101 protein-coding genes and 3 pseudogenes (1 of these 104 running past the window's edge) are annotated in these 115343 nt (G+C 63.7%); 36 read left to right on the top strand and 68 right to left on the bottom strand.

The window, feature by feature from the left end; all coding sequences use genetic code 11:
* The 6 genes from IE266_RS04575 to IE266_RS04550 all read right to left on the bottom strand — a co-directional run.
* A protein-coding gene (locus IE266_RS04575) for a bifunctional sugar phosphate isomerase/epimerase/4-hydroxyphenylpyruvate dioxygenase family protein (RefSeq protein WP_189678872.1) crosses the window boundary here: on the bottom strand, window positions 1–451 show its start. 1427 nt of this gene lie to the left of the window's left edge; only the first 451 of its 1878 coding nucleotides appear in the window; it begins with the start codon at window positions 449–451; its stop codon lies beyond the left edge, outside the window.
* Complete coding sequence (locus IE266_RS04570; protein WP_189678871.1) at window positions 448–1299, bottom strand: shikimate dehydrogenase family protein; 852 nt, start codon at window positions 1297–1299, stop codon at window positions 448–450. Before IE266_RS04570 ends, IE266_RS04575 begins: the two co-directional genes overlap by 4 nt.
* Window positions 1296–2816, bottom strand: a complete 1521-nt coding sequence (locus IE266_RS04565; RefSeq protein ID WP_189678870.1) for a tripartite tricarboxylate transporter permease — start codon at window positions 2814–2816, stop codon at window positions 1296–1298. Before IE266_RS04565 ends, IE266_RS04570 begins: the two co-directional genes overlap by 4 nt.
* The gene (locus IE266_RS04560) at window positions 2816–3379 is read right to left on the bottom strand and encodes a tripartite tricarboxylate transporter TctB family protein (protein WP_189678869.1); all 564 of its coding nucleotides are present in this window, start codon (window positions 3377–3379) and stop codon (window positions 2816–2818) included. The genes IE266_RS04565 and IE266_RS04560 overlap by 1 nt, the downstream gene beginning before the upstream one ends.
* Before the next feature lie 106 nt (window positions 3380–3485).
* The gene (locus IE266_RS04555; protein WP_189678868.1) at window positions 3486–4490 is read right to left on the bottom strand and encodes a Bug family tripartite tricarboxylate transporter substrate binding protein; all 1005 of its coding nucleotides are present in this window, start codon (window positions 4488–4490) and stop codon (window positions 3486–3488) included.
* A 132-nt stretch (window positions 4491–4622) separates the two neighbouring features.
* On the bottom strand, window positions 4623–5531 hold the full coding sequence (locus IE266_RS04550) for a LysR family transcriptional regulator (RefSeq protein ID WP_189678867.1): 909 nt from the start codon (window positions 5529–5531) through the stop codon (window positions 4623–4625).
* 115 nt (window positions 5532–5646) lie between these two features.
* Here IE266_RS04550 and IE266_RS04545 point away from each other — a divergent pair, with 115 nt between their 5' ends.
* From IE266_RS04545 to IE266_RS04525, 5 genes are all read left to right on the top strand, one after another.
* Window positions 5647–7350 carry an FAD-dependent oxidoreductase gene (locus IE266_RS04545; RefSeq protein WP_229863895.1) on the top strand — a complete coding sequence of 568 codons (1704 nt, stop codon included), beginning with the start codon at window positions 5647–5649 and terminating at the stop codon, window positions 7348–7350.
* Window positions 7347–8147, top strand: coding sequence for a sugar phosphate isomerase/epimerase family protein (locus IE266_RS04540; protein ID WP_189678865.1), 801 nt, complete (start codon window positions 7347–7349; stop codon window positions 8145–8147). Before IE266_RS04545 ends, IE266_RS04540 begins: the two co-directional genes overlap by 4 nt.
* A 146-nt stretch (window positions 8148–8293) precedes the next feature.
* Window positions 8294–8842, top strand: coding sequence for a hypothetical protein (locus tag IE266_RS04535; protein WP_189678864.1), 549 nt, complete (start codon window positions 8294–8296; stop codon window positions 8840–8842).
* Window positions 8839–10191, top strand: coding sequence for a GAF domain-containing protein (locus IE266_RS04530; protein ID WP_189678863.1), 1353 nt, complete (start codon window positions 8839–8841; stop codon window positions 10189–10191). The genes IE266_RS04535 and IE266_RS04530 overlap by 4 nt, the downstream gene beginning before the upstream one ends.
* 198 nt (window positions 10192–10389) lie before the next feature.
* A complete protein-coding gene (locus IE266_RS04525) occupies window positions 10390–11760 on the top strand; it encodes an FAD-binding oxidoreductase (RefSeq protein ID WP_189678862.1) in 1371 nt (456 codons plus the stop codon).
* Window positions 11761–11844: 84 nt separating this feature from the next.
* On the opposite strand, the gene IE266_RS04520 is transcribed toward IE266_RS04525, so the two are convergent.
* The 4 genes from IE266_RS04520 to IE266_RS04505 form a co-directional block, all read right to left on the bottom strand.
* The gene (locus tag IE266_RS04520; protein ID WP_189678861.1) at window positions 11845–12540 is read right to left on the bottom strand and encodes a Crp/Fnr family transcriptional regulator; all 696 of its coding nucleotides are present in this window, start codon (window positions 12538–12540) and stop codon (window positions 11845–11847) included.
* A gap of 337 nt (window positions 12541–12877) precedes the next feature.
* Window positions 12878–14140: a TRAP transporter large permease gene (locus IE266_RS04515; protein WP_189678860.1), complete on the bottom strand. Its 1263-nt coding sequence runs from the start codon at window positions 14138–14140 to the stop codon at window positions 12878–12880.
* On the bottom strand, window positions 14137–14625 hold the full coding sequence (locus IE266_RS04510; protein WP_189678859.1) for a TRAP transporter small permease: 489 nt from the start codon (window positions 14623–14625) through the stop codon (window positions 14137–14139). Before IE266_RS04510 ends, IE266_RS04515 begins: the two co-directional genes overlap by 4 nt.
* Window positions 14626–14629: 4 nt before the next feature.
* Complete coding sequence (locus tag IE266_RS04505) at window positions 14630–15628, bottom strand: TRAP transporter substrate-binding protein (RefSeq protein WP_189678858.1); 999 nt, start codon at window positions 15626–15628, stop codon at window positions 14630–14632.
* Between the two features lie 122 nt (window positions 15629–15750).
* On the opposite strand from IE266_RS04505, the gene IE266_RS04500 reads away from it, so the two are divergent.
* Together IE266_RS04500 and IE266_RS04495 are read left to right on the top strand one after the other, a co-directional pair.
* The gene (locus tag IE266_RS04500; RefSeq protein ID WP_189678857.1) at window positions 15751–16383 is read left to right on the top strand and encodes a TetR/AcrR family transcriptional regulator; all 633 of its coding nucleotides are present in this window, start codon (window positions 15751–15753) and stop codon (window positions 16381–16383) included.
* Window positions 16376–17779 (top strand): amidase, encoded by a 1404-nt coding sequence (locus IE266_RS04495; protein ID WP_189678856.1) that lies wholly within the window; start codon window positions 16376–16378, stop codon window positions 17777–17779. The genes IE266_RS04500 and IE266_RS04495 overlap by 8 nt, the downstream gene beginning before the upstream one ends.
* 66 nt (window positions 17780–17845) lie before the next feature.
* Here IE266_RS04495 and IE266_RS04490 read toward each other — a convergent pair whose 3' ends face one another.
* Window positions 17846–18883, bottom strand: coding sequence for a LacI family DNA-binding transcriptional regulator (locus tag IE266_RS04490; protein WP_189678855.1), 1038 nt, complete (start codon window positions 18881–18883; stop codon window positions 17846–17848).
* A 170-nt stretch (window positions 18884–19053) separates the two neighbouring features.
* Between IE266_RS04490 and sauS the strand changes: the two genes are divergently transcribed.
* The 5 genes from sauS (at window position 19054) to IE266_RS04465 (ending at window position 25148) form a co-directional block, all read left to right on the top strand.
* A complete protein-coding gene (gene sauS / locus IE266_RS04485) occupies window positions 19054–20457 on the top strand; it encodes an acylating sulfoacetaldehyde dehydrogenase (RefSeq protein ID WP_189678854.1) in 1404 nt (467 codons plus the stop codon).
* On the top strand, window positions 20454–21998 hold the full coding sequence (locus tag IE266_RS04480) for an AMP-binding protein (protein WP_189678853.1): 1545 nt from the start codon (window positions 20454–20456) through the stop codon (window positions 21996–21998). The genes sauS and IE266_RS04480 overlap by 4 nt, the downstream gene beginning before the upstream one ends.
* Window positions 21999–22079: 81 nt before the next feature.
* Complete coding sequence (locus IE266_RS04475; RefSeq protein ID WP_189678852.1) at window positions 22080–23033, top strand: Bug family tripartite tricarboxylate transporter substrate binding protein; 954 nt, start codon at window positions 22080–22082, stop codon at window positions 23031–23033.
* A complete protein-coding gene (locus IE266_RS04470; protein WP_373310497.1) occupies window positions 23030–23629 on the top strand; it encodes a tripartite tricarboxylate transporter TctB family protein in 600 nt (199 codons plus the stop codon). Before IE266_RS04475 ends, IE266_RS04470 begins: the two co-directional genes overlap by 4 nt.
* Before the next feature lie 13 nt (window positions 23630–23642).
* Window positions 23643–25148, top strand: a complete 1506-nt coding sequence (locus tag IE266_RS04465) for a tripartite tricarboxylate transporter permease (protein WP_189678850.1) — start codon at window positions 23643–23645, stop codon at window positions 25146–25148.
* A gap of 21 nt (window positions 25149–25169) precedes the next feature.
* Here IE266_RS04465 and IE266_RS27155 read toward each other — a convergent pair whose 3' ends face one another.
* From IE266_RS27155 to IE266_RS04430, 8 genes are all read right to left on the bottom strand, one after another.
* Window positions 25170–25301, bottom strand: a complete 132-nt coding sequence (locus tag IE266_RS27155) for a hypothetical protein (protein WP_268249742.1) — start codon at window positions 25299–25301, stop codon at window positions 25170–25172.
* Window position 25302: 1 nt separating this feature from the next.
* Window positions 25303–26610, bottom strand: a complete 1308-nt coding sequence (locus IE266_RS04460) for a TRAP transporter large permease (RefSeq protein ID WP_189678849.1) — start codon at window positions 26608–26610, stop codon at window positions 25303–25305.
* Entirely contained in the window at window positions 26607–27128 is a 522-nt protein-coding gene (locus IE266_RS04455) for a TRAP transporter small permease subunit (RefSeq protein WP_229863894.1), read from the bottom strand. The genes IE266_RS04460 and IE266_RS04455 overlap by 4 nt, the downstream gene beginning before the upstream one ends.
* 68 nt (window positions 27129–27196) lie before the next feature.
* The gene (dctP, locus tag IE266_RS04450; protein WP_189678848.1) at window positions 27197–28246 is read right to left on the bottom strand and encodes a TRAP transporter substrate-binding protein DctP; all 1050 of its coding nucleotides are present in this window, start codon (window positions 28244–28246) and stop codon (window positions 27197–27199) included.
* 79 nt (window positions 28247–28325) lie between these two features.
* Window positions 28326–29561: an acetyl-CoA acetyltransferase gene (locus IE266_RS04445; protein WP_189678847.1), complete on the bottom strand. Its 1236-nt coding sequence runs from the start codon at window positions 29559–29561 to the stop codon at window positions 28326–28328.
* The gene (locus IE266_RS04440; protein ID WP_189678846.1) at window positions 29558–31207 is read right to left on the bottom strand and encodes a class I adenylate-forming enzyme family protein; all 1650 of its coding nucleotides are present in this window, start codon (window positions 31205–31207) and stop codon (window positions 29558–29560) included. Before IE266_RS04440 ends, IE266_RS04445 begins: the two co-directional genes overlap by 4 nt.
* Entirely contained in the window at window positions 31204–32004 is an 801-nt protein-coding gene (locus tag IE266_RS04435) for an SDR family NAD(P)-dependent oxidoreductase (RefSeq protein ID WP_189678845.1), read from the bottom strand. Before IE266_RS04435 ends, IE266_RS04440 begins: the two co-directional genes overlap by 4 nt.
* A gap of 14 nt (window positions 32005–32018) precedes the next feature.
* Window positions 32019–32774: an SDR family oxidoreductase gene (locus IE266_RS04430; protein WP_229863893.1), complete on the bottom strand. Its 756-nt coding sequence runs from the start codon at window positions 32772–32774 to the stop codon at window positions 32019–32021.
* Between the two features lie 328 nt (window positions 32775–33102).
* Here IE266_RS04430 and IE266_RS04425 point away from each other — a divergent pair, with 328 nt between their 5' ends.
* The gene (locus IE266_RS04425) at window positions 33103–33759 is read left to right on the top strand and encodes a TetR/AcrR family transcriptional regulator (protein ID WP_189678843.1); all 657 of its coding nucleotides are present in this window, start codon (window positions 33103–33105) and stop codon (window positions 33757–33759) included.
* Window positions 33760–33999: 240 nt separating this feature from the next.
* On the opposite strand, the gene dmdD is transcribed toward IE266_RS04425, so the two are convergent.
* A complete protein-coding gene (gene dmdD, locus IE266_RS04420) occupies window positions 34000–34806 on the bottom strand; it encodes a methylthioacryloyl-CoA hydratase (RefSeq protein ID WP_189678842.1) in 807 nt (268 codons plus the stop codon).
* A gap of 37 nt (window positions 34807–34843) precedes the next feature.
* Window positions 34844–36772, bottom strand: a complete 1929-nt coding sequence (locus tag IE266_RS04415) for an acyl-CoA dehydrogenase family protein (RefSeq protein WP_308434563.1) — start codon at window positions 36770–36772, stop codon at window positions 34844–34846.
* Between the two features lie 56 nt (window positions 36773–36828).
* Here IE266_RS04415 and IE266_RS04410 point away from each other — a divergent pair, with 56 nt between their 5' ends.
* Window positions 36829–37755, top strand: coding sequence for a helix-turn-helix domain-containing protein (locus IE266_RS04410; RefSeq protein ID WP_189678841.1), 927 nt, complete (start codon window positions 36829–36831; stop codon window positions 37753–37755).
* A gap of 302 nt (window positions 37756–38057) precedes the next feature.
* Here IE266_RS04410 and IE266_RS04405 read toward each other — a convergent pair whose 3' ends face one another.
* Entirely contained in the window at window positions 38058–38738 is a 681-nt protein-coding gene (locus tag IE266_RS04405) for a GntR family transcriptional regulator (protein WP_189678840.1), read from the bottom strand.
* 103 nt (window positions 38739–38841) lie between these two features.
* Between IE266_RS04405 and IE266_RS04400 the strand changes: the two genes are divergently transcribed.
* The 5 genes from IE266_RS04400 to IE266_RS04380 all read left to right on the top strand — a co-directional run bounded on the left by IE266_RS04400 (window position 38842) and on the right by IE266_RS04380 (window position 43806).
* Window positions 38842–39603 (top strand): citryl-CoA lyase, encoded by a 762-nt coding sequence (locus tag IE266_RS04400; protein ID WP_189678839.1) that lies wholly within the window; start codon window positions 38842–38844, stop codon window positions 39601–39603.
* Window positions 39603–40916: a phenylacetate--CoA ligase family protein gene (locus IE266_RS04395; protein WP_189678838.1), complete on the top strand. Its 1314-nt coding sequence runs from the start codon at window positions 39603–39605 to the stop codon at window positions 40914–40916. Before IE266_RS04400 ends, IE266_RS04395 begins: the two co-directional genes overlap by 1 nt.
* 41 nt (window positions 40917–40957) lie before the next feature.
* A complete protein-coding gene (locus IE266_RS04390; protein WP_189678837.1) occupies window positions 40958–41953 on the top strand; it encodes a TRAP transporter substrate-binding protein in 996 nt (331 codons plus the stop codon).
* Window positions 41954–42031: 78 nt separating this feature from the next.
* Complete coding sequence (locus IE266_RS04385; protein ID WP_189678836.1) at window positions 42032–42499, top strand: TRAP transporter small permease; 468 nt, start codon at window positions 42032–42034, stop codon at window positions 42497–42499.
* A 5-nt stretch (window positions 42500–42504) separates the two neighbouring features.
* Window positions 42505–43806, top strand: a complete 1302-nt coding sequence (locus IE266_RS04380; protein ID WP_189678835.1) for a TRAP transporter large permease — start codon at window positions 42505–42507, stop codon at window positions 43804–43806.
* Between the two features lie 361 nt (window positions 43807–44167).
* Here the strand turns inward: IE266_RS04380 and IE266_RS04375 are convergent, their stop codons facing one another.
* From IE266_RS04375 to IE266_RS04340, 8 genes are read right to left on the bottom strand one after another with little or no spacing between them, the layout of a single operon-like run.
* Window positions 44168–44638: a deoxycytidylate deaminase gene (locus IE266_RS04375; protein WP_189678834.1), complete on the bottom strand. Its 471-nt coding sequence runs from the start codon at window positions 44636–44638 to the stop codon at window positions 44168–44170.
* Between the two features lie 11 nt (window positions 44639–44649).
* A complete protein-coding gene (locus tag IE266_RS04370) occupies window positions 44650–44985 on the bottom strand; it encodes a ferredoxin family protein (protein ID WP_189678833.1) in 336 nt (111 codons plus the stop codon).
* Window position 44986: 1 nt separating this feature from the next.
* A complete protein-coding gene (locus IE266_RS04365; protein ID WP_189678832.1) occupies window positions 44987–45760 on the bottom strand; it encodes an enoyl-CoA hydratase-related protein in 774 nt (257 codons plus the stop codon).
* The gene (locus IE266_RS04360; RefSeq protein WP_189678831.1) at window positions 45757–46923 is read right to left on the bottom strand and encodes a CaiB/BaiF CoA transferase family protein; all 1167 of its coding nucleotides are present in this window, start codon (window positions 46921–46923) and stop codon (window positions 45757–45759) included. Before IE266_RS04360 ends, IE266_RS04365 begins: the two co-directional genes overlap by 4 nt.
* Window positions 46924–46935: 12 nt before the next feature.
* Window positions 46936–48303 carry an FAD-dependent oxidoreductase gene (locus IE266_RS04355; RefSeq protein ID WP_189678830.1) on the bottom strand — a complete coding sequence of 456 codons (1368 nt, stop codon included), beginning with the start codon at window positions 48301–48303 and terminating at the stop codon, window positions 46936–46938.
* 29 nt (window positions 48304–48332) lie between these two features.
* Window positions 48333–49136, bottom strand: coding sequence for an ABC transporter permease (locus tag IE266_RS04350; RefSeq protein WP_229863892.1), 804 nt, complete (start codon window positions 49134–49136; stop codon window positions 48333–48335).
* On the bottom strand, window positions 49136–49918 hold the full coding sequence (locus tag IE266_RS04345; protein ID WP_229863891.1) for an ABC transporter ATP-binding protein: 783 nt from the start codon (window positions 49916–49918) through the stop codon (window positions 49136–49138). The genes IE266_RS04350 and IE266_RS04345 overlap by 1 nt, the downstream gene beginning before the upstream one ends.
* Before the next feature lie 16 nt (window positions 49919–49934).
* Window positions 49935–50966, bottom strand: coding sequence for an ABC transporter substrate-binding protein (locus tag IE266_RS04340; protein ID WP_189678827.1), 1032 nt, complete (start codon window positions 50964–50966; stop codon window positions 49935–49937).
* A 133-nt stretch (window positions 50967–51099) separates the two neighbouring features.
* Between IE266_RS04340 and IE266_RS04335 the strand changes: the two genes are divergently transcribed.
* Window positions 51100–52005, top strand: a complete 906-nt coding sequence (locus IE266_RS04335) for a LysR family transcriptional regulator (RefSeq protein WP_189678826.1) — start codon at window positions 51100–51102, stop codon at window positions 52003–52005.
* A 276-nt stretch (window positions 52006–52281) separates the two neighbouring features.
* On the opposite strand, the gene IE266_RS04330 is transcribed toward IE266_RS04335, so the two are convergent.
* Together IE266_RS04330 and cls are read right to left on the bottom strand one after the other, a co-directional pair.
* A complete protein-coding gene (locus tag IE266_RS04330; protein WP_189678825.1) occupies window positions 52282–52959 on the bottom strand; it encodes an endonuclease/exonuclease/phosphatase family protein in 678 nt (225 codons plus the stop codon).
* On the bottom strand, window positions 52959–54368 hold the full coding sequence (gene cls / locus IE266_RS04325; protein WP_189678824.1) for a cardiolipin synthase: 1410 nt from the start codon (window positions 54366–54368) through the stop codon (window positions 52959–52961). Before cls ends, IE266_RS04330 begins: the two co-directional genes overlap by 1 nt.
* A gap of 212 nt (window positions 54369–54580) precedes the next feature.
* Between cls and IE266_RS04320 the strand changes: the two genes are divergently transcribed.
* Together IE266_RS04320 and IE266_RS04315 are read left to right on the top strand one after the other, a co-directional pair.
* The gene (locus IE266_RS04320) at window positions 54581–55069 is read left to right on the top strand and encodes a hypothetical protein (RefSeq protein ID WP_189678823.1); all 489 of its coding nucleotides are present in this window, start codon (window positions 54581–54583) and stop codon (window positions 55067–55069) included.
* 18 nt (window positions 55070–55087) lie between these two features.
* Window positions 55088–59554, top strand: a complete 4467-nt coding sequence (locus tag IE266_RS04315) for a hypothetical protein (protein ID WP_189678822.1) — start codon at window positions 55088–55090, stop codon at window positions 59552–59554.
* Here the strand turns inward: IE266_RS04315 and IE266_RS26825 are convergent.
* The 8 genes and pseudogenes from IE266_RS26825 to IE266_RS04275 form a co-directional block, all read right to left on the bottom strand.
* Window positions 59538–59720: pseudogene (locus IE266_RS26825) on the bottom strand (integrase core domain-containing protein); the annotation flags it as partial. The gene IE266_RS04315 and the pseudogene IE266_RS26825 overlap by 17 nt on opposite strands.
* Window positions 59721–59803: 83 nt before the next feature.
* Window positions 59804–61204: a M20 family metallopeptidase gene (locus tag IE266_RS04305; RefSeq protein ID WP_189678821.1), complete on the bottom strand. Its 1401-nt coding sequence runs from the start codon at window positions 61202–61204 to the stop codon at window positions 59804–59806.
* Between the two features lie 16 nt (window positions 61205–61220).
* Complete coding sequence (locus tag IE266_RS04300; RefSeq protein ID WP_189678820.1) at window positions 61221–62792, bottom strand: gamma-glutamyltransferase family protein; 1572 nt, start codon at window positions 62790–62792, stop codon at window positions 61221–61223.
* Between the two features lie 4 nt (window positions 62793–62796).
* Entirely contained in the window at window positions 62797–63792 is a 996-nt protein-coding gene (locus tag IE266_RS04295; RefSeq protein ID WP_189678819.1) for an ABC transporter ATP-binding protein, read from the bottom strand.
* A complete protein-coding gene (locus IE266_RS04290) occupies window positions 63792–64790 on the bottom strand; it encodes an ABC transporter ATP-binding protein (protein WP_189678818.1) in 999 nt (332 codons plus the stop codon). Before IE266_RS04290 ends, IE266_RS04295 begins: the two co-directional genes overlap by 1 nt.
* Window positions 64791–64793: 3 nt before the next feature.
* Window positions 64794–65693 (bottom strand): ABC transporter permease, encoded by a 900-nt coding sequence (locus IE266_RS04285; protein WP_189678817.1) that lies wholly within the window; start codon window positions 65691–65693, stop codon window positions 64794–64796.
* Between the two features lies 1 nt (window position 65694).
* On the bottom strand, window positions 65695–66612 hold the full coding sequence (locus IE266_RS04280) for an ABC transporter permease (protein ID WP_189678816.1): 918 nt from the start codon (window positions 66610–66612) through the stop codon (window positions 65695–65697).
* 95 nt (window positions 66613–66707) lie between these two features.
* Window positions 66708–68135: an ABC transporter substrate-binding protein gene (locus IE266_RS04275; protein ID WP_229863924.1), complete on the bottom strand. Its 1428-nt coding sequence runs from the start codon at window positions 68133–68135 to the stop codon at window positions 66708–66710.
* Between the two features lie 243 nt (window positions 68136–68378).
* On the opposite strand from IE266_RS04275, the gene IE266_RS04270 reads away from it, so the two are divergent.
* Window positions 68379–69155, top strand: coding sequence for an IclR family transcriptional regulator (locus IE266_RS04270; protein ID WP_189678814.1), 777 nt, complete (start codon window positions 68379–68381; stop codon window positions 69153–69155).
* Between the two features lie 24 nt (window positions 69156–69179).
* On the opposite strand, the pseudogene IE266_RS04265 reads toward IE266_RS04270, so the two are convergent.
* From IE266_RS04265 to IE266_RS04215, 11 genes and pseudogenes are all read right to left on the bottom strand, one after another.
* Window positions 69180–69319, bottom strand: a pseudogene (locus tag IE266_RS04265) (IS5/IS1182 family transposase); the annotation flags it as partial.
* Between the two features lie 151 nt (window positions 69320–69470).
* A complete protein-coding gene (locus IE266_RS04260) occupies window positions 69471–70853 on the bottom strand; it encodes an amidase (RefSeq protein ID WP_189678813.1) in 1383 nt (460 codons plus the stop codon).
* A 15-nt stretch (window positions 70854–70868) separates the two neighbouring features.
* Window positions 70869–71606: an SDR family NAD(P)-dependent oxidoreductase gene (locus IE266_RS04255; protein WP_189678812.1), complete on the bottom strand. Its 738-nt coding sequence runs from the start codon at window positions 71604–71606 to the stop codon at window positions 70869–70871.
* 8 nt (window positions 71607–71614) lie between these two features.
* Window positions 71615–72346 (bottom strand): SDR family NAD(P)-dependent oxidoreductase, encoded by a 732-nt coding sequence (locus tag IE266_RS04250; protein ID WP_189678811.1) that lies wholly within the window; start codon window positions 72344–72346, stop codon window positions 71615–71617.
* On the bottom strand, window positions 72343–73161 hold the full coding sequence (locus IE266_RS04245; RefSeq protein WP_189678810.1) for a polysaccharide deacetylase family protein: 819 nt from the start codon (window positions 73159–73161) through the stop codon (window positions 72343–72345). The genes IE266_RS04250 and IE266_RS04245 overlap by 4 nt, the downstream gene beginning before the upstream one ends.
* 24 nt (window positions 73162–73185) lie before the next feature.
* Complete coding sequence (locus IE266_RS04240; RefSeq protein ID WP_189678809.1) at window positions 73186–73974, bottom strand: ABC transporter permease; 789 nt, start codon at window positions 73972–73974, stop codon at window positions 73186–73188.
* The gene (locus IE266_RS04235; RefSeq protein WP_189678808.1) at window positions 73971–74828 is read right to left on the bottom strand and encodes an ABC transporter permease; all 858 of its coding nucleotides are present in this window, start codon (window positions 74826–74828) and stop codon (window positions 73971–73973) included. The genes IE266_RS04240 and IE266_RS04235 overlap by 4 nt, the downstream gene beginning before the upstream one ends.
* A complete protein-coding gene (locus IE266_RS04230; protein ID WP_189678807.1) occupies window positions 74825–75886 on the bottom strand; it encodes an ABC transporter ATP-binding protein in 1062 nt (353 codons plus the stop codon). Before IE266_RS04230 ends, IE266_RS04235 begins: the two co-directional genes overlap by 4 nt.
* A gap of 101 nt (window positions 75887–75987) precedes the next feature.
* Complete coding sequence (locus IE266_RS04225) at window positions 75988–77007, bottom strand: ABC transporter substrate-binding protein (protein ID WP_229863890.1); 1020 nt, start codon at window positions 77005–77007, stop codon at window positions 75988–75990.
* 141 nt (window positions 77008–77148) lie between these two features.
* Window positions 77149–77667 (bottom strand): MarR family winged helix-turn-helix transcriptional regulator, encoded by a 519-nt coding sequence (locus IE266_RS04220; protein WP_189678805.1) that lies wholly within the window; start codon window positions 77665–77667, stop codon window positions 77149–77151.
* Window positions 77668–77849: 182 nt separating this feature from the next.
* On the bottom strand, window positions 77850–78839 hold the full coding sequence (locus tag IE266_RS04215) for a LacI family DNA-binding transcriptional regulator (protein ID WP_189678804.1): 990 nt from the start codon (window positions 78837–78839) through the stop codon (window positions 77850–77852).
* 202 nt (window positions 78840–79041) lie between these two features.
* Between IE266_RS04215 and IE266_RS04210 the strand changes: the two genes are divergently transcribed.
* From IE266_RS04210 to IE266_RS04185, 6 genes are read left to right on the top strand one after another with little or no spacing between them, the layout of a single operon-like run.
* Window positions 79042–80058 carry a TRAP transporter substrate-binding protein gene (locus IE266_RS04210; RefSeq protein WP_189678803.1) on the top strand — a complete coding sequence of 339 codons (1017 nt, stop codon included), beginning with the start codon at window positions 79042–79044 and terminating at the stop codon, window positions 80056–80058.
* Entirely contained in the window at window positions 80058–80591 is a 534-nt protein-coding gene (locus IE266_RS04205; protein WP_189678802.1) for a TRAP transporter small permease, read from the top strand. Before IE266_RS04210 ends, IE266_RS04205 begins: the two co-directional genes overlap by 1 nt.
* A complete protein-coding gene (locus IE266_RS04200; protein ID WP_189678801.1) occupies window positions 80588–81865 on the top strand; it encodes a TRAP transporter large permease in 1278 nt (425 codons plus the stop codon). The genes IE266_RS04205 and IE266_RS04200 overlap by 4 nt, the downstream gene beginning before the upstream one ends.
* 10 nt (window positions 81866–81875) lie before the next feature.
* Entirely contained in the window at window positions 81876–82415 is a 540-nt protein-coding gene (locus IE266_RS04195) for a VOC family protein (protein WP_189678800.1), read from the top strand.
* Window positions 82415–83680 carry a ribulose-bisphosphate carboxylase large subunit family protein gene (locus tag IE266_RS04190; protein ID WP_189678799.1) on the top strand — a complete coding sequence of 422 codons (1266 nt, stop codon included), beginning with the start codon at window positions 82415–82417 and terminating at the stop codon, window positions 83678–83680. The genes IE266_RS04195 and IE266_RS04190 overlap by 1 nt, the downstream gene beginning before the upstream one ends.
* Window positions 83680–84888: a four-carbon acid sugar kinase family protein gene (locus IE266_RS04185; RefSeq protein ID WP_229863889.1), complete on the top strand. Its 1209-nt coding sequence runs from the start codon at window positions 83680–83682 to the stop codon at window positions 84886–84888. Before IE266_RS04190 ends, IE266_RS04185 begins: the two co-directional genes overlap by 1 nt.
* Window positions 84889–84991: 103 nt before the next feature.
* On the opposite strand, the gene betC is transcribed toward IE266_RS04185, so the two are convergent.
* The 5 genes from betC to IE266_RS04160 form a co-directional block, all read right to left on the bottom strand.
* The gene (gene betC / locus IE266_RS04180) at window positions 84992–86500 is read right to left on the bottom strand and encodes a choline-sulfatase (protein WP_189678798.1); all 1509 of its coding nucleotides are present in this window, start codon (window positions 86498–86500) and stop codon (window positions 84992–84994) included.
* A 121-nt stretch (window positions 86501–86621) separates the two neighbouring features.
* Window positions 86622–88205, bottom strand: coding sequence for an ABC transporter substrate-binding protein (locus tag IE266_RS04175; protein ID WP_189678797.1), 1584 nt, complete (start codon window positions 88203–88205; stop codon window positions 86622–86624).
* A 37-nt stretch (window positions 88206–88242) separates the two neighbouring features.
* Window positions 88243–89913 (bottom strand): ABC transporter ATP-binding protein, encoded by a 1671-nt coding sequence (locus IE266_RS04170; RefSeq protein ID WP_189678796.1) that lies wholly within the window; start codon window positions 89911–89913, stop codon window positions 88243–88245.
* 4 nt (window positions 89914–89917) lie between these two features.
* Window positions 89918–90979 (bottom strand): ABC transporter permease, encoded by a 1062-nt coding sequence (locus IE266_RS04165; protein ID WP_189678795.1) that lies wholly within the window; start codon window positions 90977–90979, stop codon window positions 89918–89920.
* Between the two features lie 10 nt (window positions 90980–90989).
* Complete coding sequence (locus IE266_RS04160; protein ID WP_189678794.1) at window positions 90990–91946, bottom strand: ABC transporter permease; 957 nt, start codon at window positions 91944–91946, stop codon at window positions 90990–90992.
* A gap of 439 nt (window positions 91947–92385) precedes the next feature.
* Here IE266_RS04160 and IE266_RS04155 point away from each other — a divergent pair, with 439 nt between their 5' ends.
* Complete coding sequence (locus tag IE266_RS04155) at window positions 92386–93312, top strand: LysR family transcriptional regulator (RefSeq protein WP_189678793.1); 927 nt, start codon at window positions 92386–92388, stop codon at window positions 93310–93312.
* A 315-nt stretch (window positions 93313–93627) separates the two neighbouring features.
* On the opposite strand, the gene IE266_RS04150 is transcribed toward IE266_RS04155, so the two are convergent.
* From IE266_RS04150 to IE266_RS04140, 3 genes and pseudogenes are all read right to left on the bottom strand, one after another.
* A complete protein-coding gene (locus tag IE266_RS04150) occupies window positions 93628–94833 on the bottom strand; it encodes an MFS transporter (protein WP_189678792.1) in 1206 nt (401 codons plus the stop codon).
* 415 nt (window positions 94834–95248) lie between these two features.
* The gene (locus IE266_RS04145; protein WP_189678791.1) at window positions 95249–96502 is read right to left on the bottom strand and encodes a cation:proton antiporter; all 1254 of its coding nucleotides are present in this window, start codon (window positions 96500–96502) and stop codon (window positions 95249–95251) included.
* Between the two features lie 107 nt (window positions 96503–96609).
* Window positions 96610–97378: pseudogene (locus tag IE266_RS04140) on the bottom strand (IS5 family transposase).
* Between the two features lie 273 nt (window positions 97379–97651).
* Here IE266_RS04140 and IE266_RS04135 point away from each other — a divergent pair.
* Complete coding sequence (locus IE266_RS04135) at window positions 97652–98251, top strand: helix-turn-helix domain-containing protein (protein WP_189678790.1); 600 nt, start codon at window positions 97652–97654, stop codon at window positions 98249–98251.
* 18 nt (window positions 98252–98269) lie between these two features.
* Here IE266_RS04135 and IE266_RS04130 read toward each other — a convergent pair whose 3' ends face one another.
* From IE266_RS04130 to IE266_RS04090, 9 genes are all read right to left on the bottom strand, one after another.
* Window positions 98270–99592, bottom strand: a complete 1323-nt coding sequence (locus IE266_RS04130) for an aspartate aminotransferase family protein (protein WP_189678789.1) — start codon at window positions 99590–99592, stop codon at window positions 98270–98272.
* Between the two features lie 38 nt (window positions 99593–99630).
* Window positions 99631–100701 (bottom strand): hypothetical protein, encoded by a 1071-nt coding sequence (locus IE266_RS04125; RefSeq protein WP_189678788.1) that lies wholly within the window; start codon window positions 100699–100701, stop codon window positions 99631–99633.
* Complete coding sequence (locus IE266_RS04120) at window positions 100694–101716, bottom strand: histone deacetylase family protein (protein WP_189678787.1); 1023 nt, start codon at window positions 101714–101716, stop codon at window positions 100694–100696. The genes IE266_RS04125 and IE266_RS04120 overlap by 8 nt, the downstream gene beginning before the upstream one ends.
* Before the next feature lie 244 nt (window positions 101717–101960).
* The gene (locus IE266_RS04115; protein WP_189678786.1) at window positions 101961–102707 is read right to left on the bottom strand and encodes an SDR family NAD(P)-dependent oxidoreductase; all 747 of its coding nucleotides are present in this window, start codon (window positions 102705–102707) and stop codon (window positions 101961–101963) included.
* Window position 102708: 1 nt separating this feature from the next.
* Window positions 102709–104331 carry an ABC transporter ATP-binding protein gene (locus tag IE266_RS04110; RefSeq protein WP_189678785.1) on the bottom strand — a complete coding sequence of 541 codons (1623 nt, stop codon included), beginning with the start codon at window positions 104329–104331 and terminating at the stop codon, window positions 102709–102711.
* Window positions 104328–105167: an ABC transporter permease gene (locus IE266_RS04105; RefSeq protein WP_189678784.1), complete on the bottom strand. Its 840-nt coding sequence runs from the start codon at window positions 105165–105167 to the stop codon at window positions 104328–104330. Before IE266_RS04105 ends, IE266_RS04110 begins: the two co-directional genes overlap by 4 nt.
* Entirely contained in the window at window positions 105164–106135 is a 972-nt protein-coding gene (locus tag IE266_RS04100) for an ABC transporter permease (RefSeq protein ID WP_189678783.1), read from the bottom strand. Before IE266_RS04100 ends, IE266_RS04105 begins: the two co-directional genes overlap by 4 nt.
* Before the next feature lie 82 nt (window positions 106136–106217).
* The gene (locus IE266_RS04095) at window positions 106218–107792 is read right to left on the bottom strand and encodes an ABC transporter substrate-binding protein (protein WP_189678782.1); all 1575 of its coding nucleotides are present in this window, start codon (window positions 107790–107792) and stop codon (window positions 106218–106220) included.
* A gap of 110 nt (window positions 107793–107902) precedes the next feature.
* Entirely contained in the window at window positions 107903–108559 is a 657-nt protein-coding gene (locus IE266_RS04090; RefSeq protein WP_189678781.1) for a GntR family transcriptional regulator, read from the bottom strand.
* Between the two features lie 166 nt (window positions 108560–108725).
* Here IE266_RS04090 and IE266_RS04085 point away from each other — a divergent pair, with 166 nt between their 5' ends.
* The 5 genes from IE266_RS04085 (at window position 108726) to IE266_RS04065 (ending at window position 115021) form a co-directional block, all read left to right on the top strand.
* A complete protein-coding gene (locus IE266_RS04085; protein ID WP_189678780.1) occupies window positions 108726–109754 on the top strand; it encodes a histone deacetylase family protein in 1029 nt (342 codons plus the stop codon).
* A complete protein-coding gene (locus IE266_RS04080) occupies window positions 109751–111313 on the top strand; it encodes an acetolactate synthase large subunit (protein WP_189678779.1) in 1563 nt (520 codons plus the stop codon). Before IE266_RS04085 ends, IE266_RS04080 begins: the two co-directional genes overlap by 4 nt.
* 23 nt (window positions 111314–111336) lie before the next feature.
* A complete protein-coding gene (locus IE266_RS04075; protein ID WP_189678778.1) occupies window positions 111337–112626 on the top strand; it encodes an ArgE/DapE family deacylase in 1290 nt (429 codons plus the stop codon).
* 89 nt (window positions 112627–112715) lie between these two features.
* Window positions 112716–113690 carry a phosphotransferase gene (locus tag IE266_RS04070; RefSeq protein WP_189678777.1) on the top strand — a complete coding sequence of 325 codons (975 nt, stop codon included), beginning with the start codon at window positions 112716–112718 and terminating at the stop codon, window positions 113688–113690.
* A complete protein-coding gene (locus IE266_RS04065; RefSeq protein ID WP_189678776.1) occupies window positions 113687–115021 on the top strand; it encodes an aspartate aminotransferase family protein in 1335 nt (444 codons plus the stop codon). The genes IE266_RS04070 and IE266_RS04065 overlap by 4 nt, the downstream gene beginning before the upstream one ends.
* Window positions 115022–115343: the final 322 nt, after the last annotated feature.

Genomic DNA, 115343 nt, shown 5'->3' with positions numbered 1-115343 from the left:
TCTCCCAGGCGTCGCGGTGATCGTTGACGTAGCGGCCCCAGGCCAGCGCCTCGTAGCCGATGCGCAGCCCCCGTTTCGCCGCCCGTTCACCGAGTTCGCGCAGGTCGTCCGCCGCACGGTCGATCCCGCCCATCGCCTTGGGATGAACTGACGAACAGATCAGGATCAGATCGGCTCCGAGTTCCTGCATCAGGTCGAACTTGCGCTCGGCCCGGTCGAAGGCCTTGACGCGCAATTCGCCCGGCAGGCCCTCGAAGTCGCGGAAGGGCTGGAACAGGCTGATCTCCAGCCCCTTGTCGCGAATGCGCTGGCCCACGTCGCGGGCGCTGCCCTCGTCGGTGATGAAGTCCTGCTCGAAGATCTCGATTCCGTCGAAGCCGGCGGCCGAGATGGCGTCGAGCTTTTCCGACAGGGTGCCCGAGATCGAGACGGTGGCGATGGCGGTCTTCATGCGGCCTCTCCGATGCTGAGCAAGCTGGTGCGCAGGCCGGCCTCGTCAAGGCCGAGGCCCGAGAACAGCGACCAGGCATGCACGCCCTGGAAGAAGAACAGCTCCCAGCCCGAGATCACCGAGAGGCCCGCCGCCTCGGCGTCGGTCAGGAATTGGGTGTCGGTCGGGGTATAGACGGCGTCAAATGCCCATTCCGCGCCCGGCATCGCCGAGGCCGGCAGGGGCGTACCCTCGTAGCCGACCATGCCGACGGGCGTGCAATTGATGAGACCGGTCGCGCCCTTGGCGGCGCTTTCGGCGTCGATCCAGATGCTGATGTCCATGTCCGGCACCACGGAACGCAGCGCATCGGCCAGGGCCTCGGCCTTGGCCGGGTCACGGTCGACCAGCCGCAGGCTGCGGGTGCCGAGCCCGGCGAGGCCGAAGGCCACCGCCCGGCCTACCCCGCCGGTGCCGATCATCAGAACGGTGCCGGTCGGGCGGTCGCCCCGGACATTGCGATAGGCGGCCATGAAGCCCGAGTGGTCAGTGTTGAAGCCCTTGGGCGTCCCCTCGCCGAAGATCACGGTGTTCACCGCGCCGACGGCCCGCACCAGCGGGTCGTCGACCTGCACCTTGCCCGCCGCGATCTCCTTGTAGGGATAGGTCACGTTGATGCCGCGAAAGCCCTGCGCGGTGCAATCGGCGAAGACCTCGTCGAAGCTGCGGCCCAGATCGCGGGGCACCAGCCGGTCATAGGTCACCTCGATCCCGTTCTGCTGCCCGGCGAGCCGGTGCAGCAGAGGCGAGCGCGAACGCGCGATATTATCGCCGATAAGGCCGAGTTTCAGGGTCTTCGCAGCGGTCATTGCCGGGCCTCCTCGACCTGCGTGCCAAACAGTTTCTCCTTGCCGCGCCGCCACAGGGGCGTCTGCGAGACGAAGATCAGGATCACGGCGATGAACAGCACCAGCGAGAGCGGACTGGTGACGATGCCATAGAAGAAGCGGCCCAGGTCCTCGCGTTCGGAAATGATCGCCCGGCGCCAGTTGTCGTCGAGCAGGCGGGACAGGATCACGCCCAGGATCACCGGCCCCAGCGGATAGCCATAGTGGCGCATGAAGTAGCCGAAGAAGCCGAAACCGAGCATCCAGTAGACATCGCTGATCGAGTTGTTGACCGCATAGGCGCCGACGATCGAGAGCAGCATGATGAGCGGGATCAGCACCGAGCGCGGCATCTCGACGATCTTGGTGAAGAGCTTGATGCCGGTCAGTCCGAAGAACAGCATGAAGAAGTTCGCCATGACCAGCGCGCCGACGATGAACCAGAACATATCCGGCTTGTCGATCATCAGCATCGGACCGGGGTTCAGTCCGTGGATGAACAGCGCACCGATCATGATGGCGGTCACCGCGTCGCCCGGAATGCCCAGCGTCATCATCGGGATGAAGGCCCCGCCGACGGCGGCGTTGTTGGCGGTTTCCGGGGCGACGAGGCCCTCCATCGCGCCCTTGCCGAAAGGCACCTCGGGTTTCTTGGTGACGCGCTTGGCGTGGTCATAGGCCATCAGCGCCGCGATGTCGCCGCCGGTGCCCGGCAGCGCGCCGATGATGACGCCGATGGTCGAGGTCTGCAGCGACAGCGGCAGGTGCTTCCTCACCGTGGCAAGCGAGGGGACGATGCGGGTGATCTTCTGGCGCACGGCGTCCTTCTCGACGTGGTGCAGCTGCATCAGCGCCTCGGAGACGCCGAACATGCCGATCATCACGGCGATGAACGAGATCCCGCCCTGCATGATCTGCAGGTCAAAGGTGAAACGCTCGGTGAAGGTCAGCGGGTCGCGGCCGACGGCGCCGATGGCGATGCCCAGCGCGCCGGCGAAGATGCCCTTGACCAGGCTGCCCGAAGAGAGCGAGCCGACCAGCAGGATGCCCAGCACCGCCAGCAGCATGTAGTCGCGCGGCTGGAACTTCAGCGCGAACTCCGACACGAAGGGCGCCGCCACGGCCAGCACCGCGATGCCGATGAAGCCGCCGATGAAGGACATCACCGTGGTGACGCCGATCGCCGTGCCCGCCTCGCCCCGCTGCGCCATCGGGTAGCCGTCAAGCGCGGTGGCGATCGCCGAGGGCGCACCGGGGATGTTGAGCAGGATCGCCGTGCGCGAGCCGCCATAGACCCCGCCCATGTAGATGCCGATCATCAGCGAGATCGCCGGGTAGACATCCCAGGAGAAGGTGAAGGAGATCAGGATCGAGACCGCCATCGTCACCGAGAGGCCGGGGATCGCCCCGATGTAGACCCCTGCGAAGGTGCCAAGACCGACTAGAAGCAGCAGCTCGGGCTGGGTGAAGACGGTCAGGAAGGCAAGAATGGCGTCCATCATTTCGCTCCGCTGAAGAGGTTGCGCAGGACCTGGACCATCTCGGCCTCGGGCACGATGCCGGCGGGCATCAGCACGGTGAAGACGATCCGGAACACGATCCAGATGATGAGAAGGCTGACGAAGGAGACCGCGATGGTCCATGTCCAGTTGCGCCCGCCAAGCAGCTTGATCGCGGTCACGAGGAAGAGTGCCGAGGTGGGCAGGAAGCCCAGCGGTTGGAGCAGGAAGCCGTAGGCGATGAGCAGCAGCGCCACCAGGACGACCACGCCGGGCAGAATGTCCTTGAGGACGGTCTCGCCCGAGACCCTGGGCAGGCGCATGTCGCGCAGGAAGACAATTGCCGCGCTGATGACCATGACGGAGGTGGTCGCCATCGGGACCGTGCCGGGTGCCGAGAGGGCATCGAAACCCGAGATGCCGTAGGCGTTCCACAAGAGGCCGAGGCTTCCCAGCAGCATCGCCGCGCCGAAGACCAGTTCTCCGGGCCGCCGCTGGCCCTCGTATCCGCCGGGCGTCGCATCGGACGTGCCGTCGTGGTGTTCCGTTTCGATCTTCGACATAGGGTATCCTCCCCCCGATCCGTTCCCCGGAATGAAAAGCGCCGCACTCCAGTGCTGTGAAGTGCGGCGCCCTCTGCGTGTTGGCGGTTGAGACCGCCCTGCTCGATTACTTGCTCGGACGCGCGATGCCGAACTCTTCGGGCGATGCCTTGGTCAGACCGGCGTCCTGCAGCAGCCAGGTGGTGCCCTGCTGCCACTTGGCGAGGAAGGCCTCGGCCTCGGCGCCCGAGATGCTGAGCATCGAGAAGCCGCGGTTGTCCATCAGTTCGACAAAGTCGGGGGCCTTGGCGCCCTCGGCATAGGCGGCCGACAGCTTGGCGACCACGTCGTCGGGCGTGCCCTTGGCGACGAAGACGCCGAAGAACGGGCCCCAGGGCAGGTAGGTGTTGTAGCCCGCGTTGAAGTCGGTGACCGGCTTGACCTCGGGCAGCTTGTCGTTGGCCTTCACGTCGAAGACGGCCAGCGGCTTCATCTTGCCGGCGCGGATGCCTTCGATGGCGGCGCCGAGCACGGCGGGCATGACGTCGATGGCGCCGCCCTGCAGCGCGGTGAGGGCCGGGCCGTCACCGTCGTAGGGCACCGAGATCACGTCCATCTTGCCTTCGACCGTGTTGATCATCGCGGTGACCACCGAGGGCAGGCCGCCCGGCCCGGTGGCGCCGACGCGCAACTCGCCCGGATGTTCCTTGATGTAGGCGATCATGCCTGCGTAGTCGTCGAAGGGCGCGGCTGGGTTGGCCACCAGGATCGGCGTGCCACGGGCCAGGATGTTGACCGGAATGAAGTCCGAGTAATCCTTGTCGCCCAGGCCCATCACCTTGTAGAGCAGCGGGTTTTCCGCACCCATCAGCAAGGTATAGCCGTCGGCGGCCTGGGTAGCGACATGGTTCAGCGCGATGGCGCCGACGCCGCCGGTCATGTTCTGCATGACGACGGTGCCCTTCAGCACCTCTTCGGCGTGCGGCGTGACCGAGCGCATCACCGTGTCGGTCGAGCCGCCGGCCCCCCACTGGATGATGCCCTGGATTTCCTTGCTGGGGTAGTCCTGTGCCCCGGCAGCAGAAACACCGAGGACGAGCGCCGAAGCGGCGCCGATAATGAAACGCTTCATGGTTTCCTCCCATTGAGAGCTTTCGGACGTGAACCTCCCCACGACCGTCAGGCGCTTTCTTGCCCCGACTCACGACGTAACGTCAAATATCAATTCGGATGATATGATAACATCATGTTAATCGCAATCCACTCAGGACCAGTCGTGCCCCGCATCATTCAGCTCCTTGCGGAACTGCTGGATGGCGAATTCGGCAAAGCTCGACAGAACGCGGTCTTTCTTGGTCACGGCGTAGATGTCGATGAAGGTTTCCTCGGCGATGGGCTTTCTCACGATTCCGGGCATGTAGACCTCGGAGACCGAGAACTCGTCGATCAGCGCCACACCCAGCCCGTGCCGCACGAGGCTTACCACGGTCTGCGCGAAGCGGCCCCGCATGGTGTGGCGGAAGGCGATCCCCCCCTCGCGGAAGGGGCGGGTCACGATGCGGCCGTAGGGGTCGGCCGGGTCGATGCCGACCAGCGGCTCGCGCACGAGGTCATGCACCGAGACCACGTCCCGTTCGCAGAGCGGATGCCCCTCGGGCAGGATCGCGATGACCCGACCATGGGCGAGCTTCTCGCTCTGGATGCCGGGGTTGTGAACCGGCGAACTCATGATCACGAACTCGCCGCGCTCCAGCAGAAGATAGTCGGTGGTCTCCTCGATCTTGAGGATGTTGAGGTCGATGTAGAGATCGGGGTAACGCGCGCGCACTGTCCGCAGTGACCTTGCGGCGATGAACTGCGCGACCGAAGGGGCCGAGGCGAAGGCCAGTTGCACCTCTTCGCCCTTCTTCAGCGAGTCGAGCGCCGATTGCAGGTTCTCGACACCCTTGTAGACCTCGCGGATCTGGTCAAAGACCTTGCCGGCCTCGACGGAAGGGATGAACAGCCCCGCCCGCCGCTCGAACAGGCGCAGGCCGAGGGTCTCCTCGGTATGCTTGATGAGCCGCGAGATGCCGGGCGCCGAGACACCCAGGAACTCGGCCGCGCCGTTGATCGTGCCGCGCAGCATCACGGCGCGGATGACCTCGACCTGGCGAAGGGTGATTTCCCGCATGGCCTTCTCCTTTGCCCTGATACGCAATTAACCTTATGTTACCCAGAGTCGCAAACAAGCATTTGACGTTACAAATCCCGCCATGAGATCCCACCCGCATGAGGGGGAGCGCATCGTGGCCGGACAGAGCGACACCATCATCGAAACCTGCGACCTGCTGATTGCCGGGTCCGGCGCAGCCGGGCTGGCGGCGGCGGTGACGGCGGCGCATCGCGGGCTGCGGGTCATCGTGGCCGAGAAGGATGCAGTGCTGGGCGGGACCACCGCCTGGTCGGGCGGCTGGATCTGGGCGCCCTGCAACCCGGTGGCGCGCCGGCATGGCTTTGACGAGGACCGCTCGGGCCCGCGCACCTATCTCGCCGCCGTGTTGGGCAACACTTTCAACCCCGAACTGGTCGACGCCTTTCTTGCCGCCGCTCCCGAGATGGTCGGGTTCCTCGAGTCCGAGACGGCGCTCGAGTTCGAATGCGGAGCCAGGATCCCCGACACCTATGGCCACCTGCCGGGTGCCGGGATCGGCGGCCGCTCGGTGATTGCCGCGCCCTATGACGGGCGCAGGCTGGGCCCCGCCATCGACCTGCTGCGTCCGCCGATGGCCGAAACCTCATTCCTGGGCATGACGATCCAGTCCGGCGCCGACCTGCGCGCCTTCATGACCGTGACCCGATCGCTGCCCTCGGCCCTGCATGTCGCGCGGCGGATGGTGCGGCACCTCTGGTCGCTGGCCCGCCACGGGCGCGGGATGGACCTGCGCAACGGCAACGCGCTGGTCGCGCGGCTGCTGCGCTCGGCGCTCGACCTCGGCGTCGATCTGCGCCCCTCCCACGCGGTTGCCGAACTGCTGCGCGGCCCCGAGGGCGTGACTGGGGCGGTGCTGGACGGCCCCGCCGGGCGCGTCACGATCTCAGCGCGGCGCGGCGTGGTGCTGGCCTGTGGTGGCTATCCGCAAGACCTCGCCCGGCGCGCCGCGACCTTCCCGAGGCCTGAGGCGCATGAGACCCTCGCCGTGTCCGGCGCGACCGGCGACGGGCTGCGGCTGGGCGAGGCCGTTGGCGGCCAGCAGGCCACGACCCTTGCCGCGCCGGGCGCCTGGTGCCCGGTTTCCGAGGTGTGCTGGCCGGATGGTCGGCGCGGCGTCTTCCCGCATATCATCGACCGCGGCAAACCCGGCGTGATCGGCGTTCTGGCCGATGGCAAGCGGTTCTGCAACGAGGGGCTGGGCTATTACGACTATGTCGCGGCGATGTTCGATGCGGTGCCGGATGGCGAGGAGGTGGCCTCCTGGCTGGTCTGCGACCACCGCTTCCTGCGCCGCTATGGCCTGGGCATCGTCCGCCCCGCGCCCTTGCCGATAAGGCCCTGGCTGCGCTCGGGCTACCTGAGATCCGCCCCGACCCTTGAGGCGCTGGCGCGCGCCTGCGGCATCGCCCCAGAGGCCCTGACCGCCACCGTTCGCAGCTTCAACGAAGCGGCGCGGCGGGGGGAAGACCCGGAATTCGGGCGCGGCACGACACCCTACATGCGGCTGCAGGGCGATCCTGACGTTGGCCCGAACCCGAACCTTGCCCCCATCGAGCGTGGACCCTTCTACGCCGTCCGCGTCGTGCCTGGCAGCTTTGGCACCTTCGCTGGACTGAAGACCGACGGGAAGGCCCGCGTGCTGGACGTCGAGGGGCAGCCGATCCCCGGCCTCTATGCCGCCGGGACCGACATGGCGAGCGTCATGGGCGGGCATTACCCGGCGGGCGGCATCAACCTCGGGCCGGCGCTGACCTTCGGGTTCATCGCCGGACGCCATGCGGCAGAAGGCAGACCATGAGCCATCCGCTTTCCCTCGCCCATCTGACCGCCATCGACCTGGCCCCGCCCGCGCTGATCCACGCCGCCGCCGAGGCCGGTTTCGACGCGGTCGGGCTGCGGCTGATCCGGGTCACCGAGACCAGCCCCGGCTATCCGCTGATGCAGGACGCCGCGATGATGCGCGCGACCAAGGCGGTGCTGCGCGAGACCGGCCTGGCCGTGCATGACATCGAGTTCGTCAAGATCGAGCCGGGGACCGATATCGCAGCGCTTGACCGCTTTCTCGATGCCGGTGCCGAGCTGGGCGCAAGGGAGGTCATCACCGCCCCCTACGACCCCGACTTGGCGCGGCTGGCCGACCGGCTGTGCCAGTTCTCCGAACGCGCGGCCATGCGTGGCCTAGGTGTCTCGCTGGAATTCTTCCCCTGGACCTGCGTGCCCGATCTGGCCTCTGCGATTGCCGTCGTCCGGCAGGCCGGGCCGCGCGTGGGCATCCTACCGGACAGCCTGCATTTCAACCGTTCAGCCAGCCGGATCGCAGACCTTGCCGCGCTGCCGCCCGAACGCCTGCGCTTTGCCCATCTCTGCGACGCCCCGGTGCACCCTCCCTATTCGACCGAAGACCTGCTGCATGCCGGCCGGGCCGAGCGTCTGCCACCCGGCGAGGGGCAAATCGACCTGACCGCCTACATCGCGGCCCTGCCCCCGGATCTGCCGCTGGCGCTCGAAGTGCCGATGTCGGCCTTGGCGGCCGCCAAAGGCTCGCGCGCGGTCATTGCGCGGGTGATCGGCGCGGCACGCCGCCTGCTCGGCTGACAAAGCGCCCTGCCCGGCGTTTGACCGGGAAAGGTACGTGCCGTCAAGCCGGCGATCCGAGCGCGAAGATATCTTGATTGGCGGCGGTGAAACGGCGAAAATTGCTTGTCGCGTGTGGTTCTGCGCGTCGTTTCGGCCATTCATTCATGCAGAGCTTGCCCGGTATCGCCACACCACTGGAAGATGTCGCTGCCTGGCAGCGGCAGCGGGGCGAGTTGCCCGCGCGCGACCGACTGACGCCGGACCTTCTCGCGCTGGCGCAGAATGGTGCGACCATCCTGATCGGGGCGCAACTGGGCGGGCGGCCGACGGTCGGCTTCGGCGTCTGCTGCCGCGCTCTGCCCGACGGGCAGCTGCGCATCCTGCTGAGCCGGTCGGGCAATGCCAATGTCCTGGCTGCGATTGCCGAGGGCAGCCGCGTGGCCGCGACCTTTACCGGTGCGCCCAGTCACCGTGCCTTCCAGGTCAAGGCCGAACGCGCCGTGATCGGCGCAGCGACACAGGACGACCGCCCCGAGGCCGAACGGCAGGCGCAGCTCTTCTGCGACGGGCTGACGGAGATCGGCTTTACCCGAGACCTGGCCGCCGGCTGGCTGGCGCTGGACCTCGGCGATCTTGCCGCGATCGAGCTGCTGCCCGAGCGGGTCTTCACCCAGACGCCGGGCCCCGGCGCCGGGGCGGAGCTGCCGCGATGACCGCGCTCACGCTGGACGGGCTGCGCGGGTCGATGGAGGGTGTCTATGCCTCGATGCTGGCCACCTGCGACGCCGAGGGCACGCCCAATGTCTCGATGATAAGCCAGGTGCATTACGTAGACCCGGAGCATGTGGCGCTGTCCTACCAGTTCTTCAACAAGACCCGCGCCAACGTCATGCAGACCCGCATGGCCGCGGTGCAGATCACCGATCCGGCGACCTTTTCGCATCACCGGCTGGACCTGGACTATGTCGAGACCCAGACCAGCGGGCCGATCTTCGAGACGATGAAGGCCAAGCTGGCCGGGATCGCCTCGCATCACGGGATGGACGGCGTGTTCCGGCTGCTGGGCGCCGATATCTTCCGGGTGCTGCGGATCGATGCGGTGCCGGGGCCGACCCTGCCGCCGGCAGAACCGCGACGGCTGCTGGCCTCCACCCGGCAGGCCTGCGCCGAACTGGCGGCGGCGCAAGACCTCGAAACGCTGCTCGACGGTTCGCTGCGCTGGCTGGAGGAGCATTACGGCATCCGCACCTCGATGATCCTGATGCTCGACGGCGAAGAGGAGCGCCTCTTCACAGTCGCGAGCCGGGGCTATGCCCGGTCGGGCATCGGCTCGGAGGTTGCCTTTGGCGAAGGGGTCATCGGCGTCGCCGCGCGCGAGCGCACGGCGATCCGCATCGGGCACATGACCCGCGAATACCGCTATGGCACTGCGATCACCGAGACCGCGCGTAGGGCCGGGCTGGTGTCGGGAGACGCCCAGACGATCCGCTTTCCCGGCCTGAGCACGCCGCGCAGCCAGATGGCCCTGCCGATCTCGGGGGCCGAAGGGCTGCTGGGGGTGCTCTTCGTCGAGGACGAGGAACCGATGCGCTTTGATCACGAGGACGAGGATGCACTGGCGATCTTTGCCGATCACCTCGCCGCCCGGATCGCTCTCTTCCGGCGCGAGGAGGCCGAAGAGGCCGAGAGCGCCGAACCCGAGTCGGCGCCGGAACCGGGCGGGCAGACGCTGCGGTTCCATCCGCACGACCAGAGCGTGTTCCTAGACAATGACTACATCATCAAGGGGGTCGCCGGGGCGATCCTCTGGCGGCTGGTCCGCGAGAACCGGGCGACCGGGCGGACCGAGTTCACCACGCGCGAATTGCGGCTCGATCCCGGACTGCGACTGCCGGCCCATGCCGAGAACCTCGACGCCCGGCTGATCCTGCTGCGCAAGCGGCTGGAAGAGCGGCGCACCTGCCTGAGCATCGAGAAGGCGGGGCGTGGGCGGTTCCGATTGAACCTGGCGTGTGGGCTGACCCTGATCGAGGTCGATCCGGACCAGGGCGCGACCGCTTAGCATCTTTTTAGCAAATCTTAGCATCTGCCGAGGGATCTCTTAACATTTCTCCGGCGCGCGCCGCGTCTATGAGAACGCCACGCAGCGGTGCCTGCGCCCCGGAGCAATCGGGACCGGCGCCAATCGCAAGACATCAACCAAATTCAACAGCCGCGGCGCCCCGTGCGGGCCGCGGACCCAACATTACGGACAAAGATCATGAACGAAGATTTCCTGAGAAAACTCCTGACCGGCAAAATGATTACCACCCTTGACCCCGGCTTTCGCCAGACCGCCGACGGGCTGATCTGGAACGGCCGCAAGCCGCCGGTGCGCGCCCGCTACATCGTCCATGCGGCGAATGCGGCGGATGTGCAGCTCTGCGTGCGGTTTGCCGCGGCCAACGGGCTCACCATTTCGCCCCGCGGCGGAGGGCACCACTTCACCGGCATCTCGACCCAGGCCGACCTGGTTGTCGACCTCGCGGCACTGGATCATCTGCGCATCGACGTCGCGGCGAAGGTCTGCGACAGCGGGCCGGCCGTGACCAACGAACGGCTGAACGCCGCTCTCGACCGGCACGGGCTGGCCTTCCCGGTCGGCCATTGCGGCAGCGTGCCGATGAGCGGATATCTCCTGGGCGGTGGCGTTGGCTGGAACTCGGGCCAGTGGGGCATTGCCTGCTTCCTGATCGAAAGCGCCGACGTGGTGCTGCCCGACGGCAGCCTCGTCACCGTGAGCAAGTCCGAGCATCCGGAGCTGTTCTGGGCGATGCGCGGAGCGGGGCCGGGCTTCTTCGGCATCGTGACGAGCTATCGGCTGAACCTCATGCCCGCTGCGCGTTCGATCCTGTCGACCGTTCGGGTCTACCCGGCCGCAAATGCGCGGGAGGTGGCGACCTGGCTGGACGCGGCGTCCAAGCGGGCCCCGGCCAATGCCGAGATGACCCTTAAGGTCGAGACCCAAATGGGGCCGATCGGGCCGGTGCTGGCGGTCACGGCGATCCTCACGGCCTTCGGCACCAGCGAGGCCGAGGCCAAGGCCATCCTGACCGAGATCGGACAAGATGCGCCGGAGGGCTATTTCGCCATGATGCCGGAAATGCCGACGCCCATTGGCGCACTTTACGAGATGACGGCTGCGGGCACGCCCAAGGGCAAGCGCTATGGGCTGGATTCGCTCTGGAGCGATGCCGATCTCGCATCCGTGGTCAGCCATATCGTCGAAGGGATGGAGCGCACGCCGTCCGCCAGCACCTTCGCGGTGATCTCGCCGAGTTCCCGTCACGCCGTGGTTCCGGCGGATGCCGCCTTCTCGCGCATCGGCAGGATCTTTGGCGCGGTCTACACGATCTGGGAAGACACGGCCGCGGATGAGGTGAACATGGCTTGGCTGCGCGACCTGATGGATCGTGCGGCACCGCTGAAAAGCGGCATATACGTCGGCTACGGAGATATCGACCTCGCCAAACGCCGCGAGGAGGTGCATTCGCCCGCTGTCGCGGCCCGTCTCGCCGCGCTGCGCAGCCGGTATGACGTCAAGGGCATCTTCCTGCGGCATCGCGGGCCGGATTGGGAAAAGGTTGCCTGAAGACCGTAGGGACAAAGCGGTCGCCCTGCGCTGGCAGGGCGACTTGCGTCTTTGCGTGAAACGGCCGCCTCTGGATCGGCCGGATCAACGCGTCTCCACGCGGGCCGATCCCAGTTCCCTCAGGTTGGTCTCGCGGGCCATGATTGCTTCCTCGCGAGCCCTCTCGCGTGCCCGATCCGCGATCGAGCGGGTGAGGTTGTCGTGCATCCGGTTGGCAATGAGCTTGGTGAGGTAATACCCAAACGCCGAGTCGGCGTGGTAAAGCTCGACGATCTTGTCCTTGCCGATCGTGAACATGACGCAGGGCTTGCTGCACTTGGCCGAGGTCGTCCGCACCTGCTGGTCCGAGAACAGCCCGACCTCGCCGAACAGATCCCCTTCCTCCAGGTATTTCCCGATCTCGGGGAGCAAGACCTGCCCGTTCGACAGGTAATAGAGGTTCCTGGCATGGTCCCCCGCCCTGAAGATGTAGCTGCCTTCCGGCAGTTCCTTTCGAGTCATGAACGGCAACAGGGCGCTGATATGCGCGGTGTTTTCGGCGGCGGCGCGGATCCGGCGGAACGATGCCACATGCTGATGGGCGCGGATCACGTTCAGCGGCAACAGGACCGCGTGCAGAATGAGGATAGGCGTCAGGCCGACCCCGAAGCTGTAGACGATGAAGGCGACATTCGAGGAAATCGCGACCAGGCGCAGCGGCAAGATGGTCTTCATCGAGAAGGTGGCGAAGACGAGCGCCGAAGCCAGATACCCGGTGATCTCGTACCAGCTTCCGACCATCGCCTGCCCCAATCCACAAAAGAATGGCTTTCAGACAGCCCCGGCATTCGCTCCTTCTGCGGAGGGGCTGAGCTTAATATCATCGTTCACGAATGTGAGCGCGTTGTCAAAGGAAGCTGAAGAGCAGCGCGACCGGCCAAAGGCAGGCCGCCTTGCCGGATCAAGGCACTTTCGGCCGATGACCGGGACATGACGGCCGCGGAGACGCATCCGGTAAACGCACCGGATCCCAGACGATAAAGGAGTGAACCGCTCGGGACCGGGTGCTTCCCTCTGCCCGGCCCCGAGCGATCCTTTGTCCGCGCCATTTCTTATCCCCGAACAGACGCCGCGCCGGTCAGAGCAGCGCCAATGAGAGCCAGGGAACGAAGGTGATTACGGCCAGAACACCCAGCATCAAGAGGATGAAAGGCAGCACCGACATCACCACTGAACCGAACCTCGCCCTGAACGCCATGGTTGCCACCATCAGGTTCAACCCGAGCGGCGGCGTCAGCAGGCCGATCTCGAGGTTCAGAACCATGATGATACCGAGGTGGACGGGATCGACCCCGAACCCCACGGCGACGGGCAGCAGAAGCGGCCCGAGGATCAGCAGCGCCGAGAATGTGTCCATGAAGGCGCCGACGATCAGAAGCAGCAGGTTGAGGCAAATCAGGAAGATGAACACGTTGCCCATGTTCGCCTGAAGCCATTCGCCCAGGGCCTGCGGGATTCCCTCGGCGGTGAGGAAGATGTTCACGCTGGTCGCGATAGCGATGATCGGGAAGAGCGAGCCGACCATCGTCACTGTTTCCCGCACGATTGGGAAGAAGTCGCGCGGGCCGATCTCGCGGTAGATGAACAACTCGACCACCAGGGCATAGACCAATGCAACGGCCGCGGACTCGGTGGGCGAGAAATACCCCGAGTAGATGCCGCTCAGAAGGAGCACCGGCATCAGCAGCGACGGCATGCCGCGCCGCAGCGCGTCGCGCTTGGAGATCCGGTTCTCGGGCTTGCGGGTGGGAAGCCCCCGGTTCACCCAAAGGCTGTAGACCGTCATGACGGCGGTCAGCAGCAGCCCCGGCACCAACCCGGCCATGAAGAGATCCACGATCGAGGTCTCGGTCGCGATCCCGTAGATGATGAGCGGAATGGAGGGGGGAATGATGATCCCAAGCGTTCCGCCAGAGGTGAGTGCCCCGAGGGTGAAGGACGTCGAATAGCCTTCGCGCGCCATTGCCGGGTAGAGGATGGTGCCGACGGACAGCAGCGTAACCGCGGAGGAACCGGAAATCGCCGCGAATATGGCGCAGCTCAGGATTGCCGCGGCAGACAGGCCGCCACGCAGGCCCTGCGTGAAGGAGACCGCGATGTCTATCAGGCGCGATGCGATGGATCCGCGGGTCATCACCGTGCCGAGAAGCACGAACATGGGGATCGCCAGCAGACCCTCCTTGTCGATTGCGGACCAGGCGTCTTCCAGAAGGTAGAGCGTGTCGCCGTCGCCCCACACCTGGTGAATGTAGGCCACGCTGAGCGCAAGGATGACCAGCACGTTCTGCCGCAGCACCAGCAGCACGACGACGATAAGCAACAGAAGGACAGCGGATGTCATGTTGCGACCCCTTCAACCGGCAGGAGGTCTGGCCGAAATGCAAAACAGAGGTAGCGCAGGCCGGAAGATGCAAGTGCGTAAGGCAGGGCAATCTGGGGGATCCAGATCTGCAAGCTGAGAGGGGGCGCAGTGAACCCCATCGCCCGGTTGTCCAATACGAGCAGCGTGGCATACCACGCGCCGGCAAGCAGCGTCGCCGCGCTGACCAGGTGACCGAGCCGTTGCCCCGCGCCTTGCAGGGCTTCGGGCAGGACCCAGTCCAGGACCGTCGGCCGTAGATGCCTGTTGAGGCCGACCGCAATCGCCATGCCGAGGAGAGCCGCGGCATTGCTCGACAGAAGGGCGGCACGTTGTGCGCCCCAGATGGGTGTGGACAGCACCTCTCGTGCGATCACGTCGCCGAACAGAAAGGCAACTGCCAGCGTGCAGAACACGCTGGCGAGCACTGTCTCCACAGCCATCAGACAGCCGAGGAAACCCTTCATTTGGTCAGTTCCTGCAGGCCGTGCGGGCAGCTACTGCGGCCTCGTAGACCTTCTGCGCGTCACCGCCAATCGACGCGACCAGCTTCTGCTCGTCCTCTTCGGTCCAGACCGCAGCCCATTTGGCGCGCTGTTCGTCGGTCAGCTCATGCAGGATGCCACCTTCGGATTCGAACCGCCCGATCAGGGCCTTGTCATAGTCGCGCAATTCCGCGTTGACCGCGTTGACATCCGGGAGGGCGGATTCCAGCTCGGCCTGCTGCTCTGGCGAGAGCGCGTTCCAGCTCTTCGCGCTCATCAGCAGGATGAGCGGCTGGTAAACGTGATTGGTCAGCATCAGGTGCGGCGCCAGCTTGCCCATGCCGGTGGCGACATAGGTGGTAAGCGTCGTCTCGCCGCCGTCCACGATGCTGGTCTGCAAGCCCGAGGCGGTCTCGGTGAAGGGCAAGGGAATACCGGCGGCTTCAACGGCCTTCCAATACATCAAATGGTTCTGGGCCGGCGAGATCCGCATCTTGTAGCCCTTGGCCTCGGCCGGGTCGACAATCGCGTCCTTGGCGAAGAAGATCTGCCAGCCAAGGTCATGCCAAAGCAGCGGCTTGAGGCCCTTGGCCTCGAAATAGGGCTCCAGGGCCTCACCCAGCCCACCGCTGATCGCGCACATCGCTTCGTCCGCGTTGTTCCAGAAATACGGAGAGATGACAATCGACACCTCGGGCACGACCGTCGCGGCGGCGGTGATGGAGAACCCGCCGAGGTCGATCCTGCCCCGGGCGACCTGCTTGATGGTCTCGGTCTCGTCGCCCAGCTGGCTGGAGTGGAATATCTCCAGCTTCAGATCCGCTGCCTCATCAGCGGCGAGCCTCTCGGCCGCCGCAATCATCGCGGCTGTGCCGGGCCAGCCCGCAGTGGCCGTGGTGTTGTAACGCAGCGCCTCTGCCTGGGCGAGAGCGGGAGCGACGAACAGGAGAGCCGCCGCCGTCGTAGTCAGTATTCCAGTCTTCACGATATTTTACCCTGTCGTTAGGGCCGCAGCCTCCAGCGGATGCAGCCGCGGGAACAGATAGTTGAACTTAAATTCTAGTTCTAGTATAAAAAGCTTAGCAGGCGCGGGAGTGCAAGAAAGCGATGAAAAATCAGGCTGCGAAGACCCAGGCACGCACGGTGGATGCGAAGCGCAAGGTACTGAACTGCGCAACGAAACTCGTTGCGGAAGGCGGGTTCGAGGCTGCCCAGATGGCGGTCATCTCGGTCGCTTCGGGCGTCTCGATCGGCAGTATCTACCACCACTTCGGCTCGAAGGAGGGGATCTTCGTCGAGCTTATCCGTAGCGCGGACGAAGCCACCCGAGATCGATTCGCGGCCCTGGACCTCGCAGGCAAGAGCTTTGACGAGCGGCTCTACCAGCTGATCTGGGCGACGTGCCTGCACGTCACCTGCAACTCCGGTCTCTACCACGCCATGACGGCTCGGCAGAACACGGCGCCCGAGATCTGGGAGCCGTTCCTGCAACTCCGCGCCGACAACGAGGTACTCATGCAGGAGTGTCTCGGGCCCGACCTTGAAGCGCAGGGATATCGGGATGTCGCCATGCGGATCCGCATGATGCACCAGGCGGTGATCGGCATTCTCATGCACGCGACCACCTACAAGTCCGGGCCCGTCATGCAGGGGGATCGCGACCTTGTCGACCAGGTCTACGACCTCGCCCGGAACGTGGTTCTGGGTCAATTCAATACCAGGAAGAAAGCAAATGACTGAAATCTGGAAGTGGTCTGCTGTCGAGACCGCCGCGCGCGTTCGTGCGAGAGAGGTCTCCGTCCGCGAGGTGACACAGGCCGCGCTCGACCGGATGGCTGCGGTCAATCCGACGATAAACGCCATCGTCGAGCCGGTGATCGAAGCGATGGACGTCGCTGAACAAATGGACGCGGATGGAGTTCCCGAGAACGCCGGGCCCCTCTATGGCGTGCCGGTGACGACCAAGATCAATATCGACCAGCGCGGCTATGCCTCGTCGAACGGCATCCCGGATTTCGCCGGGACCAAGATGCTCGATGACTCTCCGGTCGCCTCAAACTTTCGCAAGGCCGGCGCGGTCATCGTCGGGCGCAGCAACACGCCGGAATTCTCGATGCGCTATTACGCCTCCAACCCGGCGCACGGCGTGACCAAGAACCCGTGGGATGCCAGGCTGACGCCTGGCGGATCGAGCGGGGGCGCAGCGGCAGCCGTCGCCGCCGGGATCGGGGCGATTGCGCATGGCAATGACCTGGCCGGCTCGCTGCGCTATCCCGCGCATTGCTGCGGCGTGGCCACGATCCGCCCGTCCTTTGGCCGGGTTCCGGTCTTCAATTCGGGCGAAGCCACCGAGCGCCCTGCCCTTGCCCAAACGATATCCGTATCAGGCCCGATCGCGCGCAGCATCGGCGATGTCCGCGCCGGGCTGAAGGTGATGTCGGCCCGCGACAGCCGCGATCCCTTCTGGACAAGCGCCCAGGACAGCGGACGGCTGCGTGATGGCGCGCTCACGATCGGCGTTTGCGCAGATCCGTTTGGCACCGGGTTGCCTCCGGAGGCCGCTGAAGCCATGACGAAGGCCGTCCAGGCGCTGCGAGACGCGGGGTTCGGAATCCGGGAGATCACCCCGCCAGGGCTCGAGGAGGTTGCCACCCTGTGGAGCACCCTGGCCATCGGCGAGACCGAGCTGATGATCGGAGACAAGTTCCGCAACTACATGTCGCCCGCGGCGCGGGCGCTGTACGAGGAATGGATCACCCATATCGACGTCCCGTGTGACCCGGAAACCTTGCTGACGGCGATGCGCGACCGCGTCACCTACCAGCGGAAATGGGCGATGATGTTCGACACGATCGACCTGCTCCTCACGCCGATTTCACTGCTGCCAATTTTCCGCGAGGGGTCCGATCTCGAGGACCCGAAACTCGGGTATAACCAGATCCGAGCCAACCGGATGATGCAGGTCATCAGCCTTCTGGGCGTTCCCGCCGTCGCGATGCCCACGCACCTGGCCGAGGGCGTACCGGCTGGAATCCAGTTGGTCGGACCGATGCACGACGATTGGTTCCTCCTCGATGTCGCCGAGAAGCTCGAGACGGAACTCGGGACTCTCTGGCAGCAGCTTCCACCGCTCTGAGCAGGGCGAACCAGCCATCCCGCGAGCCAGGCCTGGTTTGTCACGCAATCGGGCCGGCGCCAGCCCCTAGTCCTGGCGCGGCTGCGCCGTCGTCGCGCGCATCATGAGTTCGACGTCGAGCCGCTCGCGCAGGATGAAGTCGGGGTCGGCGTCGGTGATTGCCTTGACGAGGCGCCGTCCTGCGGCGGTTCCGATACGGCGCGCCGGAATGCGGACGGTAGTCAAGGCGGGTTCCATGTCGGCCGAACCGGCAAAATCGCCGATGCCGACAACCGACAGTTCCTGCGGCACCGATACGCCCAGCCTGAGCGCGGCATAGACCGCGCCCTGGGCAATGATGTCATTGCCGCAGAGAAGGGCCGTCGGCCGTTCGGACCTGGGGAGTGACAGGATCTCGGTGCAGATCTTCTTGGACTGAGAGACGCTGTAGGGGGTCTCGCCACACCATTCGTCGCGAATGGTTACGCCCGCCTCGAACAGCGTCTGCCGCGCCGCATTGAGACGGTCGCGCGCGCGGTCGTTGCCCTCGGTTGGCGGGAAAACCAGCCCGACGCGACGATGCCCCAGCACCACGATATGTTGCGCCGCGAGTTGACCGGCCTCAAAATTGTCGGCCCCGATGCAGGAGATCGGCGAGTCTGCGGAATAGTTCCAGATCGTCAGCGAGGGCACCCGCTGCTTGCCGAGGATACCGATGCTGTCCTGGCTGTGATTGAGCCCGACCAACGCGACACCGTCCACCCTGTGTTCGAGCAGCTTCCGGATGACCAGGTACTCCGACCCGAGGTCGTAACCATGTGTTGCCAGGAGGACCGTGAAGCCGTGGTTGCTGATCTCGTCGTTGAAGGCCTGCACCACCTCGGCGAAGATCGCATAGTTCATGGTCGGGACGATCAGCCCGATGGTTCCGCTGCGTTTGCCATGCATCGCCTGGGCGGCGCGATTGCGAATGTAGCCCGACTTGCGAATGGCCGTGTCGATTCTTTTCCGGGTGGCCGGGCTGACCAGGTCGGGGTGGTTGATCGCGCGTGACACGGTTGCCGGCGAAACACCTGCCAGCCTGGCCACGTAAACGATATCGACTTTATCGGGCTGTTTTCTCATGGCTTATCGGGTTCACTGAAACCATTTATGAAAACGTTTGCAATACTATTTTCATTCCATAATCTCTGGCTGGTTCGGTTTGAAACGCAGCTGGAGGAGCCCTCACGCAGGGTGCTGCAATGGCCGGATACCGCACTGCAAGCGCCAATGGGGAGGCAGAGGGCTTGAACATGCCAGACGAACACGCGTTGGTGGACGGTATCGTCGCCGAGGCGCGCGACGCCCAATCCAAATACGAGCGTAATGGAAGCCAGGCGCGCTATGACCGGGCCGCCCAGGCGGCTGCCTGGGCGATCATGGAGCCGGCGCGAAACCGGGCGCTGTCGGAGCTGGCCGTCAGGACCACCGGCCTTGGCAATATCGATGACAAGATGATCAAGAACCATCGCAAGACGCTGGGCCTGATGCGCGACATCAAGGATGCCAAGACCTTCGGCGTGGTATCGGACGATCCCGAGACCGGCATCACGACGGTGGTGCGGCCGATCGGCCTGATCGGCGCGGTGGTGCCCTCGACCAATCCGGCGGCCACGCCCGCCAACAATATCATCAACGCGCTGAAGGGCGGCAACGCCATCATACTTTCGCCCTCGCCAAAGGGTGTCGCCTGCTGCGAGCTGCTGCTCGACTATATCCACGCCGAGTTCGACAAGATCGGCGAGTATCGCAAGCTGGTGCAGATGCTGCCCGGCGCGGGCGGCAAGGCGAAGACGCAGCGCCTGCTGGAGATGGCCGACCTGGCCGTCGTGACGGGCAGCCAGGACAACGTCCGCCGCGCCTATTCGAGCGGCACACCGGCGGTTGGCGTCGGGGCCGGGAACGTCACGGTCATCGTGGACGAGACGGCGGACCTGGCCAGCGCCGCGGCCAAAATCGCGGCTTCGAAGACCTTCGACAATGCCACCTCCTGTTCGTCGGAGAATGCAGTCGTGGTGGTGGACAAGGTCTATGACCAGTTCGTCGCCGCCCTGGGTGAGGTCGGTGGCGCCGTTCTGCCTGCCTCCGAGGCCGATGGAGTCATTTCGCATCTCTGGCACGGGGGGCATCTGAACCGCGAGATCATCGCGAAGGATGCCGACGTGATGATCGACAAGCTGGGGCTTGCGGGAAAGGTGCCGGCGGCGACGCGCTTTGTCGCGGTCGAGACGCAGGGGATCGGGCCGGACCACCCGCTGTCGGGCGAAAAGCTGAGCCGGGTGCTCGCCCTCTACCGCGCGCGTGACTATGACGACGCGGTCGAGATCACCCGGCGGATCATGGCGTATCAGGGCGCGGGCCATTCCTTCGGCATCCACACGTCCGACGATGCGCGCCCGCGCGCGCTGGCGATGCACATGCCGACCTGCCGGATCATCGTCAATCAGGCGCATTGCTTTGCCACCGGCGGATCGTTTGACAATGGCCTGCCCTTCTCGCTGTCGATGGGCTGCGGGTCCTGGGGCGGCAATTCGATCGACGAGAACCTGAACTGGCAGCATTTCGTGCAGCACGCGCGCGTAGTACGCCCGATTGCCCCGCGCGAGCCCGCCGTCGAGGAGATCTTCGGCGCATATTGGGCCGAGGCCGGGAAGTGAGGTTCGATCCGGCGACCCCGCCCGAGGGCACGGTCCGCGACTGGCTGGACCACCGCGCCGAGACAACGGGCGCGACGGTCAGCCACCTGTTTCCCGGCACCGCGCCCTCGCTGACCTGGGCCGAGGTGCGCGACCAGGCGCGCGATATTGCCGGGCGGCTGACGGGTCTGGGCATCCCCAAGGGGGCCAGCGTGGCAGTGATGCTGCCCAACAGCCGCGACGGCATCCTCTGCCTGTTCGGCGTGCTTTACGGCGGGTTCCGCACGACGGTCATCAACCTCGCGGCGGGTGCCGAGGCCATCGGCTATGCGCTGTCGCATTCCGAGGCCAGCCATGTCTTCGTCGGCGCTGAACAGGCCGCGCTTTTCGAGAGCGCGTCCGCCGCGCATCAGGTTGGGGCCCGTGTCATCCCTGTCGGGACCGGGATCGACTGGCCTGCGGACGCGGTCCCTGCCCCGCTGTGCGATCTCGGCGCCGGGGACGATGCGCTGTTGATGTACACCTCGGGCACGACGGGCCGCCCCAAGGGCGTGGTCCACAGCCACGCCAGCCTGCTGGCGGGGGGCTGGACCACCACGCTGGCGCACGAGCTGACTCCGGCGGATCGCGCCCTCTGCGTGCTGCCGATCTGTCACATCAACGGGCTTTGCGTCACCGTCATGGGGCCGCTGGTCTCGGGCGGGTCGGTCGCGGTCTGCCCGCGTTTCTCGGCCCGCAGCTTCTGGGCACAATGCGCCGAGGCCGAGGCGACCTGGTTCTCGATCGTGCCGACCATCGTGTCGCACCTGCTGCATGGCGATGAGCGCCCCGACGCCGAGACCCGCGCGCGCATCCGTTTTGGCCGTTCGGCCTCGTCCGCGCTGGCGCCGGATATCCACCGCGCCTTCGAGGATCGGTTCGGCGTCTCGCTGGTCGAGACGATGGGGCTGACGGAAACGGCCGCGCAGATCCTGTCGAACCCGCTGGACATGGCCGCGCGCAAGATCGGCTCGCCGGGCAAGGCCTATGGCGACGAGGTGGCGATCCTGTCGCGCGATCTGCTGCCGGTTCCGCCGGGCACCGAGGGCGAAATCGCGGTGCGCGGGCCCAATGTCATGCGCGGCTACCTCAAGAACGAAGAGGCCACGCGCGAGGCGCTGACCGGCGAGGGCTGGCTGCGCACCGGCGATCTCGGTCGGATGGATGCCGATGGCTATGTCTTTGTCACTGGGCGGCTGAAGGAGTTGATCATCAAGGGCGGCGAGAACATCGCCCCGCGCGAGGTCGACGAGGCGCTCTATGCCCATCCCGACGTGGTGGAGGCCGCCGCCTTTGCCCGTCCCTGCGCGCAATATGGCGAGCGGGTCGAGGCCGCGGTGGCGCTGCGCAAGGGCTCGGCCGCGTCCGAGGCCGATCTGATCGCGCTCTGCCACCAGCGGCTGGGCAGGTTCAAGAGCCCGGATGTCGTGCATTTCCTGGAGGAACTGCCAAAAGGCCCCTCTGGCAAGATCCAGCGGCGCCTGCTGGTCGAAATGACCGGAGGTGTCGCCAAGATCGCATGAAACCTGCCTGAACCGCGACGCACGGGAGGGCGGCGCGTTTCGAGTATCCAGCAGAGAACGAAGACCATGGGAGGAAATCAGATGACCATTTTCAAGAAGACCAATGCGGTGCTTGGCGCGGCGATCCTGGCAGGCGTCTGCGCCGCGGGAGCGGCCTTTGCCGAGGGCTATCCGGACCGGCCGATCGAACTTATCGTCACATTCGGCCCCGGTGGCGGCGCGGATGTCATGGGGCGGCAGATGGCAAAGCTCGTGGAAGCACCGCTTGGCGTGCCGATCCCGGTGTCGAACGTCGCCGGCGCCTCGGGCAACGCCGGTCTGACGCAACTGCGCACGAACGCGGCGGACGGCTATACGATGGGCACGCTCATCTCGCTGACGGTTGCGTCCTGGGCCTCGGGGCTGGGCGACAACAAGCCCGAGGACTTCCGGGTGATCGCCGTGGTTCAGAGCTCTCCGTCGTTCCTGTTCGTGCCATCCAACGGCCCGCACAAGACGGCACAGGATCTGATGGCCTATGCCAAGGAGCATCCGGGCGAGATCACCGTGGCGACCTCGGGCTATGGCACGCAGGACGACGTGACGCTGAAACTGCTCGAGAAGGCCGGCATCAAGATGGAGAACGTGCCGTTCCAGGCGCCGGCCGAACGCTATGCCTCGCCCATAGGGGGCCATACCCAAGCTATCTACGAAGAACCCGGCGACGTGGCGCAGTTCATCCAGGCCGGGCAGCTGACCCCGCTGGTGGTCTTCTCGAGCGAGCGTCACCCGGAGTTTCCGGATGTGCCGACCTCGAAGGAGCTGGGCATCGACATCTCGGGGCTCGACAACTTCCGCAGCATCGCCGTCGCCGCCGGAACGGCGGATGATATCGTTGCCAAGCTGGAGACTGCGGTCACTGGGGCCGTCGCGTCGGATGAATGGAAGGCCTTCTGCCAAAAGACTTATTCCTGCATCACGCCGGTGACCGGTGCGGCCGCGCAGTCGATGATTTCGGATTTCCGTGATCTGATAGCGGCGCAACTCGGGTCATGAAGACCGAGGTCGTGCCCCCGTCGGGCCGAGAGGCCTCAGGCGCCAGCCCGACAGGACAGGACCGGGCTACCGGTCTTGTCCGGCTAATGCCCGCTTTACTGCCCGCGGTGCTAGTCGTCTTGGCGCTTGTTCTCCAGCACTTCGTTTTCTGGCGCGGTAGTCCCGCAGTCACAAAGGGGCTGGGGCCCGACGCCTGGCCCGACCTCATCCTGAACGGCTTGGCGCTGTTCTCTGCAGTCTGGCTCGGCCTCGAACTCTGGGTTCTTGGCCGGGCCGGTCGCCGTTCAGCGCTGCGCGCGCCCGATGACGACGAGATCTACAGGTTCGGCAAGGCCGTCGCCGGGATCGCGCTGATCGTGCTTTACGGGATCCTGCTGCCGCTCACCGGCTTTGCCCTGACCACGGCGGTCTTCATCGCGGTCTGGTGCGTCTACGGCGGGGTGCGCAAGCCGCTGGTGGTGCTGCCGGTGTCGCTGATCGGCACCTGGGTTCTGCTGTGGGTCTTCATGGGCATCTCGCTGATGCCGCTGAGCCGTGGCCGGGGCGTCTTTGACCAGTTCAGCATCTGGCTGCTCAAGACGCTTGGAATTTACTGACGGAATTGAATGCATGAGCTCTCTCGAACTTCTCGCCGGCGGATTTCACGCGGCCTTCCAGTTCACCGCATTCGCGACGATCGTGATCGGGCTGCTGGTCGGCGTGGTGGCGGGCGCACTGCCGGGCATCTCCTTCGTCAACGCGATGGCGATGGCGCTGCCCTTCACCTATGTGATGGAGCCCACGCAATCGATGCTCTTCCTTGGAGGCATCTATGTCGGCGGCGTCTTCGGAGGGTCGATCTCGGCGATCATCATCAACGTGCCCGGCACGCCGGCCTCGCTGCCAGCGACATGGGACGGCTACCCGATGACGCGCCGCGGCGAGGTGAAACGCGCGCTGATGATCGCGGTGACGGCCTCGGCCACCGGCGGGCTGGTCAGCGCGCTCGTGCTGGCTTTCCTCTCCGCCCCCTTCGCAAGCTTCGCGCTCAAGTTCTCGCAGCCCGAGTTCTTCGCGGCGACGGTTCTCGGGCTGGTCAGCGTCATCGCGATTGCCAAGGACCAGCCGATCATCACCGTGGTATCGCTGCTGGCCGGCATCGCGGTGGGCACCGTGGGCGTCGACCCGCTGTATGGGCAGGCCCGGTTCAGCTTTGGCATCCCGCAGATGGAAAGCGGCATCCGCTTTGTCGTGGTGATGATCGGCCTGTTTGCCATCGGCGAGGTGGTCGACCTGATCGCCACCAATCGCGACCTGCGCCCCAAGCATTCCGAGGGGAAAGGAGCCAGGCCGAGACTGTCGGACATCTTCAAGGTCAAGGGCGCGATCCTGCGCGGCACAGGCCTTGGCTGCATGATCGGCATGATCCCCGGTGCCGGCGCCACGCCTGGCGCAGTGATCGCATATGGGGTCGAGAAGCAGGTGTCCAAGCGCAAGGCCGAGTTCGGCACCGGCGTCGAAGAGGGCCTCGCCGCCCCCGAGGCCGCGAAGAATGCGACGACGGGCGCCGCGATGGTGCCGCTGCTGACACTGGGTATTCCCGGCAGTGCGGCGACGGCGATCATGCTGGCGGCGATGATGCTGCACGGGGTCAATCCCGGCCCGCTGTTGTTCATCATGGACCCGTCGATGGTCTACACGATCTTCGCGGCGATGATCATTGCCAACGTGCTGATGATCGGCGCTGGGATCGGCGTGGCGCAGATCTTCTCGACGCTGATGCGGACGCCGCCGGCGATCCTCGCCGCCTTCATCATCGTGCTCAGCGTCATCGGGGCCTTCGGCGTCAGGAACAACATCTTCGACGTCTATGTCTGCCTGGCCTTCGGGGTCCTCGGCTGGGGCATGAAGCGCATCGGCTTCCCCTCGGCGCCGATGGTGCTGGGCGTCATTCTCGGGCCGCTGGCCGAGCGGTATTTCCTGACCTCGCTGGCGAATTCCCACCAGGACTGGACGGTCTTCTTCACCCGCCCGATCAGCGGAACCATCCTGTTCCTGGCCCTGCTCTTCGTGGCCTGGTCGATGTGGGCGCCGATAACCTCGATGCTGTCGCGGCTGCGATACCGGGCAGGCTGACCCGGCAAGAGCAACGCCGCCCTACGCGCCCGGCGAGGCGAGACCGCGGACGAGGGCCTGCATCAGGTTACCAAGGCCGGCTTCTTGGTCAATCCCTGCCTTGACCGCAATTTCGACATGCGCGGGATGCACCAAGACGGTGACGGCGAGCACGTCAGCCTGCCGTCAGCCAGGCGGTTCCCTGCACGAGGATCGCCGGGAAAGCCATCAGAAGTGCGCCACATGCGATCAGCAGAAGGACATAGGGCATGACCGAGCGATAGAGCTGGAGTATGGTCGCCGCGGGGCAAATCGTCTTGAGATAGAAGATGTTGTAGCCGAAGGGCGGCGTGATGTAGCCGATGCAGAGGTTGACCTGGAAGATCACGCAGAACCACAGCGGATCGAACCCCAGTTGCACCACAACCGGATAGCACATCGGCAGCACCAGCAGGATGATCCCAAGCGGATCGAGGAACATGCCCAGGATCAGCACCACCAGTTGCATCAGGATCATCAGCATCCAGGGCGAGATCTCGAGATCGGTCAGGAAGGACTGCATGAACGAGATGCCACCCGCCGCCGAATAGACCGAGACGAAGGCGGTGGCCCCGAAGACGATCCAGATCACCATGCCGGTGGTCACAGCGGTCTCGTAACAGACCTCGCGCAGGAAGCGGAAGGTGACCTCGCCCTGGAAGGCGACGGCCAGCAGCACCGTGAAGGCGCCGACGGCGGCGGCTTCGGTCGGGGTTGCGAGGCCGAGGAAGATCGAGGCGAGGACGACAATGATGATGGTGAGCGGCGCCAGCACCGAACGCAGCGAGCGCAGCTTGTCCGCCAGCGGCACGGCGCGGCCGATGGCCGGGGCCGAGTCAGGGTGGCGCCAGGCGTGGATGACCACATAGGCGAGGATCGCGGCGAGCATCAGCAGGCCGGCGATGAGGCCGCCCATGAACAGCTTGCCGATCGACAGGCCCGTGGTCATGCCGATGACGATCAGGGTGATCGAGGGCGGGATGATGATGCCCAGCGTGCCGGCAGCCGCGATGGTGCCCAGCGCAAAGCCGCGGTCATAGCCGAGCCGCTCCATGGCGGGCATCCCGATCTTGCCGGTGGTCAGCGTCGAGGCGGCGCAGCTGCCGGTCATAGCCGAGAGCACGGCGGCAAATCCGGCGGTGCCGAGCAGCAGGCCGCCATTGACCCGGCCCGACCAGAGGTAGAACGCCTGGTAGAGATCGCGCGAGATGCGCGAGCGGGACAGTGTCACGCCGATGAAGACGAAAAGCGGGACCGCGGCCAGCAGCACCGACCACATGGTACCGAACACCGCCGAGACCATGGGAAAGAGGCCGTTCGCGCCGCTCAGGATCAGCGTGAAGACAACGGCCACTCCGCCCAGCGCGTAGGAGAGCGAAACCCCGAAGATGATGAGCAGCACCAGGCTGCCGAACATGCCGAGGGTCAGGAGTTCGGGGGTCATGCCGGCGTGCTTTCTTCGCTGGTGGCGGTGGCGGGATCGGGACGGATCATGCGGCGCAGGGAATCGAGAAGTTCGGCGACGCCCTGCAGCGCGATTAGGACCACGCCGATGAAAAGGGCGAGCTTGATCGGCCAGATCGGGTGGCCGAGGGCGCTGTCATCGCGTTCGTTGAACAGCCAGGACATCTCCAGGTAAGACCAGGCCTGGTAGCTGAGCGCGCCGGTCCAGAGCAGGAGCACCAGGTAGTTCACCACATCGAGGAAGGCACGCCAGCGCGGGAAGCGGTCGTTGAGCAGCAGGTCGACCCGCACGTGACCGCGATGGATCAGGGTATAGGCCCCGAGCAGCACGAAATAGGCGCCGAAGATCCGTTGCGTATAGCCCTGCACCCAGACGGTCGGCGCATTGAAGACATAACGCATGATCACCTCGTAGACGATGATGACCATGCCGATCAGGATGGCAAAGCTGATCGCCTTGCCCAGAAGTGTGTTCAGATATGTGACCAGCCGCACCATGCGCGCCCTCCCCGCTCTGCTCCCGCACCGGCATACGTGCCGGATCTCTCCGGCACGCGCCAGTCGGATCAGACCTTGCCGGTCTGCCGCATGAAGTCGTGCAGAAGCGCGCCGAGGCGGCCGCTGTATTTGGGATCCTGGGCCGAGATCTCGTCGACCACTTCGAGCGACTTCACCCGCATCTGCTCCAGCACCGAGTCTTCCATCATCGAGATCTCGCCGCCGGCCTTGTTCACGAAGGTGTCGACGCCGTTGAGATCGGCCTGCATGATGCGCGCGGTATAGATGCCGGTTGTCGCACGGACGGCATCGGCAACCACCTGCTTGTGGTCCTCGCCGAGCTGGCTCCACTTGCCGGCATTCACGAAGAGCTCGAGGTTGGTCGGGCTGACCAGGTCGGGCTGGATGATGTAGTCGGTGACTTCCTGGAAGTTCATGCTCATCCCGCCCGAGACGCTGCCCCAATGGGCGGCATCGACGATGCCGGTCTGCAGCGCCTGGTAGAGCTCGCCACCGGCGACCGACACGGGTGCGGCGCCCATCTTCTCGAGCACGCGCGCGGCGGTGCCGGTGGTGCGGATCTTGTAGCCCTTGAAATCTTCGGGCTTGTGGACCGGGCGCTTGCCGAACAGGGTGACGCCACCGCCGGCAATCGGGCCGACCTGGTAGATCCCGCGTTCCGCATAGGCTTCGCGGATGATGTCGAGCGCGCCCATCTCGTACATGTAGTATTCCATCTCGGTGTTGTTCGAGAAGGTCGCGAGGTTGCCGTTCAGGTGGCCTGCCGCCGGGATCTGGCCGACCCAGTAGGCCGGGAAGGTGAAGGCGGCATCGAGCGCGCCCTGGGCCGCCGCCATCAGACTGTCGCCGGTGGAGACGATGGAGCCGGGAGCGTGGGTCTCGATCACCAGTTCGCCGTTGGTCGCGGTGGTGATGCGTCGCGCGAGATCCTGGAAGATCGCGTCGTAGTACCAGGTCCCGGTCGGGAAATGCGTCTGCATCCGCCAGGTCGTCACCGAACTGGCCGCCGCGATGGTCGCGGGGGCGGCCAGGATGGCGCCGCCGGCCAGCGCGGGTGCGCCGGACAGGATGCGGCGGCGGGTAATCGTCTTGGTCATGTCTTCTCCTCCTCTTAAGTCTCGGGACACGCGTGCCCCTGCAATAGGTCCGTGGATTGCCGTTCCGGACAACGCCCGATCAGGCGCCTGCCTCGACGACGAAACTGACGATGGTGGTGGCGCTGCCGCCCAAGTTCAGGGTGCCGTAGCGGCGGGCGCCCTCGACCTGGTAATCCCCGGCCCGGCCGGTGACCTGGCGGGCGGCGTCGAGCACCATGCGTACGCCCGTCGCGCCAACCGGGTGGCCACTGCCGATCAGGCCGCCGCCGGCATTCACCGGGAGGCGGCCGCCGGGGGCGATGTCGCCGTTCTCGATGGCGCGCCAGCTTTCGCCCGGTGCCGTGATCCCGAAATGGTCGATTGCCATGTATTCCGTCGAGGTGAAGCAATCATGCGTCTCGATGCCGTCCAGATCGGCCACGCCGGAGATGCCGGCGCGGGTGAAGGCGTTCTGGATCGCTTCGCGGACATGTGGGAAGACGTAGTGGCTGTTGGCGCTGTGCGCGAGCTTCTCCTGCAGTCGCAGGTGAGCGGTGGTATGGCCCCAACCCGCGATCCGCGGCAGGTCGTCGAGCGACAGCCCCCGCGCCTCGGCCCAGGCGCGGGCAAAGTTTTCCGAGGCGAGGATCACCGATGCCGAACCGTCGGTGATCTGGGCGCAGTCCTGCCGGCGGATGATGCCCTCGATGACCGGGTTCGCCTCGTCATCGGCGGTGAAGCTTTCCGGCGTATATTGCCAGTCGCGGGTCTGGGCGTTGGGATTGCGGCGGCCGTTGGCGATGTTGATGCGCGCGATCTCGGCGAGATGGTCGTATTTCAGGCCATAGCGGCGGTCATATTCCTCGGCCACGCGGTGGAACATGTAGGGCCAGGGATAGGTGGCTTCCTGCCCCTCGGTTCCAACCCACATGGCCGCGCCGAGATGCTGGGCGGCTTCCTTGCCGGAGACGTTGCGTTCGAGCTCCACCCCCGAGACCAGGACGCAGTCGTAGCGCCCCGCCTCGATCTCGGCGGTGGCCGCCAGCATGGCGATCGAGCCCGAGGCGCAGGCCGCCTCGTGCCGCCCCGCCGGCCGGCCATAGAGCGCCGGGTCGATGGCCGCGAACATGCCGCCCAATTGTCCCTGCCCGGCGAAGAGCTCGCCGGTGAAATTGCCGACGTGGCAGGACTGGATCTCGGACGCGTCGAGGCGGGCGTCCGCCAGCGCGCCCTGCACCGAATCGCGCATCAGCTCGAAAAGCCCTTCGCCCCGGCGGGCGGCGGAGATGGCGAAATCGGTCTGGTGTCCGCCGAGGATGAAGATCGGTTGGGTCATTTGCTTCCTTTCGGATGGGGCGCCCCGGCGCGCAGTTCGGCTTCGGCCATCGCGCGTTCGCGCAGCGGCACCTTGGACAGCTTGCCGTTCAGGTTGCGCGGCAGCGGGTCGGGGGATTGGGTAACGAAATCGGGCGTCTTGTAGTCGGCGAGGCGCGCGCGCACATGGGCGCGCAGCGCGTCGGCGTCGACCGGGACGCTCGCATGGACGAAGACATGAACCCGCTCGCCCAGAACCGGGCAGGGCACGCCGACGGCCGCAACCTCGATCACGCCGGGAAACTCGTGGATGCAGTTTTCAAGTTCGACGCAGTAGACCTTGAAACCGCCCCGGTTGATCATGTCCTTGATGCGGTCGTGCACGCGCAGGTAGCGCTCGGCATCGACCGAGCCGATGTCGCCGCTGCGCCAGTAGCCTGCGACGAACCCCTTGCGCGTCGCCTCGGGCTGGTCCCAGTAGCCCGAGGCATTGCCGGGGCTGCGGATCCAGAGTTCGCCGTTCTCTCCCGGAGCCACCTCGCGCCCCTCTTCGTCGAGCACGCGGATGTCGACGCAGGGCAACAAGGTGCCAACGGTGTCGAGGTGTTCGCCCCGGCGCGCCGGCTCGGTAAGGGAGACGGCCGATGTGGTCTCGGTGCTGCCGAAGCCGTTCAGCAGTTGCAGGCGCGGCAGCCGGGCGGCCAGCTTGGTGATCGTCACCTCGGCCATGGCGGCACCGCCGAAATGGCCGACGCGCCAGGCGTCGAGGCGGCGGGTTTCCAGATCCGGCTCCAGCAGGATCAGGTTGTACATCGCGGGCACCAGGATCGCCGCGGTGATCGCTTCGGCCTCGAGCGTGTCGAGTGCGGCGGCGGCTTTGAAGCTGCGCTCCAGCACCACCAGCCCGCCGACCTGCATCATCGTCGTGAGGCCGGCCAGCAGGCCGGAGATATGGGTGATCGGGATCACCAGCAGCATCCGGTCCGCCTCGGTATAGACGAAACGGTCACGGTAGTTGCGCGCGGTATGCCAGAAGCCGAGATGGGTCAGCACCGCGCCCTTGGGCCGCCCGGTGGTGCCCGAGGTATACATGATGCAAGCGGGATCCTCGTCGCGCGCCGGCGAGGGCGCGTCGCAACGGTCCTGCCCGATCAGCGCGTCATGCGCAATAGCGCCCCGCTCGGCCAGCAGCGGCGGCTGCGGCGTGTCGGAACATTCCACCAGCAGGTGCACGGCAGGGATGGCCGAGGCCGGCGGCACCCTGTCGGACAGATCGCGTTCGTGGACCAGCCCGACCGCTCCGCATTGGGTCAGCATGTAGGCGAGTTCGTCCATGCTCTGACGGATGCCGACCGGCACCGCCACCGCACCCAGCCGCCAGAGCGCGTAGAGCGTGACGACGAATTCGGCGCGATTGCCGAGGAAGAGCACGACCCGGTCGCCCTGCCCTATGCCACGCGCGGCAAGACCGGCGGCCATGCAAGAGACGTTCTCCGCCAGTTCAGCATAGGTCATTGTGCGCGCGCCGTCCTTCAGCGCGGGGCGGTCGCCATGCGCGGCAACGGTGGCAGCCAGCATCCTGTCGAGGTTCTCGGCACAGTCGGAATGGCAGGGCACGATGCGGTCGCCATAGAGCGTGCGGTGACGGATCTGCGATGCGCCGGTCATGCTAGGGCTTCCCGCGGTTCGCGCATCCGTACCGCGCCGTCGATGCGCAGGACCGATCCGTTCAGCATCTGGTTCTCGATGCAGGCGAGGGCGAGATGGGCAAATTCGTCGCCCCGGCCCATGCGGTTGGGAAAGGGAACGTCCTCGACCAGGCGCCTGCGGGTGTGATCGGGGATGTCGCCGACCATCCCGGTCTCGAAGGTTCCCGGCGCCAGCGCCACGATCCGGATGCCGTAGCGCGCGAGTTCGCGCGCCAGCGGCAGGGTCATCGCTGCGACCCCCGCCTTCGAACTGCCATAGGCGGCCTGCGCTGAGAGCGCCTCGTAGGCCGCGACCGATGCGGTGTTGACGATCACGCCCCGGTCGGCACCGTCGAGCGCGACCTGGGGGTTTCCCCTGGCCAACCCGGCCGCGAAGAGGCGGATGGTATTGAACGTGCCTGTCAGGTTCACGTCGATCACGCGGCGCAGCCGGTCCATCGCGCGGGGCGAGACCTCGCCGGTCTCGCGGTCGATCTGGAAGACCCGCGCGGGACCGAGAATGCCGGCGCAATTGACGAGGATCGTCGGGCAGCCCAACTCCTGATCGACACGGGCGAAGGCGGGTTCCATCTGCGCCGCGTCGGCGACATCGCCATGCAGCGAAAGCGCCAGCTCGAGCAACTCCGCCGCTCCGTCGCGGGGCGGCAGGTCGATGCCGACCACCCGCGCACCGCGCCGCGTCAGGGCCTGTGCCACCGCGCGCCCCAGCCCCGAGCCGGAGCCGGTCACGATTGCAATCTGTCCTTTCGGGTCCATGCTGTCCTCCCGACCTAGAGACGCGCGGGCATGCGCAGCCCGCCGTCGAGGCGGATGGTTTCGCCGTTGATCATCGGGTTGCCAATGATGAAACCCACGGCATCCGCGAAATCCTCGGGCGTGCCGGCCCGCTTGGGGAACGGCGGCACCGCGGCGAAGACGACATCGCGGGACTTCTCGGGCAGGCCCTCGGTCATCGGCGTCCGGAAGACGCCCGGAGCGATGGCGGCAATGCGGATCGCATGTTCCCCGAGTTCACGCGCCAGTGGCAGCACCATGCCGGCGATACCGCCCTTGGAGGCGGCATAGGCGGCCTGGCCGACCTGCCCGTCGAAGGCGGCAATGGAGGCCGTCAGCACGATGGTGCCGGCTTCGGCGCCCTCAGGGCCGGCGCGACCGCGGCGGATCATCTGTGGGACCGCGCAGCGGATGCAGTTCAGCGATCCCATCAGGTTGACGTCCAGCACCCGCTGGAACTCGGCGAGGTCCATCGGCTCGCCCCGGCGCACCACCGATCCCGGCGTCGCGATACCGGCGCAGCAGACCAGGATGGAGACCGGACCGTGTTGCGCCTCGATCTCGGCAAAACAGGCTTCTGCCGCGGCATCGTCGGAGACGTCCAGCGCGAGCCCGTGCAGCCCGTTCGAGGCGGCTGCCTCGGCCGTGCGCTCGGCGCCGATGTCGAGAATGACGACGGTCGCCCCGGCTGCCCGCATCATCCGCGCAGTGGCGAGTCCAAGCCCGGAGGCACCACCGGTAACCACGGCCACCCTGCCATCAAGTGCGGCGCAAGAGGCCGTTCCTTCGCTTCTCAACCTAGTCCCCCCGCGGCCTCGTCGCCGTCCGTGCGATTGCGCGGACCCCTCCTGATCCGCCAGGGGTTACTCACGAGTAACACCTTACGGCAGAACCTAGCCACAGCCGAACGGGCTGTCAACGCACTGTTGGGCCGACAGGCAAGAACCATGTGCGCAATTGATCTTTCGAGGCATTTCGTCGTCTAGGTTGCACTGAGGAAGCGTCTTTGACAGATTTCGGCGTCATTCGCGCCGATCCACGGGTGCACGCGGACCACTACAGAAAAGGGGCCAGATCGACATGGGCGACGCGGATTCGGACTTCAGGGAGATGATCGCCGACGAATGGCGCGGGGCCCTCAACGATTCGGAACATCGGCAGGCTATGCGGCGGCTGACACTGGTTCGAGCGGCCGGGCGGGCCTTTGGCCGCAAGGGGTTTCACAAGACGACGCTGGACGAGATCGCGGCCGAGCTCTCGGTGACCAAGCCGATGCTGTACCGCTATGTCAAAAGCAAGCAGGAGATCCTTTACGAATGCCACCGGATCGCCGTCACCATGGCCGAGGAGGCTTATGAGGCCGCCATCCTCTCGGGCCAGTCGCCGCTGGAACAGATCAGCCTCTTTGCGGAAGACTATGTCGCGCGGATCACCAGCACGCTGGGATCATGCGTGGTGTTGACCGAATTCTTCTCGATGACCGACGAGGATACCGCGCGGATCCAGGCCCGCCGCGCACAGCTTGACCGGAAACTGCGTTCGCTCGTGTCGCAGGCAATCGAAGCCGGAGAGATTGCCCCCTGCGATGCCAAGATGGCTGTCTTCTTTTTCATGGGCGCAATCAATGGCATCAGCCGCTGGTTCATGGCGGATGGCTCGATCGAGGGCCCCGAGATTGCCAAGATCTTTGCCGCCCATATCACGGCAAGTCTGAGACCCACCAAGGATATGCCCTGAAGCCGGGTCATGTTACCCGCCGATAGATTCGGACCGGTTTCCGCCAAAAGTCGGCACGCGACATCCCAGGCGCAGCTGCCGTCCGAATCGCGGTACTGCAAGAATTGACCGACCGGTCTCCGCATTGCCAGGCGGCAGCGCCATATTCGGCGCAGAGGCCGCGCCGCTCAGCGAGAGGAGCGGCGCGGTTGGACTTGAGATCTGGCCTGCTGCAGTGTCAGGCGCATCACGAAGGCTACCTCAGCCGTTGGGGCGGACGCGGGCGGCGGTCTTGTTGGCAAAAGCTTCAAGCCGCGCGCGCGCGGCCGGCTGGGTGTTCACCACCCCCGCGACGACCGCTTCGGCATAGGCGGCGTCCATGCCCGACATGTTGTTCAAGTGACTTATCGCGGAACAGATGGCGAAGTTCGTAAGCGGCAGATTGGCGGCAATTTTCTCGGCCAATTCCAGTGCCTTGTCGTAGCTCGAACCCTCGACAAGGTATTGCGCGAGGCCCAGGTCGACTGCCTCCTGCCCCTGGTAGACGCGTCCGGTCAGGATCATGTCGATCATCCGCGCCTTGCCGATCATGTCGGACACCCGGATTGTCGCGCCGCCGCCGGTGAATATGCCGCGCTGGCCTTCAGGCAGGGCGAAATATGTCGACTGGTCCATCACCCGAATGTGGGCGGCGCTGGCCAGTTCAAGCCCACCCCCGACAACCGCCCCCTTGAGCGCGGCGATGATCGGCACCCCGCCGTATTCCATCTTGTTGAAGGCCTCGTGCCAGCGCAGGCAGACGTGCATGAAATCGTCGGGACTGCGGTCTGCCTTCCAGTGTTCGACCAGATCGAGCCCGGCGCAGAAATGGTCGCCCGCGCCCGTCAGGACAACGGCCCTGACCCCGATCTGCCGGGCGGAGCTGAAGAATTTCACCAACTCCTCGATCGTAGCGACGTCCAGCGCGTTGCGCTTATCCGGTCGGTTTAGCATGACGACCGCAACCCCTTCGCCATGTTCGCGGATATCGAGATTGTCGTAGTTGAGTGCATTTTTATCCAGGGCCATGGATCAGTCCTTTCGTGGCAATTTCGTTCGGCGGGTCTCAGAGAACGGCGGACAGCAGGCTATCGGCCCCGTTGACGATCCGCGCTCGGGCGCCCGCGCAATCGGGCAGGATGTGGCGCGCATAGAAGGTGGCGGTTGCGATCTTGCGAGTCATGAAGTCGACGTCGTCCCCCCGCGCGCGCGCCGCGTCGGCGGCCAGGAGCGCGCGGCCGAGTTGCCAGCCTGCCATCAGCGTTCCCGTCAGCATCAGGAAGGACACACTGCCAGCGTAAGCAGCATCCGGATCGCGGGGCGCGGTGTCGAGAAGGAACGACAGGCTGGCCTCGAAATCGTCGCGGGCCGCCTGCAGATGATCGGCAACTGCGACTGCCACGCCCCCTGCCCGACGCAGGTCCGTCTCCGTGTCTGCGATCATGCACGCCAGTCGCCGCGCCGTGCGGCCGCCGTCGCGCAGCGTCTTCCGTCCAAGCAGGTCGTTCGCCTGGATGGCCGTCGTTCCTTCGTAGATCGGCAGGATGCGCGCATCGCGGTAGAGACGCGCGATTCCGGTTTCCTCGATGAACCCCATGCCTCCGTGCACCTGCACCGCAAGCGAAGCGACGCGAACGGCCTGTTCGGTGCAAAAGCCCTTTACGACCGGCGCCAGGAACTCGGCCATTGCATCCGCTTCGGCCAACTTTTCGGTTGGGCCGTGCGCGGCCAGGTCGAGCCATCCGGCGGTGGCGATCGCCAGGCTCCTGCCACCTTCGACCAGGGCGCGCATCTCCATGAGCATACGGCGCACGTCCGGATGCCGGACAATCGCGACCGCTGCGGCGGTAGATCCGTCCACCGGGCGGCTTTGGACGCGCTCATGTGCCTGCGCCAACGCCTTCTGATGTGCCCGATCCGCGATGGCGACCCCTTGCACACCCACGGCGAACCGCGCTGCCGTCATCATCACGAACATGCATTTGAGGCCATCGTGTTCCGCGCCGACCAGGAACCCGGTTGCGCCGTCATATTCCAGCACGGCCGTCGGGCTGGCCCGCACGCCCAGCTTGTGCTCAAGACTGACGCATTTCACGGCATTGCGCTGGCCGGGCGAACCATCCGGTCCGAGAAGGAACTTCGGAACGATGAAAAGGCTGAGTCCCTTCGGGCCATCCGGCGCACCGGGCGTTCGGGCGAGCACGAGGTGGATGATGTTGCCCGACATCTCGTGCTCACCATAGGTGATGAATATCTTGGCCCCGTTTATCGCATAGGTACCGTCGGCCTTCGGCATTGCCCGCGTGCGTACCAGGCCGAGGTCGCTGCCCGCCTGCGGTTCCGTGAGGTTCATCGTGCCGGACCACTCGCCGGCGATCAGCTTACCGAGATAGAGAGCCTTCTGTTCTTCGGACCCTGCGGCAGCCAGCGCCTCCACGGCGCTGTCGGTAAGCAAGGGACAGAGGCCGAAGCTCATATCGGCAGCATTCAGGATCTCGGTCGCGGCGGCGCCCACGGCGCGGGGCAGCCCCATCCCGCCATGTTTCGGAGAATGTGCAAGGCTCTGCCAGCCCATCTTCACGAACTCGGCGTAGGCTTCGCCATAACCTTCCGGCATCACGACCGCACCCTTCTCGAGCCGCGCGCCGGTCTGGTCTCCGAGCGGCCCCAGCGGCGCGACTGTCTCGGCGCAGAAACGGCCGAACGCCTCCAGGACCGCCCGCAGATCCGCAAGCTCGACGTCGCGATAGCGCGGCGATGCGCTGACCTGCGGCCATTGCGAAAGCGACTCCAGATTGAACATCAGGTCCTTGATCGGCGGCTGGTAGGTCACGCGTGTCTCGCTGTTTGATTCTCGCTTCACGCTTAAATCTTCCAGATAATGCCGACTGGTAATCTCATAGGTGGACAGTTTATTGTCCTTAAGTGACAAAACAGCAGGTAGAACCGCCTCGAACGCGCGCCTCCGCCCTTGCGGACGTCCCGACGGTTTCATTCGAATTCGTTGACGACTGGCTCACGGCGTTGCGCGGCTTCTGCTCCGAAGAAGAGATGGAGTCCTTCCTGAGCCGGTCCGGGATTGGCGTATCGCCTCATCTCTCGAACAGCCGGGTCACGCACGACGAGATCGTGCGCCTGTACCAGATCGCCGCGGTCGAAACCGGGGACGAAATGATGGGGCTTTGGAGCCGTCCAATTCGCCCCCGCGCATTACAGCACCTGCTGACCACCGTCCGCGAGGCATCGAACCTGGCGTCGGCGCTGTTCAGGTTCTCGACCTTCTGGAACATGCTTCTGGACGATTACCAACTGGATGTCCGCAGCAGCTCGGATGAGTTGAGCCTCACCCTCGTCCCGCTCCAAGGGCTGCCGGTACAGCGCTTCGGCCACATGCTGATGCTCAAGCTGGCGCACGGGCTCTTGTCATGGCTCGCGGGCCGCGAAGTGCCCGTGGCGCGCGTCGCCTTTGCCTTTGACCGGCCATCCTTCGCGGTCGACTATCTCGTGCTGTTCCCCACCGCTGTCGGTTTTCAGGCCCCGCGATCGACCATCGTCTTCGATCCCACCCAACTCGGCCCACCCGTGGCGCGCGACAATGCCGCGCTCGTCAGTTTCGTCAGCAGGGCGCCCCGCGACTGGATCTTTACCAGCTACCGCGAACACAATCTCTCGCTTCGCATTCGCGCCCTGCTGCACCGGACGGATTGGAACAACTGTCGGTTGGCCCATGTCGCCGAGATGTTGGGGACCACGCCCCGGACGCTGATACGGCGGCTCGAGGAGGACGAGACGACATTCCAGGCGATCAAGGACGGGCTCCGACGCGACATCGCGATCCGCGACCTGAGAGACGGACGCAAGAACGTCGAGGAGATCTCGCAAGACCTGGGTTTCTCCTCGGCAGCGAACTTTCATCGCGCCTTTCGGCGTTGGACGGGCGCCGCACCGGGGTCTTATCGCCTCCGTAAGGGTCGATAAGCCACGTCATCTCAGAGTGGCGAAGCAATTGTCGCCCTGGGCATGGTCAAGCCGGTCTAACGCTTTGTCGTCTCGACCTCAGAAGACAGCGTATGACCTCGCCAAGGGTCAGGACCCATTAATCGGCTTGAGGAAGTGTTGGCCAGAGGGATGATGCCGGCGGTCTTGCAGTGTCAAGAAGACCGGTTCTGAGCCATTGAAAAACGCTGACCAACGCCCTGCCCCGCTTCAAGCCACCTATGCCCGACAAAAGCGCCGATCTCCTTGCGGGGTATGTGCTGCAGAGTCCATCCACTCCCGGATCAGGTCGGCTTCGGATCCGCCCGAAAGACGTTATCCGGCATGGAAGCCACGAAATCGCGTGCACGCGCGAGGTGGGCGCGCGAACCGGCGTCTGCCGCGGCCTCGTCGCCCTGGAGAATGGCCATTGCAATGGCCCTATGTTCGTTGATCGACTTTCCTATCTCTGAAGCAGTGAGCGAATTCGCGATCTGTGCCATGATCAACGAAAGCCGCATCTGACCGTTCAACACCTTCAACTGACCGTTTCCCGACGCGCTGAAGACAGCTCCGTGAAAACGTTCGTTTTCAGCGAGATACGCGGCCGTGGATATGCGCGGGGACTCGTCCCAGACTTCGCAAATTTCTTCTTCGAAACGCGCCCGGATCGGCTCGCTAGCTGCATTTTTCGCGGCCAATCGCGCCGAGAGCGCTTCCAGTTCCATGCGGATTTCGAACAGTTCCATCGCTTCCCGCCGCGACAGTCGCTTAACCAGCGCGCCACGATTCGGAACGGTCTCGATCAGCCCCTCTGCCGAGAGGATGCGAAATGCCTCGCGCAGCAGGGATCTGCTCACCCCGAGTTCCGAGGTCAGGTCGGCCTCGACGAGCCGCTGACCAGGGACATAGCGCCCGCCGTGAATGGCCGTGCGCAGCGCCTGCACCACGCTTTCGCCTTTTGCGCCATGGGTTGTCTTTTGCACTGGCTGCTCCGTTCGGGTTGGCCCGCCAAACATAAAAATTCCGCGGACCGTTGACAACAGCAATATTGTCGGACAATTTTGCCAGTCAAATAGGAGTAGCATCATGATCGGCAATTCAATCGAAGGCGCGAGCGCCATCAGCACTGCGGATGCGACCTCGATCACCGTCAGGGGACGCGACCTCGCTGGTGATCTGATGGGACGGTTGACCTTCACGCAATATTTCTACCTGCTTTGTACCGGACGCGAGCCCACCGAGAAGCAGACCGAATTCCTTGACCTCCTGCTGGTCGCCATTGCCGAGCACGGTCTGGTTCCGACCAACCTCGCCGCCCGGATGACCCTGGCCGCCGGCCCCGAGAGTATCCAGGGCGCGGTAGCGGCCGGCATCCTGGGCTGCGGTTCGGTGATCCTGGGCACTGCCGAGCTTTGCGGACAGTTTCTTCTGCGTGCCGAACAGTCAGGCGACGACCTTCAGAACATGGTCCGGAAAATGCGGACGGATGGCGAAAAGGCCCCAGGGTTCGGCCATCCCGTGCACAAGCCTCTCGACCCGAGAACCGAGCGCATCCTCCAACTGGCTGAAGAACGCGGGGCCGCCGGGAAATATGTCGCCCTGGCCCGAAGCGCCCGCGAGGCGGTCCACGCGGCATGGGGCAAGCCGCTGACCATGAACGTGTCGATGGCAATTGCCGCCGTGTTGCTCGACCTCGACTTCCCGCCGGCCATCCTGAAGGGTGTGCCGATCCTTGCGCGCACTGCCAGCCTTCTGGCTCACCTCGCCGAGGAGAAGGAACGCCCAATCGGCTTCTACATGGCGCACCACGCCGAGGTCTCGGTCCGCTACGACGGAGGAGAAGCGTAATGGAACTGGCCAAAGCAGAAGCGCACGATCCGGAAGCCGAAACCGCGCGCAACGATGCCGCATACCGGGCTCAAATTGCCTACCTCTTCGAAAACTCGCCCTTCTATCGCGAGAAGCTGACCAATGCGGGCTTCGCGGACGCCGGCGCGGTCGGCGGCCTGGCCGATATCGCGCAACTGCCCTTCACGACCAAGGACGAGCTTCGTGAGAGCCGCACCAAGGAAAACGCGATCGGAGGCCATCTCGCCGCCCCTCTCGGTGAGATCGTCCGCATCTATTCGACCAGCGGAACGACGGGTACGCCAAGCTATATTCCACTGACCCGGCCCGATCTGGCCAATTGGGTCGAGATCTCGTCGCGCTCGTACTCCGCCTCCGGGGCGCGGGCGAGACATCGGATCGTTTCGACCTATAATGCCGGCCCCTTCGTGGCAGGCGTCACGTTGGACGCCTTCGCCGCACTTGGCTTCTGTCACATACCGGTCGGCGCTGGAAACACCGAGCGGCTGATGGCCGCCGTGAACCTGCTGCGTCCAGACGTACTCGCCTGCACGCCTTCCTATGCCCTCCACCTCGCCGAATGGGCCGAAGCCCGCGGCATGGATCTCAGAAACTCGACAGTGCAGCGCATCATGGTTGCCGGCGAACCCGGGGGCGGCGAACCGGCCCTGCGGCAGCGCATCGAGACCGCTTGGGGCGCCAAGGTGACCGAAGCCATGGGGATCGGCGACGTGTCGGTCTCGCTCTGGGGCGAGTGCGAGGCGCAGAACGGCATGCATTTCTCGGGCGACGGCTTTGTCCATGCGGAACTGATCGACCCCGACACCGGGAACATCCTGCCCTGGGAAGACGGGGCCGAGGGCGAACTGGTCTATACGCATCTGAAACACCGCGCCGCGCCGATCCTGCGTTTCCGCAGCCGCGATCATGTGGTCGTGCGAATGGGCAAGTGTTCCTGCGGGCGCAACACGCCGCGCATCCGCTGCATCGGGCGCACCGACGACATGCTTATCGTGCGGGGCGTCAACGTGTTCCCGACGGCCGTCCGCGAAGTCGTCGCGGGTTTCGCCCCGGACGTTACTGGCGTCATCGCAATCTGCCCGCCCGCCAAAACGGTCAAGCAGGATCCGCCGCTGCCGATCACGGTCGAGCTGGCCGACGGCCGCGCCGCCGACGCGGGGCTGGCAGATGCGATCAGGCAGAAGCTGCGCGATACGCTGGTATTCACCAGCCGCATCGACCTGGTGCCCGCCGGAAGCCTGCCGCGCACCGACTACAAGTCCAAGCTCGTTCATTGGCCCGAGGCCAAGTGAACATACCACCGGAACGACCAGAGTTAAAAAAGGAGGAGAGAATGAAGACTATAATTGGCGCAACCGCGCTGGCCCTGTCGGCGTCGGCCGCCCTGGCGGCAGACTACGAACTGAAGATGTCGTCGATGTTCCCATCGACCCATTTCATCAACACGCTCGCCATGCAGCCCTGGGCAGACGAGATCAAGAAGCGCACTGACGGGCGGGTTGAGATCACGCTTTTCCCCGCGGGTTCGGCACTGGGCGATGCCACCAAGCAGTTCGACCAGGCTCGCGCCGGCGTCGTCGACGTTTCAGTCGGCATTCCGGCAATTCCGCGCGGCAGGCACCCGAAGTCGGTGCTGGTGGAGCTGCCGTTCACCGTTCCGAACGCCGAAATCGGCACCTGCGCAATGATGGCGATGAAGGACGAACTGGCCTCGGATTACCCCGATACCAAGGTGCTCTACCTCACCGTGACCGAGCCGAGCGGCGCACACACCCGTGCGAAGGTGGCAAGTCTCGATGATCTAAAAGGGCTACGCATCCGCACCCCCACCCCTGCTATCACCGCGATGCTGGAAGACATCGGCGCGACCCCTGTCGGGATGCCGCCCACGGAAATCTACGAAAGCGTCGAACGCGGGGTCATCGATGGCAACATCATGCCCTGGGGTCCGGTCGGTGCCTTCAAGCTGCATGAAGTGCTGAAGTATCATATCGACGCCGGCATCAACCCCGTCGCAATGTATATCGTCTTCAACCAGCGCAAGTTCGACAGCCTGCCCGAGGATATCCAGAAGGTGATCGACGAGGTCAGCGAAGAGGTTTTCTCGAACTGGGGGCGCTGGTGGGCGGAAACCGATCAGACGGCGATCGACGCCGCCAAGGCCGCGGGCAATGAGATCATCCCGGTGTCGGCCGAGGAACGCGAAAAATGGCGCGAGCGCCTGACGCCGGTGATCGACACCTACCTCGCCAACGACTCCGACATGCCCGTCGATGAGGCAAAGGCCACCTATGCCGCGATCCGCGAAGCTGTCGCGGGCTGCCAATAGGTTCAAACCAAATCCGCAGGGGCGGCCCGGGGATCACCCCGTGCCGCCCCGCATCATGACCCATCCAGGCGGATTACCATGAAACGAGCGACCTTCTATCTGGCGATCCTGGGCACCATGGCGTTTCTCTGCGCGGTTCTCTTGACCGTCGCAGACATCGTGCTGAGGACGACCGTCGGAACCACAATCCACGGTCTGACCGACATCGTCACCCTGTGCACCATGATCGGCGCACTGCTGGCAATTCCCTATGGTTTTGCAGCCGACCAGCATGTGGCGATCGATGTATTCACCGACAGGATGCCGAAACCGACCCAGCGCGCCTTGGCGGCCCTTGCGGCGCTTATGGCGCTGGCATTCCTCGGCGGGGCCGCATGGTTCGGCTATCAGCAGATGATGCGCGAATGGGGCTATGGCGACCGCAGCCAGTCCATCGGCATTCCGATGGTCTATTACTGGCTCCCCATGGTGATCGGCCTCGCGCTGGCGGCGCTGGTCAATCTCGTCCTGCTGTTTCGTGGGCTCCTTGGCCTGAAAGGAAATTAACCCAGATGTCCGCCCCGATTACAGGCCTCGTGGGCCTCCTTGTCCTGCTCGTACTCATCGGCCTGCGTGTTCCGGTCGCCATTGCCATGGGGACCGTCGGCATCGCCGGAGGCGTCTATCTGAACGGCTGGTTCAGCCTCGGCTTCGTGCTTGGCTCGCAACCGTTCGTGACCTCGTCCAGCTATGCGCTCTCGGTCATCCCGCTTTTCGTGATGATGGGAGCCTTCGCCTCGCGTGCGGGGCTTTCGGCAGCGCTCTACCGCTCGCTTCATACGCTGATCGGTCACTGGCGCGGCGGGCTTGCCTCGGCCACTATCGGGGCCTGCGCGCTGTTCGGCGCGGTCTGCGGATCGAGCCTTGCCACCGCTGCCACCATGTCACGCGTCGCCGTGCCGGAAATGACGGCCATCGGCTATGATCGGCGCCTGACCTCGGGAGCGCTAGCGGCCGGCGGAACCCTGGGGATCCTGATCCCGCCCTCGATCATCATGGTAATCTTCGCGCTGCTGACCGAGCAGTCCATCGGGCGAATGTTCCTTGCCGGCATGATCCCCGGCATCCTGGCCGCCCTGCTCTACATCGCCACGGTCACGTTGATAGCAACCGTCCGTCCTGACCTCGCCCCTCGTTCCGAGAGGAACGAAGGCGCCAGCACCCTGGAAGCGATGCGCCAGATGAGCCCGATCCTGGGCCTGTTCGGCTTGGTTATGGGCGGCATCTATCTGGGATTTTTCTCTCCTACCGAAGCAGCCGGTGTGGGTGCCTTCGGCGCAATCGTTCTTGCCGCCCTGCGCAAGGCGCTTACCCGCGAGGTGGTGGTCGACGCCCTGATCGAGACCGCGTCGACGACGGGGATGCTTTTCATGATCCTGATCGGCACCTCGGTGCTGCAATTCTTCATCGAAACCTCGACGCTTCCGCGCATCATCGTCGGGTGGATAGGCACTTTGGGCCTGGGCCCAACGGGCGTGATCCTTCTCATTCTATTGATCTACGTGATCCTGGGCTGCTTTCTCGACAGCCTGTCGATGATGCTAATCACCCTGCCGCTGGTCTATCCTATCATTCTGGACCTCGGCATCGATCCGATCTGGTTTGGCGTGCTCGTTGTCTCGGTAGTCGAGATCGGGCTCATCACTCCACCTCTGGGAATGAACCTTTACGTGATTGCCAGTTCCGTAGAGGGGCTGAAATTCGAGACCGTCGCGGCAGGTGTGGTGCCTTTCCTGCTGGCGGACTTCGTGCGCATCGCGCTGCTGGTTGCCTTCCCGGCCCTGTCGCTCCTTCTGCCGAGCCTGCTTATGTAGATCTGAGGCAATGAAAAGGCTCTGATAGGTCGGATCGAACGGCACCAGATTTGCAAGGCGCTCCAACACCCGAGTGGGATGGAGTATCATGAGCGCGTCTGCCACCAAGTCTTCACCTGTAGTCCGCCGGCACGCCGCGCGGAGAGATTTCGATGGTGAATGCCATCTCGTCCGGGAGGGCTTCGATGTTGCCCGCTGCGCGGCGACTAGGCTTATGGGGGACACAACCTTTCGAGACATCATTCGCGGCAAGGTACCGGGTCATGGGCGAATGCAATCCGGTCTCCGGCCTGGGTTCAACCGAACTTCCGTAGACAGAGCCGGCGCCCTGAACCGAGTTCGGTTGTCAGGGAACCACCAGTCAGATGCGACCCTGGCCGTCGAATTCGATGATCGTCAGCCCGGCTTCACGCAGCATCTGCGCAGATACCTGGAAGCTGTAGTCGAGTGCGCCATCCGCCTCGGGTATCGCTGGAGCGACCAGACGGGTGATCCCGGATTGGATCAGTGCCCGGCCACAGTCGGCACAGGGGAAGCGATTGACATAAGCGGTGCAGCCTTGCAGCGAGACACCCGTGCGTGCGGCATTGTAGACGGCGTTGCGCTCGGCGTGTTCGAACCAGTAGAACTTCTCGCCGCTGGCCCGGTCAAAGCGCGCCTCTTCGGTGGCAGAAACGCCGCGGGGCAACCCGTTGTAGCCCGTGGTGCGAACCTCGTGGCCATCGGGCCCGACGATCACGCAGCCGACGTGGAAGTTCCGGTCCTCCGACCAGCTGGCGACGGTATCGCAGAGGGCCATGAAACGGGCGGTCCATATGTCTTCACTTGCCATGATATCTCCCTCTACGCGTGGATCGCCGGCGACAGAACCGCCAGCGCGGGCGGGTCGGCGACCGGGGGACGGCCCTTCTTCCAGCCGCCGGGTTCGAGCAGTTGTCCATCGGCGTCGCGGAAGGCAGCGTCGTTCAGCGCCACGAAGGCGCGCTCTCCTTCTTCGACTTCGTCGGCATAGCGGATGGCGTCGACCGGGCAGATGCTCTCACACATGCCGCATTCGATGCATTCGGTAGGGTGGATGTAATACATCCGCCCCCCCTCGTAGATGCAGTCGACCGGACATGAAGTCGTGCAGATGCCGTCCTTCACATCGACGCAGGCGCTGGTGATGACCAGCGTCACCTTAGCGCCCCTTCCAGACTGGCGCGCGTTTCTCGCGAAATGCGGCGACACCTTCGTTTGAGTCCTCGGAGTCGAGCGCAGCCAGCAGTTCGGGCAGTTCGCTGCGATACGCGTCCTGCGGCGCCATCGCCCCGGTCTCGCGCACCAGCGCCTTGATGGCGCGCAGCGACAGCGGGGCGCCGGCGAGAATGTCGGCGACCCAACGGTCGACCTCGGCGTCGATCTCGGCCATCGGAACCACGGCGTTGACGAAGCCGTAGCGCGCCATCTCGGCCGCGCCGACCATGCGGCCGGTCAGCATCATCCCGACGGCGACGTTCCGCGGGATCAGGCGTGGCAGCATTACCATGCCGCCGTCGAGCGGCATCCGGCCGACCTTTGCCTCTGGCAGCGCGAAACGGGCGGTGTCGGCGGCGATCACGATGTCACAACCCATCACCATCTCCATGCCGCCGCCCAGCGCCAGGCCGTTGACCCGAGCGATTACGGGCGTCTTCAGGGTGCGGCGCAGGGAGATGTTGGAAAAGCCCGCGCCGAAGTCCTTCCAGTAGTCGACACCGCTCTTGCCACTGTCGTCCTTGAGATCGGCCCCAGCAGAGAAGGCGCGCTCACCCGCGCCGGTCAGGACGACGCAGCGGATGTCGGGGCGGGTTTCGATCTCGGTCCAGATCTCCGCCAGCCGGGCGTGGCTGGCGGTGTCGAGCGCATTCATCCGCTCGGGGCGGTCGATAGTGACTCGGGCGAGCGCGCCCTCGACGTCGAAGCGAATGCTCATTCCGCCGCTTCGGTGCGCAGGAGCGTGGCCAGTTCCTGCATCACCTCGTCGGTGTGCTCGCCGAGGCGCGGCGGCAGGTGGCGGACCTTCATGGGCGCGGCGCTGAGATGCACAGGGGAGCCGACGAAAGTCACCTCGCCGAGAATGGGGTGGTCGATCGGGCAGAGCATCCCGTTGATCTCGGTCTGCGGATCGGCCAGCGCCTCGCCCAGCGAGCGAACGGGCGCGCAGAGCAGATCCTGCGCCTCGAGCCGTTCCAGCCAGTGCGCGCTGGAGTTGGTGGCGATCCGCTCGCGGAAGGTCTGTTGCAGGAAAGGCTTGTTGGCGCGCTGGTGGTCGAGTGTCGGATAGGTCGGGCTCAGGTCGTCGATCTCGAGCGCGGTGCAGATGTCCTGCAGGGGGTTCGCCTTGAAGGCACCCACGATCACGATGGCCCCGTCGGTGGTGTCGAATACGCCCGTCAGCGGCATGGCGGCCCAGTTCAGCACCTCGCGGTGCTTCGACCATTGCGCGGCCTCCTGCATCTGCATCGCTATCATGCTGTCGTAGAGCGAGACGCCAACCTTCTGGCCCACGCCGGTCTTCTCGCGCATCAGCAGCGCCGCGAGGATGCCCTGCACGAGATGCATTCCGGCGGAATAGTCGCAGAGCGTGGTGGGATAGATCGACTTCGGAATCGACGGATCCTGCACCTTTTCCATCACGCCGGTCATCGCCTGTGCCAGCACGTCCTGCCCGCCCTTGTGCGCATAGGGCCCCACGGGGCCGAAGCCGGTGCCGCTGGCACAGATGATACGGGGATTGATTTTCTTCAGGTCGTCATAGCCGAAGCCCAGGCGCTCCATCACCCCGGCACGGAAGTTGTCGACCACGACGTCGGCGGTCTTCACAAGGTCGCGGACCTGTTGGCGGCCTTCCTCGGACTTGGTGTCGATGGCGACCGAGCGCTTGTTGCGGTTGAGCGAGGCGTAGACCGCGTTGTTCATCGCCTCCTCGGAGGGTGCGCCGAAGAAGTTGCGGGACAAATCGCCCGCCCCTGGACGCTCGATCTTGATGACGTCGGCGCCGAAGTCGCCCAGCATCTGGGTGGCGCAGGGGCCGAGCATGACTTGCGTGAAGTCGATGATCCGCACACCGCTCAGCGGCATTATCTGGTCTGACATTGGTATTCCCCGTTATTCGGCGACGAGCGTGTTTTCGATCAATGCATTGGCGGAGGGCTTGTCGCCCGGATCCGCCCCCTGGGCGCGCATCTGCTTCTGGATCGCCCGGTGGTCGACATCGCGCAGCGCCAGCCCGCCGTTCAGCGCGAGGCCAACCGCGACCCCCGCCGCCTCGCCCTGCGCCATGCAGGGCGGGATCTCGCGGCTGAGCTTCTGGGCGTCGCTCTCGACCGAGTAGTGACGGCCCGCGACGATCAGGTTGTCGACCCCCTGCGGCAGCAGCGCGCGGTAGGGTGTGTAGTAATCCCTGCCCCGGCAGACTGTGTCGGCGAAGTAGCGGCGCGACATGACGTCGTCCTTGGTGACGATGTATTCACCTTTCAGCAGCCTGGTCTGGCGGATACCCATCTGCTCGGCCGCGCCAAGCATCGTGCAGTTCTCGAAGCCAGGGATATTCTCGCGGGCGAAGTCGAAGAGTTTCATCATCCGGTCGCGGCCCTCGCATTCGGCGGCAACCATGTGTTCGACCGAGAGGCCGTCATAGCCGGGCATGTGCGGGCAGTTGCACCACACGATGCCGGGGATCGGTGTCTTGAGCCACCACATGCCCCAGGCCCCGCCGATGCGGCGGCGTGCCTCGCGGTCGAGTTTCTTGTATTCCTCGGGGTGGTCGAATTCGAAGGCGATGGCCTTGTCAGTATCGACATTCGCCAGCCGGAAAACGGTGGTGACGATGAACTGGCCGGTGGTGTATTCAGCCCCCGCCGCGACGCCGACGTCGAGATCGCCGGTGGCATCTACGATGTATTTCGCCCGGATCGCTTGCCGGCCAAGCTTGGTCTGCACGATCACGCCGGCGATCTTGTTGCCCTCGCGCAGCACGTCCGAGAACCAGCTGTGGGTGCGCAGGTTGATCTTTGCCTCGCGCACCATGTCGAGGCTGACGCGCTTCCAGGCGTCGGGGTCGAAGGCGACGGCGTGGATGATCGGCTGCGGCATCATCGCCTTGTGGAAGTCGATGCAGCCCCAGCGCGACCACTTGCGCCACATCTCCCAGTTGGTCTGGCAATCCTCGGAGGGCGGGTAGACCGCGCCATCCTGCTTCTCCATCCGCGCGACGAATTCGCTGACGATGCCGGTGGTGGTGACCTCGTTGCCCTCGTTCACCATGTCGTCGAGCACCAGAACCATGCCGCCCGAGGCCATGCCGCCGAGGTGGTGGTAGCGCTCGACCAGCGTGACGGAGGCGCCGTTGCGGGCGGCCGAGACGGCGGCGGCGTGTCCGGCCGGGCCGGCGCCGACGACGACCACATCGCAATCGGCGACAACGGGGATCTGTTCGCCCGCGGTGCGGACGGTATCTGTCTGACGCTCTGTCATGGTCAGGGTCCTTTTCGGTTGTCGGTCCGCTACCAGCGGACAATGAATCTCTCGGCCAGGGTGACGGCGGCAAACAGCACCACCGACAGGCCCGATGAGACGAAGACCGTCGCGTAGAGAAGCGGCGAGCGGAAGTTGAACGTGCTTTCGATGATGAGCGCACCGAGGCCGACGTTGGCGCCAATCCATTCGCCGACGATGGCGCCGATCACGCAGGTCGTCGCGGCGATCTTGAGCGCAGAGAACAGGAAGGGCAGCGAAGTCGGCAGGCGGATCTTCCAGAACACCTCGGACTTGGAGGCGGAGAGGATGCGCGCCAGTTCAAGCGCCTGGGGCGAGACGGACTGCAGGCCACGCACCATGTTCACCAGCGTCGGGAAGAAGCAGATCAGCGCGGCGATCACGACCTTGGCGGTCAAACCGGGGCCGAAGATCAGCACCAGGATCGGCGCGATGGCGAGGATCGGGATCGTGTTGACGAAGACGGCGATCGGGAAGAAGGCGCGCTCGACAAGCCTGCTGTGGACGAAGGCAACCGCGATCAGGATGGCCGCGAGATTGCCGACGATGAAGCCGGCGAGGCTTTCGATCAGCGTCGGCCAGAAGTTCCGCATCAGGAGCGGGAATTCGGAGACGAAGACCGAAAGAATGTCGGTCGGGGCAGGTGCGATATACTGCGGCACGCCGAAAAGGCGGACGCCAGCCTGCCAGATCAGCAGCAGGGAGACCGCCGTGCCGACGGGGATTGCGATGTTGATCAGCCGGTTCCGGTCCTTCGCGGTCAGGCCGCGCGGAGCAGAGGCGCGGGCGACGTTGGCTTCGCTCATGGCCATCAGCATTCCTCCAGAAGGCGCCGCAGCTGGCTGCAATACGCGTTGAATTCAGGCGCCTCGCGCAGCGATATCGCGCGGGGATACGGCAGATCGATGTCGACCACCTCCTTGATGCGTCCCGGATGGGCCATCAGCATCAGCACCTTCTGGCCGAGGAACACCGCCTCGGGGATCGAGTGCGTGACGAAGAGGATCGTCGTGCCGGTCTCCCGCCAGATGTCCAGCAATTGCAGGTTCAGCCGGTCGCGGGTCATCTCGTCGAGCGCGCCGAAGGGTTCATCCATCAACAGGAGCTTGGGCTGGCAGACGAGCGCGCGTGCGATGGCGACGCGCTGGCGCATCCCGCCGGACATCTCGCTGGGCAGGGCATCGGCCCGATCGCCCAGACCGACGAGTTCCAGCAGTTCGCGCGGAGTTCGGTCGCCCTTGGGGATCGCGATGCCGCGCTTGCGGCCGATTTCCAGCGGCAGTTCGACGTTCTTCAACGCGCTGCGCCAGGGCAGCAGGGTCGCGTCCTGGAAGACGAAGGCAAACTCGCGGGCGAGCCGGGCCGCCTCGGTCGACTTGCCGAAGATCTCGACGCTGCCCGTGGCCGGCGGCACCAGGTCCGAGACCAGCCGCAGCATGGTGGACTTGCCGCAGCCCGAGGGCCCGAGGATCGTCCAGAACTCGCCGGCACCGATATCGAGCGTGATGTCTTTCAGCGCGGTGAAATCGCCGAACCGGACACCGGCTCCGGAGAGGGAGGCCGCGATATCGCGGCCTTCCGTGTGCATGTCCATGCTCCCGTCCATCCGCTCAGCCCAGTTTCGGACGCACGTCGGCGGTGTCCTCGAGGATCTTCATCGTGACGAGATCCTCGAGCTTGGGCGCGCCATTGGCAAATTGCCCGAGCGCGTCGTAGGTGTCGATCTGCGCCTGCCAGTTCTCGGCGCTCATCTGGCCCCAGCCGTTCGCCTTGGTCAGCTCGTTGAACGAGAAACCGAGCACCAGCGGCACCGCCTTCATCTCGCTGGCCTTGTCGAGGTTCGGATAGCGTTCGACCAGCGCGTCGACGCCGGCTTCGGGATCGGCCATCACGGCGCCCCAGCCGCGCGAAATCGCCCGGATCGCGGCCGCGACCTTGTCGCTGTGTTCGTCGAGCATGGCGTCGGTCGTGTAATAGGGGTTCGCGTAGAGTTGGATGCCGGCGTCCCAAAGCATCATGTCCACCCGCTTGTCCCCGAGGATCGACAGCGCGTTGGTGTTGGTCTGCCAGCCGGTCACGGCCTGGACCTGGCCCGACATCAGCGGCGCCATGTCGCCGCCCATCACGACGACCTCGACCTGATCCTCGGCGATGTTGTTCTTGGCCAGCAGGGCGCGCAGCAGGATCTGGGCGGTGCCCTGGGTGCCGATCTTCTTGCCGATCATGTCCTGCGGGGTCCGGATCGGGCTGTCGGTCAGCGAGAAATAGGTGAAGGGGTGCTTCTGGTAGCCAGCGGCGACGCACTTGATCGGAAGCCCAGCAGCGCGTGCAAGCATCAGCGAGGGCGAGGAGGAGATCGAGCCGAAGTTGTTGGCTCCCGAGGCGACCGCTGCCACGCCGTCGATATTGGGGCCGCCCGGCACGATCTCGAGCGCAAGGCCCTCTTCGGCGAAGTAGCCGAGCTTGTCGGCCATCACCTCGCCCAGGATGCCGTTCGAGGCGAGCCAGCCGAGTTGCAGGCGGATCGTGTAATCCGCTGCCCGGGCGGGACCGACGGACAGGAATGTGCCGGTTGTTGCGAGGCCGGCGGTGGCCCCCATGCCCTGCAATAGTCTGCGGCGGCTGACAGCGCGAAATGTCATGGATCGTTCTCCCGGTTGGTCTGTTTTGTTTTGTTGGATTCGCCTCCAATGGTAGACCAGAGGGGGCGATGCACGTAGGATCAATTCCGATCCACAGCGATGCAGAAACTGCAGCGCCCAGTAATGAGGCACCATGCACGACAAGTTCCTCGCCTATTTCGACGCGGTGGCGCAGCATGGATCCATCCGGAAGGCGGCCGTGCACCTGAACGTCTCGTCCTCGTCGGTGAACCGCAAGATCATCGCCGCCGAGGAACGCTTCGGCGTCAGGCTCTTCGACCGTCACGCAGAGGGCGTGGAACTGACGGCGGCCGGTGCCGTAGTGCTTGAACACTGCCGCAGGACGCTGTTCGACTACCGCAAGACCATGTCGGTCATGGACGACATCCGCGAGTTGCGCACGGGCCATATCGACATCGCGACGCTGGATTCCGTGGCCCTGAGCATATTGCCGGACGTCTTGGAGCGTTTCTCAACCGCCTACCCGCAGATATCCTTCACGATCCGCATGGCTGAACCCAGCAATGTCGCCGACAGCGTGGCAGAGGGCCGCGCCGATATCGGCATCACCTTTACCAACGATCTGCGCACCGGCGTCCGCCCCTATACCGAGAAGTCGGCACCCATTGGCGCTATCATGCGCCCCGATCACCCGCTGGCCGGGCGCGACCGGTTACTGGTGGATGACCTTACGCCCTTTCACGTGGTGCGATCCTACGACGGGGTCAATGAACGCTCGCTATGGACCGAGGCGATGACAGCCGCGGGCGTGGCAGTGCCTACGCACACCACGACCAATTCGCTGCCACTGGCGCGGTCCCTGATCCTGCGGATGCACTGCATCGGAATCTACACCAAGATCGGCTTCCTAGGCGATATCGAAGACGGGAAACTGCACTACATTCCGATCCAGTCGCAAACCCTGAACGAACTGAAGATCGGCATCATCATCTCGGCCAGGACGGCCCTGGCGCAACCGAGCAACCTTCTCTGCCGGTCGCTGTCCAAAGCGCTGAGGGCGTTGCGGCTGGACTCGTAGAAGCCGGGGGCTGATCGTTGGTTTGGCCCCCCTTCGAAAGAAAAGACGGCATGCACACATCAACCCAGGCGCAGCGTTGTAGGTAGGTAGCTTGCCGGTAGCAGAGACCTGCACGACACCCAGCTTGGGCTCAAATCGCCACCTTCCCTGTCACGGGCGACCAATATTGGGTGTCGGTGTCTGGATCGAGAGAAAGCACAGTCGCCAATTACCTTGCCCGTTTCTCAGCACGCGGAAGCCCTCAGCCGACAGTTCAACCATCCGTAGCGACCCGCATCACTTCCGCTCGGCCACAAGCCACATGGGAAGGTGGTCCGATGCGATGTGCGCCGGACGCCGTGTCTCGATACCGCTTTCCAGGATGTGGACGCGTGCTCCATGCGCATACCGATCAAGGCCGGCAACGGGACGGATCGCCGGGAAACTGCGGCCCGGCGAAGCGATGGCCAGTCGGTTGGCCCAAGGTTCGAAGCCATTGCGGGCCGACCATTCGTTGAAGTCGCCCACGACGAGCGAATGCTCGGCCCTGTCGCCGAGATGCTGCAGGATCGCCGTCATTTGCAGGAGCCGCCAGCGCCGAAGCAGACCAAGGTGGGCGCCGACGACGTCCAAACCTCCGATACGAACGGATACCGCCCCGCGCGGCTCCAGTCCCGGCAATTCGATCCTGTTGATTTCCTCCGCGACGAGGCCCCGACGAAGGAGCATCGCATTCCCGTGCCAGCCGATACTCACGTCGGTCTCGGCAATATCCACGACCTCATAATCAGTATCCTGCTCGATCAGGAACCGAGGCAGTGCGGTGGGCCTTGAGCCAAGGCGCAGGTCCGCTTCCTGCAGCACGACCAGGTCAGCATTCACCGTATTGAGCACAGACAGAATACGCTCCGGTCGGCGCCGTCGGTCAAAACCCACCGCCTTGTGGATGTTGTAACTGGCTACCTTGAGACGCATCAGAGTATCGGGGCGAACAGGCGGGCGAATGGCGCCCCATACCGCACCAAGGGCCGCTGGCCCTTCAAATCGCGCTCCAGGGCGACACTGTTTTCCAAGTCGGCTTTGAGCATTGTCTCCACCTGCGCTGCGAAGTCCATGTCCTGAACAACTGCCATCGTTTCAAAGTTGAGCCGGAAAGAGCGGTTATCCATGTTCGCGGTTCCGACACATGCCACGTCATCGTCGATCAAAACGACCTTCTGGTGCATGAAGCCCTCCGCATAGCGGAAGATCCGCACACCGGCTTTGCGAATTGGATCGAAATAGGCGAAGGCCGCGAGCCACATCAGGAAATGATCCGAGTTTTCAGGGACGATCACCCGCACGTCCACGCCACGCAGGGCGGCACAGGCCAAGGCCGAGGATACGTCGGTATCGGGAACGAAATAGGGGCTGGCGATCCAGATGCGCTTGGTGGCCGACGCGCAGGCCAGGGCAAAGAACAGCGCCCCGGTATCCAGTTCGTCGCCCGGCCCCATAGGAACGACCAGCGCCGTCACATCCGCCGCATCACGCATCGTCTCCCATGTCAGCACCTCGGCCAGATCTTCATCGGTCGCCCAGTGCCAATCCTCGACGAAGGACAACTGGAGTTGCGTAACCACGGGTCCGCGCAGGTCCACATGGGTGTCGCGCCAGCGGGAGAAATTGCTGCCTCCATCCACGTATTCGTCGGCGACGTTGTGCCCCCCGATAAAGGCCCTCTGTCCGTCAACGATGACGGTCTTGCGATGGTTCCTGAAGTTGATCTGCAACCGCCAGGCCGGACCGCGGGACATACGTGGACCATAGACCTGAATGCCTGCTTCACGCAGCATCTGGATGTATTGGCCGGACAGCTTGTAGCCGCCGATGCCGTCGTAGAGCACGCGCACCTTGACGCCGCGTCCCGCTGCAGCGATGAGATGCGCCGCCAGCGCCTTGCCCAGCCCGTCGTCCGCGATGGTGTAGAACTGAACGCATACGTAGGAACGGGCGGAATCGATCGCCGCGAAAATCGATTCGAAAGTTCGCTTGCCGTCCAGCAGCAGGTTCGCGCTGTTGCCGGCCACGGCCGGCAATCCGGTGAGGCGCTCGAAGGCGCGCAACCGTGGATGTGCCTGGGCGTCAGAGTGCAGACCGATCGCTTCTGTTGCGACCGTTCTCCTCAAGTCCTGGCTGCGCTGGCGTTCGATGGCAAAATCCCTGAAACGGTTCCGGCCCAGCAAGAGAAATACGGGCACCGCGATCCAAGGAGCGGCGATCAGGAATACGACCCATCCAACCGCGCCCTGGGGTGTCCTTGCCCGTGCAACTGCGCGATAGACGCAGGATGCGATGAGGCTGATGGCCAACGCACCGGCGATAACAGACCAAACCTGTGTCATTCCTTGAAGGCCTTTTCCCGGCTTGAACTACCCATCCTGCGAACGCCGCGCTGTCGCGGGCAGATCGCAGCTTTACGAACATTACACACTGACCCGACCTCCGGTTCCACTCAAACGGACAGCGGCCCGAATCCGCCGCGGAGTACAACGCTTGCCACAAGTGTCTGGCACGGGTTAGCCTTGGTCCGGATTGATAGACTGGGGCCGGAAATGTGGTCGGTGCGCTGACTTCAACACAAATGGAGTTCATAACGCGCTTCATCCTGAAGCCGAACGCCGGCGCGCCCGCTCCAGAAGCCACGGATTTGCCCGAGCGCGCCCGAAAGGCCCGAACGATCTGGATAGGCGCCAAAGACCGTGTGGACGCTGAACTCGGCAAGCTGCAACAGATCCTGCGGGAAATTGACGACGCGAACTGCCAGGTCATCGCGGATAAGGGCCTCAATGGGTTTACCGGCAAGCTTCAGACAGGGTTGCTGGCCGCGCTTATGGATGCGGAAGCCGCCGGCCCGGACGTCGCGAGCGACCGCCAAGTGGCGCTGATCGACGCCATCGAGGATTTCGAGGATCGGCTGGCCAATGATCCGGCAATTTCCCTGATCGAAGACATCGGGGCAATGAAGGAAGTCATGGCGCCGGTCGCGCTGACCAAGACATTGGGAGCGGCGCTCGGCAGGATGCATTCCCTCGTGGCGGGATAACTCAGGGGAGGAAGGGCGATGGGCGAACAGGGCGATCAAGACCTGGACGAAGAGAAGATCGCGGCCTCCAACGAGAAATCCAAAGGCAAGGAAAAATCGCGGGCCAAGGGCGACGACGCACGTCCAGCATCGACAGGGAAACGCCGCAAGGCATCGCCCAAGCTGAAGTCCAAGTCGGGCGACCTCGCACGGGTGTTGCGCCTAAGTGCCTCCGATCGCGAAGAAGAAGACGACCTGCAGCCAGTGCCGCTCCAGGGGGTCCCCAATCCTGCCCGTGTCAGCAAGTCGCTGAAGCGCGCCTTGTTCAAGTCCGAGAAGGCGGTTGTCCTAAGTCGCTTCGACGACCTGCCCGACAATCTGCAACTTATGCTTGGCCAGGAGATGAGCGACTTTGACCGCAACAGCGAAGCCGAGGCCAACTTCTTCGACGACTACGGCACGATCGATGACATACTGGCCAATCCCGATCTGAAAGACGGAATGCCGCCGGATGCGAATGCTCCGGACAGCATGACCTATCGGGGTGCTGTCCTGAAACAGATGCAGGCGCATATTAACGACATAAACCGACGCGTTCAGACTGCGATGACAAGTCTGGCCGCCGCGGATGCCGAGGATGACTGGGACGACCTGGCCGAAACAGCCGCCAGGGAAGTCGCCGGAAAGAAGGTAAAGACAGCAGAGGCGCGCGCCCTGGAGGCGCAGCAGGCCCTTTTTCAGGCCAGATTGGTGGCGGAAGCCATGCGCGCGCATGTGCCTGAAGCGATACTGGCACAGAATTCGGCGCGTCTTTCCGACCGGCTCGACGACTTGATGCTGAACAAGAAAGCCAAGAAACGCGAACTCCGCGAATTGCGCAAGACGCCGACCGACGACGAGCGTGCCGCCGAGCGCCGCCCCTTCGACCTGATCGCGGAGCGCCACAGCACGACTGACGCCGCGCACCTGGATGTCTTCGCGCAGCAATTGCTGCACGCCCCGAGCGCGACCGACCGCGCGCGCATCAAGGACGCCACGGACGCTGCCATCGCGCGCGCAGAACGCCTGCTGGATCTGGGCGGCAATATGGACGACGTCGAAGCCACTCTCGAACACATACCCCGCGCCTTCTGGCCTCCGCGTTTCGTCGACGAGATCCAGGCGTGGCGCAAGGTCGAGCGCGAGTTGGCCGACCAGCGAATACAGACCTACATGGAGCAGGCCGCCCCGCCGAAGATCGGCAAGATGGAAACAACCGAGGATGTGGTCAAATTCGTCTCGACCTATTTCGACGACGTGATGACCTTCCTGAATGCCAATGAAGGAACCATAGGCGACGACAATCAGGATTGGAGCAATACGGAGTGGGTGAATTACGGCATATATAACGTCAAGAACCTGATCGACAGCGTGAATGCCATCCGCGAACTCGACCGCGATGACCCGGAGTTTAAGGATAAGCTGGGCACCGCGATCGCCACCGCGACCAAGTCGATCAGCGACGGAATACGTAACGTCTCCAACTGCTCCAAGGAGTTGACGGACGCCATGAGTTGGGCAGCCGGGCTTGGGATCCTTTCGGAGTGCATCGACATCGGGATGGAAGTCCGCGATCTCGTCCGCACCACCTCGCTGAAGTCGACCACGAGCGCCGAACTGATCGGAATGGCCAACCTGGAGTCTCGAGGCCAGCGGATTGACAAGGGGATGGAAAACGCCCTGTGGAACGAGGTCGATGCCCGCGCATTGCAGCAGAAGAAACAGGCCGTCAACATTGCCGCCCATACCGTGGCGGCCGCCGGCTATGCGGCGGATTTCGGCGGCGTCGGCACACCGATCAAGGCCGTTGGAAAATGCATCGAATATGGCGGCCGCGTGGTCTTCGCCAATATCGACTTCAACAACATCCAGACCGCCAAGAAGACGATCGAGGCGGCGCGCGCCGGGTCAGTGCCCGCACAGCTCGAGGTGATGCGGAATTCGGCGCTCTACGCGAAGAGCTATATCGCGATCAAGGCGCTGGAAACGCCGCCCGACCGCGTCGCGATGGAGTTCATCGTGCGGCGCGGTTATTCGGAGGCCGATCTGGAAAAGGAAGATGTGACTGTCCAGATCCTGGCGCAGGCGATGATGGACCATGCCGACCAGAGCGATGAAACCCAGGCCGGAGACTCGCGCGCCGCAGCAATTGCCGACGGGCTGACGGATGGCCGCGGAGGCCGCATCTTCGGCGCGATCAAGGGCAAGCTGGACGCACGGAAGGAACGAAAGACGGAAGACAAGCACCGCGTGCAGGTGGAAAAGCCGTTGAAATACGCGCCGCAGGATCTGACGTTGACCGATGCTGGCTGGGCGGGCCTCGTGTCCAAGATGCAGGCAGCCAACGTCTATGACGACCCCGCCCAGGGCGCGATTGCGAAGAGCATGGCCAAGGTCTCGTCCAATATCGCGCAGCTCGGTTACGCAAAGCGCCAGGTGTCCCGCCAGTTCATGAAGGCGCTCCTGGTAAAACACCCGAACCCCGACAGCCTGAAGGCAACAATGGTCAAGGTTCGGAACGCGTTGTTGCAGCTTGCCTCGGACATGCGCGCCTATACGCCGATGACGACGACGCCGCTCGCCGACAAGAAGGCGCCGATCCCCGATGACAAGGTGCCGGTGGCCAAACCGCATGATACAGCGGCGCAAGCAATTGCGGACTACGTGCAAGCGATCACCAGCCAGGTGGCGGAAATCGACGCGCTGCTCAAGGAGACCGGCTACGTCAACGAGGCATGGGAACCGCCGGGTGCCGATTCACTGGAAAAGATCGCGGAAGCGCGGCACGCGCTGCAGTATGACGCGGGGCTGGACAAGGCCGGACGGAAAGCCCAGCGAAAGACCCTCGACAAAGAGCAGCAAAAGGCAGAGGCCGCTCTGCCGCTGGAGGCAAACAGCTTCGGAAGTGTCTATGACGCCTACGCCAAGGCGTTGCGCCTCCCGGAGGGACGTTCGACCCTGGTAGACGACTCAGAAGGCGATGACCGGGCCGCGATCTCGGCGGCGCTTAAGAAAGTGGAGGCTGCTTGGGCGGCCTATCAGGCGCAGGACGGAGAGCCGGACAAGGACGCGCCGGCACCCAGCAAGATGAAGGATACGAAAAACGCGCCGGCACAGCTGAAGTTGGCGCGCGGCGAAGAAGCCAAGGCTGCGTTGGTCCGCCTGATGGATCTTCTCAATCAGCTGCGACCGGGCTGCGCAAACGAAGGGATGCGCCGATATGTCGATCACCTGATGGAGACCTCCCGTTTGCGCCTGCGCGAAATCTTCGCCGACCAGACGGCACGGACCGCCGACTACAAGGCAAAGCTGCCCAAGCGGGCAACCATGGACGTGCAAAGCCTAGACACGGTTCTGAAGGACGCCGCGAAGGAAGGCGCACTGGATGCCTGGAGCCCGACGATCAGCGCGATGCGGGAGGCAATGAAGAGCCGAGAGGTAAATTTCGCGGCCTATGGCGCTGACAAGCTTCCGGATGCGGGAACTGTTCCCGGCCCCGAAAACTACGGGAGCAAAGGGAGGATGAAGGACAAGGTCATGCAGGCGTCGCTCCGCGCCATGCACAGCTCCATAGGCGAAGTGCTGTCGTCGGACATACTTCCGCCGGATATTCAGAAGTATCTCAAGAAGCAGCTGAAACTGGTCGAGGACGAAAGCAACGCCATCGCGGATCGGGTGAAAGCAGTCGAATTCGACCTGGTTCCTTTGCCCGCGAAAGGCCTGCCGGCAAAGGACGATTTCGTATCGACCTGCAACAATGCCTATCACGCCGGTGCCGTGGACAGTTCGACGAACGTGCTCAAGGTCGGAAGCGCCCTGGCGGATTTCGAGAAGGCCCAGGCGGCCTGGCAGAAAGCCCTTGGTCAGGAAAGCACCGAAAAGCAGCGCAAGGCCCTGAGCAAGGCAGCGCGGAAATACTGGGCGGCGATTGATATCGCGCAAGGCGGCATCGCCAAGTTGATGCATGCCAAGGGTTTTGCCCAGAACAAGGCAATGGAGGATTACCTGACCGAAATTGCCAACGCCCTGGAAGAACTGCGCAAAGAACTGGAGCAGCGCAGCGTTGCCGAAAGCGACGCCGCCCTCAAAGCGTTAAATGAAGTCTTCAAGCAGGCGAAGAAAGACAAGCTCAGCCTGGATAGCGAAGAGGTGGTACGGGAAGAAATCGAAACTGCGCTTGCGCGACGCAAATCGGCGGCATTGGCCGTGGGCGGGATGGATCTTGAAAACGAGGTTCCCGGACGCAAGGCGGCAAGAATCGCCGAGAAAGAAAGGATCGATTTTGAAAAGGCGATCGCCGAAGCCCATGCCGAAGTGTCCAAGCTTGACCGCACGGACGAGAAAAGAAAACATTTCCTCGCCCAGATCGACAAGCTCATTGCAGATCTGGACGCAGCCTATCTTGAAATGTTCTCGAAGGGCGCACTGAATAACCTTGCGCGCGGTCTCGTCAACAAACGCAAATAGTTTTCCGGAGCCCGTGGCTGGTCGGAGCTGCAAGACTTGCTCTGCGCCCTGGAAACTGGGCCGCAAAGGCGCTGGGCGTCAAGTTTCCGAGCGCCGAATGCGGCCGGTTTTCGTTGTAATCGATCCTCCATTCGTTGATCCGTTGGCGGGCATCGGCAATCGACAGGGCGCGCCAAGGGGCGCCGGCCATGAATGCCTGCCGATCAACTCCCCGCGTTGCCGGGTCTGCACATGTGGACACCTAGCGCCTCAGGACCGGGAGGCGTGAAACGGAACCCCCTTGCCCACATCCCAGAAAACGCCTGCCATAACCTCCAGCGCCTCGCGGCAGACCGGCTTCAGCACATGCTCGTTCGGGGCATGTTGCGAGCAGCCACGATAGGAATGCGGCACCCAGACCGTCGGCAGACCGAGGATATCGGCAAAGGTATCGTTCGGCAGCGATCCGGCCAGGTTGGGCAGGACATGCGGCGCCTTGCCGGTGGTGGCCTCGATCGAATCGCGCACGAACAGCACCCAGGGGTGCGTCGGATCAAGCCGTGTCGCGGCGAAGAAGCCGCGCTCGGCTGGGGTGATCCTGACCATTTCGAAGCCATGGGCGTCGAGATGCCGGCGCAGGCTTGGCAGGACCGCTTCCGCGTCCGTCCCCACGACATAGCGCAGCTGGCAGGTCGCCCGCGCCGAGGCCGAGATGGCGTTCACCGGAGCTTCGGGCACGCCGCTTTTCATGGCGAGGATGGCGAAGCTGTTCCAGCCATAGGCGCGTTCGGCCGGGGTCAGGCTTTCCTCGCCCCAGTCATGGTCGATCTGCGGGCTATCGGCACCGGCTTCGATCGGCAGCTCGGCCAGAGCGGCGCGGACCTCGGGGGTCAGGCTGGTCGGGCGCCATTCCGGGATCAGCAATTGCCCGCGCTTGTCGGAAATCGTTGAGAGCGCCTGGGCCAGGATCATCGCAGGGTCGGCCAGCAGACCGCCCCAGTTGCCCGAGTGATGCGCCCCCTCGCGCAGGTCGACGCTCAGGTCGAAGGTGATCCCGCCGCGCGAGCCCATGAACATCGCCGGGGTCTCGGGCTGCAGTCGGGGCCCGTCCGAGGCGATTAGCACATCGGCGGCAAGCAGGTCCTTTTCAGCGGTGAAGAAATCGCCCAGGCCGGGCGAGCCGGTCTCTTCCGCCATCTCGATCACGATCTTGACGTTGAAACCCAGGCTGCCGCGGGTGGCGATCACCGCTTCGAGCGCCGCGATATTGATGAGATGCTGCGACTTGTTGTCGGCCGAGCCGCGACCGTACAGCCGATCGCCGCGCTCGATCAGCTTGAAGGGTTCGAGCCCCTCTTTCCACATGCCCTCCTGGGCGCGGATCACGTCGCCGTGGCCATAGGTGAGGACGGTGGGCAGGCCGTCGCCCTCGTGGCGGACGCCGACCAGCAGCGGCGGCGCCTTGGGCACCGGATTGTCGAAGATCCGGCAGGTAAAGCCAGCGGCCTCCAGCCGGGGTATCATAGCCTCGTTCAGATAGCGCGGCAGTTCGGCGGCGGCCTCGGGGTTCTGGCTTTCCGTCGGATGGGCCACCAGAGCGGCCAGGTCGGCCTGGAAGCGCCCGCCGTCGAAATAGTCGTGAACGGCGGAGATTGCAGAGGCGCGGGTCATTTCAGGGCGTCCTTTGTCATTCGCAGATGGCGTCGCCCCAAGGCGACATGATCTCGGTGCAGCCAGAGTTCTTCCCGCCGCGCCGCATCACCCCGGCGGGGCATGCGAAGGCATAGGGGAAGACCGTGCGGCGCGTGGTGGCCACCTTGCTCTCGGCGCGCAGCGCCTCGAGCACGGCCTCGGGCAGGGTTTCGTCGGCGACGACGACCGCGCCGCCCGATACGTCGACGCGCGGGCTGTGAAAGGCCGCGCCTATATCCATGCCGTAGTCGAGCATGAAGCCGCTGAGCTGGGCGACGGCCGAGACGATCTTGCGCCCGCCGCTGGCGCCGATGGCGAAGCGGGTGTCACCGATGCTGCCCAACGTCGGGCAGACGTTCATCAGGCAGCGCTTGCCCGGACCAAGCGAGTTCGGCCGCCCCGGCACCGGGTCGAACCACATGATGCCGTTGTTCATCAGGAAGCCGGTCGACGGCGAGACGACCCGCGCGCCGAAGATCGAGAGCAGCGTCTGGGTCTGGGATACCATGTTGCCCTTGCGGTCGACCACCGAGAAATGCGTGGTCGTGCCGGGCGCCTGCGGGCTTTCGCCATCGTCGCCCATGCCCCTTAGCCGCTCGGCATAGGCCGACCTGAGGCCCCGCGCATAGGCCGCATAGCCCGCGCCATCGGGGGCAGTGCCGCCAAGCTCGGTCTGGGCCGCCACGGTCAGCGCATGGCGCAGGGTCGGACCGGCAGTCAGCCCCGGCACGGCGTGAACCTGACCGCCGCGATAGTCAAAGGTCAGCGCGGGATGGAACTCGGCGCGGTAAGCGCGCAGGTCGTCGTGCGACAGGCTGCCGCCCTTGGCCTGCATGTCCGCCGCCATGGCCGCGCCGACATCGCCGTCATACAGCGCCCGCGCGCCGCCGCGCGCGATGGCATCAAGGCTGTCGGCCATGCGCGACTGGTCGAGCCGGGTTTCGCTGAGCGCCGTCCAGGCGCCGATGTTGGGCCACTGGCCGTCGACCAGGAACAGGGCCGCCGCGTCGGGGTCCTTGGCCAGCTCGCGGGTCGTCGAGGCGATGCAGAGCCCGGCATACCAGTCGACCAGCATGCCCCGGCGAGCATGTGCGATGGCGGGGCCAAGCAGCTCGGCCCAGGGCATCCGGCCCCAGCGCCCGTGCGCCTGGCCCAGCCCATCGACCAGGCCGGGCACCGCCACGGCGGTCGCGCCGCGGATGTTGCGGTCTTCCACCACCTGTTCCCACGGGAACAGGTCGCCGGCCACGCCCTTTCCGGTCAGCGGGTAATCGGCCGGATCCAGCGCCATGGGCGCGCGCATGCCGTGGTTCAGGGCAATCGCCTGCTCCTCGTCCGCGCGCCAAAGCATCATCGCGCCGCCGCCGGCGGGCCCGCTCATCCAGGGTTCGAGAACGCCGATGGCGAATGAGGTGGCCACGGCGGCGTCAACCGCATCGCCGCCGGCCCGCAGCACCTCGGCACCGGCCTCGGCCGCCAGAGAGTTCTGCGCGGCAACCACCCCGCCTTCGGTTTCGATCACCGTCTTGGCGACGGTCTGCGTGCGGGAAAGTGCGGAAGAGCGCATAAGTTCAATCCGTTCCAAACATGGCGGTCTCGGGGTCGTGCAGGTGGCATTCGACATGGCCGTCTCGATGCGGCACCGGGCGCGGCGCCTGGGCGCTGCAGAGGTTGGTTGCATGACGGCAGCGTGGATGGAAGCCGCAGCCCGAGGGCGGGTCGATCGGGTTGGGATAAGCCATGCCGAGCTGGGTATCCGGCACCCCCAGCCCCGGCTCAGGCGTCAGCACCGATTGCAGCAGGGCCTGGGTGTAGGGATGCGCCGAGGCGTCGAACAGATCGTCGGAACTCACGTCCTCGACGATCCGGCCGAGATACATCACCGCCACCCGCGTCGCCAGATGTTCGACCACCGCGAGGTTGTGGCTGATGAACAGATAGGTCAGCCCGAACTCGGCCCGCAAATCGCCCAGCAGGTTGAGGATCTGGCTTTGCACCGAGACATCCAGCGCCGAGGTCGGCTCGTCGCAGATCACGATCTCGGGCTTCATGATAAGCGCCCGTGCGATGGCCACCCGTTGCCGCTGGCCGCCCGACATCTGGCTGGGGAATGTGTTCATCACCCGTGGCGGCAGGCCGACGACGTCGAGCATGTCGCGCACCGCCTTCTGCTGGCTCGCGGCATCCCCGATGCCGTGAATGCGCAGCGGCAACGAGACGATGTCGGCGATCGACTTGCGCGGGTTGAGGCTGCTGTAGGGGTCCTGAAAGATCGGCTGGATGCGCCGCGCCAGCGCCAGCCGGTCCTGAACGCCCAGGGCCTGGCCATCGACCAGAACCTCGCCCGAGGTCGGCGGCTCGAGCCCCAGAAGGATCTTGGCCAGCGTCGATTTCCCGCAGCCGGATTCACCGACGAGGCCCAGCACTTCGCCTTTCTCCAGTTTCAGGCTGACGTCGCGCACCGCGGTCAGCGGGCGGCGCTTGCCGATCAGCCCCTGCTTGACCGTATAGGTCTTGGTGATGTTCCTCAGCTCGAGCGCCGGCGGAGTCTTTGCAGCGTCCAGCATCAAGCGCCCTCCTGTTCTGCGATCCTGGCACCGCTGGCATGGACACAGCGGAAGGCGTGACCATCGCCGGGCCAATGTTGCGGGATGGTGCCGCGGCAGGCCGCCACGGCCTCGTCGCAGCGGGTGCGGAAGACGCAGCCCGAGACCTCGCCCACCAGCGAAGGCACGATGCCGCGGATGGTGCCCAGTGGCTCGCCCCGCCGGGACTTGCCGGGTTGCGGGATGCAGCGCAACAGGCCACGGGTATAGGGATGCATCGGCGCCCGGAACACGTCCGCGGCCAGGCCAGTCTCGACCAGTTCGCCGGCATACATCACCGCCACCTTGTCGGCGACCCGCGCCACCACCCCGAGATCATGGGTGATGAGGATCATCGCCATGCCCATCTCGCGCACCAGATCGACCAGCAGCCTGAGGATCTGCGCCTGGATGGTCACATCCAGCGCGGTCGTCGGCTCGTCAGCGATGATCAGCTCGGGCCCGCACATCAGGGCCATCGCGATCATCACACGCTGCCGCAGACCGCCCGACAGTTGGTGCGGATACTGGCCGAGCCGGCTTGCGGCGGCGGTGATGCCCACCTTTTCCAGCAGGTCGACCGCCCGCGCCCGCGCCTCGGCGCGCGACACGTCGCGGTGCAGCAGCATCGCCTCCATCAGCTGATCGCCGATGGTATAGGCCGGGTTCAGGCTGGTCATCGGCTCCTGGAAGATCATCGACATCCGCGCGCCGCGCAGGCTTCGCATCTGCCGCGGGGAGGCGTCGAGCAGGGCCGTGCCGTCGAAGTCCATCCGCTCGGCGCGCACCTTGATGCGCCGTCCCAGCAACCCCATCAACGCCAGAGAGGTGAGCGACTTGCCCGAGCCGCTTTCGCCGACGATGCACAGCACCTCGCCGCGCTTCAGCTCGAAATCGATCCCGCGCACCGCATGCAGCGTGCCGCCGCCGACGGGAATGTCGATGGTGAGGCCCTTCACATCGAGAAACGTGTCAGTCATGGGTCAATTCCTGTTCTCGGGTGCGGTCACGTCGCGCAGCCCGTCGCCCATCAGGTTGATCGCCAGCACCATCACGAACAGCACCGCGCCCGGGATCAGCACCAGCCAGGGTTCGAACAGCATCATGTTCTTGCCCTCCGAGACCATCAGGCCCCAGCTTGGCGTCGGTGGCTGCACCCCCAGCCCGAGGAAGCTCAGCGCGGCTTCCAGCAGGATCGCATGGGCCATTTCCAGGGTGACGACCACGATCAGATTGTTGAGGATGTTCGGCATGATCTCGGTCAACAGCAGACGCGGGGTCGAGGCGCCTATGGCGCGCGCCGCCGCCACGTATTCGCGTTCGCGCACCTGCCGCGTCGACGCCCGCATCACGACGGCGAAACGGTCCCACAGCAGGAAGCCAAGAACCATGATCACCACGGTGAGCGAGCCCCCGAGGATCGCCACCACCGCCAGAGCCACCAGGACAACCGGCATCGCCAGACGCACGTTGATCAGGAAGGTGACAACGGCATCGACCCTGCCGCCGAAATAGCCTGCGGCCACGCCCATCGCAGTGCCGATCACACCCGAGATCGCCGCGGCGATGGCCCCGATCATCAGCGAGACGCGCGCGCCATAGATCAGCCGGCTAAGGTAGTCGCGGCCCAGATGGTCGGTGCCCAACGGATGCTCCCAGGTGCCGCCCAGGAAGACCGGCGGCTTCATCCGCGCAACCAGGCTCTGGGCATAGGGATCGTGCGGCGCCAGCTGGGGCGCGAACAGCGCGACCAGCGTGATCAGCACCAGCACCACGGCGCCGATCATCAGCCCCTGGTGGCCGAAGACGCGCTTGCGCAGCAATTGCCCCGGCGTCGGGCCGATGATCTCTTCGAGCAACGGGTCAACAGTGGTATTGGCCATGTCAGCTGCTCCTCATGCGCGGGTCCAGCCAGGCATTCAGAACGTCGGCCAGGAAATTGAAGACGATGTAGAACATCGAGAAGATCAGGATCAGCGCCTGCACCGTGGGCAGGTCGTTGCGGGCGATGCTTTCCCAGGCCAGGTAGCCCGCGCCATGCAGCGCAAAGATCGACTCGACCACGATGGATCCGCCCAGCATGAAGCCCATCTGGACTGCGGCCAGCGAGACCACCGGGATAATCGCATTCCGCAGCGCATGGCGGAACATCACGCGCAGTTCCGAGGCCCCCTTTGCCCGCGCCGTGCGGATGTAGTCCGAGGACAGCACCTCGAGCATACCCGCACGGGTCAGGCGCATGATCGCCGGCATCGCGTAGTAGCCCAGCACGATGGTCGGCATCACGAAATGCGCCCAGGTCGCCGCACCGGAGACCGGCAGCCAGCGCAGCTGGATCGCGAAGACCACGATCAGTATCAGGCCGAACCAGAACGAGGGCAGCGCCTGGCCGGCGACGCTGAGAAACAGCGCGATCCGGTCGATGATCGAATTCGGCCGCATCGCCGCCAGCACGCCCAGCGGCACCGCCATCAGCAGTGCAAAAGTGATACCGCAGACGCCGAGCATCATGGTGACGGACAGGCGTTCGGCAATCAGGCTCGAGACCGGAAGTTTGAAATAATAGCTCTCGCCGAAGTTCCCGCGCACGGCCGACCAGAGCCACTCGCCGTATTGCACCAGCATGGGTCGGTCAAAGCCGTAGAGAACCCGGATAGCCTCGATGTCCTCGCCGCTTGCCGTTTCGCCGGCCAGAGCGGCGGCCGGATCACCGGCGAGGAACAGCAACGAGAAACTGATGAAGGACACGGTGAGGGCGACCAGAATCGCCAGCCCGAGCCTTTTCAGAATGAACTGAAGCACGTGAAATCCCCGTCACAGGCCTCGCCTTCAAGGGCGAGGCCATTTTTCTCAAGTAACCGCCCGGCCTGCCCGGAGGGACAGGCCGGGCCGGCGGCTCACTTCCACTTCATCGTGGTGAAGCGCAGCACTTCGTCGGCAGTCGGGGTGTATTCGACGTCGGACTTGAACACGTAGTTGGTGTTGTAGCTGAACATCGGCGCCCAGTAGGCTTCCTCGGTGATCCGGGCGATCGCCTTGGCATAGTATTCCTTGCGCGTGGCCGGATCGGTCGAGCTGTCGGCGACCTCAAGGTCCGCCTTTACCTGATCGTCGCGGGCATCGTCGAGACTGCCATGCTTGAAGAACTGGCTGACCATCGCAGATGCGTCGTTGATCGAGTAGCTGCCCCAGGTCATGAACGACAGCGGCACTTCGCCCTTCATGTTCAGTTCGCGCAGCGCGGAATACTGCAGCATCTTGAAGTCGATCTTGATGCCGACCGCGTTCAGATAGCTGGCAATCGCCTCGGCGTAGTCGCGGTCGCGGTAGGCGTAGAACTCGGTCGTGAACCCATCGGGGTATCCGGCTTCGGCCAGCAGCGCCTTGGCCTTCTCGGGGTTGTATTCATAGACGACCGCCGCATCCGTCGCGCAGCCGAACTGGCTCGGGAAGCAGGGCGTGTCGACCTGAACCGACTTACCTTTCAGCAGGTTTTCGACCATCGCCTTGCGGTCGATGGCATAGTTGACCGCCTGACGCACCCGCACATCCTTGAACGGGTTCGGGTCCATGCTCGAACGGCCCGCCGCATCCATCGAGAGGTAGCCGACACGCATGGTCGATTCGTTGGCGACGGTGAAATCGCCCATCGAGGCCAGCTTTTCGGCCTGGTCCGCCGGAACCTGCCAGATCATATCGAGCGTGCCCGAGAACAGCTCGGCGATCTGGGTGTTCACGTCCGGCACGGTGCGGATGTCGATCTTGCCGATGCTCGGCTGGCCTTTCGGGCCGTCGAAGTAGTTCTCGTTCTTCTCCAGCACGAAATGCTGGCCCGGAACCACCGAAGTCACCTTGTAGGGGCCGGTGCCCACCGGCTTGAGCCCCATCCCCGACGGACCGGCCTCGGCATAGTATTCGTTGGGATAGATCGAGACCGGGCCAGAGAGGAATTCGATCGCGGCCGGGAATTTTTCCTTGAGCAGGATGCGCACGGTGTAGTCGTCGACTTTCTCGGCGGACTTCATCCAGTTGACGTTGCGCTGGGTTTTCACGCCGTTCTCTTCCTTGGCCACGAAGTTGACCGTGAAGACCACGTCATCGGCGTTGAAATCCTCGCCATTGTGGAACTTCACGCCCTCGCGCAGCTTCAGTTCCAGCGTGGTGTCGTCGATCCAGGTCCAGCTTGTCGCAAGGTTGCCGACATACTCATTGGTCACCGGATCACGGTAGATCAGCCCGTCCCAGACGGCCCGCTGCATCACGACGCCTTCGCGCGACGAGTTGAAATAGCTGTCGACGTTCTCCAGTTCCTTGGTGAACGCCATGTTCAACGTGTCCGACGCCTTGTCGGCCAGAGCTACGCCTGCCGAAGCGGCAAGCGCGATGCCGGCGATCGTCGATCTCAGTGCGGTCTTGGTCATGTAGGTCTCCCTGCAATTCAATTGCTTAGTCTATTTTTTGGCGCTAACGTATCACTATTCAATACCTAAGCGCACCTATTGATATTATCGCCATGCAGATCCGCCACGAGTCAATAGGAAACCGCACCAGCCCAGGGGGGCTAGCCGATGTCGAAGAACAATAGCTTGTACGCGGGCACGCTGGCCAAGGGCCTGCGCCTTCTGCGCGCATTCGACGAAACCCATAGCGACCTCTCGCTGACCGACTTCGTCGCGATCACCGGGCTCGACAAGAGCGCTGTGCAGCGACTCGCCAACACCCTCCACATGGAAGGTCTTCTGGTTAAGGACAGCAAGACCCGCCGCTATCGGCCGTCGCACACATGGCTGGAGATGGCATATGCCTACTACTGGTCGAACCCGCTGGTTTCCAGCGCCATGCCCAAGCTGATCGAGCTTTCGCAGCAGCTTGGCGAGACTGTCAACCTGGCCGAACTCTCGGGCGACCACATCATCTATGTCAGCCGCCTGCCCTGCAAGCGCACCGCCTTTGCTGCAACGATCCCGGGCCGCCGCATCCCGGCGATCTCGACCGCAGCCGGTCGCGCGATCCTTTCCACGCATGATCGCGCGGCAAGGGATGAAGCCATAGCAACCTGGCCCATCGGCGCGGTGACACCTCGGGCAATCACCGACCGGGCCGAAATCGGTCGCCTTCTGGAAGAGGCTACGGCCCAGGGCTATGCGATCTCGCGAGACCAGATGATCCTCAATGAAGTCGCCATCTCAGCGCCGATCACCGGCCCGAACGGACGCGCCCTGGCCGCCGTGCAATGCTCGGTCTCGGCCCATAGCTGGACGGATGACCGCCTTCGTCGCGACATCCTGCCTGCCCTACAGGACACCGCCAACGCCATCTCGCCCCTGACTCGACTGGAAGGCTGAGTTGGGGCCGACTGCGCATCGGTATGCGGTCATGAAGGAACGAACCGGGCCACCTTTCGCATCAATGTCGGCATGCGGCTTTGTATTCGGCCCGCCCTTGGTCCGTCCGATCAACCGCCGGCTCTGGTCGTCAGGTCCCCTTTTTTCGCCCGCAGACTTGAGGCTCCTGGACGTTGCGAAGTGACAACGCATATGAACCTGCATAATCGGCGCGAAGGGCAGGAACGCGCGACGCGTCCGAAGATCCTCGAACGTGCCATCAATTGTCTTCCCAAGCATCAGCGTCACTACCCTGCCCTGCTCGGTCAGTTTCCCTTACTCGCTGCCTGCCAGGGCTTCTTCAAGAAGGCGCGCAACATCGAGGATCGTCCGGTCGGAATACCATCTGCCCATGATCTGCAGCCCGACCGGCAGACCTTCCGAAGTCTTGCCGCAGGGCATCGAGATCGCCGGGTGGCCGGTCAGGTTGAGCGGGTAGGTAAACGGATACCAGGCGCCGCGGATGGTGCCGCGGTTGCCCGCCACCTCGACTTCCCCGGCAGTATCGAGTGAGATCGGGATCGCCGGGGCGGTCAGCACCGGCGAGACGATCACGTCGAAACGGGCCAGCGCCTCCTGCAGGAGGCGGAAGAAGCGGGTGCGTTCGTAAGCTGCCGACGAGAGGTCATTGGCGCTGAGCTTGGAGCCTTCGAGGATGCGCACCAGCAGGGTGTTGTCCAGCACGTTGCCGAACTTCGCCACCTGCGGCCCGACACGCGAGGACAGGCCGGCGCGAAGAACGGTGAGGAAGGCCGGCTCCATGCCCTTGAAGTCGAGGTCGATCTCATCGACCTCGGCGCCCCGTGCCGCCATCGCGTCGACCGCCGCACGGGTCATGGCGGCGACCTCCGGGTCGACCTTCGCGCCACCATTCGGCAACCAGCCGACGCGCAGGCCGCGCAGGTCATTAACCCGCTTTTCGGGCGGCAGCACGGCCTGGCCATAGGGGTCCATCCGGTCAAAACCGGCCATCGCCTCGAAGAACAATGTGGCGTCGGCAACGTTGCGCGCCATCGGACCGACATAGGAATTGGCGCCGAACATGTCAGGCAGCTGGAGGTGCGGGATCATGCCGAGCGTCGCTTTCAGCCCGACGACACCGCAGCAGGCAGCCGGGATGCGGATCGATCCGCCGCCGTCGGAGCCGATGGAAAGCGGCCCCATGCCGGCGGCAACGGCCACCGCCGAGCCGGTGCTCGAGGCGCCGGGGGAGCGGTCGGGATGCGTCGGGTGCAGCGTGCGGCCCGAGACCGGGGAGGTCGCTTCGGGCTTGTGGCCGAACTCTGGCGTGGTGGTCTTCCCGATCAAGATGCCGCCGGCGGCCTTTGCCCGCGCGACCGAGACGGCGTCGGTGTCGGGCACGAAATGTTCGAAGGCCTTCGACCCCTGGGTGGTGCGTACACCCTTGGTATTGATCAGGTCCTTGACCGAGAAGGGCACACCGTGCAGCGGCCCCAGAGCGTCCCCCCTCGTCACTGCAGCCTCAGCCGCGCGGGCCGCCTCGCGGGCTTCGTCGGCGCAGACGGTGACGAAGGCGTTCAGCTCGGCACGGTCGTAGATCCGGGCCAGGGCGGCCTCGACGGCCTCGACCGGGGAGATCCGGCCGGCGGCGATTTCCGCGGCGAGGGCGACGGCGCCAAGGTCGGCAATATCGGTCACTTCAGGTCCTTTCACTCAGATCATGTTCCGGCCGCCGTTGATGGCGATGGTCTGGCCGGTGACGAAGCGCGCCTCGTCGGAGGCGAGATAGGCCACCAGGCCGCCGACTTCGGCGGCGGTGGCGATGAAGCCGGCGGGTGTGGCGGCGACCAGCGCGTCGAGCGTGGCGCGCGGGATTCGCTTGTGGGCCTCGGTCGCGATGGCGCCGGGGCAAACGGCGTTCACCGTCACGCCATGCGGGGCGAGCTCCTGCGCCAGCGCGCGGGTGAAGCCGACGATTCCCATCTTGGCGGCCGCGTAATCGGCGAGGCGGAGGTCACCCGAGAGCGCCGCATCGCTCGACATGTTGACGATGCGGCCGCGACCACGCGCCTGCATGCCCGGCGCGATCAGCCGGCAGGCACGCATGGTCGACATCAGGTTGATCTCGGTGACGAAGCGCCAGACCTCCTCGTCGCTTTCGCAGAACAGCCCGGCCCGTTCGCGGCCGCTCTGGCCGAGGTTGTTGAAGAGGATGTCGACCGGACCAAGCTCAGCCTCGACCTGGACGACTGCCGAGGACAGCGCCGCGCCGTCGGTGCCGTCGAAATCAAGCGAGAGCCAGCCGGCCTGCGCGCTGTCGGGGCGCGCGGCGCGGTTCAGGTCGAAGACCGCGACATTCGCCCCTTCCGAGGCCAGCCGCGTCGCGGTGGCGAGGCCGATGCCGCCTGCCCCGCCGGTGACGATGGCCGTCTTGCCGGTGAACCTCTGCATGTCCAACCTCAGTGGAAGCTGCGGCCGCCGTCCACCGCAAGGGCGACGCCGGTGATGTAGGAGGCGGCGGGGCTGGCGAGGAAGACGATAGCCTCGGCCAGTTCCTCGGGTTCGGCCACGCGCTTGAGCGGGTAGCGTGCGCGGATCTCGGCCAACCGCGCCTCGGGGTTCGCCGCGCCTTCGTAGGAGGTGGCGAAAAGCGCAGTCTGTACCGCGCCGGGGCAGACCACGTTGACGCGGATGCCCTCGTCGGCCCAGTCAAGCGCCAGCGATTTCGACAGCATGATGAGGCCGGCCTTGGACGATGTATAGGCGGCGCGGTCGGGGATCGGCCGCAGGCCGGCGGCGGAGGCGATGTTTACGATCGCGGCCTTGTCCGACTTCGCAAGCCAGGGAAACGCCGCGCGTGCGGCGCGCATCGGGCCGGTGAGGTTGACCTCGATCACGCGGGACCAATCGCCGTCGGCGACGCTCTCGCTCGGTGCTTCGAGGTCGATTCCAGCGCTGTTCACCAGGATGTCGATGCCGCCCAGGGCCTGGGCCGCGTCGGCCATCGCCGTCGACAGAGCTTGGGCGTCGGTCATGTCGGCAAGGAATCCCAGCGTTCCGGCCTCGGGGCACGGGCTGCGGTCGATCACCGCGACCTGCGCGCCCTGTTCGGTCAGCCGGGCGACCGTGGCCCAGCCGATACCGGCTGCACCGCCAGTGACGACGGCCTTGAGCCCTGCCAGCGAAGTCATTCTGCGGCCCGCAGCTTCACCGCCATATCCGCTGCGATGCGGTCGCAGCGGTCGATCCAGACGTTCTCGTGCTTGAGGATGTGCTGGATGAAGCGGTCGAGCAGGATCGCGCCCGAAGGCTGGCCGATGAACTCGGGGTGGCAGGCCAGCACCATCATCCGGTCCTCGGCATAAAGCGTGTCGAACTCCCAGCTCCAGGTGTCGAGCACCTGGCGGGGCGAGGTGATGGTGCGGCCCGGCAGGATCTTGGCGAACTGGAAATAGGGGCTATCGGTGTTGATATATCGGAAGGGCAGCTCGACGCAGTCGATCTCCTGCCCGCGCACCTTCAGCATGTAGGGTGCATCATCGTCGAAGAAGTTCGAGGAATAGGCGAAGCCGTATTCCTTGATGAGGTCCATGGTCAGGCTGGTGACCTCGGCCGCGGGGGAACGCCACCCTTTGGGCGCCTGGCCCGTGGCCTTGATGATCGCCTGCTGCGCCAGTTCCATCTCCTCGCGCTCTTCCTCGGGGGTCAACGTCACGATCCAGCGGTGGGTGTGGCTGTGGTGGGCGATCTCGTGGCCCTCTTTCAGCAGCGCCTCGATCACCTCGGGATGCGCCTCGACCACCAGGCCGGGAACGAAGAAGGTCGACTTGATGTCATAGCGGCGCAGCACGTCCATCACCCGCCAGACGCCGCGCTTCCAGCCATAGGCGCCCTGGCTCATCAGGATCGGGCGCATATATGCCTCGGGGTCGCGGGCCGTCCACATCGTCTCGCAGTCGAGATCGAAGGTCAGCATCATCGGAAAGCCTTGGGAGGTGAAGCTCATCGGTATTGTTCCAGTCTGTCGGTGTCAGAAGAAGCGCGAGAAGGAGACCCATTTCTGAGCCAGGATCAGCGCGATGGCGGTTCCGGCGACCAGAAGGGTGGAAGCGGCGGCGATGGAGGGGTCGACGCCATGTTCGACCGAGGCGAAGATCTTCACCGGCAGGGTCGACTGGCGCGGGGTCAGCAAGAAGATCGTCACCGGCACGTTGTCGAGGGAGGTGACGAAGGAGAAGATCGCACCGGCCACCAACCCCGGCTTGAGCAGCGGCAGGGTGACAAGCCGGAAGGCGGTGAAGCCCGAGGCCCCGAGCACATGCGCGGCCTCCTCGATCTGAGGGTTGATCCCGGTCAGTGAGGACATGGCCGAGCGCACGACATACGGCAGGGTGATGAGCACATGCGCGAACAGCAGTACCAAGGGCTGGCCGCGCAGCCCCAGCAGCGAAACATATTGCAGCAGAGCGACGCCGATGACCACCGCCGGGAAGACCAAGGGCGCCATGACCGCCGAGAGGATCACATCGCGGAAGGGCACAAGGCGATGATGCAGCGCATAGCTCGCCGCCGTACCGAGGACTAGCGAGAGCAATGTCGCGCCGCCGGCCAGCCACAGGCTGGTCCAGATCGCCCGCATGTATCGGCTGTCGCCCAGCACGAACTCGAACCAGCGCAGGGTCCAGCCCTGCGGCGGCACCGTCAGGTACGTGGTATCCGAGAAGGAGGCCAGCACGACCACGATGGTCGGGGCATTCATGTAGAACAGGATGGCCAGCGCGACGATGGTCAGGAGCCACGAGGGCTTGCGCGCGATCATGCTGGGATCCCCCGCGTCAGATGGGCCGCGACTCGGTTCGCCGCCCAGATCAGCGCCAGCGCAATGAAGGTCAGCACGAAGGCGAGCGCCGCTCCCGAGGGCCAGTTCAGGTTGGTCATGAACTCGTCGTAGATCTGGGTGGCCATGACCCGGTAGGTCGGCCCACCCAGCATTCGGGGTGTCACCAGTGCCGAGATCGACAGCACGAAGACGAGGATCGAGCCGGTGATGATGCCGGGGCTGGCCAGCGGCACGGTGATGGTGAAGAACACCCGTATCCGCGACGAGCGCAACGTCAGCGCCGCCGCCTCGACATCGGCGGGGATGTTTTGCAGCGCGGGCACCAGCAGCAGCACCATGAACGGCAGGTAGATCTGCACGAGGCCGATGATGACACCGGTGAGGTTGAACATCAGGTCGAGCGGCGTCGAGATGAGGCCGGCGCCCAGCAGTGCCTCGTTGATGACACCGCGTGGCGAGAGCAGCACCATCCAGCCGAAGGAGCGGACGACGATGTTGCAGAGCAGCGGGAAGATCACCAGCAGGATCGCCGTGGTCTGCATCAACGGGCCAACGCGCAGGATGTACAGCGCGAGGGGGAAGCCGAGGATCAGGCACAAGAGCGTCACGATCAGCCCCAGCGCCAGAGTGCGAAGGATGATCTCGAGGTAGAACCAGTCGCCCAGCACGTTGATGTAGTTCGACAGGGTCCAGTCGGTGCCGATACCCTGCATCCCGGAGTAGTCCCGCAGGCTGAGCATCGCCATGATCACGGTCGGCGCGAGGAAGCCCGCGAGGATCAGGACGGTGGCCGGACCGATCAGGCCGAGGCCGGCATTGCGCGACTGGGTCATGCCGCGCCCTCTTCCGGGGCGACGAACACGCGGTCGGCCGGGATCGACAGAACGACCTCGGTACCGACGGGCAGATCCGCCTGCGGGCCGCGCGAGGAGACCCGCGCCATCACCTCGGGTCCGCCGGACAGCGCCACGATGTATTGCACCGAGGCGCCCTCGAAAATGCGCAGCGCGATCCTTCCGGCAAGCCCCGGAGCCTGACCGGCCGGCGCGAGCGCGAGATCCTCCTGCCGCAACGTGACGCGGACGCGGCCGCCTGGCCGGGCCTGCGCCCGGTTGCTGGCTAGCCGCAGGCCGGGTGCGAGTTCGACGCCGCCCTCGGTTGCCACGCCAGAAAGCTGGTTGGGAGAGCCCACGAAGCCGGAAACAAAGCCGTTCGCGGGGTTGAAATAGACCTCTTCGGGCGTTGCGAACTGCTGGATGTTGCCGCCTGACATCAGGCAGATCCGGTCCGAGAGGGACATCGCCTCATGCTGGTCATGGGTGACGAAGAGAGAGGTCAGCTTCAGCTCGGATTGCAGGCGCTTGATCTCGATCTGCATCTCCTCGCGCAGCTGGGCGTCGAGGTTTGACAGCGGTTCGTCGAACAGCAGGATCGCCGGGCGCGGTGCGACCGAGCGCGCCAGCGCGACGCGCTGCTGCTGGCCGCCCGAGAGCTGGCGCGGGAAACGGTCGGCCAGTGCGCCGAGGCGCACCTGTTCGAGCGCCTCGCCGACGCGCGTCTTCAGATCGACGCCCTTCACTCCCTGCCGGCGCAGGCCAAAGGCGACGTTCTCGAACACGGTCATGTGCGGGAACAGCGCGTAGGACTGGAACACGAGGCCAACGTTGCGCCGATTCGCCGGAAGCTTGGTGACATCCTCTTCGCCGAACAGGATCTGCCCACCGGTCGGTTCGAGCAAGCCCGCGATCATTCGCAGGATCGTGGTCTTGCCGCAACCGGAAGGCCCCAACAGCGAGACGAGCTGCCCCTGCTCCACGTCGAACGAGACCGCGTTCACGATGGTCGCCGTATCGTAGCGCTTGGTGAGGCTTCTGAGGGAAAGGGATGTCACAGATGTCTCCGTTTACTCGGGGTGCCGGACATGGCCCCGCTGGTCCGGGGCGCGCGCATCGCGCCCCGGCTGATATTAGCCGAAGTTCCGACAGTCGGAGATTACTTCGTGATCTCGCGCTGCCAGCGCTGGCGCCAATCGGCGACGTTGGCGGCGATCTTGGTAGGGTCGGGGAAGTAGAGCTTGCCGAACATCTCGGGCGGAACCGCCTTGGCCGCGGCGCCTTCCAGGGTGACGTTGGTGTTCACCGGACCGGCATACATGTTCTCGGCAAAGCACTTCTGCACTTCGGCCGAGAGCGCGTTGTCGACATAGGCGTAGGCGCCGTCGGTATTCTCGGACCCCTTCGGGATCACCATGGTGACCTTGATGCCGATCGCACCTTCCTTTGGATAGGCAACCGCAACCGGCACACCGGCATCGGCCGCTGCTGCGGCACGGTCGGGATACCAGGGCGCGATCGAGATCTCGCCGCGCTCGAACATCGAGATGATCTGGTCGGCCTGGGTGTAGTAGGCCTTCACCTGCGGTGCGATCTTGGCGATGGCCGCGAAGCCCGGATCGAGATTGTCGATATCGCCACCGTTGAGCCGCGCCGCCGCGAGCAGGAAGTGGACGCCCGCGGTGCCCGCGATATCGGGCAACGCGACCTTGCCGGTGCTGGCGGCATCGAAGACCGCAGACCAGCTGTCGGGCGGGGTCGGGAAATCGGCCGGGTTGTAGGCCAACGCAGTGGCACCCCACTGATACTGGACAAAATGGTCATCCGCACCGAAGGCCCCTTCGACCAGTTCGCCGGAATGGCTGAGCTTCGACTTGTCGAGGCCCTGCAGCAACCCTTCTGCGGCCAGCTGCGCGGCGAAGGAGTTATCGATGTAAACCACGTCGAAGTCGCTGTCGCCGCCGGTGGCCCGGACCATAGCCGCGAACTGCGAGGAATTGCCTTCCTGCGCCACGACGGCGTCGCCCGAGGCCGTCTCGAACGGCTTGACGTGGCAGGTCTGGGCCGCGCGCCCGAAGCTGCCGCCGAACATGCCGACGACAAGGTCTTTGGCCTGGGCGCCCTGGCTGCCGGCCACCAGGGCGGCAACGGCGGTCGTCACTGTAAGGAGTTTGTTCATGTCCATCCCCGTTGTTGGATTATGCACCCAGATTGACCAAACGGAAGCGGTTCGTCCAGAACTATCTTTCTATAAAGCTAAACTAAAGAGGAACAAAAGATTTAAGCCCGCGCGGAATGTAACGATGCCACTCGCTGCCCTTCAGACGGAGCGAATCGAGTTGACGACAAGCACCTTGCGCAGCAGCTGCACAAGCGTCTCGCGCTCTTCTTTCGTGAGCATCCGGATGAAGTCGAGCTCTGCCTCGGCCTGGGCCGGCATCGCCTCTTCGGTCAGCGCCATCCCCGCGCCGGTCAGTTCGACGCGAACGCCGCGCCCATCGCTCGGATCCTCGACACGGCGGATGAAGCCCTGCTTTTCGATCCTTGCCAGCTGGTTGGAAAGTCCGCCTGACGACACCAGCAACGTCGCTTGCAAGCTCTTCGGTGTCATCGCATAGGGCGGCCCAGAAGCCCGCAAGGTCGCCAGGATGGCATAGGTTGGATACTTGACCCCGAACTGCGAGCTTACAGCATTCATTCGGTTCCCGGCCATCTCACCCAGCCGCATTAGCCGCCCGGTGATCGCCTTGCCCGAGGTGTCGATCTCGGGGCGTTCGGCGTTCCACCACGCGATGCCACGGTCGGCGAGGTCTTTTTCCTTGTCGATCTCGAATGACATGGCCTCATCCCATTTATCTTTAATAAAAGATTAATTTCGCTTTTCCGCCCCACACCTAATAGTCCGACCGTTCCTCGGATTCAAGCACGCAAGGGCCGACAGCGGTTAACGGCGAGACAGACGGCCGGGGGATCTGATGCACGCCGCCGAGCCATTCCCAGGTCGGGCAGTTCATCCTGACCCTAAGGAAGATTTTCTCGAAACACGATTTCGAGTTTCATGGGCAAAACCTGACGCTCCGGCTGGCAAATCGCGCCGATTGCCCTGTCGATCAGCGTTTCGGGATCTGTATGGAACACTGCGTCCATCACGCCCTCGACCAGTGCGTTGCGGGTGTCCTTGGTCAGCCCGTGACCAATGAAGGCCACGTCTGATCGCCCGCGTTCGGCCAGTGCCCGCGCGACCCCGCCCGAGGAACCGCCGACATTGTAGATGCCGCGCAGGTCGGGGTTCTGATCCAGCAACGCGATGGTATGGCGATAGTTCTGGCCGCTGTCGTCATGTCCTTCGCGCATTCCCACAAGGCGGAGATGTGGGAACATCTCCTCCTGAATCGACAGGAAACCCGCTTCGCGTTCGCTATGCGCACGGTAGTGACGTGACCCCGCGACCAGCGCCACCGCCCCTTGCCGCTCGGCGATGAAGCGGCCGATCAAAAGCCCGGCCGTTCTCCCGACCGAGCGGTTCTCATGTCCGACATAGGCGTCGCATCCGGAATGCCCGAGGTCCGAGACCACTGTTACCAACCGCACGCCGTTTGCTGCCACCTCCGCCACAGCCTCGCGCACAGCCGGGTGGTCGATGGCAAAGAACGCGATGCCATCGGCCCAATCAGCATTGCGCCGGATGGCCTCTGCCAACGCGGGTGCGTTGAAGCCTTCGATGAAGAAGCAGCGCACCTTGGGGCTGCCTTCTTCCCTCAGCGCCACGCGCTGGCGCAGATGGTCGCCAAGATCGCGCAGATAGGGGTTCGTCCCCGCCGGCAGCAGGAAGACGATGTTGGCTTCGCGACGGTCACGGAACCGGGCCATCTCGTCCGCGCCCAGAAATCCCAGCGCCAAAGCAGCCTCCAGTACTTGCTGGCGGGTCCGTTCCTTGACGCCCTTGCGCCGGTTGATCACCCTGTCGACGGTTGCAAGCGACACCCCGGCGCGGCCGGCAATGTCGGCCATCAGAGCGCGGCCATTTCCGGCGACCCTTGCGCTACACATCAAAACACCTCAAAACGCATCATCTGTTTTATTTTGACTCAACATGTAGCCAAAACCTATTTTGGTCAACAAGTCGTCGCATTTTGCAGCAATCCGCTCAGAGCGTCGGGAGGAGATGGTGAAAACCCATCAAAACACATCAGAATTCTGAGGGAGGAATTCCATGTCCAAATCACACGCATTGCTCGGCCGTCGATCGGTTCTCGCGCTTGGCGGCGCTGCTGCCATGAGCGCAGCCCTGCCGCTGCGCGCCCGTGCGCAGACTGTACTGCGCTATGGCCACAACAACGAACCGGCCTCGGTCGCCGGTGCACAGGCCGACTGGTTCGCCGAGGCGCTCGGCGCAGCTTCGGGCGGCGACATCAAGGTCGACGTCTATCCGGCCAGCCAGCTGGGCAAGCTGCAGGAACTGGCCGAGGCTGTTTCGCTTGGCACCATCGCCTTCTCGCACAACACCGCCGGCGCCCTTGGATCGCTCTACGAGCCTTTCGCCGCGCTCGACACGCCCTATCTCTACCGTGACGTCGACCACCTGATGAAAGTGACCGACGTCAATTCGCCAGTGATGCAGGAGCTTAACGAAGGCCTGATCGCCGCCGCCAACGTCCGCGTGATCTATGCCCATTACTTCGGCCGCCGGAACCTGACCTGCAACAAGGCGGTGATGTCCCCGGCCGATCTGGCCGGCGTCAAGATCCGCGCAGTACCCTTCCCGATTTACACCACCGCCGTCGAGGGCATGGGCGCCGTCGCCGTGCCGGTCGACTGGTCGGAAGTGCCGACCGCGCTGGCCACCGGCGTGGTGCAAGGCCAGGAGAACCCGGTCAACGTGGTGCTCAAGGTCAAGCTCTACGAGGTTCAGTCGCACCTCATGCTGACCGGCCACATGTCGAACGCCGAGGTCGTCGTGATGAACGAGGACACCTGGCAGGGCATGAGCGCCGAACAGAAGGCCGCCGTCGAGAAGGCCGCCAACGACACCCGCGAGAAGGCGACCAAGGCGATCCTCGACAACGAGGCGGCCGAGACGCAGGCCCTGCGCGAAGCCGGCATGACGGTGATCGGCGAGGCCGAGGGGCTTGACCTCAAGGCCTTCCGCGAGGGCGTGAACAAGCTGGTGCAGGAACGCTTCGGCGCCAAGTTCGGTCCGCTCTACGAAAAGATCGCGGCTGTCGCCTGATGGCCACCGAACACCAGGGCCGCGCGATCCTCGCGCGGTTTTCCCTCGCCGGAATCTGGCTGGCCATGGCGCTGCTGGCGCTCATGGCCGGGCTGGTCGTTCTACAAGTTGCAGCCCGCAACCTCGCCGACCTTGGTCTGCCCTGGGCTGACGAGCTTGCGCGGTTCAGCTGCATCGGCCTGGTCTTCGTCGGCATTCCGGCGCTTGCCGGGCGGCAGGCTCTGGTCGCGGTCACGATCCTGCCCGACATGCTGGGCGGGCGGGCCAGGACCGGGCTCGTCCTGGTTTCGGACCTTGCGACGCTCGCCTTCTGCGGGCTGCTGCTCTGGGGATTCGCCCATTTCCTGCCGCGCGCAGGAAAGTTCCTGACACCTGCCCTGCAGTTGCCGAACTATTTCTACTACTCGCTCGCCCTGCTCGGCTCTGTTTTCCTGGGCCTTGTCACGCTCTATCGCTTGGTCAACCTGCTGCGCGGGCGTGACGCCTCGGCAGGCTTTGCGGATGGCACCGACCCAATCGGACAGATCGAATGACCGCCCTCCTTCTCGCCCTCTTCGCCGTGCTGCTTGTCTGCGGCGCGCCTATTGCGGTCTGCCTGGGCCTGTCATCGGCGATTGTCATCGTTGTGCAGGGCCTGCCGGTCTCGGTGCTGGCGCAGCGCAGCCTGAATGCGCTCGACAGCTCCCCGTTGCTGGCGGTGCCTTTATTCATCCTGGCCGCGAGCCTCCTGAACGCGATCGGCGTCACCACCCATCTCTTCGACCTCGTGCGGATGATCTTCGGCCGCATCCGCGGCGCCGTCGCGCAGGTCAGCATCTTCGTTTCGCTGATCTTCTCGGGCATTTCCGGCGCGGCGCTGGCCGATATCGGCGCGCTCGGCGCGGTGCAGATCAACCAGATGACGGCGCAGGGATACCGCAAGGAATTCGCCGCCGGCCTCACCGTCGCGGCCGCCACCATCGGCCCGATCTTTCCGCCCTCGATCCCGATCATCATCTACGCCTCGGTTGCGAATGTCTCGACCGTGCAGCTGCTGCTTGCCGGGATCGTGCCCGCGCTCGTGATCACCGCGCTTCTGATGGCACAGGTGGCGATCATCGCCCGGGTCTCGAACCTGCCGCGCGACGACATGCGCCCGGCGATGGGTGACGTGGCAAAGAAGTTCGTCGTGTCCTTCCCTGCCCTTCTGGCGCCGGTGCTACTGATCGGCGGCCTGATGTCGGGCTGGTTCGGGCCGACCGAGGTGGCGGGAATGACGGTCGCCTATGCGCTGTTCATTGGCATCTTCATCTATCGCAGCCTGGCCCTTCGAGCGACGTTGACCGCGCTGCGCGAAACAGTGGAAGCCACTGCCAACATCCTGTTCATCGTCTCGACCGCCGCCCTATTCGCCTGGGTGCTGACGCTCGACCAGGTTCCAATGAAGGCCTCGGCCTTCCTGCTGTCGCTCTCGGACAACCCACTGGTCCTGCTGCTGCTGGTCAATATCCTCCTGCTGGTCGTTGGCATGGTGCTGGAAAGCATCGCCGCCATCCTGATCATTGCCCCGATCATCGCGCCGGCCCTGACCGCCGCCGGGGTCGACCCGCTGCAACTGGGTATCGTCTTCGTACTGAACCTGATGATCGGCCTGCTAACTCCGCCCGTGGGCATGAGCCTCTACATGGTGTCGATCATCACCAAGATGCCGATCACCCGTGTCATCGCCGGGGTGATGCCCTTCTTCATCCCGCTCTTCCTGTCGCTGCTGGCCGTCTCAGTCCTTCCCGGACTGTCGACCTGGCTGCCCAACCTTCTGATGAAGTGAGACAATTCTCATGAGTACCCTACTCGGCCCCATCCGACAGCTCGGCTATGTCGTCGACGATATCGAAGCCGGCATGAAATACTGGTCCGAGGTCATGGGCGTTGGCCCGTGGTTCTACAACCCGCAGGTCCCGATCGAGGATTACCTCTACGACGGGCAGAGCTATCAGCCACATAACTCGGTCGCACTGGCCAATTCCGGCGAGATGCAGGTCGAGCTGATCCAGACCCGCAACGACGTCCCCTCGATGTATCGCGACTTCAAGGAGAAGGGCCTGCGCGGGCTGCAGCATGTCGCCTTCTGGACTACCCAATACGACGACGACCTGGCTATGATGATCGGACGCGGTTTCACGCTGAAGATGTCCGGATGCGTCGGCGTGAACGGCCGCTTCGCCTATTTCGCCGAGGAACATCATCCCGGCACGGTGATCGAGCTCTCCGAGGTCATGGGTCCGAAGGGCAAGATGTTCGACATGATCCGCGCCGCTTCCGAGGGCTGGGACGGCACCGACGCGATCCGCCCCTTCCCGGATCTGAGCACCCTCTGATGTCCCGCGTCACTGCCGAATATCTGCTGGAAACGCCGTTCCCGCCCGCCGAAGTTGCCGCCACCATGGCCGGCGAACAGTCGAGCGGCACCTTTGTCCGCGTCGCAGGAGAGACGGACGAACTGCGCGCGCGTTCGGCGGCAGAGGTGCTCTCGGTCGAACTGCTGGGCGAAAGCGCAACCCCGACACTCGCTTCGGCCTACCTTGAGCGCAAGAGCGTCGGCGGCCCCTACCATCTGGCGCGGGTGCGCATCGCCTATCCCACCGGCAACATCGGCAAGAACCTGGCGACGCTGGCCTCGACCGTCTCGGGCAACCTCTACGACATCGGCGAAATCACCGGGCTGAAGCTGCTCTCGCTCGACATCCCTGCGGCCTATCGCACCCGCTATGCCTTGCCAGCACAGGGAATAGCCGGCACGCGCACGACGACCCATGTCCAGGGCCGCCCGATCTTCGGCACCATCATCAAGCCCAACGTCGGAATGACCCCGGAGGACATCGCTGCGCTGGTCGACCGGCTCTGTGCCGCCGGCGTCGACTTCATCAAGGATGACGAAGTCTGCGCCAATCCCGACATCGCGCCCATCGCCCGGCGCGTACCCGCCGTGATGTCGGTCATCCGCAAGTGGCAGGAGAAGACCGGCCGCCAGGTGATGATGGCCTTCAACATATCCGACGAGACCGATGCCATGCGCCGCCATGCCGATCTGGTGACGGCCGAAGGCGGCTCTTGCGTGATGGCCAGCCTCAACTGGTGCGGCCTCTCGGGCATGGAAACCCTTCGCGCCCACACGCCGCTGGCGATCCATGCCCACCGCAACGGGTTCGGTGCGATGAGCCGCCACCCACGACTCGGCATGGGTTTCCAAGCCTACCATGCGCTCTACCGCCTCGCGGGGATCGACCACATGCACGTACACGGCATCGGCGGCAAGTTCGTCGACAGCGCGGAGGAGGTGACCGAGGCCGCCCGCGCCTGCCTCGGGCCATTGTCAGAGGGTGGCCCCGACGACCGTGTCATGCCCGCCTTCTCCTCCGGCCAATGGGCGGGCACCCTGCCCGCAACGCTGAAGGCCGCACAGGGCCCCGACCTCATGTTCATGTGTGGCGGCGGCATCCTTGCACACCCCCAAGGGCCCGAGGCGGGGATCGCCTCGCTGCACGAGGCCTACGACGCCCTGAGCGCGGGCGAAACCCTGGCCGACGCGGCCAGGACACGCCCTGCCCTCGCCGCGGCCATCGACTTCTTCGGCAAACGCTGATGGTGCGGGCCGTCTTCATCGGCGACGATTTCACCGGAGCTTCGGACACGCTGGCGACCTTCGCCAGCGCCGGCTGGCGCACGCGTCTGTTCCTCAAGCCGCCAAGGCCGGAGGATTGTGCGGGACTGGATGCGATCGGCTTTGCCACGTCGCTGCGGGCGCAAGCACCTGACGTGGCACTGGATGTGATCGCCGACCTCTGGCCGGCGATAGAAGCGCTGGAGCCGCAAACGATCCACCTAAAGGTCTGCTCGACCTTCGACTCCTCGCCGGTGATCGGCTCGATTGGGGCCGTTGCCAACGATCTGGCCCGCCGCTTTTCCCCCGACCATCTCGCGGTGATCGGCGGGCAGCCGAACCTCGGCCGCTACTGCGTCTTCGGCACGCTGTTCGCCCGGGCGGTGGATGGCGTGGTGCACCGCATCGACCGCCACCCGGTTATGGCGCATCACCCGGTCACACCAATGACCGAGGCCGACCTGCGCCGCCTGCTCGCTGCGCAGGGCCTTGAGGGACTGGACCTCTGCCTGTCGCAGGAAGCAGCCGCCCTGCCCTTGCGCACGCTATTCGACGTCCGCGATGACTCGGACATCCGGTCCATTGCCCAAACGCTCGCCCCACTGACGGGCCGCCGCCTGCTGATCGGCGCCAGCTCGGTGGCGCGGGTCTTGACCGAAGGCACACCGGGCACCGGGCATTCCAATCCTCCCCCACCGCCCGCCCTTAAAGGGGTGTTGGTTTTTGCAGGAAGCCGCTCGCCGGTGACAAAGGCGCAAGTGGCCGCAGCAACAGAGTTCCATTGCATTGCTGCACTGCCTGGTGACTTCGCGGCCCCCGATGACCTGTACAGAACGGCCCGTGCTGCGTTGGAAAAGGGGGCCCCCGTTCTGATCCATACCGATCCGGACCTCAACTACGGGATGACACCGGACGAACTTGCCAGGGCGTCGGCAGGCTTGCTCGGCGAGCTTCTTGCCCATGCCCATGTTGGCTGGCTCGGGATCGCCGGCGGAGACACATCGAGCCGCATCTGCGAATTGATGGAGTTTTCTGCAATCGACTTCCTGGAAGCGATCTCGCCCGGCGTCGCGCTGTGCCGGGCCGTACATCCTTCGGGCCAACTGGATGGGCTGCGACTCATGCTGAAGGGCGGCCAGATGGGCGACGAAAGCTTGTTCAATCGCTTCCTGGGCCTGGCCAAGTCCTAAGAGCGCGCCGGCAAGGCCGGAAAGATGGGCCACTCCCCGATGGTTGGGCAGTTTTGCAGATTGAGTAACGCGCTTGCGGATCGAGTGTTTGCGGGACCGCACCCTACTCTCGCCGTGGGTATCGCTGTCGTTCTTCGACGACGTTCAGATCCATATGGTTTCGCATAAACCGCTCGCTGGCACGTTTTAGGGGCTGGTAGTCCCAGGGGAAATGGCTGCCGTTTCGGAGCGCTTCGTAAACTACCCACCTCTGTGCCTGGCTGCGGCGAACGTCGGCGTCGAACTGGTCGAGATCCCAAGTCCTGTCCGCCTCAGCTCGCAAAGCATCCAGGGCCTGCTGGTGAGCAAAGTCGCCGACAAGGTTGAACAACTCGTTGGGGTCGGCCTCCAGGTCGAACAGTTGTTCCGGATCCATGCTACACCGCGTGTACTTGTATCGGCCCGAGCGAATTGCAACCAACGGCGCGATGGATGCTTCGGCGGCGTATTCCATGAGGACCGGTTCGCTGCGTTTCCCGGCGGCCGCCAGCCCGATAAGGCTATGTCCGGATGTCCAAGGTGCGACCTCGTCCATCTGCAACCCGACAAGGTCGCACAACGTCGGACAGACGTCGATGGTTGAGACCGGCGTCGTCACCAGCCCCGGCGCCAGTGAGGGTGCGGAAAACATCAACGGCACGCGCGATGAGCCCTCGAAGAACGACATTTTGAACCAAAGTCCACGCTCGCCCAGCATGTCACCGTGGTCCGATACAAAAAGGACCACGGCTTCCTGCAGGGTGCTTTCCAGCGCTTCGAGTATCTCGCCAATCTTTTCGTCGATATACGAAATATTTGCAAAATACGCCCGGCGCGAGCGGCGGACATCTTCTTCGGTAATCTCGAAACCGCGCCAGTCGTTCGCGTCGAAAATCCGCCGCGAATGTTGGTCAAGATCCCCGTAGGGAATTGCCGGGACAGCGGGCAGAAGATGCCCGCAATCTTTGTATAGGTCCCAATATTTGCGCCTTGCAACATAAGGGTCATGCGGGTGCGTGAAGCTGACAGTCAGGCACCATGGCCGAGCGTCGTGACCTCGGGCCAGGTCGTAGACTTTCTGCACCGCATTGAACGCCACTTCGTCGTCGTATTCCAATTGGTTGGTGATTTCAGCCACGCCTGCGCCCGTCACGCTTCCCAGATTGTGGTACCACCAATCGATGCGCTCGCCCGGTTTTGTGTAGTCCGGGGTCCACCCGAAGTCGGCAGGGTAGATATCTGTTGTCAGCCGCTCTTCGAACCCGTGCAATTGATCCGGGCCAACGAAGTGCATCTTTCCCGAAAGTATCGTGTTGTATCCAGCCCGGCGCAGGTGGTGGGCGTAGGTTGGCAGCGCCGACGGAAACTCCGCTGCGTTGTCGTAGACCCCGGTAACCGAAGGTAGTTGCCCGGACATGAAGCTCGCCCGACCTGGGGCACATAGCGGTGACGCGGTGTAGCAGTTTGCGAACCGAACCGAACGGGCGGCCAGGCGCTTCAAGTTCGGGGCATGCAGCCAGTCGCACGGACCGTCGGGAAAGAAAGTCCCGTTCAACTGGTCGACCATAAGAACGAGAATATTGGGTTTGGACATCGGTGGATTCCGCCGGAAAGAAAGCTCCACGCTCCCAAACGGGAGGCCACGGCCCTGGCCGCAAGCAAGCGCGTGAACGGGAGAACGCGACGGGTGGTCGCGCTCTCCCGACGTTATCGGGTCAGACCACCCACATCTTGATCGGAGCGTAAAAGTTCATGAGCTCAAAGCCCTTCGAGGGGGCCCAACCCGCGACCCTGCTCGACGTCGCATCGATGAAGTTGTTGAACATCGGGCAGATCAGACCACCCGTGTCGCGGATCATTCCGCTGAGATCGTGATACATCTGGCGGCGCTTCGCATCGTCCTTCTCGGCACGCGCCGCGATCAGCTCCTTGTCGAAGTCGACATTGAAGAACCGCGTATCGTTCCAGTCCGCCGTCGAAAGGTAGGCGGTCGAGAGCATCGCATCCTGCGTCGGCCGCCCGCCCCAGTAGCTGGTGCAGAACGGCTGAACGTTCCAGACGTCCGACCAGTACCCGTCGTTGGGCTCGCGCTTGATCTCAAGCTCTATTCCGGCCTGCTTGGCCGAAGCCTGGAACAGCTGGGCCGCGTCAGGGGCGCCGGAGAATGAGTTCTCGGAGGTCCTCAACAGGATTGAGCCCGAGTGGCCGGACTTCTTGTAGTAAGACGCAGCCTTTTCAGGGTCGTATTCACGCTGTTCGAAACCTTCGAACAAGGGATAGCTTTCGTTGATCGGGGTGTCGTTACCAATCGAGCCATTCCCGAACAGGATCTTGTCGACCATCTCCTGACGGTTGATCGAATACTTCAGCGCCATGCGCAGGTCGTTATTGTCGAACGGCGCGGTGTTGCAGTGCATGATGAAGATGTAGTGACCCTTGCTGGGTTCCGAGTGGATCTCTACCCCCGGCAGCCGCTTTACCAGCGAAACGACCTTCGGCGGCACGCGGTTCACCATGTCGACCTGATTCGACTGCAGCGCCGCGACGCGTGCACTGTCGTCGTTGACCACCAGAAGCTCGATCTGGCTGGCGTTGCCGACGTCGGAATCCCAGTAGTTTGGGTTCCTATCGTAGCTGAACGAGACACCCATATCGTGGTCTTTCAAAACATAGGGGCCCGTCCCGATAGCCGCGTTCGGGTCGTCCTTGCCGCCGTTGGGCTGGATCTGAAGGTATATGACACTCATCGCGTAGGGCAGGTCTGCGTTCGGCCCGTCGAGTTCGACAGTGAACTTGTCGCCCTCCGCCTTCATCGACTTGATACCCTTCAGCAGGCCAAGTGCCCCCGACTTGGAACCGTCGCCCGCATGCCGCTCGATCGTCGCGAGGACGTCTTCTGCTGTCACCGTCTTGCCGTTGGAAAACTCGACACCCGACCGGATTTTGAAGGTCCAGGAGGATGCGTCGTCGTTGCCCGACCATTCCTCTGCAAGCTTGCCCTCGAGGCCACCATCCGGAGTCAATTCAACCAGTTGCTCGCCCCAAAGCCGCATGACCTGCTGGTCGGTGGAGTTTGTGGCAAGGGCCGGATCAAGCGTGGCCGACGTCGACCCGCCCTGCAGGCCAACACGGATCGTGCCGCCCTTCTTCGCGCCCTGTGCCTGGACCACACTTCCAAGCAGCGCGCTTGCGGCCGTCGCGGACAGGCCCAATGCGCCCGCGCGCCCGAGGAAGGTACGACGGTCAATCCGCCCACGCGCGGCTTCACGAGCGAGGTAATCAAGTTGAAGCTTTGTCATATTTTATCTCCCTTTCCCGCAATTCGCGGGGCTTTCACTATTGTTGTGCCGAAGAGGCTGTCGCCGCTTCGCCAAGGTTATCGACTCCACGTTCTTCAAGAACCGTTGTCAGCCAGTTGGGGTCCATCTCGGGCACGGAACTCAGCAAGAGGTCCGTGTATGGATGGTGGGGCGGCTGGAACATTTCGTGCTTTGCCCCCTGCTCGACGACTTTTCCGTTCCGCATCACGACCACCTCATCCGCGATTGCCTTTACTGTCGCGAGGTCGTGCGTGATGAACATGTACGCAAGGTTGAATTCGTTCTGCAGCCGGTCAAGCAGCTTCAGGATTCCCTCGGCGACAAGCTGATCAAGCGCAGAGGTAACCTCATCGCAAATTATGAACGATGGCTCTGCCGCAAGCGCACGCGCGATGCCGACGCGCTGCTTCTGACCGCCAGACAGCTCGGGCGGGAATCTGTTGTAAAAGCGAGCGGGGTCCAGTTCGATCAGGTCCAGAAGTTCGTCCACCCGGTTTTTCAGGGCGGCTCCTTTCAGGCCACCGTAAAATTGCGCGGGCCGTCCAATGATTTCCGAGATCCTGACCTTCGGATTCAGCGCGGTATCGGCCATCTGGTAGATCATTTGAGTCTGCCGAAGCTGGTCCTTCGACCGATCCTGGTAACGTGGCGGAAGCGGTTGCCCGCGAAACAGAACCTGTCCGCGCGACGGCGGTAGAAGCCCTGTGATGCAGCGGGCAGTCGTTGATTTCCCCGAACCGGACTCGCCCACCACTGCCACAGTCATGCCGGCGAAAACGTCGAACGAGACATCGTCCAGAACTTTGGCGCCACTGGTGTAGGACGCGTCCACGTTCTGCACTGAAATAACCGGAGTCTCACTATTGACAGGCCGTTCCTTCTGCGGACGCTCAAAGCTCCGCACAGCCCATAGTGACTTCGTGTAGTCCTTCTGCGGCGACGCCAGCATTTGCTCGGTCGCAGCGGTCTCGACCTCTTCCCCCTTGAGCAGGACCTTAATGCGGTCCGCCATCTGCGCGACTACTGCGAGGTCGTGGGTGATATAGATAGCTGCCGTGTTGTATTCGTTAACGATGTCGCGGATCGCCGCGAGAACTTCGATTTGCGTGGTGACGTCCAGCGCGGTCGTCGGCTCGTCAAAAATTATCAGGTCCGGCCGGCAGGCCATAGCCATCGCCGTCATTGCACGTTGCAACTGCCCGCCGGAAACTTGGTGCGGATAGCGGAAGCCGATTTCCTTGGGGTTGGGCAGACGCAATTTCTCGTAGAGCGTCATGGCGTCTTCCTGCGCCGCCATGCGCTTCTGGATGCGGTATTGCACCGGTGCCTCGGTGTGCTGATCTATAATCCGGTGCGCAGGATTGAAGCTGGCTGCCGCCGATTGCGCGACATAGGCAATCCGCGCTCCCCTAAGGATCCGCAAGTCGGATTGCGGGGTAGTGGTTAGCTCCATTCCGTCGAACTCGACCGTTCCGCCCGAGATACGGCAACCGTCGCGGGCGAAGCCCATTGCGGCCAGGCCGATCGTGGACTTCCCCGCACCGGATTCCCCGATCAACCCCATAACCTCACCCCGGCGCAACGTCAGATTAACGCCGTGAACGATCTCGACCCAATTCTCGTCGGCGTAGGCCTCGATCCTAAGACCGCGGATTTTCAGAAGGATGTTGTTGTTCCTTTCGGTCATGGCTTCAGTCCTTCAGTCCGGAGGACCGGAACAGCATCCAGTCGACAACAAAGTTGACCGCCACGGTGAGCAGCGCGATCGCGGCAGCAGGTATGAGCGGCGTGATTTCTCCGAATGTAATCAGGAGCGCGTTCTCCCGAACCATCGAGCCCCAGTCCGCAGTTGGCGGCTGGATCCCCAAGCCGAGGAAACTCAGGCCCGCCATCAGAAGAAAAACGAAGCAGAACTCGAGCCCGAATTCCGCGATCAGCGGTGCCATCGAGTTCGGCAGAATCTCTTTCCGGATCAGGTATCCCGTGCCCTCGCCGCGCAGCGACGCAGCTTCGATATAGTCCATCACCACGACGTTGCCGGCCACGGCGCGGGACAAGCGGAAGACGCGGGGACTGTAGATTATCGCAACCACGACCACGATGACCATCAGGTTGGTGCCGAAGATCGACAGCATCAGCAGTGCGAAGATCAGCGACGGGATCGACATGATGACATCCGCGCCGCGCCCCATGATCTGGTCGAACCAGCCCTGCTTGACTGCAGCGAACAACCCCGCGATTGCCCCGACGAAGAAGGCCAGAAGCGTAGCGGCCAGGGCAAGGCCGACGGTGTTCCGCGCGCCGTAGACGATCCTGCTGAACATGTCCCGGCCGAGTTGATCCGCACCCAGAAGCAAGGCTTCGCTTGGCGGGTCGAAGGCGCCCGCGATGACTTCGGCCTCGCCGAAAGGTGCGATCACAGGCGCAAAGATCCCCATCACCGCGTAGGTAAAGATCACGAACAGGCCGAAGCTGGCCGTTAGAGGCGCGGTGCGGATGGCCTTGGCTAGCTCGCGCGGCAGCAGGATCGCCAGGAACTCGCGCCAGGCGTAGGCTGTACCCGCCGCAAGTGCGATCACCGCGGCTGCGACCGTGATCGTGTTGAGCGCGGGGCGGCCGCCGATCAGGCCCAGGACGAACGACGCCAGCGTGAGCGAAAACAGAAGCAGGAATGCCTCGCGTTTCTTGAAATAGGCGGCGAGGCAGGATGCAGCGATCAGTGCCGCGTAGTATCCGATGACAAATGTGCTCATGTCCACGGTCTCACTTCGGATGCCGCAGACGCGGATTGGTCAGGATCGCACCGACATCCGCCGCCAGGTTCAGCAGGATGAAGGTCGCGGCGAAGATCAGGCAGCAAGCCTGCACTATGGGAAAGTCCCGTTTGGCTACCGCATCGACCAGAAGCTGGCCGACCCCGGGGTATACAAAGACGACCTCCACCAGCACGACGCCGGTGATGAGATAGGCAAGGTTCAGCGCAACGACGTTGATGATCGGGGCCCATGCATTCGGAAGCGCGTGGTGTACGATCACTCGCCATGCAGGCACCCCCTTGAGCCGCGCCATCTCGATATAGGGCGAGGCAAGGAGGTTGATGATTGCAGCACGCGTCATCCGCATCATGTGAGCCATCACCACCAGAACCATGGTCAGCGCCGGCAGAAAGGAGTTGTAGAGCATCGTCGAAAAATCCGCGTTCCGCCCGATGCTGGCGATGGCCGGAAACCACCCCGTCTTCACCGCCAGGTAAAGGATCAGGATGTAGCCAAGGAAAAACTCCGGACTGGAGATTGCTGTAAGCGTCAGTACGTTGGCGACCCGGTCGAAGATGGTGTTGCGCAGGAGCGCAACAAAAATTCCCAACAGGATCGCGGCGGGCACTGCGATGACGGCGGCGTAGCTGGCCAGAAAGAGCGTGTTCAGAAGCCTGGGACCAATCGTGGACCCGACGCGGTCGCCGGTTATCAACGAGGTTCCGAAATCGCCCTGAATTGCACCGGTCAGCCAATGAAAATAGCGAACCGGCGCTGGCACATTTAGCCCCAACTGCTCGCGCAGCGCGGCAAGGTTTTCCGGCGTTGCGCTTTGTCCAAGCACGGCCTGCGCGATATCTCCAGGAAGCAACTCAACTGCAAAGAATATCAGCACCGAGATAACTAATAGCGTCAGAACGCCTAGCCCAAGTCGCTTCAGAACCAGCTTGAAGACATCATTCACCACGATTCTCCCCAGTCATCGTGTTGCGGTCTTGCGCCCCTGACTTGCCGACACCTCAGGGGGCACCGACAGATTGGCCCAGGGACAGTCGGGCCACAGTAACATCTGCGCCCTGAGACCAGCGCCGGTCGGGCGGCGATCCCAAACTTGGCACTCATTCCAATCAACCTGCCCTAATAGGTTACGCGGTAGTCGCCCAAGATCCAACCTTCTATCACTTGGCCATCGCTGGCCACAGGCAGGCCCCACGCCTTCGGCACCGGCGCGGCAGGGCGTTCTAGTGATGGCTCTAACCATAAGGGATCCGCCGTATGTGTATCAGTCACCTCCCGACCACCAGAGTAAACAAGTGCTTCGCAAGGTTTGAAGTTGGCCTTATTCATTGGACGTTTCGTCGCAGCATATGCAAAGTTCTGCGCAGCCCAGAAAGTTTCTGCTAATGGTAGACATTCAGAATCCTTATAGCACATTCGGCCGCTACAGCGCCGATCTCTGCCTCTTTCTGCTGGTGGCACGGCATCGACAATTGTCGAGAGCAGCTTCCGAGGCTGGCATCTCGCAGCCCCGCGTAAGTCAGCGCATCCGGTTCCTCGAAGACAGCCTGGGCCGTGAGCTCTTCCTCCGCGAACGTCGCGGCGTCGAACTCACTCCGGCGGGCTACGAACTGTTGAACACCCTTCTGGATCCAATGACCCGCGCCGTGGAGGCCTTCGAGCGCTTTCAGGACAAGCCGCGGAAGCGCGAGGTCGTCGTTGCGTCCGACATTGCCTTCGCGAGCTTCCTGCTGCTTCCGGATTTCGGCTCCATGAGTAACGCATTCAAGGACCTGAACCTTTCGGTATTAAGCCTCCAAATGCCAGACTCGCGCAATGCACCAGAGGCGGATCTCGTGATCCGGATGGAGCCGGACCATGAAACGGAACAGCACGAGGTTTGTCTTTTCCGAGAGCGCGTTTCGGCCGTATGCAGCCCGACCTACAAGGCGGCGCACACCGCAATGGAGCGGCCGGAGGACCTGCTAGGGCAATCTCTGATTGAACTGGCCGCCAAACCGGACATGCCTTGGTACACATGGAGCGAGTGGTTCAGAGACCAGGGTTGTGTCCACCACCGGCCGCGCAACGTCATCGCGTTCAACAGCTACGATCACGTCATTAGGGCCGTGCGTGCAGACCTTGGCATTGCGCTTGGCTGGGAAGGCTTGATCGATATCGACGCCCCCAATTCCGGCTTGGAGCTCGCCATTCCCGGCCATCTTGAAAGCAATCGGGGATACTACCTGAAAGTTCAGCGTTCGCGCGCCAACGAGGACACCGTGGCTGTCTATCGCTGGATCGCCGATCGATACATGCTCAGCCAAACATGAAGGCTGGCCGTGGCCTGCCCCCTGAATAGTGGTCCTCCCTGAAGCGAGGCTTTTAACGGGTACTGATAGACCGATGCGAACTGGTCTCCGCTTCGCGGGAGGAAGGCCTCCCTGAGCTCCCGCCGAGAAACGGACACTGACGGAAGCTACGATCTGACGTCTGCTGGTCTCCAAGAGCGAGGAGATTAGAACATGTCAAAACACAGAAACCATGATGCGGGCTTCAAGGCTCGCGTGGCTCAGGGTCAGAAAATTAGAGCCGGTTCTTTTGCCCCAGGTGGCTGAACAAGACCGGCCAGATTCGCTACTTGCCCGTCAGGTCGTGCAGATCCGGCGCCTGGACAACGCGTAGATGGTCCCAACAATCACCAGGTTCATGAGGCCAAACAGGGTCGCGTTAGCGAAAGTCCAGAAATAGGCGCCTGTCAGGTCGAAGAACACTCCGCCCTGCCAGCCGCCGAGGGCGTGGCCGAACCAGCCGAAGGCGAGAACAATTCCCGTAGCCGAGGCCCTGTGCGAGGCTGGGGTCAGAGCCCGGACAGAGACCAGCACGCCGGTCATGACTCCGCCGTAGCCAAAGCCATAGAGCGGGGTGAACAGCCAGAAAGACTGGAGCGATCCAAGAAGCATGAAGCCCAGCATCAGTAGGGTCTGCCAGCTGGTCGCCACCATCCAGGAGCGGAGCGGTCCGATTTTGTCCGCCAGCCGCCCAAAGAAGACTCGGCCGCCGATGGCGGCAACGAGCATTAGCAGAAGCGGCCCGCCTGCTTCGGCGCCAACGCCGCAGACACCCTGGATCAGCGGCACGAGGTGGATAAGTGGAACCGCCATCCCGGAGCAGCAGCCAAGCACCGCCAGCGAGAGAGCCGGCAGGACGATGCGGGGCGACAGAGGCAGGCCTGTGTCCTCTGCACCGGTTGCGGTACCCTCTGCCTTTGGCGGTGCGAGCATTAGAAAGGAGAGTGGCACGAGCGTAACGGCAACCAGCACGCCAAGAACGGTAAAGGCCGTGTCGAATCCATAGAGCTGGATCAGGTAGCCCGCGCCGTAGGGCACCAGCCCCTGGCCAAATGCCTGACCGGCCGACGCTATGCCGATGGCAAGCCCGGCACCAGCGCGAAACCAGCCACCCACAAGGGCGATCACCGGAGCGAAAAGGGCGCCGCCCCCGACCGCGCCACCAACGAAGAACAGCGCGTAGAACTGCCATAGCAATTGGGCGTGGGAAGCGGCCAGTAGAACCAGAGAAAGGCAACTGGCGCCAAGCAGGCAGACGATCCGGATCGGCATCCGGTCGGCGACAAGACCCATCACGATGCCGCCCAACGCTATGCCGATCAGTCCAATTGAGTTGATCGCCGCGACATCGGCCCGATCCCATCCGAAATGAACTTCGAGCGGAACCAGGAACGCCGACAGTCCGTTGACCAGCGTCCCCATCGCGATGCCCAACATCAGCGCGGCTGCGGCGAGGACGATCCAGCGGTAACTCGACTCAGTCGATGTGGCAGCCGCGTCCATGGAAGGGTCCTTCGGGATCAGTCGACCCATAGGTCGTAGCGTTGCGAAATGGTCGGTCTGCCCGGTGTTAAGGAGCAGAAACGCCTCACGGTTTGGAGTTATGAGTGCTGGTTGGCAAGGGTCAATCAGTCCCACAGTTGTTTTGAGATTCCGTTGCGTCACCTGGGCTTTAAACTTCGGCAACGGTTTTGGCTTGCTCAAGGAATTCGCACACCAACTACGCGACCAATTGCATGGGATTCCAAGCCTTCGAGCTTTCGATTTCTGGCTATCTTGTACAATCCCAAGGTTAAGAGCTGCGGTCCGTGAGCATCACAATGGTCGCCTACGCAGATTTGGACAGGGCCGACGCCGCAATCCGCCCCTAGCCGTCCTTCACTCGGCGCGCCGCGTAGTTGGCAGTATAACCCGGCCCTTACTCCTCCACTCCTTCGCTCGCGTGATCGAGCGCCCGACCGACGGTAAAACCATGCATGACCGTCGAGAGCAAGATCACGAGCGCCACCAGTGACCAGAGGGCAGCCTCGTCGTGAAATTCAATGTGGCTCGAGGCGTAACAGAGATAATAGATCGAACCGATGCCCCGCACGCCATAGACCGAGATGATGGCTCGGTCATGATGCTTCAGCCCGGCACCACTGAGCGATAGCCAAGCGGCCAGTGGACGGACGACGACCAACATAAGCAGCGCGATCGCCACCAATGACCAGGTCAATGCGCCGAAGAGCATCGGAAGCATGGCACCCAACGCGACAAGTAGTGCAGCGGTCAGGGCGTGCTCGATGGTCTCGGAAAAATCGTGCAGCCGCCGGTGATACTGGTGATGCCCTTCAATCCGGCGCAACGTTAGCCCCATCACCGCAACCGATATGAAACCGTAGCCTTCGGCCAACTCGGTCGAACCATAGCAGAGCAATATGCCGGCCAAAGCAATTATCCCCGAGCCGGTTTCGGCCAAGGGCGTCCTTGAAGGCAATCGGAAGAGCACCCAGCCCAGAGCCCGACCTCCAAGCCAGCCGAGAAACCCGCCGGCAGCAATTCTATAGAAAACGTCAACCATCAGCCAATCGGTCAGGAAATCCGAGAACCCTGCACCCTCGGTAGCGACTAGGAGGCCCAGATATACGAAAGGAAAGGCAAGCCCATCATTCAGCCCGGCTTCAGTGGTCAGCGTGAAGCGAACCGGGTGCTCCTCGCCCTCATTTGGCGGACCGACCTGCACATCTCCTGCCAGCACCGGATCCGTGGGCGCCAGCACCGCGCCCAGCAAGATCGCGCCGGCCAGGGTCATACTGGAAAGGCCCGCCCCCAAGAGCGCCACCGCCGCAATCGTCAGCGGCATCGCGACAACCAGCAGGCGCGCCGTCGGCAACCAGCGCCGCCAAGGGGTGAGCGAGTCGATCCGAAGCCCCGCGCCGAAGAGCGCGACGATGACGGTGAGTTCACTCACCAGTTCCCAGGCGCGCGGAGCTGTACGCGGGTCAGGCAACAATGTGAAATCCGGCAGCAGCAAGCCGGCAGCTGCGCCGAACACCAGCATCACCGATGATGAGGCAGGTTCGCGCCGTGAAACGAGACGAGGGGCCCAGCAGGCCAAAATCACAATAAGTCCGACCGCCGCGAGGGTCAGATGATAGGCGTCAAACTCGAAGAAGGTTTCGTTGCTCATGGTCGTGACAGAAGGCCCTCATTGTTCCAGTTCCCCAGCGCGACCCGGAAGCAGCACCACGGCAAGACAACGTGATAACGAAAGTCCCGTTCCCCCTGCCGAAGGCTTTAGAGACAGGACTTACACAAATAGATGACGGTCGCGGCCACAGCGCAGGCCGGGAGGACCAGGATCGGGCAGCGGTCGTAGCGGGTGGCGATGCGCCGGCAGTCCTTCAAGCGAGCGATCATGTTCTCGATCCTGTGGCGCAGGCGGTAGAGTTCGGCGTCGTGCGGGATCGGAACCTTGCGACCGATGCGGGAAGGGACACACGGCGAAATGCCCATGTCGATCAGAGCGTTGCGGAACCGGTCGGCATAGTAGCCCCGATCCCCGAGCGACGCTCCGGCTTCCTGGATGGAGGACAGCAGCGCTCACGCCCCGATGTCGTCCTAGGTCTGGCCGGCCGAGAGGAACATGCGGATCGGGCGCCCCTTTGCATCGGCCAGGACATGCAGTGTGGAGTTCAGCCCGCCTTTGGTACTCCCGATCAACCGTCCGCGACCCCCTTTTGAACTGCAAGGCTCGACGCCGTCCGATGGGCCTTCGCATGGGTCGCGTTGATCATCACGATGCCGGTGTGCTGGGCCTGGGCGGCCAGTTCGGTCATGATCGTAGCGAACACGCCCATCCGGCTCCACCGCTTCCAACGGTTGTAGAGGGTCTTCGGCGGGCCTTTGGCCGCAGTGGCATGTTTCCACATCAACCCATTGCGCTGGGTGAAGATTATCCCGCTCAGAACCGGCCGGTCATCGACTCGCGGCTTGCCGCGCGACTTCGGAAAAACGGCCGAAGCCCGCCCATCTGCGCAGCCGTCAGCCAGCAAAGCTCGCTCATGATCCCTCTCCAAGTCGCGAGTTTGAATCACGCCGCCGGCCCGCGCTCACGCGCATTTATGGGTGCTGATCCTAGTATTGAAGTGGCGAGACAGGGATCGTTCGGCCATAGTGTGACGCCACGAACCTGCCTTTACAGCCTCAAGCCAAGCTCCTCCTTGGACAGAGCCGGTTCCGGCTACCAACCGGGCGACCTATCGGATAGGTTGCAGGAGTCTTTTCCAAACGCTAGGCGACTTGCAGCGTCATGCCAGACCTATCAAGACTGCGCGAAATGTTCGGCGGCGGGCCTGAAGACAAACCGCGAGATGGTATTGACGCGCCGACCTCCCGTTTCGATATCGGCACCCGCCTCAAAGCCCTACGGGTCGCGGCCAATCTGTCACTCTCCGCCTTGGCAAAGGCCTCGGGCGTATCGAAGTCGAATATATCGAAGATCGAAAACGGGCTGATCTCTCCCACATTCGAGATGATGGAAAAGATCTCGCACGGGCTGGGTGTTCCCGCCTCCGTTCTGCTGTCGCGGGGTAATCCTGGTCAGATCGGCATTTCACTGACCAAGAACGGTCAGGGGATCGAGTTGGACGATCCCCAGTACCAGTTCGAGTTCCTTTTCTCCGACCTGCAAAACCGGCGCATGGTGCCCTTCGTCACCACCGTGACCTCTCACGGCACGAGCAGCAGGGCCCCAGCCGCGCACAAGGGCGAGGAGTTCTTCTATGTCCTGTCGGGAGCAGTAGACTTCATGAGCGGCGAGAATGAGCGAATTGCGATGGGGCCAGGCGACGCGGTCTATTTCGACAGCAATAAGCCGCATTTGGTGGTGAACCGAACCTCGGAACAGTCGAGGCTCCTCTGGGTCTGGCTGGAATAGACGCCTAGGCTCCACGCCCTATTTAGGCATCTCGTGCAGCACCTTGGTTGCAACTTCAATCGTCCGGTCCACGTCCGCCTGCGTGTGCGTAGTACAGCTCAGATTATGAAGTATCTTGTTGCCCGTGAAGAAAATACCGTCTTCGCGCATCCCGGCGGCAAAGGCCGAGTATTTTGCCAAATCCGCCGTTGCACAGAAGGCCCGGTAGCCATCGATCTCGTCCAGGTCGGTAAAGACCGGATGGAACATCGACCCGACATTCTGCACCACCATGTTCTGCCCGGCATCGCGCGCGGCGGCATTCAGCCGGTCGGTCATCTGATTGCCGATATCGGTCAGCTTGCGGAAGCCGGCATTGTCATCACGCGTCATTTCTTCAAGCATGACCTTCACCGCATAGAGTCCCAGACGCGGCGCGTTCTGACTTCCGTAGTGCAGCACCTTGCCATACTCGATGCTGTCCATGACGTGTGACGGCCCGGCGATCGCGGCCACCGGAAAGCCCTGCCCCAGTGCCTTGCCGAAGGTCACGATATCGGGTTGAAGGCCATAGAGTTCCGCCGCGCCACCGGGAGCAAGGCGGAAACCGGTAACGGTTTCATCCAGATAAAACAGTACGTCGTACCGGTGGCACAGTTCCTGCACGTGTTTCAGATAGCCGGGTTTCGGAGGAATGACGCCCATGTTGGACATCACCGCTTCCATCATGACGCAGGCAATCTCGTGCGCGCTGCGCTTCAGGACCCGCTCCAACGCGTCGATGTCATTCCAGACGGCTACCAATGTGTCTTCCCAGGACCCCGGGGTCAGTCCCGAACTGTCGGGAATGCGGACGGGATCGTTTGGATGCCCCAGCGTGGTCACCGGCTGCGGGTTTGAGCTGACCAGAAGCCCATCGTACCAGCCGTGATAATGGCCTTCGAATTTCAGCACCTTGCGCTTGCCCGTCAGTCCGCGCGCCATGCGAACGGCAGTCATACAGGCCTCGGTCCCGGTATTGGCAAAACGAACCTTGTCCACGTGATCCAGCATACCGACCATCATTTCAGCCACCTCCACCTCGATCTCGAGCGCGGTGGCGAAATGGGTGCCGTTTTCCACCTCGTTGCGGATCACCTCGACAATACGCGGGTGAGCGTGGCCGAGCGGCAGGCAGCCAAAAGACAGTTGCCAGTCGATGAATTCGTTCCCGTCCACATCCCACATGCGCGCGCCCTTGCCCTTGCGAAAGTAGGCCGGATGCGGGCTGTAATTCAGCGGTCCCCGCGAGGCGGAGGAGCATCCTTCGACCAGAACTTTCATGGCGCGGTCGAAGAACTGGGCAGAGGCGTCGGTTTTCATGACTGATGTCTCATTCGGTTGAACATGAAGCGTGGGGATCAGAGCGCATTGAGAATATCGTTGGCCTGCTGCGCGGCGCCTCCGATCTCCAGGCGCGCAACCGAGCGACCCAGCAGCGCGGCAAAAGCCTTCTGCGTGGATTCGGTAAAATGAACGGTCCCGTCCGGGTCGATCGCCGCGATCCCGTCATGGCAGAGCGAGCGACAGTTGGTATCGATCGCCTGGGCCTCGGTCCAATCGGAATGCAGGTCCAGCCGTGCGCAGCCGCCGTCTACCACAACCGGATACCCACCGATCAGCCCGTTGACGCCCGGCAGATGCACCGCGGCAGGCTTCGGCGAGAGAATCGCCCGGAACGCCTCGATGGCGGCCGAAGCGGTGATCCGATTGAAAAACAGGTCATAGGTAAATGGAAACGGTTCCAGTAGTACCTGGCGCGCCTGTTCGGTCACATCACGGCCGGCGGCCTCGACATGCAGAAGGTACGGCGGCAGGTCTGCCGTCACCTCGTCGGACAGCACAGCGTATTCGAAGGCATGCTGCGCAACCAGTTTGACCCTGATCTGATCGGGCGACAACGACAGTCGCCTGCTGAGCCCGGCGACGATCTTGGGGATTGGTTCCTGCACGTTTCCAATACCGCATAGCGGTCCGAACCCGGTGCGGTGCAGGATCGGATTGACCACGTCCGGATAGGATGCCCCGATCCAGATGGCATCAAGATCGGCCTCGGCCAGCCGGTCGCGGAAGGTGTTCATTACACTGAGGTGCAGGGACAAGTAGCCGCCGAAGGGCAAGCGCGGTGCGCTTGATTTTTCCAGCTGCCACCACGGCATCATCGAAGCGGTGGTGAAAATGATATCGGGCGCAATCGACTTGATCCGAGGCACAAAAGCTGGGCCGTTTACGTCAAGCTCGAGGCCTTCGATGATAGGGTAATCGAACTCCAACCCCGCACCGATAATCGTGCTATTGGCCCGCGCCCGCGCCTTCGCGCCATCGCGCCCGGCGATGACGATCCGGCCGAACAGCCCGGACCGGGCGGCGGACTCCAGCACGTTGGTGCCCAGTTCGCCAACCGACAGGATAAGCAGGACAGGTTTAGTCAACTTCAAATACTCTCAGAAAGCGCGCAATGGTCGGCCCAAGCTCGTCGCTGTCATAGCCGCCTTCCTGCACAAAATTGGTGGGCAAGCTCCAGCCGCGCAGCCGCATCGCCACTTCGGCAAAGGCATCGGGAGTGATGTGGTGGCCGCCATGCGGGTCGGAACGCAGTGCATCCACACCCAGTCCAACGACGACCGCTTCCGGCGTGAAGGTTTCGACAGCTTCCGTCAGTCTGGCAAAGGCCGCCAGAAATCCTGCATCGTCCACATCAGCCGGATAGCAGATATTGATATTGGCACCCCTGCCCTCTCCGGCACCGCGTTCGTCCTCATATCCACTGTGGAACGGGTAGTAGTGCGACGGATCCGAGTGCATCGACGCGGTAAGCACATCCGCACGCTCATAGAAGATGCTCTGCGTGCCATTGCCGGAATGCACGTCGATATCGACGACCGCGACCCTCGCAAAGCGCTGGCGCAGTTGTTCAGCGGCGATGGCGGCATTGTTCAGGAAACAAAACCCCATCGCCTGAGTCGCACCCGCATGATGACCCGGCGGGCGGCAAAGCGCATAGGCGGGCTGTCGGGTTTCCAGCAGGTGACGGGCTGCACCCACTGCACATTGTGCCGATGCGTAGCTGGCCGACCATGTGCCCTCCCGTATTTCTGCCGCCAGGTCCCCGACGTAATATCCCAACGCGCCCACGGGGCTTTGCGGCACATGGGCCCGCCGACCGCCTGCCAGAACATTGGGTAGGACCGCGGCGTCCCCGCCGAAAGACGTGACCCAAAGGGCGTGAATACCCTGGAGGAACTCGAGAAAAGCGGCGGGATGTACCCGCATGAGCGGTTCGATCCCATGGTCGCCAGGTTCAGTGATGGTGAATTCAGGACCGGACAACGCCGCAAGGATCGATTGCGCACGGGCGGGGGATTCCGGGCTGGAGATCAACCGACCGGCTTTCAGGAACCGCGCGCCCTGGTGGCGGAACTGGTCTTCGGACCAAAATACTTGCATCGCAATCACGCCTTGCCGATCATAGTTTCATATATGAAACCATACCGAGCCGGCGCCGCCTGTCAACTGGCTTGTCAATTGAAGCCCGGAGATGCCCGCGACCGCATCGTGTGCAGCCTTTCAAACGGAGAACGGAGATTGGCACGGCGCGGACGTTCAGCACAGACTGCGGCCCTTGCACGCCAGTCTATATCGATCGCATTCCGATTGCCTGGGGCCTCCCTCGTCTCCGGCTGTATCGCGCTCAGACGTGCTGGGCTCCGTTCACTTCTAGTTCCGCGCCCGAAACATACGAGCTTTGATCTGAACACAGGAAATAAATTGCATCAGCCACTTCTTGGGGCTGTCCCAACCGGCGCAGGGGCAGCTTCTCCACGATCTTGTCCGTGCCTTTGCTGAGGATCCCGGTCTCCACCTCCCCCGGTGCCACGGCATTGACCCGCACACCCAGGGGCCCGAAATCATGCGCCATCTCGCGGGTCAGCGCTGCCAGAGCGGCCTTGGAAGTGGCATAGGCCGCGCCAGCGAAGGGGTGCACTCGCGACCCGGCGATCGAGGTGACATTCACAATCGAGCCGCGCCCGCGCGACAGTTCCTCTTGAAGTCCTCGGGCCAGGACGATGGAAGCAAAGAAGTTGACGTGAAACACTTGCCCCCACATACGCAGGTCGGTGTCGATAGAGGTCAGCCGTTCACCATTCGCGCCTTTTGGAGAAATGCCCGCATTGTTGACCAGGGCATGCAGCGCGCCGCCCTCCAGCCGTTTCTTAATCTGCTCCACGACCTCCATGGTCTTGTTGGGGTCGCTCAGGTCCACCTGGACGTGATCCTGTTCGCCGCCCGGCCAAGGGCAGTCAGAAGAGAAGGGCTGCCGCGAGCATGTCAGCACACGCCAGCCTTCACGGGCGAACCGCTTGACCGTGGCATGGCCAATTCCCCGGCTCGCCCCAGTCAGCAACAGGGTTCTCCGGCCCGGCACCGCAGCGCCCATGCTATCCGGCCTCCGCGAGCGCGCGTTCATATTCCTGTCCTGGAATCGCGTCGAGCAGGCTGCGCGTATAATCGGTATCGGGGTCGTGCAGCACCTTGCCCGTTGGCCCCATTTCCACGATGGCCCCTTTTTGCATCACGATGATGCGGTCGCAGATGCGCGCAGCGACGCGCAGGTCGTGCGTGATGAACAGCATCGACAGGTTCAGTCGCGTCTTCAGATCGGCCAGGAGATCGAGCACCTGGGCTTGGATCGAAACGTCGAGGGCCGACACAGCTTCGTCCGCAATGATGATCGACGGGTCCAGCATCAGCGCGCGTGCGATGCCGATGCGTTGCCGCTGTCCGCCCGAGAATTCATGCGGGAAGCGGTTCATGGCCGAAGGGTCCAGCCCGACCAGCCCCAACAGATCGCGGGCCTTTTCCAGAGCCTCGGACCGAGGGGTGCCATAGGAGATCAGCCCCTCGGTGAGGATACGCGAGACCCGCGCGCGCGGATTGAGCGACGAGTACGGGTCCTGGAAGATCATCTGCAGGCTGCGGCGCTTTTCCCGCAACTCGGCCCCAGACATATGGGCGATATCGGCACCGTCCAGCATCACGCGCCCCTCATCGGGATTGATCAACCGGGTAAGGCAGCGTCCCACCGTCGACTTGCCGGAACCGCTTTCCCCCACGATGCCGATTGTTTCGCCGGCGCAGAGTTCGAAGCTGACTTTCTGCACCGCTTTGACGACGCGGGGTTTGCCGAAAAGTTTTCCCGACCCAACCACAAAGGTCTTGTTCAACCCAACGACGCTCAGCACCGGCGTCCGCGCCGGCTGTTCCGCATCGTCATGTTGATTCAGCCGTGGAATGGCGTCGATCAGCGCACGGGTATAGGGGTGTTGCGGGCGCAGCAGCACCTCGTCTGCCGTGCCGCTTTCGACGATCTCCCCTGTTTGCATCACGATCACCCGGTCGGCGATATCGGCGACCACACCGAAATCGTGGGTGATGAAGATGACCGCCATGCCGCGAGATTGGCGCAGGTTCTCGATCAACTTCAGGATCTGGGCCTGCGTCGTCACGTCCAGCGCCGTGGTGGGCTCGTCGGCGATCAGTATGTCGGGTTCCAGCGCCAGTGCCATGGCGATCATCACCCGCTGCCGCTGTCCACCCGACAGTTGGAACGGATAGGCGCGGATGGCAGACTCGGGATCGGGCAAGCCGACTTCCTCAAGCAGTTTCAGTGCCCGATTGCGACGCTCTTGCGGGGCAAGCTCGCCATGCGCCTCGAACACTTCCGCGATCTGCGCACCAACCCGCATCAGCGGGTTTAGCGCGCTGAGCGGCTCCTGGAAGATCATCGAGATACGTCGCCCGCGCAGGTCCTGCATCTGCCGTTCCGAAAGGCCCAGCACTTCCTGCCCGTCAAAGGTGATGGCGCCGCCGACAGGTTTCACACCCTGCGGCAACAGCCCCATCACTGCATTCGCGGACATCGATTTGCCCGAGCCGCTTTCGCCTACGATGCAAAGGATCTCCCCGGGAGCCAGATCAAAGCTGACATCCTTCGCGGCATATTTCCGGTCGGCGCCCTCGGGCAGGGCAATGCACAGGTCGCGGATGCTCAGAAGGCTCATTCGGATTTCCTCGTCAGACGGGGATTCAAGGCATCATTCAACCCTTCGCCTATCAGGTTCAGCGCGAGCACGGTCAGAAGGATCGCCATGCCTGGCAAGAACGACAGCCACCACGCCGTTCGGATCACCGTGCGCGCGGCACCGATCATATATCCCCAGGACATGATGTTGGGATCGCCCAGCCCAAGGAACGACAGAGAACTTTCCAACAGGATAGCCTGCGCGACCATGAGCGAGGCCAGCACGATGATCGGCGGCAGCGCATTGGGCAGGATATGACGCAGGATGATCTGCGCATTCCCGAGGCCCTGCAGGGTCGCGGCCTCGACGAACTCGCGCGTGCGCAAGCTCAGCACCTCGCCTCGCACCAGACGCGCCACCGGCGGCCAGGACACGATCGCGATCGCGATGATCACGAAAGTCAGGCTTGGTTGGAAGATTGCGAGGAGCACGATGGCAAGCGCAAAGCTGGGGATGGTCTGGAAGAACTCGGTGAAGCGCATCAGCGCGTCATCCACCCGGCCAACGAAATAGCCGGCCAGCGCGCCCACCGGCACGCCGATGGCCAGAGCCACCACGGTCGAGACCAGCCCGACCAGCAGGCTGACATAAGCTCCATGCGCCAGCCCCGCCAGCACGTCACGGCCCAACGCATCGGTGCCAAGGGGCAGACCGTTCTGCGTCAGTGGCGGCAGGAACGGGCGCTGAACCATCTTCCAAGGGCTTGTCGGGAAAATGAAGGGCGCCGCGATTGCAGTTGCGATCACAACGGCCAGGATGACCAGCCCGATCACTGCCCCGCGATTAAAACGGAAACGTGTCCAGAAATCTTTCATCCTGTCAGCCTTATGCGGGGGTCAATTATGACATAGAAGACGTCAGTGATCAGGTTGAACAGCAGCACCATGGCGCCCGAGATGTAGAAGACACCAAGGATCACGGCGTAGTCCCGCTGGTTGATGGCTTCGAACATCAGACGCCCGATGCCGGGCCAGGCAAAAACCGTTTCGGTCAGGATCGCGCCGCCGAAGATCTGGCCTGCCTGAAGCCCGGCCAACGTGATCACCGGCAGCAAGGCATTGCGCAGAATGTGCCGACGCAAGATCACCCGGCGTTTCACACCCTTGGCGCGCGCCGTCTTGACGAAGTCGAGCCGACTCACTTCGAGCATGGATGCCCGCGTCATGCGCATGTAGATGGCGGTGAAGAACAGACCCAAGGTCGTGGCCGGCAAGACAAGGTGCTTGGCAACGTCGAGCGCATGTGCCCAACCGGTGTAACCCGCGCCTACCGTCGAATAGCCGAAGCCCGGAAGCCAACCCAGCCACACCGAGAATACCAGCGCCGCCATCAGGGCCACCCAGAACAATGGCGTGGCATAGAAAAGCAGCGCCAGGGTAGAGATGATCGTGTCGCCCCAGCTGCCCTGCCGCGCCGAAGCAGCTACACCTGCCAGCACACCCAGAGACAATGAGAGCAGGAACGCCACACCGGTCAGCAGAAGGGTTGCCGGCAGCCGGTCGGCGATCAGCTCGGCCACTGGCATCTGCTGGCGATAGGAAAAGCCAAGATCAAGTTGCACCGCGCCCTGCAGATAGGTCCAGAGCTGGATGTAAAGGGGCTGATCCAGTCCGAAACGCTCCCGCAGGTCTGCGAGGAATTTTTCGTCCGCCGCGCCGGCTTCGCCTGCCATGACGGCGGCCGGATCGCCAGGAGCGGCATGGATCAGCAGAAAGTTGAAGATCAGGATGGCCAGCAGGATGAATCCCGCCTTTATCAGCCTCCCCAGGATGAACCGTGTCACGCTGTCTGCCCCGCCTTGTCAGCTGTTTTTGTGGTAGACCGGACCACCGCACGGGTGGCCCGGTCCGCCGGACGTATCGTTCTTACTTCGCTTTCTCGATCCAAACGTCACGGAAGCCGTCATTCACGCCGAAGGCAGTGTTGACCGGGTTCTTGATGTTGCAGCGATAGATTGTGGGGAAGCCCAGTTCGAGCAGCCACAGGTTGGGCACGTCGCTGACAATCTGATCCTGGATCGTCTTGTAGGCCGCGGCCCGGTCGTCGGGGCTGGCCATCAGCGCCGCTTCGTCGAACATCTTGTCGACTTCGGGGTTCTGGTAGTTGGCAACGTTGTTCCAGGGGCTGCCGACCTTGGCATTGGTGCTCATATAGGTCCGCGAGACACCCAGGGCCGGATCGCCGTACTGGTAGAGGTAGGTGAAGGCGAGATCGAAGTCGCGGTCACTGACCTTCTGGTTCCAGCCCGCCACATCCGACGGCACAATCTCCACTTTTATCCCGATCTCAGTCAGGTTCTGCTTCACCGCTTCGGCCCAGCGTTGCCAGGTCTCGCCATAGGGCAGGCCCAGAAGGCGGATGGTTTCGCCGTTGTAGCTCGATTCCGACAGAAGCTTTTTGGCCTTCTCTGGGTCATAGGAGATGTCGGGAGTAGAGTCGGAATAGAACCGGGTCGAAGACGACAGCGGACCGGTGGCGACCTTGCCCAGACCGTTCCATAGCGCGTCCTTGGCGAATTCACGATCCAGTGCGTGCATCATCGCCTGGCGCACTTTCACATCGTCCAGCGGCTTGTTGTTCAAGTTGATCCAGAGCCACGAAAGCGGCCCGAAGTATTCCCACCCCTTGTCGGTGATGCAGGTGTTCTCCATGTCGCGGATACGCGGCACATCGAAGTTCTCGATCGAGCCACCCGGCAGCACGTCTACCTTGCCGGTCTCATAGGCGACCGCACGCGAGGCGGCATCGGGGATCACGTGGTAGTAAACCTCGTCCACGTGAGGCTTGCCCTCCATATAGTAGTCCGGGTTCTTGACCAGGTGGATGTAGCTGCCCTTGACCCATTCGTCGAACTTGAACGGTCCGGTGCCGATCGGGGTGTTGTTCGCCGGGTTGTTGGCGAAATCGGTGCCTTCGTAGATGTGCTTCGGAATCATCGGCGCGGTGCCAGGCTCGAAGATGCCGATGAAGGGCCCGAAGGGCTGCTTCAGGTTGAAGACCACCGTGTGATCGTCGGGCGTCTCGATGCTTTCGACATGCTGCATGTAAGTGCGCATGCGCGAATGCGATTCACGCAGGAACTTGTCCATCGAGAACTTCACGTCCGCCGAGGTGAACGGCTTACCGTCATGGAAGACAACACCCTTACGCAGCTTGAAGGTGTAGGTCTTGCCGTCTTCCGAAATCTCCCACGACTCGGCCAGCTGACCGGTCGGCTGGAGATTCGCGTCATAGCGCAGCAGGCTTTCGTAAATATCGCCCGCAACCATCTGCGTGGGGCCATTCTGAATCAGACCCACCATCAGCCCTGGCGGTTCGGGCTGGATAACGACGTTCAGCGTACCGCCCTGTTGCGGCGTGCCGTCCTGCGCGGCCATCGGCCCCACCAGGACAAAGCTCGCCACGGTGGCTGCAATTGCAAACTTGAGTTCTCTTAGCATTGATTTTCCCTGTCGTTGTTATTGATTGAATTCAGTTGCCCCAACCTCACCAGAACAAAGAAGCTGATGGCAGGACAGCCGGTGCCGACTCGTGAGACGTGACTCTCGCTTCAGGCGGAGCTCAGCGTTTTGATGTATGCAACGATCCCCTCTCTTGCCATTATGATATCTTCTCGCATCCCATCGCGGGCCAGCTCGGATTCACCCTTCGCACAGGCGGCGACGATGATGTGGTGGCGTTTGACCATGTCCTGCGTGGCCGTTGAGAAATATCCCGATAGCAACGGCCCCATGCGAAGCCAGAGCTGCCCGAGCATGCTCAGAAGCACCGGCATGTTCGCGATCTCGGCAAGGGCGAAGTGAAACTGCTGGTTCAACTCGTTCGCCTGCGACCACCGCTTGGCGTCAATCGCTTCGGCGTTCCGCTCCACCAGCCGCTGCAGCCGCGCGACGTCCTTGTCCGTCGCCATTATTGCGGCGCGCTCTGCGGCCAGCCCTTCAAGCTCCGCGCGGATTCGAGAGATCTCGAGATACTCTTCGACCGAAAGCACAGGCACACGCACGTCGCGCACGGTGCGCTGCTCCAGAGCATTGTCGCGTAGCAGGCGCTGAACGGCGTCCCGCACCGGCGTGGAACTGGTGCCCAACGCCTCGGCCAGCCCCCGAATCGTAATCTTTTGATTCGGCCGGAGCTTGCCGCGCATCAGATCCTGGCACACCCGCCGATAGATCGCGTCCCCGAGCGAATCCTTGCTGATCTCTTTCATTTCGCTTTGGGCGCCGCGCTTACGACGAACGCCCTCCCTTTCTATTTTGATGCATCATGCATCATATGAGTTGAAGCCGCAAACTAAAACTGCAATGCTGCCACCGACCGCGCGCAAACCGATCGGCCAGCCGCGAGCTCTAAGAACAGTCAGGGATGGTCTGAACATGAAAGCCTTTTTCGATGCTCGACAGCTGGGTCATGCGCCGGATATTTATTTCCGTCGCGGCGCCGCAATGCCACATCAGGAACAGCCCCGCCGAGCAGAACTGCTGCGCGATATGCTGATCGCCGAAGATTTCAGCATTAGCGCGCCGCGCGACCACGGGCTGGCGCCAATCAAGGCAGTCCATAATCCTGATTACGTCGATTTCTTGCCCGACGCCCATGCCCGTTTCGTCGCCGACGTCGGCCCCGACGCGCTGGCGATTCCAACGGCCCATCCGGGCCGACGCCGCGGGAAGGAACCGAAGGATATTCACGGCCAGCTGGGTTGGTGGATGACGGACACCTCGACCCCGCTGACCGCGGGCAGTTGGGACGCCGCCTACTGGTCTGCCCAGACCGCCGTAGAAGGTGCCGAGGAAATTCTGTCCGGTGCGCGTGCAGCCTATTCGCTCTGTCGGCCGCCTGGACATCATGCGATGCGCGACTGTTCCAACGGGTTCTGCTTCTTCAACAACGCCTGCATCGCCGCGCATCACTTGACCAGCAAATACCGCAAAGTGGCGCTAATCGACGTGGACGTGCACACCGGCAACGGCTCCCTCGACATCCTTTACGAACGTGGCGACATCTTCTTCTGCTCGCTGCACCCGGACCCGAAGACCTATCCCACCTTCTACCTCGGCCATGCCGACGAAACCGGCGCAGGTGAGGGCGAAGGCGCATCGATGAACATCCTGTTGGAACAGGGCGCAGGCGAAAGCGATGTTCTGGCCGCACTCGACAAAGGCCTGGCGGCAATTCGCGATTTCGGCGCCGAAGCTTTGGTAGTCTCGCTGGGGTTCGACATGGCTGCCGACGACCCGCTGGCGGCTGTGGCCGTGTACCCGGAGGGCTTTGCCGAAATGGCCCGGCGCCTGGCCGCGATGAACCTGCCCACTGTGCTCGTGCAGGAAGGCGGTTATCTCGGGCCGTCGCTGACCGACAATGCTCGCGCATTCCTGACGACCTTCCGCGAGGCGATTCGATGACTTCTCGCCCTGACGAGATGAACGGCGCCGAAAGCGTGGTTCGCAGTCTTCATGCCGAAGGCGTCGACGTCTGCTTTGCCAATCCAGGCACCTCGGAAATGCAATTCGTCGACGCGCTGGACCGCACGAAGCTCATGCGCTGTGTTCTGGGGCTTTTTGAGGGCGTGGTGACGGCGGCCGCCGACGGCTACGCGCGCATGGCCGGCAAGCCGGCGGTGACGCTCCTGCACCTCGCGCCCGGCTTCGCCAATGCTGCCGCGAACCTTCACAATGCCCGCAAGGCGCGGGTGCCGATGCTGAACCTTGTCGGGGATCACGCGCTTCGCCACCAGAAATACGACGCTCCGCTGTCGGCTGATGTGGAGGGCGCCTGCAGACCCTTCAGCGACTGGGTGCGTTCCGGCCGCGACGCGGCGAGCTTTGCCGCCGACGCGATGGAAGGCCTAGCCGTGGCCAAGGGCAAGCCCGGCCGGATCGCCACATTGATCGCACCCGCCGATATCGGTTGGGATGCAGGGGCAAAGGTGGCCAAGCCGGTTACGCCCTCTGCCGCAGCCCCGCTGGACGAGAATACATTGTCGGACGCCGTCGCCGCGCTGGAAAGCGGAGACAGGACGGTAATCATCGCCGGCCTGTCCGTGCTAGAGGACACTGTCGCTCTGGCGCGCCTGCAAGGCATCGCCGAGAAGACGGGGGCGGATCTTCTCGCTCCGGTCTCGAACCGACGGATGGAGCGCGGTCATGGCCGCGTGGCGATGAAAAAGATCCCCTACCCGATCAACGATGCTCTTGAAACGCTGGCCCCGTATGCTCGCGCAATCCTAGTGGAAACCCAGCCGCCGGTAGCGTTCTTCGCCTATCCGGGCAAACCCAGCCTGCTGCTGCCCGAAACCTGCAGGACAACCGTTCTCGCTGACGTTGATGGCGATGGCCCTGCCGCCATCGCTGCGCTTGCTGATCGGGTCGGCGCACGCGCAGTCACCCCGCGCGACAATGCACCGCCACCGGTACCGCAGGCTGGCAAGCTCACCGCCGAAGTCATCGGCGCCGTCCTGTCCAACACGCTCCCCGAAGGTGCCATCGTCATCGACGAGGCCGTCTCGTCGAGCGGTATCATCTTTCCATCCGGCGATAGCGCGGCGCCCAACTCCTGGCTAGCGCTGACCGGCGGTTCGATCGGCATCGGCATTCCGCTTTCGGCGGGTGCAGCCATCGCCTGCCCGGACCGACCGGTGATCGCGCTTCAGGCTGACGGATCGGCCATGTATACGTTGCAGGGTTTGTGGACGCAGGCTCGCGAAGGCGCAAATGTGACCACCGTGATCCTCGCCAACCGCGCCTATGACATCCTGAAGGGTGAGCTTCACAACGTCGGCGCCCAACCGGGCCCAGATGCGCTGAGCATGCTCAATCTCGATCGGCCCGACCTGGATTTCGTGGCGCTTGCCAAGGGCATGGGCGTTCCGGCCCGTCGGGTCGAGGACGCGCAGGACTTCATGCGCACGCTGAAACAAGCGATGTCCGAACCCGGCCCCTTCCTGATCGAAGCCATGATCTGAAGCAACTGGCCAAAGGATCCCTCATGACACTTGACCCCGAACTGCGCGACCGTATTCAGAAAGCCGTTTCTGACAGGTTCGATGACCAGGTCGCTTTTACGCAAGCCCTTGTCAGAATGCCCTCGCTGCGCGGGCGCGAACACCCGGTCCAGGATTTCCTGTTCTCGGAACTGCGGAAGCGCGGCTTTGCGATGGACCGTTTCGGGATGGACCGGAATGCCATCTCAACCCATGAGGGCGGCTCGAAATTCTCGGACGACCATTCGGATGCCCCCATCGTTGTAGGCATCCACCGCCCGCGCGAAGAAATGGGCCGTTCGCTTATCCTTCAAGCGCATGTGGACGTGGTCCCCGAGGGGCTGCCTGAAATGTGGTCCGACCCGCCCTTTTCCGGCAGGGTTCACGGCGACTGGATGTATGGCCGGGGCGCGGCCGACATGAAAGCGGGCGTCGCGGCCAATATTTTTGCGCTCGATGCGCTGCGCAGCATTGGCCTCCAACCCGCAGCCACAGTCTACGTGCAATCGGTCGTGGAAGAGGAAAGCACCGGCAACGGCGCCCTTCAGACCTATCTGCAAGGCTACTCGGCCGATGCCGTGCTGATCCCCGAGCCCGAGGACGAAATGCTGGTGCGTGCCAATACCGGCGTGCTGTGGTTCCAGGTGCAGGTGCGTGGCGTGCCGGTGCATGTGCGCGAGATGGGCGAAGGCGCCAATGCGATCGACGGCGCAACCCGCGTGATGGCAGCCCTGCGCGAAATGGAAGCGGAGTGGAACACCGACAAGGTCAATCATCCCCACTTCGAGTCCGAAGACCATCCGATCAACCTGAATATCGGAAAGATCGAAGGCGGCGATTGGGCCTCCTCCGTCCCCAGTTGGTGCAACATGGATTGCCGAGTATCCATCTATCCCGGTCGCAGCGCCGAAGATGCAGCGCGGGAAATCCAGGACCGCATTGCCACCTTTGCCAAGGGTGACGCCTTCCTGTCGAACAACCCGCCGCAAGTGGTATTCAACGGGTTCTTCGCCGAGGGATACGTGCTGGAGCCCGGCAGCGACGCGGAATTGGTACTGAGCCGCGCCCACGAATCCGCCATTGGTGCGCCGCTCAAGTCCTTCATGACGGCAGGATACCTCGATACCCGCGTATACGCGCTTTACAACAAGATCCCGGCGCTCTGCTACGGCCCGGTGTCGCGCAACATCCATGGCATCGACGAATGTGTCAGCTTGTCGTCAGTCAAGCGCATCACGACTGCAATGGCACTGTTCATAGCCGAGTGGTGCGGCGTCGAGCCGGTGGAACCCTGATGCGACCACCTCCAGGTTTCCTTCCGGAGACTCCGCCCGATCTTCTGGCTCACGCGGCCCTGACCATTTCGCCCGAACAGGCAGCGGAAATGGCCGACGAACTTTTCGATGTCAGGGGCGAGGTGCTGCGGCTCAACGCCGAGAAAGATGCGAACTTTCGCATCACGCCCGAGGTCGGCCCGCCGATGCTGCTCAAGATCACCAATGCCGCCGAGGATCGCGGGGTTACCGAGATGCAAACAGCGGCCTTGCTGCACTTGGCCCGCGTCGATCCAGGCCTTCCAGTACCGCATGTCCTGCCGGCTCGGAACGGAGCGCCATCGCAGCTCGTTTCGCTGTCTGACGGGAAGGCACATGTCGTGCGCCTGCTTACCTTCCTGGACGGCACTACGCTCAGCTCGGCCGGGACCGCTTCGACCCTCCACTACCGCATCGGCGCCCTGCTGGCCCGCCTGACCGTTGGCCTGCAGGGTTTCACCCACCCGGCCAGCGACCATGTCCTGCAGTGGGACATCAAGCAGGCGCACCGGCTTCGCCCAATGCTGGACGCGGTGGAGGAGCCCGATCTGCACCGCCGTCTGACACGTCTGATAGACCAGTTCGAGGCAGAGATCGCGCCGCGCCTGACCCGCCTGCGGGCACAGGTCGTGCATAATGACTTTAATCCCCACAACCTACTGGTCGACACGCCGGCCGCGACCCGTCTGACCGGGGTGATCGATTTCGGCGATATGGTGCATACGCCCATCGCCTGCGACCTGGCCGTGGCATGTTCCTATCATGTACAGAACGGGCCGCAGCCTCTGGCCGCCGTTGCGCGCCTGATTGCGGGCTACGCGACCCAGTTGCCGCTAACGGATGATGAGTTCGCCCTTCTGCCCGATTTGATGCGCCTGCGCCATGCCACGACTCTCGCTGTCGGAGCGTGGCGTGCCCGTCGCTATCCCGAAAACGCCAGCTATATCCGCCGCAATGCCGCCGCATCGCTGCGTGGTCTGACGACGCTGGACCGAATGGGCAACCAGGCCGCGCTCGCCGCCCTGCAACCGGAGCAGATCCCATGACCATGATCAACGCTTTCGACCAATCCGGTGCTGACCGCCTCCCAACCGAGGATCGCGAACTGATCGCCCGGCGAGAGAAGGCGCTCGGTCCGGCTTATCGCCTGTTCTACGAGGAACCGCTTCACATCATCCGAGGCGAAGGCGTTTGGCTGTGGGACAAGCAGGGGCGCAGGTATCTCGATGCCTATAACAATGTCGCTTCGATGGGCCATTGCCACCCGCGCGTGGTGCAGGCGATTGCCGCGCAATCGGCGGTTCTGAACACACACACACGCTACCTGCATGACAGCATCGTAACCTATGCCGAGCGCCTGCTGGCCACCATGCCCGACGCGCTGGGGCACATGATGTTCGCCTGCACCGGTTCCGAGGCCAATGACCTGGCCCTGCGCATTGCGCGCCGCGTTACCGGCCGGCAGGGCGTCATCATCACCCGGCTCGCCTATCACGGCGTCACCGAGTCGGTATCTGAGCTTTCGCCCTCCCTCGGGGATTTTGTGCCACGCACCTCCCGTGTCCGCCTAATCGACGCGCCCGACGGACTGCGGGTGTCACCGACCGAGCAGGGTGCAAAACTGGCGGACGACCTCGCCCAGGCAATCGCCGAGATGCGTGCTGATGGCATCGAACCGGCGGCATTTCTTGTCGATACGATCTTTTCAAGCGACGGGTTGTATCCGGATCCGGCAGGCTTCCTACAGCCCGCAGTGGACCTGATCCGCTCCGAGGGCGGGCTGTTCATCGCAGATGAAGTCCAGCCCGGCTTTGGGCGAACGGGCGACAAGTTCTGGGGCTTTCAGCGCCACGACCTCGTACCCGACATGGTCACCATGGGCAAACCGATGGGCAATGGGTTTCCCCTCTCCGGCGTGGCGATGCGGCCCGAGCTGGTGCAGGAATTTGGCACTCGGGCGCGCTACTTCAATACCTTCGGCGGCAACCCTGTGGCCGCAGCTGCGGGCATGGCCGTACTCGACGTAATCCGCGAGGAGAATCTTCAGGAAAATTCCCTTAGCACCGGCGCCTTCATCAAGAATGGGCTGGAAGCGATCGCCCGCAACCACCCCGCGATCGCACAAGTGCGCGGCGCCGGTCTGTTCCTCGCAGTGGAATGCGTCAGCGACACAGCTACGAACGCGCCAGACGCCGCACTGGCGACCTTCGTCGTCAACTACCTCCGCCGCAACGGCGTGCTTATCAGCGCGTCCGGCCCTGGTGCCAATATCCTGAAGATACGTCCACCCCTGGTAATACGAGAAGCCGAGGCGCAGATCCTGCTGGACACGCTAGACGATGCCTTCACGGCTCATCATACGAGCACGGAGGGCTAGTCTGGTTACCATTGGCCCCTTGCGCCACGGTCGGGGCGCCCAGTCATCGGAGGTTGGATGACTTCGACGTTGACGTGTCGGTATCAGGCGCATCGCACGCGGAAAAATCATGGGCCTGGTTGGCACATTAGACGCAGACAGAGAGGATGGAGATGGCCTCTGGGAAGTTATGCGTTGGCGTTGGTGTCTAATAAAGAATGTAAATTTCGGCAGAAATAGAGTAGGAAAAATCGTGTGCACGGACGGATCCAAAGGGGCAGCAAAGGGAGTGTCCTGAACTTTGTGTATCCGGGCCGGCCCATGCGGTTTGGGATACTCAAGC

Source organism: Seohaeicola zhoushanensis (assembly GCF_014656415.1).
In the GTDB taxonomy this organism is placed as follows: domain Bacteria; phylum Pseudomonadota; class Alphaproteobacteria; order Rhodobacterales; family Rhodobacteraceae; genus Seohaeicola_A; species Seohaeicola_A zhoushanensis.
The sequence above is the reverse complement of the archived record's forward strand: the minus strand, read 5'-3'. Positions and strand labels throughout refer to the sequence as shown.

Bases quoted from the DNA above. Each gene is read 5' to 3' on its own strand.
- IE266_RS04415 (WP_308434563.1), bottom strand. From the start codon at position 36,772: ATGAAACCGTCGGGACGTCCGCAAGGGCGGAGGCGCGCGTTCGAGGCG.
- IE266_RS04075 (WP_189678778.1), top strand. From the start codon at position 111,337: ATGACACTTGACCCCGAACTGCGCGACCGTATTCAGAAAGCCGTTTCT.
- IE266_RS04570 (WP_189678871.1), bottom strand. From the start codon at position 1,299: ATGACCGCTGCGAAGACCCTGAAACTCGGCCTTATCGGCGATAATATC.
- IE266_RS04255 (WP_189678812.1), bottom strand. From the start codon at position 71,606: ATGCAGAGGTTCACCGGCAAGACGGCCATCGTCACCGGCGGGGCAGGC.
- IE266_RS04555 (WP_189678868.1), bottom strand. From the start codon at position 4,490: ATGAAGCGTTTCATTATCGGCGCCGCTTCGGCGCTCGTCCTCGGTGTT.
- IE266_RS04135 (WP_189678790.1), top strand. From the start codon at position 97,652: ATGTTCGGCGGCGGGCCTGAAGACAAACCGCGAGATGGTATTGACGCG.
- IE266_RS04465 (WP_189678850.1), top strand. From the start codon at position 23,643: ATGAGCTCTCTCGAACTTCTCGCCGGCGGATTTCACGCGGCCTTCCAG.
- IE266_RS04440 (WP_189678846.1), bottom strand. From the start codon at position 31,207: ATGACCGGCGCATCGCAGATCCGTCACCGCACGCTCTATGGCGACCGC.
- IE266_RS04330 (WP_189678825.1), bottom strand. From the start codon at position 52,959: ATGCGTCTCAAGGTAGCCAGTTACAACATCCACAAGGCGGTGGGTTTT.
- cls (WP_189678824.1), bottom strand. From the start codon at position 54,368: ATGACACAGGTTTGGTCTGTTATCGCCGGTGCGTTGGCCATCAGCCTC.
- IE266_RS04065 (WP_189678776.1), top strand. From the start codon at position 113,687: ATGACCATGATCAACGCTTTCGACCAATCCGGTGCTGACCGCCTCCCA.
- IE266_RS04110 (WP_189678785.1), bottom strand. From the start codon at position 104,331: ATGAGCCTTCTGAGCATCCGCGACCTGTGCATTGCCCTGCCCGAGGGC.
- IE266_RS04445 (WP_189678847.1), bottom strand. From the start codon at position 29,561: ATGACCCAACCGATCTTCATCCTCGGCGGACACCAGACCGATTTCGCC.
- IE266_RS04520 (WP_189678861.1), bottom strand. From the start codon at position 12,540: ATGGTCGGAAGCTGGTACGAGATCACCGGGTATCTGGCTTCGGCGCTC.
- IE266_RS04560 (WP_189678869.1), bottom strand. From the start codon at position 3,379: ATGTCGAAGATCGAAACGGAACACCACGACGGCACGTCCGATGCGACG.
- IE266_RS04120 (WP_189678787.1), bottom strand. From the start codon at position 101,716: ATGCAAGTATTTTGGTCCGAAGACCAGTTCCGCCACCAGGGCGCGCGG.
- IE266_RS04150 (WP_189678792.1), bottom strand. From the start codon at position 94,833: ATGGACGCGGCTGCCACATCGACTGAGTCGAGTTACCGCTGGATCGTC.
- IE266_RS04490 (WP_189678855.1), bottom strand. From the start codon at position 18,883: ATGAGAAAACAGCCCGATAAAGTCGATATCGTTTACGTGGCCAGGCTG.
- IE266_RS04565 (WP_189678870.1), bottom strand. From the start codon at position 2,816: ATGGACGCCATTCTTGCCTTCCTGACCGTCTTCACCCAGCCCGAGCTG.
- IE266_RS04070 (WP_189678777.1), top strand. From the start codon at position 112,716: ATGGCCGACGAACTTTTCGATGTCAGGGGCGAGGTGCTGCGGCTCAAC.
- IE266_RS04510 (WP_189678859.1), bottom strand. From the start codon at position 14,625: ATGAAGGGTTTCCTCGGCTGTCTGATGGCTGTGGAGACAGTGCTCGCC.
- IE266_RS04300 (WP_189678820.1), bottom strand. From the start codon at position 62,792: ATGCGCTCTTCCGCACTTTCCCGCACGCAGACCGTCGCCAAGACGGTG.
- IE266_RS04195 (WP_189678800.1), top strand. From the start codon at position 81,876: ATGAGTACCCTACTCGGCCCCATCCGACAGCTCGGCTATGTCGTCGAC.
- IE266_RS04495 (WP_189678856.1), top strand. From the start codon at position 16,376: ATGACTGAAATCTGGAAGTGGTCTGCTGTCGAGACCGCCGCGCGCGTT.
- IE266_RS04190 (WP_189678799.1), top strand. From the start codon at position 82,415: ATGTCCCGCGTCACTGCCGAATATCTGCTGGAAACGCCGTTCCCGCCC.
- IE266_RS04270 (WP_189678814.1), top strand. From the start codon at position 68,379: ATGTCGAAGAACAATAGCTTGTACGCGGGCACGCTGGCCAAGGGCCTG.
- IE266_RS04340 (WP_189678827.1), bottom strand. From the start codon at position 50,966: ATGACATTTCGCGCTGTCAGCCGCCGCAGACTATTGCAGGGCATGGGG.
- IE266_RS04350 (WP_229863892.1), bottom strand. From the start codon at position 49,136: ATGGCCATGAGCGAAGCCAACGTCGCCCGCGCCTCTGCTCCGCGCGGC.
- IE266_RS04525 (WP_189678862.1), top strand. From the start codon at position 10,390: ATGAACGAAGATTTCCTGAGAAAACTCCTGACCGGCAAAATGATTACC.
- IE266_RS04385 (WP_189678836.1), top strand. From the start codon at position 42,032: ATGAAACGAGCGACCTTCTATCTGGCGATCCTGGGCACCATGGCGTTT.
- IE266_RS04410 (WP_189678841.1), top strand. From the start codon at position 36,829: ATGGAGTCCTTCCTGAGCCGGTCCGGGATTGGCGTATCGCCTCATCTC.
- IE266_RS04175 (WP_189678797.1), bottom strand. From the start codon at position 88,205: ATGACAAAGCTTCAACTTGATTACCTCGCTCGTGAAGCCGCGCGTGGG.
- IE266_RS04220 (WP_189678805.1), bottom strand. From the start codon at position 77,667: ATGTCATTCGAGATCGACAAGGAAAAAGACCTCGCCGACCGTGGCATC.
- IE266_RS04345 (WP_229863891.1), bottom strand. From the start codon at position 49,918: ATGGACATGCACACGGAAGGCCGCGATATCGCGGCCTCCCTCTCCGGA.
- IE266_RS04095 (WP_189678782.1), bottom strand. From the start codon at position 107,792: ATGCTAAGAGAACTCAAGTTTGCAATTGCAGCCACCGTGGCGAGCTTT.
- IE266_RS04130 (WP_189678789.1), bottom strand. From the start codon at position 99,592: ATGAAAACCGACGCCTCTGCCCAGTTCTTCGACCGCGCCATGAAAGTT.
- IE266_RS04155 (WP_189678793.1), top strand. From the start codon at position 92,386: ATGGTAGACATTCAGAATCCTTATAGCACATTCGGCCGCTACAGCGCC.
- IE266_RS04395 (WP_189678838.1), top strand. From the start codon at position 39,603: ATGGAACTGGCCAAAGCAGAAGCGCACGATCCGGAAGCCGAAACCGCG.
- IE266_RS04115 (WP_189678786.1), bottom strand. From the start codon at position 102,707: ATGGGCGCTGCGGTGCCGGGCCGGAGAACCCTGTTGCTGACTGGGGCG.
- IE266_RS04245 (WP_189678810.1), bottom strand. From the start codon at position 73,161: ATGAGCTTCACCTCCCAAGGCTTTCCGATGATGCTGACCTTCGATCTC.
- IE266_RS04305 (WP_189678821.1), bottom strand. From the start codon at position 61,204: ATGACCCGCGCCTCTGCAATCTCCGCCGTTCACGACTATTTCGACGGC.
- IE266_RS04235 (WP_189678808.1), bottom strand. From the start codon at position 74,828: ATGACCCAGTCGCGCAATGCCGGCCTCGGCCTGATCGGTCCGGCCACC.
- IE266_RS04290 (WP_189678818.1), bottom strand. From the start codon at position 64,790: ATGACTGACACGTTTCTCGATGTGAAGGGCCTCACCATCGACATTCCC.
- IE266_RS04380 (WP_189678835.1), top strand. From the start codon at position 42,505: ATGTCCGCCCCGATTACAGGCCTCGTGGGCCTCCTTGTCCTGCTCGTA.
- IE266_RS04500 (WP_189678857.1), top strand. From the start codon at position 15,751: ATGAAAAATCAGGCTGCGAAGACCCAGGCACGCACGGTGGATGCGAAG.
- IE266_RS04470 (WP_373310497.1), top strand. From the start codon at position 23,030: ATGAAGACCGAGGTCGTGCCCCCGTCGGGCCGAGAGGCCTCAGGCGCC.
- IE266_RS04185 (WP_229863889.1), top strand. From the start codon at position 83,680: ATGGTGCGGGCCGTCTTCATCGGCGACGATTTCACCGGAGCTTCGGAC.
- IE266_RS04080 (WP_189678779.1), top strand. From the start codon at position 109,751: ATGACTTCTCGCCCTGACGAGATGAACGGCGCCGAAAGCGTGGTTCGC.
- IE266_RS04355 (WP_189678830.1), bottom strand. From the start codon at position 48,303: ATGACAGAGCGTCAGACAGATACCGTCCGCACCGCGGGCGAACAGATC.
- IE266_RS04240 (WP_189678809.1), bottom strand. From the start codon at position 73,974: ATGATCGCGCGCAAGCCCTCGTGGCTCCTGACCATCGTCGCGCTGGCC.
- IE266_RS04550 (WP_189678867.1), bottom strand. From the start codon at position 5,531: ATGCGGGAAATCACCCTTCGCCAGGTCGAGGTCATCCGCGCCGTGATG.
- IE266_RS04530 (WP_189678863.1), top strand. From the start codon at position 8,839: ATGACCGCGCTCACGCTGGACGGGCTGCGCGGGTCGATGGAGGGTGTC.
- IE266_RS04275 (WP_229863924.1), bottom strand. From the start codon at position 68,135: ATGGCGTTCACCAAGGAACTGGAGAACGTCGACAGCTATTTCAACTCG.
- IE266_RS04205 (WP_189678802.1), top strand. From the start codon at position 80,058: ATGGCCACCGAACACCAGGGCCGCGCGATCCTCGCGCGGTTTTCCCTC.
- IE266_RS04170 (WP_189678796.1), bottom strand. From the start codon at position 89,913: ATGACCGAAAGGAACAACAACATCCTTCTGAAAATCCGCGGTCTTAGG.
- IE266_RS04225 (WP_229863890.1), bottom strand. From the start codon at position 77,007: ATGAACAAACTCCTTACAGTGACGACCGCCGTTGCCGCCCTGGTGGCC.
- IE266_RS04455 (WP_229863894.1), bottom strand. From the start codon at position 27,128: ATGGTGCGGCTGGTCACATATCTGAACACACTTCTGGGCAAGGCGATC.
- dmdD (WP_189678842.1), bottom strand. From the start codon at position 34,806: ATGGCCCTGGATAAAAATGCACTCAACTACGACAATCTCGATATCCGC.
- IE266_RS04285 (WP_189678817.1), bottom strand. From the start codon at position 65,693: ATGGCCAATACCACTGTTGACCCGTTGCTCGAAGAGATCATCGGCCCG.
- IE266_RS04335 (WP_189678826.1), top strand. From the start codon at position 51,100: ATGCACGACAAGTTCCTCGCCTATTTCGACGCGGTGGCGCAGCATGGA.
- IE266_RS04145 (WP_189678791.1), bottom strand. From the start codon at position 96,502: ATGAGCAACGAAACCTTCTTCGAGTTTGACGCCTATCATCTGACCCTC.
- IE266_RS04375 (WP_189678834.1), bottom strand. From the start codon at position 44,638: ATGGCAAGTGAAGACATATGGACCGCCCGTTTCATGGCCCTCTGCGAT.
- sauS (WP_189678854.1), top strand. From the start codon at position 19,054: ATGCCAGACGAACACGCGTTGGTGGACGGTATCGTCGCCGAGGCGCGC.
- IE266_RS04295 (WP_189678819.1), bottom strand. From the start codon at position 63,792: ATGCTGGACGCTGCAAAGACTCCGCCGGCGCTCGAGCTGAGGAACATC.
- IE266_RS04090 (WP_189678781.1), bottom strand. From the start codon at position 108,559: ATGAAAGAGATCAGCAAGGATTCGCTCGGGGACGCGATCTATCGGCGG.
- betC (WP_189678798.1), bottom strand. From the start codon at position 86,500: ATGTCCAAACCCAATATTCTCGTTCTTATGGTCGACCAGTTGAACGGG.
- IE266_RS04540 (WP_189678865.1), top strand. From the start codon at position 7,347: ATGAGCCATCCGCTTTCCCTCGCCCATCTGACCGCCATCGACCTGGCC.
- IE266_RS04085 (WP_189678780.1), top strand. From the start codon at position 108,726: ATGAAAGCCTTTTTCGATGCTCGACAGCTGGGTCATGCGCCGGATATT.
- IE266_RS04210 (WP_189678803.1), top strand. From the start codon at position 79,042: ATGTCCAAATCACACGCATTGCTCGGCCGTCGATCGGTTCTCGCGCTT.
- IE266_RS04390 (WP_189678837.1), top strand. From the start codon at position 40,958: ATGAAGACTATAATTGGCGCAACCGCGCTGGCCCTGTCGGCGTCGGCC.
- IE266_RS04360 (WP_189678831.1), bottom strand. From the start codon at position 46,923: ATGTCAGACCAGATAATGCCGCTGAGCGGTGTGCGGATCATCGACTTC.
- IE266_RS04200 (WP_189678801.1), top strand. From the start codon at position 80,588: ATGACCGCCCTCCTTCTCGCCCTCTTCGCCGTGCTGCTTGTCTGCGGC.
- IE266_RS04460 (WP_189678849.1), bottom strand. From the start codon at position 26,610: ATGACCCCCGAACTCCTGACCCTCGGCATGTTCGGCAGCCTGGTGCTG.
- IE266_RS04425 (WP_189678843.1), top strand. From the start codon at position 33,103: ATGGGCGACGCGGATTCGGACTTCAGGGAGATGATCGCCGACGAATGG.
- IE266_RS04400 (WP_189678839.1), top strand. From the start codon at position 38,842: ATGATCGGCAATTCAATCGAAGGCGCGAGCGCCATCAGCACTGCGGAT.
- IE266_RS04535 (WP_189678864.1), top strand. From the start codon at position 8,294: ATGCAGAGCTTGCCCGGTATCGCCACACCACTGGAAGATGTCGCTGCC.
- IE266_RS04250 (WP_189678811.1), bottom strand. From the start codon at position 72,346: ATGACTTCGCTGGCAGGGCTCAAGGCCGTCGTCACTGGCGGTGCAGCC.
- IE266_RS04105 (WP_189678784.1), bottom strand. From the start codon at position 105,167: ATGAAAGATTTCTGGACACGTTTCCGTTTTAATCGCGGGGCAGTGATC.
- IE266_RS04315 (WP_189678822.1), top strand. From the start codon at position 55,088: ATGGGCGAACAGGGCGATCAAGACCTGGACGAAGAGAAGATCGCGGCC.
- IE266_RS04365 (WP_189678832.1), bottom strand. From the start codon at position 45,760: ATGAGCATTCGCTTCGACGTCGAGGGCGCGCTCGCCCGAGTCACTATC.
- IE266_RS04475 (WP_189678852.1), top strand. From the start codon at position 22,080: ATGACCATTTTCAAGAAGACCAATGCGGTGCTTGGCGCGGCGATCCTG.
- IE266_RS04435 (WP_189678845.1), bottom strand. From the start codon at position 32,004: ATGGACCCGAAAGGACAGATTGCAATCGTGACCGGCTCCGGCTCGGGG.
- IE266_RS04165 (WP_189678795.1), bottom strand. From the start codon at position 90,979: ATGAGCACATTTGTCATCGGATACTACGCGGCACTGATCGCTGCATCC.
- dctP (WP_189678848.1), bottom strand. From the start codon at position 28,246: ATGACCAAGACGATTACCCGCCGCCGCATCCTGTCCGGCGCACCCGCG.
- IE266_RS04515 (WP_189678860.1), bottom strand. From the start codon at position 14,140: ATGACATCCGCTGTCCTTCTGTTGCTTATCGTCGTCGTGCTGCTGGTG.
- IE266_RS04215 (WP_189678804.1), bottom strand. From the start codon at position 78,839: ATGGCCGACATTGCCGGCCGCGCCGGGGTGTCGCTTGCAACCGTCGAC.